This is a genomic window from Pseudomonas sp. Root71 (genome assembly GCF_001429045.1).
In the GTDB taxonomy this organism is placed as follows: domain Bacteria; phylum Pseudomonadota; class Gammaproteobacteria; order Pseudomonadales; family Pseudomonadaceae; genus Aquipseudomonas; species Aquipseudomonas monachiensis.
This window is the reverse complement of the sequence record NZ_LMHY01000025.1, coordinates 1-115343: the sequence shown is the minus strand read 5'-3', so window position 1 is coordinate 115343 and position 115343 is coordinate 1. Positions and strand designations below refer to the sequence as shown.

At 58.9% G+C, this 115343-nt stretch carries 103 protein-coding genes and 5 pseudogenes; 51 read left to right on the top strand and 57 right to left on the bottom strand.

Translation table 11 applies throughout. The features are described from left to right. Positions 1 to 845: 845 nt before the first annotated feature. On the top strand, positions 846 to 1904 hold the full coding sequence (gene nadA, locus ASD95_RS16780) for a quinolinate synthase NadA (RefSeq protein WP_056726017.1): 1059 nt from the start codon (positions 846 to 848) through the stop codon (positions 1902 to 1904). 135 nt (positions 1905 to 2039) lie between these two features. Here the strand turns inward: nadA and ASD95_RS16775 are convergent, their stop codons facing one another. The 12 genes from ASD95_RS16775 to arcD (ASD95_RS16715) all read right to left on the bottom strand — a co-directional run bounded on the left by ASD95_RS16775 (position 2040) and on the right by arcD (ASD95_RS16715) (position 16686). Then, a complete protein-coding gene (locus ASD95_RS16775) occupies positions 2040 to 2528 on the bottom strand; it encodes an RDD family protein (protein WP_056726015.1) in 489 nt (162 codons plus the stop codon). A gap of 96 nt (positions 2529 to 2624) precedes the next feature. Next, complete coding sequence (locus ASD95_RS16770; RefSeq protein ID WP_007977299.1) at positions 2625 to 2837, bottom strand: cold-shock protein; 213 nt, start codon at positions 2835 to 2837, stop codon at positions 2625 to 2627. A gap of 403 nt (positions 2838 to 3240) precedes the next feature. After that, on the bottom strand, positions 3241 to 4365 hold the full coding sequence (gene gcvT, locus ASD95_RS16765; protein WP_056726013.1) for a glycine cleavage system aminomethyltransferase GcvT: 1125 nt from the start codon (positions 4363 to 4365) through the stop codon (positions 3241 to 3243). Between the two features lie 36 nt (positions 4366 to 4401). Then, positions 4402 to 5778, bottom strand: a complete 1377-nt coding sequence (locus ASD95_RS16760; RefSeq protein WP_056726010.1) for an L-serine ammonia-lyase — start codon at positions 5776 to 5778, stop codon at positions 4402 to 4404. Positions 5779 to 5964: 186 nt separating this feature from the next. Continuing rightward, complete coding sequence (gene gcvP / locus ASD95_RS16750) at positions 5965 to 8832, bottom strand: aminomethyl-transferring glycine dehydrogenase (RefSeq protein ID WP_056726007.1); 2868 nt, start codon at positions 8830 to 8832, stop codon at positions 5965 to 5967. Between the two features lie 11 nt (positions 8833 to 8843). Then, on the bottom strand, positions 8844 to 9227 hold the full coding sequence (gcvH, locus tag ASD95_RS16745) for a glycine cleavage system protein GcvH (protein ID WP_008047373.1): 384 nt from the start codon (positions 9225 to 9227) through the stop codon (positions 8844 to 8846). A gap of 456 nt (positions 9228 to 9683) precedes the next feature. Further along, positions 9684 to 11192: a sigma-54-dependent transcriptional regulator gene (locus ASD95_RS16740; RefSeq protein WP_056726005.1), complete on the bottom strand. Its 1509-nt coding sequence runs from the start codon at positions 11190 to 11192 to the stop codon at positions 9684 to 9686. A gap of 174 nt (positions 11193 to 11366) precedes the next feature. Then, the gene (locus ASD95_RS16735; RefSeq protein WP_056726002.1) at positions 11367 to 11729 is read right to left on the bottom strand and encodes a DUF5064 family protein; all 363 of its coding nucleotides are present in this window, start codon (positions 11727 to 11729) and stop codon (positions 11367 to 11369) included. Positions 11730 to 11792: 63 nt separating this feature from the next. Beyond that, positions 11793 to 12722, bottom strand: a complete 930-nt coding sequence (gene arcC / locus ASD95_RS16730; RefSeq protein ID WP_046042230.1) for a carbamate kinase — start codon at positions 12720 to 12722, stop codon at positions 11793 to 11795. A gap of 136 nt (positions 12723 to 12858) precedes the next feature. Then, entirely contained in the window at positions 12859 to 13869 is a 1011-nt protein-coding gene (locus ASD95_RS16725; protein WP_056726000.1) for an ornithine carbamoyltransferase, read from the bottom strand. An 81-nt stretch (positions 13870 to 13950) separates the two neighbouring features. Further along, complete coding sequence (gene arcA, locus ASD95_RS16720) at positions 13951 to 15207, bottom strand: arginine deiminase (RefSeq protein ID WP_056725998.1); 1257 nt, start codon at positions 15205 to 15207, stop codon at positions 13951 to 13953. A gap of 51 nt (positions 15208 to 15258) precedes the next feature. Further along, positions 15259 to 16686: an arginine-ornithine antiporter gene (arcD, locus tag ASD95_RS16715; RefSeq protein ID WP_056725997.1), complete on the bottom strand. Its 1428-nt coding sequence runs from the start codon at positions 16684 to 16686 to the stop codon at positions 15259 to 15261. Positions 16687 to 17126: 440 nt separating this feature from the next. Here arcD (ASD95_RS16715) and arcD (ASD95_RS16710) point away from each other — a divergent pair, with 440 nt between their 5' ends. Then, on the top strand, positions 17127 to 18554 hold the full coding sequence (arcD, locus tag ASD95_RS16710; protein WP_056725995.1) for an arginine-ornithine antiporter: 1428 nt from the start codon (positions 17127 to 17129) through the stop codon (positions 18552 to 18554). After that, complete coding sequence (locus tag ASD95_RS16705; RefSeq protein ID WP_056725993.1) at positions 18551 to 19414, top strand: DNA-3-methyladenine glycosylase family protein; 864 nt, start codon at positions 18551 to 18553, stop codon at positions 19412 to 19414. The genes arcD (ASD95_RS16710) and ASD95_RS16705 overlap by 4 nt, the downstream gene beginning before the upstream one ends. A gap of 143 nt (positions 19415 to 19557) precedes the next feature. Here ASD95_RS16705 and ASD95_RS16700 read toward each other — a convergent pair whose 3' ends face one another. The 3 genes and pseudogenes from ASD95_RS16700 to ASD95_RS30355 all read right to left on the bottom strand — a co-directional run. Then, positions 19558 to 20907 carry a CoA transferase gene (locus tag ASD95_RS16700; RefSeq protein WP_056725990.1) on the bottom strand — a complete coding sequence of 450 codons (1350 nt, stop codon included), beginning with the start codon at positions 20905 to 20907 and terminating at the stop codon, positions 19558 to 19560. An 81-nt stretch (positions 20908 to 20988) separates the two neighbouring features. Further along, positions 20989 to 21744 carry a methyl-accepting chemotaxis protein gene (locus ASD95_RS30360; RefSeq protein WP_411741798.1) on the bottom strand — a complete coding sequence of 252 codons (756 nt, stop codon included), beginning with the start codon at positions 21742 to 21744 and terminating at the stop codon, positions 20989 to 20991. 102 nt (positions 21745 to 21846) lie between these two features. Further along, positions 21847 to 22863, bottom strand: a pseudogene (locus ASD95_RS30355) (PDC sensor domain-containing protein); the annotation flags it as partial. Positions 22864 to 23509: 646 nt separating this feature from the next. Here ASD95_RS30355 and ASD95_RS16690 point away from each other — a divergent pair. Next, complete coding sequence (locus tag ASD95_RS16690; protein WP_156385801.1) at positions 23510 to 24376, top strand: hypothetical protein; 867 nt, start codon at positions 23510 to 23512, stop codon at positions 24374 to 24376. A gap of 61 nt (positions 24377 to 24437) precedes the next feature. Here the strand turns inward: ASD95_RS16690 and ASD95_RS29200 are convergent, their stop codons facing one another. The 8 genes from ASD95_RS29200 to gap form a co-directional block, all read right to left on the bottom strand. Next, positions 24438 to 25172, bottom strand: coding sequence for a hypothetical protein (locus ASD95_RS29200; protein WP_156385799.1), 735 nt, complete (start codon positions 25170 to 25172; stop codon positions 24438 to 24440). A 147-nt stretch (positions 25173 to 25319) separates the two neighbouring features. After that, a complete protein-coding gene (locus tag ASD95_RS16680) occupies positions 25320 to 25709 on the bottom strand; it encodes a YbaN family protein (RefSeq protein ID WP_056725980.1) in 390 nt (129 codons plus the stop codon). Positions 25710 to 25897: 188 nt separating this feature from the next. Next, positions 25898 to 26506, bottom strand: a complete 609-nt coding sequence (locus ASD95_RS16675; protein ID WP_056725978.1) for a biliverdin-producing heme oxygenase — start codon at positions 26504 to 26506, stop codon at positions 25898 to 25900. 114 nt (positions 26507 to 26620) lie between these two features. Then, positions 26621 to 29185 (bottom strand): TonB-dependent receptor, encoded by a 2565-nt coding sequence (locus tag ASD95_RS16670; protein ID WP_056725976.1) that lies wholly within the window; start codon positions 29183 to 29185, stop codon positions 26621 to 26623. A 122-nt stretch (positions 29186 to 29307) separates the two neighbouring features. Further along, positions 29308 to 30273, bottom strand: coding sequence for a FecR family protein (locus tag ASD95_RS16665; RefSeq protein WP_056725975.1), 966 nt, complete (start codon positions 30271 to 30273; stop codon positions 29308 to 29310). A gap of 121 nt (positions 30274 to 30394) precedes the next feature. Further along, positions 30395 to 30913 (bottom strand): RNA polymerase sigma factor, encoded by a 519-nt coding sequence (locus tag ASD95_RS16660; protein ID WP_056725973.1) that lies wholly within the window; start codon positions 30911 to 30913, stop codon positions 30395 to 30397. A 77-nt stretch (positions 30914 to 30990) separates the two neighbouring features. After that, positions 30991 to 31455: a methylglyoxal synthase gene (locus ASD95_RS16655; RefSeq protein WP_056725971.1), complete on the bottom strand. Its 465-nt coding sequence runs from the start codon at positions 31453 to 31455 to the stop codon at positions 30991 to 30993. A gap of 144 nt (positions 31456 to 31599) precedes the next feature. Further along, positions 31600 to 32601, bottom strand: a complete 1002-nt coding sequence (gap, locus tag ASD95_RS16650) for a type I glyceraldehyde-3-phosphate dehydrogenase (protein WP_056725969.1) — start codon at positions 32599 to 32601, stop codon at positions 31600 to 31602. Positions 32602 to 32821: 220 nt separating this feature from the next. Between gap and edd the strand changes: the two genes are divergently transcribed. From edd to ASD95_RS16595, 11 genes are all read left to right on the top strand, one after another. Continuing rightward, complete coding sequence (edd, locus tag ASD95_RS16645; protein ID WP_056725966.1) at positions 32822 to 34648, top strand: phosphogluconate dehydratase; 1827 nt, start codon at positions 32822 to 32824, stop codon at positions 34646 to 34648. Then, positions 34645 to 35604, top strand: coding sequence for a glucokinase (locus ASD95_RS16640; RefSeq protein ID WP_056725964.1), 960 nt, complete (start codon positions 34645 to 34647; stop codon positions 35602 to 35604). The genes edd and ASD95_RS16640 overlap by 4 nt, the downstream gene beginning before the upstream one ends. Positions 35605 to 35782: 178 nt before the next feature. After that, positions 35783 to 36514, top strand: a complete 732-nt coding sequence (locus ASD95_RS16635; RefSeq protein WP_056725962.1) for a response regulator — start codon at positions 35783 to 35785, stop codon at positions 36512 to 36514. 31 nt (positions 36515 to 36545) lie between these two features. Then, the gene (locus ASD95_RS16630; RefSeq protein ID WP_201783892.1) at positions 36546 to 37973 is read left to right on the top strand and encodes an ATP-binding protein; all 1428 of its coding nucleotides are present in this window, start codon (positions 36546 to 36548) and stop codon (positions 37971 to 37973) included. Between the two features lie 188 nt (positions 37974 to 38161). Further along, on the top strand, positions 38162 to 39421 hold the full coding sequence (locus ASD95_RS16625; protein ID WP_056725959.1) for a D-mannose isomerase: 1260 nt from the start codon (positions 38162 to 38164) through the stop codon (positions 39419 to 39421). Positions 39422 to 39538: 117 nt separating this feature from the next. After that, on the top strand, positions 39539 to 40837 hold the full coding sequence (locus tag ASD95_RS16620) for an ABC transporter substrate-binding protein (RefSeq protein WP_056725956.1): 1299 nt from the start codon (positions 39539 to 39541) through the stop codon (positions 40835 to 40837). Positions 40838 to 40983: 146 nt separating this feature from the next. Further along, complete coding sequence (locus ASD95_RS16615; protein ID WP_008032969.1) at positions 40984 to 41892, top strand: carbohydrate ABC transporter permease; 909 nt, start codon at positions 40984 to 40986, stop codon at positions 41890 to 41892. Next, on the top strand, positions 41885 to 42730 hold the full coding sequence (locus tag ASD95_RS16610) for a carbohydrate ABC transporter permease (RefSeq protein ID WP_007995997.1): 846 nt from the start codon (positions 41885 to 41887) through the stop codon (positions 42728 to 42730). The genes ASD95_RS16615 and ASD95_RS16610 overlap by 8 nt, the downstream gene beginning before the upstream one ends. Before the next feature lie 4 nt (positions 42731 to 42734). After that, positions 42735 to 43895 carry an ABC transporter ATP-binding protein gene (locus ASD95_RS16605; RefSeq protein ID WP_056725954.1) on the top strand — a complete coding sequence of 387 codons (1161 nt, stop codon included), beginning with the start codon at positions 42735 to 42737 and terminating at the stop codon, positions 43893 to 43895. A gap of 194 nt (positions 43896 to 44089) precedes the next feature. Next, positions 44090 to 45436 (top strand): carbohydrate porin, encoded by a 1347-nt coding sequence (locus ASD95_RS16600; protein WP_056725952.1) that lies wholly within the window; start codon positions 44090 to 44092, stop codon positions 45434 to 45436. 113 nt (positions 45437 to 45549) lie between these two features. Next, a complete protein-coding gene (locus ASD95_RS16595) occupies positions 45550 to 46470 on the top strand; it encodes a D-hexose-6-phosphate mutarotase (RefSeq protein WP_223541251.1) in 921 nt (306 codons plus the stop codon). Positions 46471 to 46508: 38 nt separating this feature from the next. Here the strand turns inward: ASD95_RS16595 and ASD95_RS16590 are convergent, their stop codons facing one another. Continuing rightward, entirely contained in the window at positions 46509 to 47369 is an 861-nt protein-coding gene (locus ASD95_RS16590) for a MurR/RpiR family transcriptional regulator (RefSeq protein WP_170948639.1), read from the bottom strand. A 228-nt stretch (positions 47370 to 47597) separates the two neighbouring features. Between ASD95_RS16590 and zwf the strand changes: the two genes are divergently transcribed. From zwf to ASD95_RS16570, 4 genes are all read left to right on the top strand, one after another. Further along, positions 47598 to 49067, top strand: a complete 1470-nt coding sequence (gene zwf, locus ASD95_RS16585) for a glucose-6-phosphate dehydrogenase (protein ID WP_056725950.1) — start codon at positions 47598 to 47600, stop codon at positions 49065 to 49067. Continuing rightward, positions 49054 to 49767, top strand: coding sequence for a 6-phosphogluconolactonase (pgl, locus tag ASD95_RS16580; protein ID WP_056725949.1), 714 nt, complete (start codon positions 49054 to 49056; stop codon positions 49765 to 49767). The genes zwf and pgl overlap by 14 nt, the downstream gene beginning before the upstream one ends. Before the next feature lie 17 nt (positions 49768 to 49784). Continuing rightward, a complete protein-coding gene (locus ASD95_RS16575; RefSeq protein WP_056725947.1) occupies positions 49785 to 50450 on the top strand; it encodes a bifunctional 4-hydroxy-2-oxoglutarate aldolase/2-dehydro-3-deoxy-phosphogluconate aldolase in 666 nt (221 codons plus the stop codon). Between the two features lie 200 nt (positions 50451 to 50650). Continuing rightward, a complete protein-coding gene (locus tag ASD95_RS16570) occupies positions 50651 to 51376 on the top strand; it encodes an intradiol ring-cleavage dioxygenase (RefSeq protein ID WP_056725946.1) in 726 nt (241 codons plus the stop codon). 2 nt (positions 51377 to 51378) lie between these two features. Here the strand turns inward: ASD95_RS16570 and ASD95_RS16565 are convergent, their stop codons facing one another. Both ASD95_RS16565 and ASD95_RS16560 read right to left on the bottom strand, forming a co-directional pair. Continuing rightward, complete coding sequence (locus ASD95_RS16565; protein ID WP_056725944.1) at positions 51379 to 52560, bottom strand: aminotransferase class V-fold PLP-dependent enzyme; 1182 nt, start codon at positions 52558 to 52560, stop codon at positions 51379 to 51381. Between the two features lie 18 nt (positions 52561 to 52578). Next, positions 52579 to 52815: a DUF3820 family protein gene (locus ASD95_RS16560; RefSeq protein ID WP_003227425.1), complete on the bottom strand. Its 237-nt coding sequence runs from the start codon at positions 52813 to 52815 to the stop codon at positions 52579 to 52581. Positions 52816 to 53017: 202 nt separating this feature from the next. On the opposite strand from ASD95_RS16560, the gene ASD95_RS16555 reads away from it, so the two are divergent. Next, positions 53018 to 53485, top strand: a complete 468-nt coding sequence (locus ASD95_RS16555) for a ferritin-like domain-containing protein (RefSeq protein ID WP_056726325.1) — start codon at positions 53018 to 53020, stop codon at positions 53483 to 53485. A gap of 129 nt (positions 53486 to 53614) precedes the next feature. Here the strand turns inward: ASD95_RS16555 and ASD95_RS16550 are convergent, their stop codons facing one another. Together ASD95_RS16550 and ASD95_RS16545 are read right to left on the bottom strand one after the other, a co-directional pair. Beyond that, a complete protein-coding gene (locus tag ASD95_RS16550; protein WP_056725943.1) occupies positions 53615 to 54085 on the bottom strand; it encodes a MaoC family dehydratase in 471 nt (156 codons plus the stop codon). Between the two features lie 41 nt (positions 54086 to 54126). Beyond that, the gene (locus ASD95_RS16545; protein ID WP_056725941.1) at positions 54127 to 55071 is read right to left on the bottom strand and encodes an alpha/beta hydrolase; all 945 of its coding nucleotides are present in this window, start codon (positions 55069 to 55071) and stop codon (positions 54127 to 54129) included. Positions 55072 to 55316: 245 nt separating this feature from the next. Between ASD95_RS16545 and fadD2 the strand changes: the two genes are divergently transcribed. Together fadD2 and fadD1 are read left to right on the top strand one after the other, a co-directional pair. After that, on the top strand, positions 55317 to 57005 hold the full coding sequence (fadD2, locus tag ASD95_RS16540; RefSeq protein WP_056725939.1) for a long-chain-fatty-acid--CoA ligase FadD2: 1689 nt from the start codon (positions 55317 to 55319) through the stop codon (positions 57003 to 57005). Between the two features lie 356 nt (positions 57006 to 57361). Continuing rightward, complete coding sequence (gene fadD1, locus ASD95_RS16535; RefSeq protein WP_056725937.1) at positions 57362 to 59062, top strand: long-chain-fatty-acid--CoA ligase FadD1; 1701 nt, start codon at positions 57362 to 57364, stop codon at positions 59060 to 59062. Between the two features lie 186 nt (positions 59063 to 59248). On the opposite strand, the gene ASD95_RS16530 is transcribed toward fadD1, so the two are convergent. Continuing rightward, the gene (locus tag ASD95_RS16530; RefSeq protein WP_008054262.1) at positions 59249 to 59626 is read right to left on the bottom strand and encodes a hypothetical protein; all 378 of its coding nucleotides are present in this window, start codon (positions 59624 to 59626) and stop codon (positions 59249 to 59251) included. Between the two features lie 354 nt (positions 59627 to 59980). Here ASD95_RS16530 and ASD95_RS16525 point away from each other — a divergent pair, with 354 nt between their 5' ends. Together ASD95_RS16525 and def are read left to right on the top strand one after the other, a co-directional pair. After that, the gene (locus ASD95_RS16525) at positions 59981 to 60937 is read left to right on the top strand and encodes a YihY/virulence factor BrkB family protein (protein WP_056725935.1); all 957 of its coding nucleotides are present in this window, start codon (positions 59981 to 59983) and stop codon (positions 60935 to 60937) included. Between the two features lie 2 nt (positions 60938 to 60939). Further along, positions 60940 to 61479, top strand: coding sequence for a peptide deformylase (def, locus tag ASD95_RS16520; protein WP_056725933.1), 540 nt, complete (start codon positions 60940 to 60942; stop codon positions 61477 to 61479). Between the two features lie 118 nt (positions 61480 to 61597). On the opposite strand, the gene ASD95_RS16515 is transcribed toward def, so the two are convergent. Further along, positions 61598 to 62011 carry a GNAT family N-acetyltransferase gene (locus ASD95_RS16515; protein WP_056725932.1) on the bottom strand — a complete coding sequence of 138 codons (414 nt, stop codon included), beginning with the start codon at positions 62009 to 62011 and terminating at the stop codon, positions 61598 to 61600. A 329-nt stretch (positions 62012 to 62340) separates the two neighbouring features. Here ASD95_RS16515 and ASD95_RS16510 point away from each other — a divergent pair, with 329 nt between their 5' ends. From ASD95_RS16510 to ASD95_RS30345, 6 genes and pseudogenes are all read left to right on the top strand, one after another. Further along, the gene (locus ASD95_RS16510; RefSeq protein WP_056725930.1) at positions 62341 to 63282 is read left to right on the top strand and encodes a fatty acid desaturase; all 942 of its coding nucleotides are present in this window, start codon (positions 62341 to 62343) and stop codon (positions 63280 to 63282) included. A 143-nt stretch (positions 63283 to 63425) separates the two neighbouring features. After that, positions 63426 to 64217: a phosphate/phosphite/phosphonate ABC transporter substrate-binding protein gene (locus tag ASD95_RS16505; protein ID WP_056725928.1), complete on the top strand. Its 792-nt coding sequence runs from the start codon at positions 63426 to 63428 to the stop codon at positions 64215 to 64217. A gap of 139 nt (positions 64218 to 64356) precedes the next feature. Then, the gene (locus tag ASD95_RS16500) at positions 64357 to 64905 is read left to right on the top strand and encodes a sigma-70 family RNA polymerase sigma factor (protein WP_056725926.1); all 549 of its coding nucleotides are present in this window, start codon (positions 64357 to 64359) and stop codon (positions 64903 to 64905) included. Beyond that, positions 64902 to 65915, top strand: coding sequence for an ABC transporter substrate-binding protein (locus ASD95_RS16495; protein WP_056725924.1), 1014 nt, complete (start codon positions 64902 to 64904; stop codon positions 65913 to 65915). Before ASD95_RS16500 ends, ASD95_RS16495 begins: the two co-directional genes overlap by 4 nt. Positions 65916 to 66430: 515 nt before the next feature. Further along, a pseudogene (locus ASD95_RS30350) lies at positions 66431 to 67291 on the top strand (PAS domain-containing protein); the annotation flags it as partial. Positions 67292 to 67300: 9 nt separating this feature from the next. After that, positions 67301 to 67840 carry a methyl-accepting chemotaxis protein gene (locus ASD95_RS30345; RefSeq protein WP_442965744.1) on the top strand — a complete coding sequence of 180 codons (540 nt, stop codon included), beginning with the start codon at positions 67301 to 67303 and terminating at the stop codon, positions 67838 to 67840. Between the two features lie 71 nt (positions 67841 to 67911). On the opposite strand, the gene ASD95_RS16485 is transcribed toward ASD95_RS30345, so the two are convergent. Together ASD95_RS16485 and ASD95_RS16480 are read right to left on the bottom strand one after the other, a co-directional pair. Next, the gene (locus ASD95_RS16485; RefSeq protein WP_056725922.1) at positions 67912 to 68547 is read right to left on the bottom strand and encodes a glutathione S-transferase family protein; all 636 of its coding nucleotides are present in this window, start codon (positions 68545 to 68547) and stop codon (positions 67912 to 67914) included. 124 nt (positions 68548 to 68671) lie between these two features. Further along, positions 68672 to 69703 (bottom strand): LacI family DNA-binding transcriptional regulator, encoded by a 1032-nt coding sequence (locus ASD95_RS16480; protein ID WP_056725920.1) that lies wholly within the window; start codon positions 69701 to 69703, stop codon positions 68672 to 68674. 215 nt (positions 69704 to 69918) lie between these two features. On the opposite strand from ASD95_RS16480, the gene ASD95_RS16475 reads away from it, so the two are divergent. Continuing rightward, positions 69919 to 70452 (top strand): gluconokinase, encoded by a 534-nt coding sequence (locus ASD95_RS16475; protein WP_056725918.1) that lies wholly within the window; start codon positions 69919 to 69921, stop codon positions 70450 to 70452. A gap of 81 nt (positions 70453 to 70533) precedes the next feature. Beyond that, positions 70534 to 71886 (top strand): GntP family permease, encoded by a 1353-nt coding sequence (locus ASD95_RS16470; protein ID WP_007974485.1) that lies wholly within the window; start codon positions 70534 to 70536, stop codon positions 71884 to 71886. Between the two features lie 151 nt (positions 71887 to 72037). Here the strand turns inward: ASD95_RS16470 and alaC are convergent, their stop codons facing one another. Beyond that, positions 72038 to 73246 carry an alanine transaminase gene (alaC, locus tag ASD95_RS16465; protein ID WP_056725916.1) on the bottom strand — a complete coding sequence of 403 codons (1209 nt, stop codon included), beginning with the start codon at positions 73244 to 73246 and terminating at the stop codon, positions 72038 to 72040. Between the two features lie 136 nt (positions 73247 to 73382). On the opposite strand from alaC, the gene ASD95_RS16460 reads away from it, so the two are divergent. The 3 genes from ASD95_RS16460 (at position 73383) to ASD95_RS16450 (ending at position 75184) form a co-directional block, all read left to right on the top strand. Beyond that, the gene (locus tag ASD95_RS16460) at positions 73383 to 74045 is read left to right on the top strand and encodes a LysE family translocator (RefSeq protein WP_056725914.1); all 663 of its coding nucleotides are present in this window, start codon (positions 73383 to 73385) and stop codon (positions 74043 to 74045) included. Positions 74046 to 74112: 67 nt separating this feature from the next. Next, positions 74113 to 74598, top strand: a complete 486-nt coding sequence (locus tag ASD95_RS16455) for a GyrI-like domain-containing protein (protein ID WP_056725912.1) — start codon at positions 74113 to 74115, stop codon at positions 74596 to 74598. Positions 74599 to 74695: 97 nt separating this feature from the next. Beyond that, complete coding sequence (locus tag ASD95_RS16450; RefSeq protein ID WP_056725911.1) at positions 74696 to 75184, top strand: GNAT family N-acetyltransferase; 489 nt, start codon at positions 74696 to 74698, stop codon at positions 75182 to 75184. Between the two features lie 136 nt (positions 75185 to 75320). Here ASD95_RS16450 and ASD95_RS16445 read toward each other — a convergent pair whose 3' ends face one another. Beyond that, entirely contained in the window at positions 75321 to 75806 is a 486-nt protein-coding gene (locus ASD95_RS16445; RefSeq protein WP_056725909.1) for a GNAT family N-acetyltransferase, read from the bottom strand. Positions 75807 to 75947: 141 nt separating this feature from the next. Between ASD95_RS16445 and ASD95_RS16440 the strand changes: the two genes are divergently transcribed. The 3 genes from ASD95_RS16440 (at position 75948) to ASD95_RS16430 (ending at position 78033) form a co-directional block, all read left to right on the top strand. Further along, entirely contained in the window at positions 75948 to 76373 is a 426-nt protein-coding gene (locus ASD95_RS16440; protein WP_056725906.1) for a YybH family protein, read from the top strand. Positions 76374 to 76451: 78 nt separating this feature from the next. After that, complete coding sequence (locus ASD95_RS16435) at positions 76452 to 76796, top strand: YciI family protein (RefSeq protein ID WP_056725904.1); 345 nt, start codon at positions 76452 to 76454, stop codon at positions 76794 to 76796. Position 76797: 1 nt separating this feature from the next. Beyond that, positions 76798 to 78033: an RNA polymerase sigma factor gene (locus ASD95_RS16430; RefSeq protein WP_056725902.1), complete on the top strand. Its 1236-nt coding sequence runs from the start codon at positions 76798 to 76800 to the stop codon at positions 78031 to 78033. 135 nt (positions 78034 to 78168) lie between these two features. Here the strand turns inward: ASD95_RS16430 and ASD95_RS16425 are convergent, their stop codons facing one another. Further along, the gene (locus ASD95_RS16425; RefSeq protein WP_056725899.1) at positions 78169 to 79023 is read right to left on the bottom strand and encodes a LysR family transcriptional regulator; all 855 of its coding nucleotides are present in this window, start codon (positions 79021 to 79023) and stop codon (positions 78169 to 78171) included. Positions 79024 to 79113: 90 nt separating this feature from the next. Here ASD95_RS16425 and ASD95_RS16420 point away from each other — a divergent pair, with 90 nt between their 5' ends. Further along, entirely contained in the window at positions 79114 to 79548 is a 435-nt protein-coding gene (locus ASD95_RS16420) for a multidrug/biocide efflux PACE transporter (protein WP_056726323.1), read from the top strand. 106 nt (positions 79549 to 79654) lie between these two features. Here the strand turns inward: ASD95_RS16420 and ASD95_RS16415 are convergent, their stop codons facing one another. The 5 genes from ASD95_RS16415 to ASD95_RS16395 all read right to left on the bottom strand — a co-directional run bounded on the left by ASD95_RS16415 (position 79655) and on the right by ASD95_RS16395 (position 84159). After that, the gene (locus tag ASD95_RS16415) at positions 79655 to 80377 is read right to left on the bottom strand and encodes a TylF/MycF/NovP-related O-methyltransferase (protein WP_056725897.1); all 723 of its coding nucleotides are present in this window, start codon (positions 80375 to 80377) and stop codon (positions 79655 to 79657) included. Next, positions 80374 to 81240: a hypothetical protein gene (locus ASD95_RS16410; protein WP_056725895.1), complete on the bottom strand. Its 867-nt coding sequence runs from the start codon at positions 81238 to 81240 to the stop codon at positions 80374 to 80376. Before ASD95_RS16410 ends, ASD95_RS16415 begins: the two co-directional genes overlap by 4 nt. Positions 81241 to 81348: 108 nt before the next feature. Next, entirely contained in the window at positions 81349 to 82371 is a 1023-nt protein-coding gene (locus ASD95_RS16405) for a transporter (protein ID WP_056725893.1), read from the bottom strand. A gap of 146 nt (positions 82372 to 82517) precedes the next feature. Then, positions 82518 to 82823 carry a PepSY domain-containing protein gene (locus tag ASD95_RS16400; RefSeq protein WP_056725891.1) on the bottom strand — a complete coding sequence of 102 codons (306 nt, stop codon included), beginning with the start codon at positions 82821 to 82823 and terminating at the stop codon, positions 82518 to 82520. 208 nt (positions 82824 to 83031) lie between these two features. Further along, positions 83032 to 84159, bottom strand: coding sequence for a glycerophosphodiester phosphodiesterase (locus ASD95_RS16395; RefSeq protein WP_056725888.1), 1128 nt, complete (start codon positions 84157 to 84159; stop codon positions 83032 to 83034). Positions 84160 to 84370: 211 nt separating this feature from the next. On the opposite strand from ASD95_RS16395, the gene ASD95_RS16390 reads away from it, so the two are divergent. Next, the gene (locus ASD95_RS16390; RefSeq protein WP_056726322.1) at positions 84371 to 84697 is read left to right on the top strand and encodes a DUF2025 family protein; all 327 of its coding nucleotides are present in this window, start codon (positions 84371 to 84373) and stop codon (positions 84695 to 84697) included. A 145-nt stretch (positions 84698 to 84842) separates the two neighbouring features. Here ASD95_RS16390 and ASD95_RS16385 read toward each other — a convergent pair whose 3' ends face one another. After that, positions 84843 to 85166, bottom strand: coding sequence for an antibiotic biosynthesis monooxygenase family protein (locus tag ASD95_RS16385; RefSeq protein WP_056725885.1), 324 nt, complete (start codon positions 85164 to 85166; stop codon positions 84843 to 84845). Continuing rightward, complete coding sequence (locus ASD95_RS16380; protein WP_056725883.1) at positions 85163 to 85870, bottom strand: CTP synthase C-terminal region-related (seleno)protein; 708 nt, start codon at positions 85868 to 85870, stop codon at positions 85163 to 85165. The genes ASD95_RS16385 and ASD95_RS16380 overlap by 4 nt, the downstream gene beginning before the upstream one ends. Before the next feature lie 15 nt (positions 85871 to 85885). Between ASD95_RS16380 and ASD95_RS16375 the strand changes: the two genes are divergently transcribed. Further along, positions 85886 to 86827: a LysR family transcriptional regulator gene (locus ASD95_RS16375; protein WP_056726321.1), complete on the top strand. Its 942-nt coding sequence runs from the start codon at positions 85886 to 85888 to the stop codon at positions 86825 to 86827. A gap of 6 nt (positions 86828 to 86833) precedes the next feature. Here ASD95_RS16375 and ASD95_RS16370 read toward each other — a convergent pair whose 3' ends face one another. Together ASD95_RS16370 and ASD95_RS16365 are read right to left on the bottom strand one after the other, a co-directional pair. Then, complete coding sequence (locus ASD95_RS16370; RefSeq protein WP_056725881.1) at positions 86834 to 87364, bottom strand: DUF1003 domain-containing protein; 531 nt, start codon at positions 87362 to 87364, stop codon at positions 86834 to 86836. 126 nt (positions 87365 to 87490) lie between these two features. Further along, a complete protein-coding gene (locus ASD95_RS16365) occupies positions 87491 to 88102 on the bottom strand; it encodes a TetR/AcrR family transcriptional regulator (protein ID WP_056725879.1) in 612 nt (203 codons plus the stop codon). Between the two features lie 216 nt (positions 88103 to 88318). Here ASD95_RS16365 and ASD95_RS16360 point away from each other — a divergent pair, with 216 nt between their 5' ends. Next, complete coding sequence (locus ASD95_RS16360; protein WP_056725877.1) at positions 88319 to 89374, top strand: MBL fold metallo-hydrolase; 1056 nt, start codon at positions 88319 to 88321, stop codon at positions 89372 to 89374. 52 nt (positions 89375 to 89426) lie between these two features. On the opposite strand, the gene ASD95_RS16355 is transcribed toward ASD95_RS16360, so the two are convergent. From ASD95_RS16355 to ASD95_RS16345, 3 genes are all read right to left on the bottom strand, one after another. Then, on the bottom strand, positions 89427 to 89687 hold the full coding sequence (locus ASD95_RS16355; protein WP_082562984.1) for an XRE family transcriptional regulator: 261 nt from the start codon (positions 89685 to 89687) through the stop codon (positions 89427 to 89429). Between the two features lie 10 nt (positions 89688 to 89697). Further along, a complete protein-coding gene (locus tag ASD95_RS16350) occupies positions 89698 to 90015 on the bottom strand; it encodes a helix-turn-helix transcriptional regulator (RefSeq protein WP_056725875.1) in 318 nt (105 codons plus the stop codon). Positions 90016 to 90134: 119 nt separating this feature from the next. Then, the gene (locus ASD95_RS16345; RefSeq protein WP_056725873.1) at positions 90135 to 91100 is read right to left on the bottom strand and encodes a hypothetical protein; all 966 of its coding nucleotides are present in this window, start codon (positions 91098 to 91100) and stop codon (positions 90135 to 90137) included. A 118-nt stretch (positions 91101 to 91218) separates the two neighbouring features. Here ASD95_RS16345 and ASD95_RS16340 point away from each other — a divergent pair, with 118 nt between their 5' ends. Beyond that, the gene (locus tag ASD95_RS16340) at positions 91219 to 93009 is read left to right on the top strand and encodes a SulP family inorganic anion transporter (RefSeq protein WP_056725872.1); all 1791 of its coding nucleotides are present in this window, start codon (positions 91219 to 91221) and stop codon (positions 93007 to 93009) included. Between the two features lie 210 nt (positions 93010 to 93219). On the opposite strand, the pseudogene ASD95_RS29935 reads toward ASD95_RS16340, so the two are convergent. The 5 genes and pseudogenes from ASD95_RS29935 to ASD95_RS29450 form a co-directional block, all read right to left on the bottom strand. Next, positions 93220 to 93393 (bottom strand): annotated as a pseudogene (locus ASD95_RS29935) (HNH endonuclease); the annotation flags it as partial. 228 nt (positions 93394 to 93621) lie between these two features. Further along, positions 93622 to 94839: an MFS transporter gene (locus tag ASD95_RS16335; RefSeq protein ID WP_056725870.1), complete on the bottom strand. Its 1218-nt coding sequence runs from the start codon at positions 94837 to 94839 to the stop codon at positions 93622 to 93624. 118 nt (positions 94840 to 94957) lie between these two features. Further along, a complete protein-coding gene (murI, locus tag ASD95_RS16330; RefSeq protein ID WP_056726319.1) occupies positions 94958 to 95860 on the bottom strand; it encodes a glutamate racemase in 903 nt (300 codons plus the stop codon). A gap of 11 nt (positions 95861 to 95871) precedes the next feature. Beyond that, entirely contained in the window at positions 95872 to 96156 is a 285-nt protein-coding gene (locus tag ASD95_RS30340; protein ID WP_442965743.1) for a TauD/TfdA family dioxygenase, read from the bottom strand. A 171-nt stretch (positions 96157 to 96327) separates the two neighbouring features. Then, positions 96328 to 96846, bottom strand: coding sequence for a hypothetical protein (locus tag ASD95_RS29450; protein WP_177336477.1), 519 nt, complete (start codon positions 96844 to 96846; stop codon positions 96328 to 96330). Positions 96847 to 97955: 1109 nt separating this feature from the next. Here ASD95_RS29450 and ASD95_RS16320 point away from each other — a divergent pair. The 3 genes from ASD95_RS16320 to ASD95_RS16310 all read left to right on the top strand — a co-directional run bounded on the left by ASD95_RS16320 (position 97956) and on the right by ASD95_RS16310 (position 104584). After that, on the top strand, positions 97956 to 101459 hold the full coding sequence (locus ASD95_RS16320; RefSeq protein ID WP_056725868.1) for an alkaline phosphatase family protein: 3504 nt from the start codon (positions 97956 to 97958) through the stop codon (positions 101457 to 101459). Positions 101460 to 101870: 411 nt separating this feature from the next. Beyond that, positions 101871 to 103292 carry an McrB family protein gene (locus ASD95_RS16315; RefSeq protein WP_082562983.1) on the top strand — a complete coding sequence of 474 codons (1422 nt, stop codon included), beginning with the start codon at positions 101871 to 101873 and terminating at the stop codon, positions 103290 to 103292. Then, positions 103289 to 104584 (top strand): McrC family protein, encoded by a 1296-nt coding sequence (locus tag ASD95_RS16310; protein ID WP_056725866.1) that lies wholly within the window; start codon positions 103289 to 103291, stop codon positions 104582 to 104584. The genes ASD95_RS16315 and ASD95_RS16310 overlap by 4 nt, the downstream gene beginning before the upstream one ends. A gap of 69 nt (positions 104585 to 104653) precedes the next feature. Here the strand turns inward: ASD95_RS16310 and ASD95_RS16305 are convergent, their stop codons facing one another. The 4 genes from ASD95_RS16305 to ASD95_RS16290 form a co-directional block, all read right to left on the bottom strand. Beyond that, positions 104654 to 105151, bottom strand: coding sequence for a BRO-N domain-containing protein (locus ASD95_RS16305; RefSeq protein ID WP_056725864.1), 498 nt, complete (start codon positions 105149 to 105151; stop codon positions 104654 to 104656). A gap of 406 nt (positions 105152 to 105557) precedes the next feature. After that, positions 105558 to 106805 carry a ribonucleotide-diphosphate reductase subunit beta gene (locus tag ASD95_RS16300; RefSeq protein ID WP_007978181.1) on the bottom strand — a complete coding sequence of 416 codons (1248 nt, stop codon included), beginning with the start codon at positions 106803 to 106805 and terminating at the stop codon, positions 105558 to 105560. 526 nt (positions 106806 to 107331) lie between these two features. Beyond that, a complete protein-coding gene (locus ASD95_RS16295) occupies positions 107332 to 107607 on the bottom strand; it encodes a hypothetical protein (RefSeq protein WP_056725862.1) in 276 nt (91 codons plus the stop codon). A gap of 185 nt (positions 107608 to 107792) precedes the next feature. Then, positions 107793 to 108056, bottom strand: coding sequence for a DUF2790 domain-containing protein (locus tag ASD95_RS16290; RefSeq protein ID WP_056725860.1), 264 nt, complete (start codon positions 108054 to 108056; stop codon positions 107793 to 107795). A gap of 634 nt (positions 108057 to 108690) precedes the next feature. On the opposite strand from ASD95_RS16290, the pseudogene acs reads away from it, so the two are divergent. The 5 genes and pseudogenes from acs to ASD95_RS16270 all read left to right on the top strand — a co-directional run. Further along, positions 108691 to 110288 (top strand): annotated as a pseudogene (acs, locus tag ASD95_RS16285) (acetate--CoA ligase); the annotation flags it as partial. Between the two features lie 83 nt (positions 110289 to 110371). Next, a pseudogene (locus ASD95_RS29925) lies at positions 110372 to 110746 on the top strand (AMP-binding enzyme); the annotation flags it as partial. 633 nt (positions 110747 to 111379) lie between these two features. Beyond that, positions 111380 to 111598 carry a hypothetical protein gene (locus ASD95_RS29920; RefSeq protein ID WP_056725856.1) on the top strand — a complete coding sequence of 73 codons (219 nt, stop codon included), beginning with the start codon at positions 111380 to 111382 and terminating at the stop codon, positions 111596 to 111598. Positions 111599 to 111713: 115 nt separating this feature from the next. Beyond that, a complete protein-coding gene (locus ASD95_RS16275) occupies positions 111714 to 112331 on the top strand; it encodes a recombinase family protein (RefSeq protein ID WP_056725854.1) in 618 nt (205 codons plus the stop codon). A gap of 34 nt (positions 112332 to 112365) precedes the next feature. Then, entirely contained in the window at positions 112366 to 113244 is an 879-nt protein-coding gene (locus ASD95_RS16270; RefSeq protein WP_056725853.1) for a DUF5677 domain-containing protein, read from the top strand. Between the two features lie 590 nt (positions 113245 to 113834). Here the strand turns inward: ASD95_RS16270 and ASD95_RS16265 are convergent. Beyond that, a complete protein-coding gene (locus tag ASD95_RS16265; protein WP_056725851.1) occupies positions 113835 to 115208 on the bottom strand; it encodes an IS1182 family transposase in 1374 nt (457 codons plus the stop codon). Positions 115209 to 115343: the final 135 nt, after the last annotated feature.

Below are 115343 nucleotides of genomic sequence, written 5' to 3'. Positions count from 1 at the left end.
ATAGTTCGCGCTAGTTAAATTTAATGTTTTCTGCTCAATCAGAGGCTAACCAGTTCTAATCAGTATGTCATCAGTGCTTTTGTGGGAAATAGATGTTTGTTTTGTAGGCGGTTTCCCAATGCATAGCATATAAATACGAGTGGAGAAGCTCTGCGAGCTGTGGCGGTACTGTCCAAGAAATTAACATGCTGGTATTGGGTGAAGTGGATCGTCAGTGTTCGACTGGTCCGACCCGTGCTGGATGAAACGGAAAAATCGAGGGCGCGTCGACTGTTCGATAAAAGCGCAAGGTACCGAGTCTTGCGCCAAGCTCACGAAGCGGTATTTGGCTCTTTCCGCGAGACTCAAATCCAGCAGTACCTGTTCCACGGGTATCAGTACTTCTGCGCAAGCCGTTCCGGGAAGAACTCGATGGCTCGCTGATGGATAATGGCAAGGACAGCAGGATTGTCGACTGGACGGCTGTCGGTACGCCAGCCGTTGGCAGGTATGCCCAATAATGCGGTGTTACGAAACACCACATCTGCCGGAATGGTGAAGTTCAGGGTGCTTGTTCCATGGTTGTCCTAGAGAATTTCGCGCACCGTTAGTTCGATCACAAGGCCCACGCAAGTGAGGGTTTCCGGGTTTTTTTTTGCCCGCGATTCAAGCCCGCTTCGCAGCGCGCTGCTGCGCATGACGCAGGTCAGAATCACCTTTTGCATCCGTCGGATATTCTGTAGCCTTGCGCAGCTTCAACGCTGTCCGTGCCTGATGAATACTCACTTTCCCGGCGGTACCCCGATGGGTCCGGAGCCGGGTGTATACTCGACTTTCGCGCGAATGCGCCTGCAGGTCTTGCGAACATGACGCAAATTTCCGAACGCCTTTTGGTTCAAGCCCACCTCGACGCCAAACAGCCCAAGCCGCTGACCGCCGATGAAGAGGCTTATTACCGTGCTGCCATCGCTGCCGAGCTCAAGGCTCAGGACGCGGTACTGGTGGCCCACTTCTATTGTGACCCTGTCATTCAGGCGCTGGCCGAAGAGACGGGCGGCTGTGTCTCCGACTCGCTGGAGATGGCCCGCTTCGGCAACGCTCATCCGGCCAAGACCGTGGTCGTCGCCGGCGTGAAGTTCATGGGTGAAACTGCCAAGATCCTCAACCCGGAAAAGCGCGTGCTGATGCCGACGCTCGAAGCGACCTGTTCGCTCGACCTGGGTTGCCCGGTGGACGAGTTTTCCGCGTTCTGCGATCAACACCCGGAGCGCACGGTGGTGGTGTACGCCAACACTTCCGCTGCGGTAAAGGCCCGAGCGGATTGGGTGGTGACTTCAAGCTGTGCGCTGGAAATCGTCGAAAGCCTGATGGACAACGGCGAGACCATCATCTGGGGCCCGGACAAGCACCTGGGGACCTACATCCAGCGCCAGACCGGTGCCGACATGCTGCTATGGGACGGTGCCTGCATCGTTCACGAAGAGTTCAAATCCAAGCAGCTTGAAGACATGAAGGCGCTGTACCCGGATGCTGCGATTCTGGTGCACCCGGAGTCGCCGACCTCGGTGATCGAATTGGCGGACGCCGTGGGTTCCACCAGTCAGTTGATCGCGGCGGCACAGAGCCTGCCGAACAAGACGCTGATCGTCGCAACCGACCGTGGCATCTTCTACAAGATGCAGCAGCTGTGCCCGGACAAGGTCTTTATCGAGGCCCCAACGGCGGGTAACGGCGCCGCATGCCGCAGTTGTGCGCATTGCCCGTGGATGGCCATGAACACCCTTGAGCGCACGCTCAGGGCGTTGAAGGAAGGGTCGAACGAGATCTTTGTCGACCCGGCGCTGATTCCGCAAGCTATTCGCCCGCTCAAGCGCATGCTTGATTTCACCCAGGCGGCACGGATGAAGCTGGCCGGTAACGCCTGATATTTGTCAGGTAAGTCGTAAAAATTGTGGGAGCGAGCCTGCTCGCGATGAGGTCGTGTCAGTCAACATCACTGTTGAATGTCATGCCGCTATCGCGAGCAAGCTCGCTCCCACAGTGGTTTCTGCGTCGGGAAATTATTTGGTCTTCTTCGGAATCCGCACCAGTTCGGTATTGGAGTAGATGTCATGCCAGCTGCGTTTCTGCTTGTCGAACAGCGACCAGAAGAATCCCAGGCCAACACACAGCAGTGAAGCAATCGACACCAAAAAGCGCAGCAGCGCCTGCAAAAGGCTGATGGACGAGCCGTCGGCATTCTGCACGCGAATGCACCAGACCTGCATGCCCAGGGTCTGACCGGACCAGGTCCAGAATTTGGCGAAGAAGCCGAACAGTACGAATAAAAGAACTGTGGAGAGCAGGGGATCGCCGTCCAGTGCGCCCGCTTCGGTCAAGGTGCGCATCCTTTCTTCGCCGATGATCGCCATCTGGATCATCTTGTAGATGCCGCTGGTGACGATCAGCAGGGCTGTGCACAGCAGGAAATCATAGAACATGGCTGCCAGGCGACGACCCAGGCCAGCGGCGGGGAACTCGCCCTGGGGGGTAAGCAGGTGTTTCGACATGGGCAGGCTCTCGGCAAAAAAAGAAGCCATTTTACGGATTTATGCGCACAAAAAAGCCCCTGATGTCAGCATCAGGGGCTTTTTCGTTACAGAAGATTAGGCTTCTGCTTGTACTTCGTCAGCCTGCATGCCTTTCTGGCCCTGCACAGCGATGAAAGTCACTTTCTGGCCTTCTTTCAGGCTTTTGAAGCCGTTGCCCTGGATGGCGCGGAAATGCACGAACAGATCCGGACCGCTTTCAGGAGTGATAAAACCAAAACCTTTCTCGTCGTTAAACCACTTGACGGTACCGCTCTGACGTTGGGACATTTCTTATTTCCTTTGACGCAAAAAATTAATGACAGTCTCCTTCTCATGAAAGAGTACTGGGGCTGGTTGCAGGAGAGTAAGAAGACGTCGAACGGGATGTAGCTAACTTGTAGGCTACTGCCCAGGTCACGATTCCAAGCGACCCATGCAAACACAGTGAACAAACTCTACGCCAACTACGGGAGAAAAAACAAGCCCCGTGAAGGCCCCGGATTTCCTCAGGTTGCTGGCAAAGTCAGTCCACTAGTGGGGCCTTATTCTCTAACCTCGTTCAATTGTTTTCGATCGTTATAAGCAAAGTTCATAATCGAAGCTTAGAGCCAAACATTGCACTGTTTTATGGCGGTTGCGTTACACATTAGTGCACAGTTAACGCAACCGCGTTACTTATAGGAACAGTCAATCAACCACGATAGTAGCGTTGTGGAACAAATGGCATTTTGCTTACAAGCAAAGGCACCTTTTTCCCACGAACGATTGCCCAGACCGGTGTGTCCAGTGCGATGTAGGCGCTGTCGACATAACCCATGGCCAGCGGCCCACCCAGGGTCGGCCCGAAACCACCGCTGCAGACGCTGCCGATGATGTCGCCGGCTTCGTTGACGATCTCGGCGCCTTCACGCACGGGTGTACGTTCCTGTGGTAGCAGACCTACACGTTTGCGGTTCACGCCTGCCTGTTGCTGGGCAAATACGGTTTCGGCGCCAGGGAAGCCGCCGGCCCGTGCGCCATCAGCGCGACGTGGCTTGGAGATTGCCCACAGCAGGCTTGCCTCGATCGGGGTGGTGTCGGTGTTCATGTCATGGCCGTACAGGCACAGGCCGGCTTCCAGGCGCAGGGAGTCACGAGCGCCAAGGCCGATGGCGGCCACTTCCGGTTCGGCCAGCAGGGCACGAGCCAGGGCTTCGGCGTTGGCGGCGGGTACGGAAATTTCATAGCCGTCTTCACCGGTGTAACCCGAACGGCTGACAAAGCAGTCCACGCCCAGCAGTTTCACGCGGGCGAACTGCATGAAGGTCATCTTTGCCACTTCCGGCGCCAGACGCGCCAGTACAGTGACTGCCGCCGGGCCTTGCAGGGCGAGCAGGGCACGCTCTTCGAACAGCGGCTCGATGCTGCACTGGTCGCCGATGTGCTTGCGAAGGTGGGCCAGGTCCTGATCCTTGCAGGCGGCGTTGACCACCAGGAACAGTTCGTCGTTACCCAGGTTGGCGACCATCAGGTCGTCGAGGATGCCGCCGGTCTCGTTAGTGAACATGGCGTAACGCTGCATGCCCACTGGCAGGTCGATGATGTCCACCGGCACCAGGCTTTCCAGGGCTTTGGCGGCATTGGCGCCGGTCAGGCGGATCTGGCCCATGTGCGAGACATCGAACAGCCCGGCCTGGTCGCGGGTGTGCTGGTGTTCTTTCATCACGCCCAGCGGGTACTGCACGGGCATGTCGTAGCCGGCGAAGGGCACCATGCGGGCGCCGAGTTCAATGTGCAGTGCGTGCAACGGAGTTTTCAACAGTTGTTCGGTGGACATATTCAGCTCCTGAAGAAGGGTGCAGATGAGCGCGCATCAGCACTCGATAATGTTGACCGCCAAACCGCCACGGGCGGTTTCCTTGTATTTGCTTTTCATGTCGGCGCCGGTCTGGCGCATGGTGCGGATGACCTTGTCGAGGGAGACGAAGTGTTGTCCGTCGCCGCGCAGAGCCATGCGCACGGCATTGATAGCCTTGACCGAACCCATGGCGTTGCGCTCGATGCAAGGCACTTGCACCAGCCCGCCAATCGGGTCGCAGGTCAGTCCGAGGTTGTGTTCCATGCCGATTTCCGCGGCGTTTTCCACTTGTTGCACAGTGCCGCCAAGCACTTCGCACAAGGCGCCGGCGGCCATCGAGCAGGCGACGCCGACTTCACCCTGACAGCCGACTTCGGCGCCGGAGATGGAGGCGTTTTCCTTATACAGAATGCCGATGGCCGCGGCGGTCAGCAGGAATCGCACCACGCCGTCGTCATTGGCGCCGGGGATAAAGCGCATGTAGTAGTGCAATACCGCTGGAATGATCCCCGCCGCACCGTTGGTGGGCGCCGTTACGACGCGCCCGCCGTTGGCGTTCTCCTCGTTGACCGCCAGGGCGTAGAGGTTGACCCAGTCCAGCACCGACAACGGGTCGCGCAACGACGATTCCGGGTTCTTGCACAACTGCCGATGCAGCGCGGCGGCCCGGCGCTTGACCTTCAAACCGCCGGGCAGGATGCCTTCATTGCGGCATCCGGCGGCGACGCAGTCCTGCATCACTTGCCAGATTTTCAGCAGGCCGGCGCGGGTTTCCGCTTCCGGGCGCCAGGCGCTTTCGTTGGTCAGCATCACCTGGCTGATCGACAGCCCGTATTTGACGCAATGACCGAGAAGATCCTTGGCACTCTTGAACGGAAAGGTCAGGGGGGTGGCGTCTTCGACGATGCGGTCGGCGCCGGCGGCGTCCTCATCGACCACAAAACCGCCGCCGACCGAGTAGTACTCGCGGCTGCGGATCTGCAGGCCCGCTGCGTCGAAGGCGCGAAAAATCATGCCGTTGGGGTGATAGGGCAACGGTTTGCGAATCATCGCCAGGTGTTCTTTCTCGTTGAACGCAATGCTGTGTTCACCGAGCAGGTTCAAGCGGCCGTTGCTGCGAATCTCTTGCAGGCGCGCAGCGACGGTTTCTGTATCCACGGTGTCCGGGTGTTCGCCTTCCAGGCCCAGCAGCACAGCCTTGTCACTGCCGTGGCCTTTGCCGGTGGCACCGAGCGAGCCGTACAGCTCGACTTTGACGCAGGTGGTGGCCGTCAGCAGCCCTTCACGGCGCAGGCCTTCGGCGAAACGCACAGCGGCGCGCATCGGGCCGACGGTGTGGGAGCTTGAGGGGCCGATGCCAATCTTGAACAGGTCGAACACGCTTAACGACATGGTGGTTCTCCGGTTTCTTGTTATAGGCGTATCACGGGAGATGCTTTGCGTAGGAGCTGCCGCAGGCTGCGATCTTTTGATCCTGTTTTTTCAAGATCAAGATCAAAAGATCGCAGCCTGCGGCAGCTCCTACAGGAGGTTTGCGGTGTTCTTGAGTGGGGCGGATCAATCCGCCCCCTCATTCGTTTAAGCGTAGCTTTCGATCGACGGGCAGGCGCAGACCAGATTGCGGTCGCCAAACACGTTGTCGACGCGACCGACCGGCGGCCAGTACTTGCCTTCGATCAGCGACGCAACCGGGTACACCGCTTGCTCACGGCTGTACGGGTGCGACCACTCGCCCACCAGCTCCTTGGCGGTGTGCGGCGCGTTTTTCAGCGGGTTGTCGTCCTTGTCCAGGGTGCCGTTTTCCACTGCGCGGATTTCTTCGCGGATGCGGATCATGGCGTCGCAGAAGCGGTCCAGTTCTTCCTTGGATTCACTTTCGGTCGGTTCGATCATCAACGTGCCGGCCACCGGGAACGACATGGTCGGTGCGTGGAAGCCGAAGTCGATCAGGCGCTTGGCGACGTCATCGACGCTGATGCCGCTGCTGTCTTTCAGTGGACGCAGGTCGAGGATGCACTCGTGCGCCACCAGGCCATTGCTGCCGGTGTACAGAACCGGGTAGTGCTCTTCGAGGCGACGGGAGATGTAGTTGGCATTGAGGATCGCCAGCTGCGAAGCACGCTTGAGGCCCGCGCCACCCATCATACGAATGTACATCCAGGTGATCGGCAGGATGCTCGCGCTGCCGAACGGTGCCGCGCAAACGGCGCCTTCCTTGCGCTCCATCTGGGCGTGGCCTGGCAGGAAGGGTGCCAGGTGCGATTTCACGCCGATCGGGCCGACGCCCGGGCCGCCACCGCCGTGTGGAATGCAGAAGGTCTTGTGCAGGTTCAGGTGCGATACGTCGCCGCCGAACTTGCCCGGCGCGCAGAGGCCGACCATGGCGTTCATGTTGGCGCCGTCAATGTACACCTGGCCGCCGTTGTCATGAACGATGCCGCAGATTTCGCGGATGCCTTCTTCGAACACGCCGTGGGTGGACGGGTAGGTGATCATCAGTGCGGCGAGGTGTTCGCGGTGCTCGATCGCCTTGGCGCGCAGGTCTTCGATGTCGACGTTGCCACGGGCATCGCAGGCGGTGACGACGACACGCATGCCGGCCATCTGTGCGGTGGCCGGGTTGGTGCCGTGGGCCGACGACGGGATCAGGCAGATGTCGCGACGGTCTTCGCCACGGCTCTGGTGGTAGGCACGGATCGCCAGCAGACCTGCGTATTCACCCTGGGAGCCGGCGTTCGGTTGCAAGGATACCGAGTCGTAGCCGGTGGCAGCGCAAAGCATCGCTTCCAGCTCGTCGGTCAATTGCTGGTAGCCGGCGCTTTGCTCGGCCGGGGCGAACGGGTGCAGGGCGCCGAACTCGGCCCAGGTCACCGGGATCATTTCGCTGGCGGCGTTGAGTTTCATGGTGCACGAACCCAGCGGGATCATGGTGCGGTCCAGCGCCAGGTCCTTGTCCGCCAGTTTGCGCAGGTAGCGCATCAGCTCGGTTTCCGAGTGATAGCGGTTGAACACCGGGTGGCTGAGAATCGGCGACTGACGCACCAGCGCGGCCGGAATGGTGCTGGTGACCGAGGCGGCGAGGGCGGCGAAGTCCGGCAGGGCCTTGCCGTCGGACAGCAGGCTCCACAGGGTTTCAACGTCGGCCTGGGTGGTGGTTTCATCCAGGGACAGGCCCAGGCGTTCGCCATCGACCACGCGCAGGTTGATGCGCTGGGCGTGTGCCTTGTCGTGCAGGGCGGTGGTTTGCGCGCCGGTCTTCACGGTCAGGGTGTCGAAGAAACTCGCTTGTTCGACGTTCAGGCCCAATGCGCTCAAGCCTTTGGCCAGGATCGCGGTCAGGTGATGTACGCGGTTGGCGATCTGCGTCAGGCCTTTCGGACCGTGGTACACGGCGTACATGCTGGCGATGTTGGCCAACAGCACTTGCGCGGTGCAGATGTTCGACGTGGCTTTCTCGCGACGGATGTGTTGCTCGCGGGTCTGCATGGCCAGGCGCAGGGCCGGGTTGCCGAAACGGTCTACGGAAACACCGACCAGTCGGCCCGGCATGTCACGCTTGAATGCGTCCTTGGTGGAGAAGTAAGCCGCGTGCGGGCCACCGAAGCCCAGTGGCACGCCGAAGCGCTGTGCGCTGCCGATAGCCACATCGGCGCCGAATTCGCCCGGTGCGGTCAGCACGGTCAGGGCCAGCAGGTCGGCAGCCACGGCAACGAGGGCGTTGGCGGCGTGGAAGCGTTCGGTCAGCTCGCGGTAATCGAACACGTCACCGTTGCTCGCCGGGTATTGCAGCAGCGCGCCGAAGAATGGCGTTACGTCAGTCAGTTCGCGCTCGTCGCCAACCACCACGTCGATGCCCAAAGGCTCGGCACGGGTGCGCAGTACGTCGAGGGTTTGCGGGTGGCAATGCACGGAGGCGAAGAATGCGTGGCTGCCCTTGTTCTTGCTCAGGCGCTTGCAGAAGGTCATGGCTTCGGCCGCGGCGGTGGCTTCGTCCAGCAGCGAGGCGTTGGCGATCGGCAGGCCGGTCAGGTCGCTGATCAGGGTCTGGAAGTTCAGCAGCGCTTCGAGACGGCCCTGGGAGATTTCTGGCTGATACGGGGTGTAGGCGGTGTACCAGGCCGGGTTTTCCAGCAAGTTGCGCAGGATCGGCGACGGCGTGTGGGTGCCGTAGTAACCCTGGCCGATGAAGGTCTTGAACAACTGGTTTTTAGTCGCGATGGACTTGATCAAGGCCAGGGCATCGGCTTCGCTCAAGCCGTCTTCCAGGCCGAGGACGCTGGTGCCCTTGATGCTGTCGGGAATCACGCTGGCGCTCAGGGCTTCCAGGGAGTCGAAACCGAGGCTGTTGAGCATGGCTTGCTCGTCACCGGCGCGCGGGCCGATGTGACGTGCGATGAATTCGTTGGCGGTACTTATGTTTACAACGGCAGGATTAATCTGGGTCATGTCAGTGCTCCTCAGGCTTCGGCTTGGGCTTTGATAAGACGGTCGTAGGCGTCCTGATCCAGCAGTTGGGCGACTGCCGAGGCGTCGCTTGGCTGGAAGCGGAAGAACCAGCCTTCACCCAGCGGATCTTCGTTGACCAGTTCAGGGCTGCTGTCCAGCGCCGGGTTCACTTCCAGCACTTCGCCGTCCAGCGGCATGTACACGCCGCTGGCAGCCTTTACCGATTCCACGGTGGCGGCTTCGGCGCCTTTGTCGTAGGACTGCAGCTCAGGCAGTTGAACGAAAACCACGTCGCCCAGGGCGTTCTGTGCGAAAGCGGTGATGCCGACCGTGACGCTGCCGTCAGCTTCGGTGCGCAGCCATTCGTGATCTTCAGTAAAACGCAACTCGCTCATGGAAACTCCTAAGGGGCCAGACTCGTCTGGTGGACGCGATTGAATGCTTGGGCAATGCCCGGTTTATGTGGGAGTACATAGCAAGAACGCGGCCAACGTTATTTTTATTGTTATTGATCAATGATTTAGGTGGTTTCGACAAAGGCTGAAAATCAATCGTTGTAGCGAAATCGATACGGCATATGTCAATGATAAAAGCCGAGGTGGATCAAAGCCTTGCACAGCCGTGATCGGAGAGGGGTGTAGCGATATCGTTCCGCTGTAGCGCTTTCAGTACAGGTGGAGGTCGTTTTTAAACAGGTGAAGAAGTTTTCGAAGTGACAATCCGTTCCGTAGGAGCTGCCGCAGGCTGCGATCTTGTCGCAGGCACCATAAGATCAAAGTCAAAAGATCGCAGCCTGCGGCAGCTCCTACACAGGTTGGTGTACACAGCCCACCATCTGTCGACGCAAGGCTTCAAGTCTTGTTGGGAATCCCGTACTTGCGCAACCGGTGGGCAATCGCCGTGTGGGAGGTTTGCAGGCGGGTCGCAAGTTGTCGGGTCGAGGGATAGCTGGCGTAGAGCTTTTCCAGCAGGGTTTTCTCGAACTCGTCCATGGCCTGTTCCAGGCTGTCGACGTCATGGTCGCCCTGGCGGGCCACCGAGGTGCCGGCGATGTCGAGGTCGCCGATGTCCACCAGGCTGCTTTCGCAAATCGCCGCGGCGCGGAAGATCACGTTCTGCAATTGCCGCACGTTGCCCGGCCAGCGGTTGCCCAGCAGCGCCGGGTAAGTGCCCGGCGCCAGGCGACAGGTCGGGCGCTGGATCTGCGCACAGGCCTGCTGCATGAAGTAGCGGGCCAGCAGCAGGATGTCCTGGCCGCGCTCGCGCAGGGGCGGCACTTCGACGTTGAGGACGTTGAGGCGGTAGAACAGGTCTTCGCGGAACAGCCCTTCGCTGACCATCTTCTCCAGGTCGCGGTGGGTGGCGCTGAGGATCCGTACGTTGACCTTGACCTCACGGTCGCCGCCGACCCGGCGAAAACTGCCGTCGTTGAGGAAACGCAGCAATTTGGCCTGCAAGTACGGCGACATCTCGCCGATCTCGTCGAGAAACACCGTGCCCTGGTTGGCCAGTTCCATCAGCCCCGGCTTACCACCCCGTTGTGCGCCGGTGAAGGCGCCGGGGGCGTAGCCAAACAGTTCACTTTCGGCGAGGTTCTCTGGCAATGCCGCGCAGTTCAACGCCAGAAAGGGGGAGCTGTGCCGGGCGCTGATGGCGTGGCAGGCGCGGGCCACCAGCTCCTTGCCGGTGCCGGTTTCGCCCTGGATCAGCAGCGGTGCATCGAGGGCCGCCACCCGCTGGGCGCGCGCCTTGAGGGTGCGGATCACCGGGGACTCGCCGAGCAAGGCATCGAAACCTTCGGCGTGGTCATGGTGCAGCGCGGAAAGGCGTTCGCCGATGCGGTTCGGTTGGTACAGGGTCAGCAGGGCGCCGGCGTCGGTGATCGGCGTGGCGTCGAGCAACAGGGTCTGGCCGTTGACGGTAATTTCCCGCAGCGGCAGGCGAAAGCCGTGTTCGAGCAGGGCGTCGAGCAACGCCGGGTCGGCAAACAGGTCGCCCACGCTTTCACCGTCCGGTTCGCGACCGTACAGGGCGATCAGGGCCGGGTTGGCCAGCAGCACCTTGCCGTCGCTGTCCAGTGCCAGCACCGGGTCGGTCATGGCTGCCAGCAAGGCGTCGAGCTGCAAGTGCCGGCGCTGGCCGGGCAGGATGTCGACCACCGTCACCGCTTGCACGCCACGCACGCTGAACAGGGCATCGCGCAGTTCCTCGAGGACTTGCGGGCTCAGGGTCGGGGCGTCGATATAGACATTGGGCGGGACCATTTCCACCGCATCCAGGTTCAGATTGCGCCCGCCGAGCAGGGCCAGGACTTCCTGGGTGATACCGACGCGGTCGATGAAGCTGACGTGGATACGCATGGGGCGGTCTTGGGGTCTGCAGTGCGAAGGGTGGCAAGTATGCCTTGGAGGAGGGGGCAGGTGAAATGTCGATGGGGTATGGCTTGAAAAGATCGCAGCCTTCGGCAGCTCCTACGCCGAACGCATTCCCCTGTAGGAGCTGCCGAAGGCTGCGATCTTTTGATCTTCCAAACGTTATTCCAGGTGCTCGGGTTTGACCGGGTCGCCCGATTTCATGTTCAACTGCACCCGCACGTCTTCGAACATTGCGTCGTAATGTTTGTGGATCGAACCGATGTTGCTATGGGTTTTCGGGATGCCATGCTTCTCGGCAATCTTGGTGACGTTGCTGGCGAAGTTGTAGGCCATGTCCTTGGGCAGGAAGAACGTCTCGCTCATGTCCTTGCCCTGGATGTTGCCGTGCATCTTGAACTGCATCCCCTTGCCTTCCTTGGGATCCTGGGCGATTTCATAGTCGATGCAGATGTTGTAGCTGACGTCATCCTTGTTCAGCGCGTGTCGCTCGATGTGCAGGTGACCCGGCTCGAACGTTGCCATTGTTGACTCTCCTTCAAAAGATCTTGAATCAGGGCAAGCCTCAGGCCTGCCCCGCAGTTTCGTTTACTGATAGCTGATGCCCGGTGTCGCCGTACTGATGCGCGTGCCGGCCTTGCCCTGGACGATCGCTTCGATGTCCGCGAGCGAACCGATCACTGCGACTTTCCCAGTATGGCGTGCGAATTCGCAGGCTGCCTGCACCTTCGGTCCCATGGAGCCGGCGGCGAAGCCGAGTTTTTCCATTTCGTCGGGGTGGGCCTGGGCGATGGCTTTCTGCGTGGGTTTGCCAAAGTCGATGAAGGCGGCGTTGACGTCGGTGGCGATCACCAGCAGATCGGCTTCAAGCTGTTCGGCCAGCAGCGCCGAGCACAGGTCCTTGTCGATGACCGCTTCGACGCCCTCGAGTTTGCCGGGCGAGGTATACATGGTCGGAATGCCGCCACCGCCGGCGCAGATCACGATGCTGCTTTTTTCCAGCAGCCATTTGATCGGGCGGATTTCGAAGATGCGCTTCGGTTTCGGGCTGGCGACCACGCGACGGTATTTGTCGCCGTCCGGGGCAATGGCCCAGCCTTTCTCGGCGGCCAGTGCTTCGGCCTCATCCTTGGTATAGACAGGGCCGATGGGTTTGGTGGGGTTCTTGAAGGCCGGGTCATTGGCATCGACTTCGACCTGGGTCAGCAAGGTCGCGAAGGGCACTTCGAAGTCCAGCAGGTTGCCCAGTTCCTGTTCGATGATGTAGCCGATCATGCCTTCGGTTTCGGCACCGAGCACGTCCAGCGGGTAGGGCGAAACCGAGGTGTAGGCCGCCGCCTGCAGAGACAGCAGGCCGACCTGAGGGCCATTGCCGTGGGCGATGACCAATTGGTTGCCGGGATGGATCTTGGCGATCTGTTCGGTGGCGATCCGGATGTTGGCGCGCTGGTTGTCAGCGGTCATGGGTTCGCCCCGGCGGAGCAGGGCATTACCGCCCAGAGCAACGACGATACGCATGGTGCAGTCCTTCTAGAGTAGGAGCTGCCGAAGGCTGCGATCTTTTGATCTTGCTACTGATCTTCAAAGATCAAAAGATCGCAGCCTTCGGCAGCTCCTACGGGTCAGTGAGCGATCAAGAGGACATGATCAGCCGTTATAGATCCGCCAGCGTCGACACCAGAATCGCCTTGATGGTGTGCATGCGGTTTTCCGCTTGCTCGAAGGCGATGCAGGCCGGCGACTCGAACACGTCATCGGTCACTTCGATGCCGTTGTTCAGGAACGGGTACTGCTCGGCAATCTGCTTGCCGATCTTGGTGTCGCTGTTGTGGAACGCCGGCAGGCAGTGCATGAACTTGGTGCGCGGATTGCCGGTGGCTTTCATCAGTTCGGCGTTGACCTGATACGGCAGCAGTTGCTGGATGCGCTCGGCCCAGGCTTCGACCGGCTCGCCCATCGACACCCAGACGTCGGTGTGGATGAAGTCCACGCCCTTGACCGCGGCTTTTGGGTCTTCGGTGAGGGTGATGCGCGCGCCGCTTTCTTCGGCGTACTGTTTGCAGCGAGCCACCAGGTCGTCCGCCGGCCACAGGGCTTTTGGCGCGCAGATGCGCACGTCCATGCCGAGCTTGGCGCCGATCAGCAGCAGGGAGTTGCCCATGTTGTTGCGCGCGTCGCCCAGGTAGACGTAGCTGATCTCGTGGATCGGCTTGTCGGCGTGCTCGCGCATGGTCAGCACGTCGGCGATCATTTGTGTCGGGTGATACTCGTCGGTCAGGCCATTGAACACCGGTACGCCGGCGAACTTGGCCAGCTCCTCGACGATTTCCTGTTTGAAGCCACGGTACTCGATAGCGTCGTACATGCGCCCGAGTACGCGGGCGGTGTCCTTCATGCTTTCCTTGTGGCCGATCTGCGAGGAGTTCGGGTCGATGTAGGTGACGTTGGCGCCCTGGTCATAGGCTGCAACTTCGAACGCGCAGCGGGTGCGGGTCGAGGTTTTTTCGAAGATCAGCGCGATGTTGTTGCCCTTGAGATGCTGCTGTTCGGTACCGGTGTACTTGGCACGCTTGAGGTCGCGGGACAGGTCGAGCAGGTAGCGCAATTCGCGAGGAGTGTGGTGTTCCAGGCTCAGCAGATTGCGGTTATGGATATTGAACGCCATTTTGGATCTCCTAAGGTGTCGGTTATCCCCTTGGCCTGCGCATGCCCTTGGGTAGAGGGCAGCGCGGGCCAAGGTAATAGGTTAGTAGTCAATCGGGTCGCGGATGATCGGGCAGGTCATGCAATGGCCGCCGCCCCGTCCCCGGCCGAGTTCGCCGGCGCTGATGGTGATCACTTCCACACCGGCCTTGCGCATCAGGGTGTTGGTGTAGGTATTGCGGTCGTAGCCGATGACCACGCCCGGCTCCACGGCCACTACGTTGTTGCCGTCGTCCCATTGCTCGCGTTCGGCGGCGAAACTGTTGCCGCCGGTTTCCACCACGCGCAACGCCTTGAGGTTCAGGGCCTGGGCCACGGTGTCGAGGAAGTTGGTTTCTTCTCGGCGGATGTCGATGCCACCGGCCTTGCTTTCATCGGGACGCAGGGTGAAGGCGACAATCTGGTTCACCACTTCCGGGAAGATCGTGACGAGGTCGCGATCGCAGAAGCTGAACACGGTGTCCAGGTGCATCGCCGCGCGGGATTTCGGCAGGCCGGCAACGATCACTTTCTCGACCGCCTTGTTTTTGAACAGGTTCACCGCCAGTTGGGCAATGGCCTGGCGCGACGAACGCTCGCCCATGCCGATCAACACCACACCGTTGCCGATCGGCATCACGTCGCCACCCTCAAGGGTGGAGTTGCCGTGGTCTTTGTCCGGGTCGCCGTACCAGATCTGGAAGTCGGCGTTGGTGAACTCGGGGTGGAACTTGTAGATGGCGGTGGTCAGCAGGGTTTCCTGACGGCGCGCCGGCCAGTACATCGGGTTGAGGGTGACGCCGCCGTAGATCCAGCAGGTGGTATCGCGGGTGAACTGGGTGTTTGGCAGCGGCGGCAGGATGAAGCTGGAGTGGCCGAGGAAGTCGCGGAACATCTCGATGGCCTTGCCGCCGAAACTGGTGGGCAAATCGTCACCCGATACGCCGCCGATCAGGAACTCGGCGATGTGACGTGGCTCCAGGCTGCGCAGCCACGACGCGGTTTCGTTGATCAGGCCCAGGCCCACCGAGTTGGCGGTGATCTTGCGTTCCAGAATCCAGTCCAGGGCTTCGGGAATGGCGACGATGTCGGTCAGCAGGTTGTGCATTTCCAGTACATCGACGTTGCGTTCGCGCATCTTGGTAACGAAGTCGAAGTGGTCGCGCTTGGCCTGGGCCACCCACAGCACATCGTCGAACAGCAGTTCATCGCAGTTGTTCGGGGTCAGCCGCTGATGGGCCAGGCCTGGGGAGCAAACCATGACTTTGCGCAGTTTGCCGGCTTCGGAATGGACGCCGTACTTAACTTTTTCCGTGGTCATTACAGTGATCCTCCAGATGACAAAACAGGGTTGTGCTTCTAGAAACAGGAGTTAAAGGGTCAGGAAGCCGTCATAGAGGCCGTAGGCCGCCACCACGGCGCCGACGACCACCGCAGCGAAAATCAGCTTCTCGACGTTGGTGAAAACCGGTTTGTTGATTTCCAGCTTGGCCTTTGCAAAAAGGATCACGCCGGGGGCGTAGAGCAGGGCGGACAGCAACAGGTATTTGGTGCCGCCGGCGTACAGCAGCCAGATCGCGTAGATCAGGGCCACGGCACCGATGATGAGATCCTTCTGCCGCTCGCCCGCCGCGCCTTCGTAGCTTTCGCCACGCACCGCCAACAGCAACGCATAGGCCGCCGACCACAGGTACGGCACCAGGATCATCGAGGTGGCGAGGTAGATCAGCGACAGGTAAGTGCTGGCCGAGAACAGCGTGATGATCAGGAAAACCTGGACCATGGCGTTGGTCAGCCACAGGGCATTGACCGGTACGTGGTTGGCGTTTTCCTTGCGCAAAAACGCCGGCATGGTGTGGTCCTTGGCGGCGGCGAACATGATCTCCGCGCACAACAGCACCCACGACAGCAGCGCCCCCAGCAACGAGATGATCAAACCGACACTGATCAGCACCGCGCCCCAGTGACCGACCACGTGTTCCAGCACGGCGGCCATTGACGGGTTCTGCAGTTTGGCCAGTTCCGGCTGGGTCATGATCCCCAGCGACAGCACATTCACCAGGACCAAAAACAGCAGCACAGTGACGAAACCGATCACGGTGGCTTTACCCACGTCACTGCGTTTTTCCGCCCGGGCCGAAAAGATGCTCGCGCCTTCGATGCCGATGAACACCCACACGGTGACCAGCATCATCTTGCGCACCTGGTCCATCACGCTGCCCAGGTCCGGGTTCTTCAGGCCCCAGATGTCAGCGGTGAAGATGTCCAGTTTGAAGGCGAACAAGGCGATCAGCATGAACAGTAGCAGCGGCACGATCTTGGCGACGGTGGTCACCAGGTTGATGAACGCTGCTTCCTTTATTCCTCGCAGTACGAGGAAATGCACGGCCCAGAGCAGCACCGAGGCACCGATCACGGCAGCAGGGGTATTCCCCTCCCCAAATAGCGGAAAGAAATAGCCGAGCGTGCTGAACAACAAGACGAAGTAACCGACGTTGCCCAGCCAGGCACTGATCCAGTACCCCCAGGCGGACGAGAAGCCCATGTAGTCGCCGAAACCGGCCTTGGCGTAGGCGTAGACCCCGCCATCAAGATCGGGTTTGCGATTGGCCAGGGTCTGGAACACGAACGCCAGGGTGAGCATGCCAACGGCAGTGATCGCCCAACCGATCAGAATGGCGCCGACATCCGCGCTGGCGGCCATGTTTTGTGGCAGGGAAAAGATCCCGCCACCAATCATCGAACCCACGACTAACGCGACCAGCGCGCCGAGTTTGAGTTTTCCGGGAGCTTCAGACATTGCATGACTCCAATGCAGGAGAAGAGAAACAACAGACTAATTCCGTTGAATATCAAATCAGCTGACTTAGATCACAAAATGAGAGCTTTTCCAGTTTTTAGCGAAGTGCCATCATTTGCAGGGCGGCTGTCTGTAATGCTTGTTCTAGAGCCTTTTGTGGATTATTTAAGTACTTTTAGAATTTGTTTCGAATTATGACGCTAGTTGGTTTTTCAAAAATCGCAACTTTTCCTCGCGGGTTTTTTGTACAAAATTGATGTATTGGAAAAACCTATACAACAAATGATTATATCGGCGCCTCTAATAGCCGTTTTGTGCAAGTAAAAGACCTATGTTGGCGTTATCCAATAAACGTTATTACTCTTCAACAGTTTAATTGACGCCCGTTATGTGACGATCTCGCGGCAGTTGTCGCCCCTCAGAAAAATGGAGATGCAACGATGGCGCAATCACCGAACAAGCTTCGCCTGAGCGCCTTGATCGCGTTGGTGGTGGGTTCGATGATCGGTGGCGGGATTTTTTCCCTGCCGCAAAACATGGCGGCCAGGGCCGATGCCGGGGCGATCCTGATCGGTTGGGCAATCACCGCCGTCGGCATGCTGACCCTTGCGTTCGTGTTCCAGACCCTGGCCAATCGCAAGCCGGAACTGGACTCCGGGGTGTACGCCTATGCCAAGGCCGGGTTTGGCGACTACATGGGCTTTTCTTCGGCCTGGGGCTACTGGATCAGCGCCTGGCTGGGCAACGTCGGCTACTTCGTGCTGCTGTTCAGCACCCTCGGTTATTTCGTTCCGGTCTTTGGTGAAGGCAACACGCCGATCGCCATCGTCTGCGCTTCGGTGCTGCTCTGGACCGTGCATTTTGTGGTGATGCGCGGGATCAAGGAGGCGGCGTTCATCAACCAGGTGACCACGGTGGCGAAGATCGTGCCGCTGATCATGTTCATTGTGATCGCCGCCGTGGCGTTCAAGGCGGACATCTTTACCCTCGATATCTGGGGACGCAACAATCCGGAATTCGGCAGTGTGATGGATCAGGTTCGACACATGATGCTGGTCACCGTGTTCGTGTTCATCGGTATCGAGGGCGCCAGTGTCTATTCGGCCCGGGCAGAGAAACGCTCCGACGTGGGCCGCGCGACGGTGATCGGGTTCATTGGGGTATTGGCGCTGCTGGTGCTGGTGAACGTGCTGTCGCTGGGGATCATGACCCAGCCGCAACTGGCGAAACTGCAGAACCCCTCGCTGGCGGCGGTGCTTGAACATATCGTCGGCCCTTGGGGGGCGTTGCTGATCAGCGTCGGCCTGGCGATTTCGCTGTTGGGGGCCTTGTTGTCCTGGGCGCTGCTGTGCGCCGAAATCCTGTTCGCCACGGCGAAAGACAAGACCATGCCGGCATTCCTGACCAAGGAAAACGCCAACCGTGTGCCAGTCAATGCGATGTGGCTGACCAACTCGATGATCCAGTTGTTCCTGCTGATCACGCTGTTTTCCGCCAGCACCTACACCAGCCTGATTTATCTGGCGTCCTCGATGATTCTGGTGCCGTACCTGTGGTCGGCGGCCTATGCGGTGTTGTTGTGCGCACGGGGTGAAACCTACCAACAGGCACCCGCCGAACGGATCAAGGACCTGCTGATCGGTGGCATCGCCCTGGGCTACGCGGTGTGGCTGCTGTATGCCGGCGGCCTGAAGTATTTGCTGCTGTCGGCGTTGCTGTATGCGCCGGGTGTGATCCTGTTTGCCAAGGCTCGTAACGAGCAGGGCAAGCCGCTGTTCACGGTGGTCGAGAAAGGCATTTTCACCTGTGTCATCGGGGGGGCGGGGCTGGCGGCTTATGGGTTGTACAGCGGGGTGCTCAGCCTGTGAGGGTGTTGCTGGCGTACCAGCCGCCCTATGACTGGCCGGCGTTGCTGGGGTTCTTGTCGGCGCGGGCGATCGTGGGTCTGGAAAGGGTGGTCGAGGGTGTCTACTCGCGCAGCATCGACTTGCATGGCGTACACGGTACGTTTTCGATCCAGCCTGCCGCATCCGATGCGCTTGAGCTGACCCTGGACTTTCCGGATGCTGGTGCCGTACCCGAGATCGTTGCGCGAGTGCGGCGAATGTTCGACCTGGATGCCGACCTGTCCACGATTCACCGGCACCTGGCGGTTGATCCGTTGATGGCGCGGTTGATTGCCGAACGCCCGGGCCTGCGCGTACCGGGAGCGTGGGATGGGCTGGAACTGGCGATCCGCGCGGTACTGGGGCAGCAGATTACGGTGGTGGCGGCGATCCGGTTGGCGGGCAAACTGGTAGCGCGGTACGGCACACCGTTAAATTCAGCATTGCCGGGAGTGACCCATGTTTTTCCCCAGGCCAGGGTTTTGGCAGACGCAGATCTGGCGACGCTGGGCATGCCGAAAAGCCGAGGCCGGACCTTGTCGGGGGTGGCTCAGGCATTGCTCGATGATCCGCGATTGTTTGAGCCCGGCCGGGAAGGGGGCATAGCGCGGTTGCTGGCCTTGCACGGGATTGGTGACTGGACGGCGCAATACATTGCCTTGCGTCAGTTGCGAGAGATGGACGGGTTTCCCAATGGTGATGTGGGGCTGATCAATGCGATGGCGGCACTGGAGGGTGGGCCGGTGACAGCGAAGCAGTTGCTGTTGCGGGCTGAAGGATGGCGGCCTTATCGAGGGTATGCGGCGCAGGTGCTGTGGACTTCCTTGAGTCGGGTGGACTGAGCTGATCTGGTTTTTGTGTTGCTGTTTCTGGCGCCATCGTCGGAACGCCGCCCGGAGCAAGCTCGCTCCCACATTTGATCGCGATCGTCAGGAAAAATGCGGTCCCTGTGGGAGCGAGCTTGCTCGCGATGGCGATCTGACGGTCACCACCACTGCGCGCGATGTGAACCCAAATCAGTTGCTGGCAAAGTCCATTGCAACGGTGTCTCCGTCATCTTAAGCGGCACATGCAACCGATGCGCCGGTCCCCAGGGTGTTTGCTCAACCTGTATCCCCTGATCGTTTTGATCCTCTGCCCGCAACGGCTCATCGGACCCGGCCCCAGCCTCGATCAACAACCTCGCCGTACGCGCCAACGACAATCGCGCCGAACCCCCCGTACCGTCGTTCAACCGCTGCGCCAACAACCTGATCGCACTGGCCGCCATCAAGTACCCGGTGGCGTGATCGAGGGCTTGCACCGGCAGTGGCGTCGGCTTGTCCGCCTGCTTCCAGCGCATGCCCGCTTCGGCAATGCCACTGCTCATCTGCACCAGGCTGTCGAAGCCCCGTCGGTTTTGCCAAGGGCCGCTCCAGCCATAGGCGTTGAGGCAAACATCGATCAGGTCGGGGTTCAGTTGCCGGCGTTCATCCATGCCCAGACCAAGTCGCTCCAGCGCATCGGCGCGATAGCCGTGGAGCAGAATGTCGGCGTCCTTGAGCAGACATTCGAATACAGCGCGATCGGGGCTGTCGTTCAGATCAAGACGCGCGCAACGTTTTCCCAAGGTGACCTCCGGTACCACCCCGGGCTCGTTCCAGGTCGGCGGATCGATGCGCAAGACATCGGCGCCCAGGCCTGCCAGAAAGCGGCTGGCGATGGGACCTGCCAGTACTCGGGTCAAGTCCAGCACCTTGATGCCGGCCAGCGGGCGAGCCACTGAACCAGTCCAGGGTTTGCGGCTCTGGCCTGGGTGGTTGGCGAACAGAACCAAGGGTTCGGAATTCACTGCCTGGCCTTGAGGATGGACCTGCCATTGTTCCCAGGTGCGCATTTCGGCAGCGCAACCACCGGCATTGACCACCGCCTGCTCCAGCTCGCTTTTTGTCCATCGGGCCACTTGGCTGGCCATCGCTGCGCGGTCGATACAGTGGCCGAGCACGCTTTCGGCAGCGGCGCGGTGATGGGGTGCGTTGGTGTGCAGGCGAATCCAGCCATCGCGGGTGGCGTAGTCACCGGCCACTGGGTCCCACAACGGCGGAACGCTCCAGCCAAGCGGACGAATCGAGGTTGCGAACCAGAATGATGCGAGGCGTCGGTCGACCTCAAGGTCGGGCAGGTGCCCGGTTTGCTGGTGCAGCAGTTCGCTGACGGCCTGGCCTGCGGCAGCGATGCCGGCGCAGGCCAGATCCGTGACGGCAAACGCCGAGGGCAGGGCGCCGCTGGACGTGAATGGAATCGGGGTGTGAGGCAAACCGAGTGCGGCTTGAATGGACGTGAGCAGATCAGTCATCGAAGGGCCCTCCGGAGCGAGAGCCCGATCTTAGATCAAATCAGGTGACAAGCCCGCTCCCACATTTATCGGTGGTGCTTCCTAAACGCGGAACTGATCCATCAACTTCATCTGGTGGGTGGTCAGGGCGTTGAGTTGGCTGCTGATCTGCGCCGACTCGGTGGCCTGGCCGGTCAGGGTTTCGGTGACGGTGCGGATCGCCGAGACATTGCGGTTGACCTCTTCGGCGACGGCGCTTTGCTGTTCGGCGGCGCTGGCGATTTGCAGGTTCATGTCGCTGATCACGGTGACCGCGTCGCTGATCTTGCCCAAGGCCTGGACCGCCTGCTGGATCTGTCCGGCGTTGCTGTGGGCTTGGGTCTGGCTTGAGTGCATGGTGGCGACCACGCCGCGGGTTCCGGACTGGATGCGTTCGATCACCAGGCGAATTTCTTCCACCGAGTCCTGGGTACGCTTGGCCAGATTGCGCACTTCATCGGCGACCACCGCGAATCCCCGGCCGCTTTCACCGGCACGGGCGGCTTCGATGGCGGCGTTGAGCGCCAGCAGGTTGGTTTGTTCGGCGATACTGCGAATCACCTCCAGCACCGAACCGATCTGCTCGCTGTTGACCGCGAGGGCTTCGACTTCGGTCACGGCCTTGCTGACCTCTTCGGCCAGTTGATTGATGTCGCGGGTGCTGCGTTCGATGATCGACATGCCGTCGCGGGCCGACTGGTCGGCACCCTTCGCCGCGTTGGCCGCGTTCGAGGCGCTGTTGGCGACGTCGTGGGCGGTGGCGCTCATTTCGTTGGATGCGGTGGCGACCTGGTCGATTTCGCGGAATTGCACCTGCATGCCTTCACTGGTCTGGCGGGCGATTTCCGAAGACTGGTCGGCGGTGCCTCGGGCATCGGTGATGCTTTGCTTGATCTGCGCGATGGTCGGTTGCAGCTTGTCGAGGAAGCGGTTGAACCAGCTCACCAGTTCGCCCAGTTCGTCCTTCTTGCTGTAGTGCAGGCGCTGGGTCAGGTCGCCGTCGCCGCTGGCAATCGCCTTGAGCATGTCGGCCACGCTGTTGATCGGGCGGGTCACGCCGGACGCGGTGAGCCACATCAGCAACAGCCCGAGCAGACCGGCAATCACTGCCACCGACAGCACCTTGAGCGTGCCGCTTTGCTGGGCATCGTCGAGTACCGCTTGCAGCTTCACCGAGTCGGCCAGCAGCACTTGCCGGGGCAGGTCGATCACCACGGCCCAGGCCTTGGCGTCGGCAATCGGGCTGACCGGGTACACCGCGCGGATCAACTCGCCTTGCTGGAGAATCTTCGGCGCGCCATTGCCGAGCAATTGCAGGATGTCCTTGCCATCGCCGCCCAGGGTGTCGCCGATGTTCTTGCCGACTTTGCCGGCATCGACACTGTAGGCGGCCAGCACGCCAGTGCCGGAAACGATCAGCATGTGCCCGGCACTGTTGAACAGGTCGCGCTGGGAGTCGACCGCCGCCGCTTGCAGGGCGTCGAGGGCGATGTCGATACCGACCACGCCGATGGACTTGCCATCCACCAGCAGCGGTACGGAAATGGTGGTCATCAACATTTCCTTGTTGCCGACCGTATCGGCATAGGGGTCGAGCAGGCAGATGCGCTTGCTGTCCCGCGGACAGGTGTACCAGACGTTGTACGGCGTACCGCTGAGGTTCAGGGTAGTCTTGGTCATGTCCTCTTCGACCATGATCGTGTTGAGGGCATCACCCCCGGCGCGGCTCCAGTACGTGGCGAAACGTCCGATCTCGTTGGATTGGCGGGCGGCGTCATTGACGAACTCGCTGTCCTTGCCATCCAGGCCGTTGGGTTCGAACGCCAGCCAGATCCCCAGCACCTTGCTGTTGCGCTCGAACGCGGTTTTCAGGCTCTGGTTCAACTCTTCACGCAGGGCGCCGGGTTCGAGGGCGCGCTTGGCGGCCAGGTTGCGCATGTCCTGGATCTGGTCCGCGAGAGCGGTCACCACCGTCAGGGTTTCACCGAAGGTCTTCTGCACCCGCACGGCTTGCTCGGCGGCCTTGGCCTGGAGCAGGTCCTGCACACTGGCGGTGAGCATCCTGCTGCTGGAATCGCTGACCAGGTCATCGTTCTGATTGGTCTGATAGATGTTCATGCCCACTATCAAGGCGACTACGCCCAGCAGGCACAGACCGGACAGCAGGACGATTTTCAGGCGGATGGACAGTGAGTCGAACATAGGGCGAGCTCGCGAATGGATGAAGTGTTGGCTGTGGGCCGTCGCGGCTCACTCGCTAAATCCATTTAGCGCCGATCAATGCACATCGGCGTGGCGATGAGGTTACATGAGGGGCATCCCGACGAACGGTAATGGTTGAACGTTTGCGCAGGAAAATGTGCCGAAAATGGGGGTGAAAAGAGGAAAAAAGCGCGGGAGCGTTCAGGGTGGTTACGCCAAGGATTCCGGCTTCGAGCCGCCCTGAGTGAAACTCACGAAATACATATGTACCGCTTCTCATTAAGGGCAGACCGCTTAAATACGCGGGCCACCTCGGTGGAACGATTGCGGAAGTTTTCGGATCCGGCATCTGACAGAAAATAATGAGAAGGACTTCATGTGTATGACTTGTTTTAAAGGGATAGGGTTTCGCTCGGTAGCATTGTTTTGGGGGATGTTATTGGCGGCAGGGACGGCACCTGCGATGTCTTTTCTGAACTCGGCCGCAGTTTCGGGTATCGCGTCCCAAATAACCCCGGCGGCCACGGTACTGCCGGACAAACTGAACACCCTCAAGGAAAGTCTGGCTGACGAAGCGGATGTGAAACATTACAGCTTCGTGGCTGTGCGGGGCCAAGATGTGTTGATCCATGCGGGTGACACGAAAGGCGGGCCATTGATGTTGGAATACAATCGCAACGGACGCTGGGCTGCTATTCCTTGGGGGGCACCTTTCACTGTGTCTGGCCTGAAGCCGAATGAGGAAGTTCAGGTTCGCATCTCGAAAAAGCCGTCTGCTCCCTTCGTAGCGGGTGATATCTACAAGCTCGAGTTTGGCTCAGCGCCTTACTACACCGACAGTCGTGTCCAGGGCGATACCGGTGATCTGCGGCACTACTGGGCGACTACGCAGGCCTACCGAGTCTTGAATTGGTCGGTCCGGTTGAGTGATTCGACAGGACAGCCGGTCGAAGGTGCTACCGCCACTTTGAAGTTGGACAAAGGGACGGATAAGACCCCATACGACCTTGTAACGGATGTTACCGGTAATGCCATGGGTGTCGTTCAGTTGGGCGGGTGTTATGGGCAGCTGAAGTCTGAGCCTTTCTGGACCAGCAGTGGCAAGTATCGATATAAGTGGGAAGTTGAATATAACCTGGGACATTGGTTGATCCAGATTCAAGGCAAAGAGGCGTCGGGGGTGGGAGGACACAACGTACCGAATGTTTCATTCGCACATATATGTTATCAGAATATGTTGCGTAACTAAGCCTGTCAGGTCCCCGGCAAAGCGCACATATATGTTCGCTTTGCCGGGTTTTATCGAACGATCAGGCCTCGATGTGCAGGCCCTGTTTTTTCTCGATCGGATTCTTCTCGGCCTTTTTATGCAATTGATCCAGCCAGGAGTCTGGACTTTCCAAGTCCAGCGCACCTTTATTCAGCAGTAATCCATAGTCAATCATCTTGTGGAAGTTGCTCAGGTCCAGTTTTACCTTGCCCTCAAACTGTGGCTTATCCAGCTGAGTCAACTCGATTACGGCCTTGGCGTGCTTGAGGGTCAGGGGTTGCAAGCCTTTGGCCTCGTTCAACAGGGTATTCAATATTTCCTCATCCCTGGCAGTCAGGGTGTCGGGGGGCGAAGTGACTTTCAACTGCCCGTCTTCGGCCACGGTGAAGCCCATTACGTTATGGGCCAGACCAGACCATTTGCTTTGCAGGTCTTTTTTGAAGTCGGAGTAAATCCCTTCCATTCTTTTGAGCACCAGATCTGCCTGGAATGCATGATGTCTAATCATTGAATTTCTAAAGCTTTCTATCAGAGGGGGGAGGTCATAGAACCCGCTAAGTGATTCGAGCGAATTCAAAAAATCATCCACCTCATTCAGTTTTTCGCTGCTGAGATTTCTAGCTACACCTTGAGGCGCTCGGAGTTTCTCGATGGTCAACCTTAACCTGTCATCCATTACCGAAATGTCGAATTTCTCAGGCTGGGCTTTTTCCGTGTTCGCTTTCAATGTTTGCGGATACGGAACTTGAAAAGATGCAGCGGCACTTACATTCATGTCAGCTTCTCGTCGTGGGGTTTCATAGTGCTTAACGGCCAACCCCGGAAATGGATGACCTGATAAACACGTAGGAGAAATCCGAACAGGAAGTAGGTACTTTCAAGTGCGCTGTTGTTGGCAACTACAGGGCGACTTGAAGAGGCTTCAGGTGACTTGCGGCAGTGATTCCGGCCGTGACCAGATCCACAGGTTGCCCAGCCCCATCCCGGCAATCGCCAGGTAAATCGGCCAGCCGTGATCGAGCATCACCAGCATCAGACCGGCACACAACAGCATGCTGACCGTGGCGCTGACTTTTGCCCGACGCGCGATGATCTTGCCGTTGCGCCAGTTATGGAGGATAGGGCCGAACAGCCGGTGGTTTTCCAGCCAGGCGCTCAGGCGCGGCGAACTGCGGGTCGCGGCCCAGGCGGCCAGCAGGATGAACTCGGTGGTTGGCAGGCCGGGTATGACGATGGCGATCAGGCCGATGCCCAGGCTGACATAGGCCAGCAGGCCGAAGAGGAGGCGGGAGAGTTTTGAAGAGGCAGGCATGGGTTCAAGGCAACACGTGAGGCGAATCGAAATCCTGAAGACTTGCTTCGTCCAATGTGGGAGCGGCGGTGCGGCGATCCGACTTGCTCGCGAAGGCGGTCTGACATTCAAAAAACATGTCGACTGATACTCCGCTTTCGTCGGAACGCCGCCCGGAGCAAGCCCGCTCCCACAGGGACAGCGGTGTGTCAGGCGACTTCCGGCGCGCTGGCGTAAGCCTGCTCCAGCAACACGGTAAACCGGTTGAACGCGTCGATGGCGCCTTTTTCCACTTCGGCTTCTTCCTGGGTGCTGAATGCCAGGCCGTCCAGGGTCTGGACGAAGCGCTTCCAACCTTCAGCGCGGCCACCGGCCGGTTCGCCGAGGTGGCGGGCGCCGAAGGTTTCGCTCAGGCCAAGGCCCACGGCACGCTTGATCAGGAACGCCGCACCGAGCTTCGAGCCTTCCGAAACAAAGATCCAGCCCAGGGCTTCGGCCTTGGTCGGGTTCTTCAGTGCACCGGCCACAGGTGTCGGCACGTCGGTGTCCAGGTCCGCGAGGTCGGCCCTGGCGGCATCGGCACGGCAGCGGGCCGGCAGATCCGGGACGATGGCGGTCAGTTCGGCATCGTTGTACAGCGACACCAGTTCCGACTGGAACAGGTACTGCGCTACCACGAAGCGGGCGAAATTGGCCGGGGTTTCAAACGGGGAGTGGGCCTTGACCAGGGCATCGAGCTTGCTGTGCGGCTCGTTGGTGATCTGGTTCAAACGCTGTGAGCGCAGGTTGGGGCGTTGTTCGGTGGCCTGGGTAGTCATGGCAATTCCTTGGAGAAAGAAGAGGCGCTTGGTAACGAGACGAACAGCAAGGCGCCTGACAGTAAAAAAACCTCACCGGGCGGCTAGATGAAACCGCCCAGCGGGATGTGCGGATCAGATATCCCAGATCAGGTTGACCGCAAAGTTGCGACCCGGCTGGGTCAGGCGATCGAGGTTGGCCGGTTGGGTCACCGAGGCCTCGCCGACGCTGTCGTAGCCGCGCACGTCATCCCACAGCCAGTATTTCTTGTCGGTGAGGTTGTAGACGCCGCCGCTGACGGTCACGTCGTCGGTCACTTTGTAGAACGCGCTCAGGTCCAGAATGCCGAAACCGGGGGTCTTGAACTGGGTGCTGGTGCCGTCCGGGGTCTTGAAGCTGGTGCTGTCGACGCGGTCCTTCTTCTTCACCAGGGTCCAGCTGAGCAAACCGCCGTAGGTGTCCTGGTCGTAGCCGAGGCCGAATACACCGGTCAGCGGGTTGACGCTGTTGAGCGGCTCGCCGTTGTCGTCATTGCGACCGTAGGCATAAGCCACCGAGCCCTGGGTGTAGAGGCCTTGCGGCGCGCCGAAGGCGTCGAGGTTCAGGCGGCCCTTGACCTCGGCCCCCTTGATGGTGGCGTGCTTGATGTTGTTGCTCTGGAACGTGGTCTCGGTGTAGCCCGGAGTGATGGCGTTCTCGTTAATGAAGTCGCGGTACTTGTTGTAGAACACCGCCACATCAAACGAGCCCTGCTCGAAGTTGCCGCGCAAACCCGTTTCGTAGCTTTTGCTCTTTTCCGGTTCGAGGTCCGGATTAGGCGCGACCCGATAGCCGCCGGCGATGTTTTCGAAACGACCATACAACGCCTTGGCGGTCGGGGTGCGGAAGCCTTCGGCGTATTGGCCGTACCAGGTGTAGTGATCGTTGAAGCTGTAGGTGGTGCCGAATTTCGGCGACAGGCGATGCCAGGTCTTGGTCTCGTCGCTCACCGTGCCGTTGCCGCTCTGGTCGGCGGTGGCCAGGAACTCGTCGGTGATATGCGGCTTGAGCTGGGTGTAGTCGTAGCGTGCACCGGGCAGGAAGGTCCAGTTGCCCCAGCTGATCTGATCCTGGGCGAACAGGGCGTAGCTATTGATGGTCGGGTCCGGGAAGTCACTGGCGGGTGTCAGCGTGTCGCTGGTGCTAGGGGCGCCAATGACACGGCAGGCACCGGCCACGGTCAGGCAGGTGCCGGTACCGGTACGCAGGCCGGTGACTTTGTCCTGCTTGATGGTGGTGCCATAGGTGACGAAGTGATCGGTATCGGCGATGGCAAACGACTTGTCAGCCTGGGCATCGAATACCCATTGGCGATCCTTGTAAGTCGTATCACGGTTACGCAGCACAGTCCGCGACGGCGCGTAGATTTCTTCGGTGGTCTGGTCGGTCTTGGCGATCTGGTAGTTCAGCGTCCACTTGATGTTGTCAGCCAGAGTGCTGTCCAGACCGAAGCTGTGTTCCAGGCCAAAGCTTTCGCGGGTGATCGTGTCGTTACCGGTACGGGACTTGTAGTAGCCGAACCCGCGTCCGGCATTAAACGGGCCGCCCACTGCGCTCAATTGATTGGTGTCGCGGTCGTCCTTGTAATGCTCGTAGGTCAGGCCAAAACGCGCGTCGTCGGCGTAATTCCAGCCCAGTTTGGCCAGCACGCTGGTGGTGCGCGCGTCCTGGGGGTTGGCCTCCGTGCGGTTCAGGCCAGTGCCGCCGGTATCGCCATAGGACTCTGTTTCATGGCCGTTGCGTTGACTCAGATGCAAAAGGCCATCGAACTCGCCGGTGCGGCCGGCGACGGTGCCGGAAGTCAGCCAGCTGTCGTCGGCGGAGCTGTAGCCGGTTTTCAGGCGCGCGCCGACATCCTTGCCTGGCTTGATGATGTCGTCCGGGTCCAGCGTGTAGTAGCTGACCGCACCGCCAATGGCGCTGCTGCCATACAGCACCGACGCCGGGCCCCGGAGGATCTCCACACGCTTGACGATTTCCGGATCGACATAGTTGCGGTTGGTCTGGGCATAGGGGCCGTTGAAGAAACCGTCGGGTACCTGCACGCCATCGACCTGGGTCAGCACGCGGTCGCCATCGATGCCGCGAATGTTGTAACCCGTGATGCCGGCGCGTTGGCCTGAACCACCCACCGAAACACCGGGCTCGTAACGCACCAGTTCCTTGATGGTGTTGACGTTGTTTCGGTCCAGATCTTCGCGAGTGTAGACAGAGACCGTGCTCGGTACGCTGTTCACATCCTGCTCGTTACGGGTGGCGCTGATGGTCACCTGTTGCAGGTTGAGCGTACTGCTGCCACTGCGCTTTTCCAGGACGATGCTGTTGTTGCCCAGTTTGCGATAGCCCAGGTTGGTCCCCACCAACAGGCGATCCAGGGCGTTCTCCGGCGACAGCGAGCCGCGTACTCCCGGCGAGGCCACACCTTGCGCCAGCTCCGACGACACGCCGACTTGCCAGCCCGTCACGGCGGTAAAGGCATTGAGTGCCGACACCAGTGATTGCTGGGGAATGGCGAATGCGTAGTCGCCCATTTTGCGGGTCGACTGCTCGGTGGAGGTGGCGGCCATGAGCGGTGCGGTACCGGCCATCAGGATGGCGGCGGTCAGCAGCGACAGCACGCGGGAAGGTGTAGGGGCTTGGCGGGTAAGGCGAGGGGACATCGATAGCGCTCCGTGTCGCACGAATCTTTATAGGTGCTGATTGGCAGGGTTAGATGCGAATCAATTGCATTGGCTATAACGAGACGTACGGGGTTTGGCTATCGAGTAAAAATAATTCTCATTCAGTTCAGGATGACCAGCGCCGGGAATTCCTGGAGCCAGGCCGAGGTGATATGGGCCAGGGAGCGAACCACGTCCAGCGGCTGATCGAGGCGGTAGTTGCCGGTCACGGTGACATCGGCCAACTGCTCGTTGTTGTTGATGATCCAGCCCGGGTAGTAGCGGCGAAGTTCTGCCAGCACCTGGTTCAACGGGCAGTTTTCGAACACCAGACGTCCCTGGACCCACGCCAGGTCGGTGGCGGCATCCAGCTTGGCCGGGCGGTCGAAGCCGTTGGGGCCGATGCGAATGCTTTCCCCGGCGGACAAGCGCACCCGGGCGTCGTTGCGGGTGGCGCGCAAGTCGACATCGCCGCGCTGTACCCGCACCTGTGCCACGCCGTCGAGGTAACGCACGGCAAACGCGGTATCGCGAACGCTGGCCGTGACCGGTCCGGCATCGATTTCCAGGGGTTGGCCGCGATTGGCCTGCACTTCGAAAAACGCTTCGCCCTGATACAGGCGGGCAACACGTTGCTGGTCGTTGATGGTGCTTGAAAACGCCGAATTGGTATTGAGCAGGACCCTGGAGCCGTCCTCCAATTGCAGGCGCTGGCGCTCGCCGACCACGGTCAGGTGATCGGCCTGCAGGCGCATCGGCAAACTGCTGAAACTGAACAGCCCGAGCAGCAGCACGGCGGCGGTGGCCAGTGGTTTCCAGTGCGGACGCAGACGGGCAATGGCAGTGACTTTCGCGGGGCGCGCAGCCAGGCTTTGCGCGCACTGCGCCACTTGTGGGCCGTCCCAGATCGCCTGGGCCTTGGCGAACACCTGGGCATTCAACGGATCGGCGTCAAGCCATGCATGGAATTGGCGGGTCTGCTCCTCGTCGGGACTGTCGAGCACGATCAGCCAGTCCAGGGCCTGGTCCATCGCGCTTGCGGGGTCCTGCGCCGATGAAGGCTCTGGGGAACGGTGGTTGTCCGTCACGGTGTTTCCTCGGCAGTGTCAGTGCACGGCTGTTTTTTTAGTGAAGCGTAGAAAGTGGACCAAGGGTAGCAAAGCCCGATGATCAGCGCAGTCGGTCCAGATAAGCGCAGGGCCTTGGCGCTCAGTTGGCGTTCAAGCGATCGGCAACCCCGATGCAGATCGACATGATCAGTTTGAGTTCTTTCTGCACAGTACTGAGGGACACGTTCAGCTCCTCGGCGATTTCCTGGTAGCTGTGCCCGTGCAGGCGGCTGAGGATGAAAATTCGCTGTTGGCGGGCGCTGAGTTGACCGAGGCTCACGTTCAGGCGCTCCAGCAATTGTTCGGCATGGGCGGCGTCTTCGGCGCTGCTGGTGGGGGCGGCGATGCTGTGCACCAACTCCTGCGGCACGTCATCGACCATGGTGCGCGAATGGATGCGCCGCGCGCGCAAATGGTCCAGCGCCAGGTTGCGTGCCGTCTGGAAGACAAAGGGCTCAAGATGATCGATGGCCCGTTCGCTCAATGCACGGGTCACCCGCAGGTAGGTTTCCTGCAAGAGGTCTTCAGCAGTGCTGTGATTGTTGACCATCCGTTCCAGCGTGCGCAGCAGGGAGGTGCGCTGGGTGAGGAAAACGTGGTTGAAGCGCGACTGACTCACGGGAGAACCTGATCCATTTCGAGTAGATGATAATGCTTATCATCTACTCGAGTGGTCAAGTTCTGATTTGTGAAGCTTTATGCGCGGCCCTGCAAGTAGGTGGCGTAATCGGGAATCCGATGGGGGTGCGCCTGATCCATCAGCGGGCTGCTGAGCAGGTAGTCTGCGCTGCATTCGTTGCACGCCACCGGGATGTTCCACACCGCCGCGACCCGCAGCAACGCCTTGATGTCCGGGTCGTGGGGCTGGGGTTCGAACGGGTCCCAGAAAAACACCAGCATGTCGACCCGCTGCTCGGCGATTTGCGCGCCGAGCTGTTGGTCGCCGCCCAACGGCCCGCTGATCATGCTTTGCACCGGCAGGTCGAGGCGTTGTTGCAACAACAACCCCGTGGTGCCGGTGGCGACCAGATCATGCCGGGCCAGCCTGTCTTTTTGCCGTTCGGCCCAGTCCAGCAAGAACACCTTGCAGTGGTCATGGGCGACCAGGGCGATACGCTTGCGCGCCGCCATGGTCTTTTGCGTAAAGCTGATGCCGATCATGGGGGGCTCCAGGACATGAACACGATGCTTTGCATTGCGCACATCTGTAGGAGCTGCCGGAGGCTGCGATCTTTTGATTTTGCTTTTTAAGAACAAGATCAAAAGATCGCAGCCTCCGGCAGCTCCTACAGTCGTAAGCTTCGCTTACTCGGCGTTGCACAGCGCCAGGCAGTTATCGAGCATGCGGTTGGAGAAACCCCATTCGTTGTCGTACCAGGCCAGAACCTTGAGCAGCTTGCCGCTGGACTTGGTGTGGTTGGCATCGAAGATCGACGACAGCGGGTTGTGGTTGAAGTCGCTGGAAACCAGCGGCAGGGTGTTATAGCCAAGGATCTTAGAGTGCTGGCTGGCTTGCTTGAGCAGCGCGTTGACTTCCTCTGCGCTGGCTTCTTTTTTCAGTTGCACGGTCAGGTCCACCAGCGACACGTTGATCACCGGGACGCGCACCGCCATGCCGGTCAGTTTGCCTGCCAGTTCCGGCAGCACCAGGCCGACCGCTTCGGCGGCACCGGTCTTGCTCGGGATCATGTTCTGGGTGGCCGAACGGGCACGGTACGGGTCAGTGTGGTAGACGTCGGTCAGGTTCTGGTCGTTGGTGTAGGCGTGAATGGTGGTCATCAGACCGCTTTCGATGCCCAACTCGCGATGCAACACCTGGGCCACCGGAGCCAGGCAGTTGGTGGTGCACGACGCGTTGGAAATGATCTGGTGCGATTGGCGCAGAATGTCGTGGTTCACCCCGTAAACGACGGTGGCGTCGGCGCCTTTGGCCGGGGCCGAGATGATCACTTTGCGCGCGCCCGCCGTAATATGCGCGGCGGCCTTGGCCCGGTCGGTGAACAGACCGGTGCATTCGAACACTACATCAATCTTTTCCGCGGCCCAGGGCAGGTCGGCCGGGTTGCGGATGGCACTGACCGAAATGCGGTCGCCGTTGACCGTCAGGCTCTCCTGGTCATGCTGGACATCGGCATCGAACGTGCCGTGAACGGTGTCGTACTTGAGCAGATGAGCATTGATCGCGCTGTCGCCCAGGTCGTTGATGGCGACGATCTGCAGATCCTGACGGTAGCCCTGGGTATAGAGTGCTCGCAGGACATTACGGCCGATGCGGCCAAAACCATTGATTGCGATTCGAAGAGTCATAGTGCGGCGCTACCGTCGTTTTGTTGTTGGAATTACAAGATTATTCGCAAAAAAATAGAAAACAAGCCTTTTTAATGGCAATATTTTGTTCAATCTACAACGAGTGACCTGAATCAACTGGTCCAACCGATCAAGAAAACCGTCTGTCATCCCATCGACACCGGGCTTTGATCAGCATAGACAATCAGGTCGCCACATCCGTTAGCCTGGAGTTCTACACATGCATCCCCGCGTCCTTGAGGTCACCGAACGGCTTATCGCCCGCAGCCGCGCCACGCGTGAGGCTTACCTTGCATTGATTCGCGGTGCGGCCAGCGACGGTCCGATGCGCGGCAAGCTGCAATGCGCCAACTTCGCCCACGGCGTGGCCGGATGCGGCAGCGACGACAAGCACAGCCTGCGGATGATGAACTCCGCCAACATTGCGATTGTTTCGTCATATAACGACATGCTCTCGGCGCACCAGCCGTACGAAGTCTTTCCGGAGATGATCAAAAAGGCTCTGCGCGAGATCGGCTCCGTCGGCCAGTTCGCCGGTGGCACCCCGGCCATGTGCGATGGCGTGACCCAGGGCGAGCCGGGCATGGAACTGAGCCTGCCGAGCCGCGAAGTGATCGCGTTGTCCACGGCCGTGGCGCTGTCCCACAACATGTTCGACGGCGCACTGCTGCTTGGCATCTGCGACAAGATCGTGCCGGGCCTGATGATGGGCGCGCTGCGCTTTGGCCATCTGCCGATGATTTTCGTGCCGGGTGGGCCGATGGTCTCGGGCATTTCCAACAAGCAGAAAGCCGACGTGCGCCAGAAGTACGCCGAAGGCAAGGCAACTCGCGAAGAGTTGCTGGAATCGGAAATGAAGTCCTACCACAGCCCTGGCACTTGCACCTTCTACGGCACCGCCAATACCAACCAGTTGCTGATGGAAGTCATGGGCCTGCACCTGCCGGGCGCGTCCTTCGTCAACCCGAACACGCCGTTGCGCGATGCCTTGACCCGCGAAGCGGCGCATCAGGTCACGCGTTTGACCAAGCAGAACGGTGACTACATCCCGATCGGCGAAATCGTCGATGAGCGTTCGCTGGTCAACTCGATTGTCGCGCTGCACGCCACCGGCGGTTCGACCAACCACACCCTGCACATGCCGGCCATCGCCATGGCAGCGGGCATTCAATTGACCTGGCAGGACATGGCCGACCTCTCCGAAGTCGTGCCGACCCTCAGCCACGTCTACCCGAACGGTAAAGCCGACATCAACCACTTCCAGGCCGCGGGGGGCATGTCGTTCCTGATTCGTGAACTGCTGGAAGCCGGTCTGCTCCACGAAAACGTCAACACCGTGATGGGCCACGGCCTGAGCCGCTACACCCAGGAGCCGTTCCTCGACAATGGCCAACTGGTCTGGCGCGAAGGCGTGACCGACAGCCTCGATGAAAGCATCCTGCGTCCGGTCGCCCGTGCATTCTCGGCCGAAGGTGGCTTGCGGGTGATGGAAGGCAATCTCGGTCGTGGCGTGATGAAAGTCTCCGCCGTGGCCGTGGAAAACCAGATCGTCGAAGCGCCGGCCATGGTGTTCCAGGATCAGCAGGACCTGGCCGATGCGTTCAAGGCCGGTTTGCTGGAGAAGGATTTTGTCGCGGTGATGCGCTTCCAGGGCCCGCGCTCCAACGGCATGCCGGAGCTGCACAAGATGACGCCGTTCCTCGGCGTGCTGCAGGATCGCGGCTTCAAAGTCGCGCTGGTGACCGACGGGCGCATGTCCGGTGCGTCGGGGAAAATCCCGGCGGCCATTCATGTCAGCCCCGAAGCTTATGTCGGTGGCGCTTTGGCGCGGGTGCAAGAGGGCGATATCATCCGCGTCGATGGCGTCAAAGGCACCCTGGAGCTTATGGTGGACGCCGAAGAATTCGCAGCGCGCACGCCGGCCAAAGGCCTGTTGGGCAACAACATCGGCACCGGTCGCGAGCTGTTCGGTTTCATGCGCATGGCCTTCAGCTCGGCGGAGCAGGGCGCCAGCGCCTTCACTTCTGCCCTGGAGACGCTTAATTGAAACTGGCTTTGGTCGGTGACATCGGTGGGACCAACGCACGTTTCGCGTTGTGGAAAAACCAGCAACTGGAATCGGTCCAGGTGCTGGCAACGGCAGATTTCCCCAGCCCTATCGATGCGATCAGCTTCTATTTGAATGGCCTGGGGCTGGCGCCGGGTGCGATCGGTTCGGTGTGCCTGTCGGTGGCAGGCCCGGTGAGCGGTGATGAATTCAAATTCACCAACAATCACTGGCGCCTGAGCCGCAAGGGCTTTTGCCAGACCTTGCAGGTGGATCAGCTGTTGCTGGTCAACGACTTCTCGGCCATGGCCCTGGGCATGACCCGTTTGCAGCCCGGCGAATTCCGCGTGGTCTGCGCGGGCACGCCCGAGCCGTTGCGCCCGGCGGTGGTGATTGGCCCGGGCACCGGCCTGGGCGTCGGCACCTTGCTCGATCTGGGCGAGGGCCGTTTTGCCGCATTGCCGGGGGAGGGTGGTCACGTCGATCTGCCATTGAGCAGTGCACGTGAAACCCAGCTCTGGCAGCACATCTTCAACGAAATCGGCCATGTCAGTGCGGAAACAGCCCTGAGCGGTGGCGGCTTGCCCCGTGTCTATCGGGCGATCTGTGCGGTGGACGGGCACACGCCTGTGCTCGATACGCCGGAAGCGATTACTGCTGCCGGGCTGGCGGGCGACCCGATTGCCGTGGAAGTGCTTGAGCAGTTCTGCTGCTGGCTCGGTCGCGTGGCCGGCAACAACGTGCTGACCACCGGTGGACGCGGTGGCGTGTACATCGTGGGCGGGGTGATTCCGCGGTTTGCCGATTTCTTCCTCGAAAGCGGTTTCGCCCGCTGCTTCGCCGACAAGGGTTGCATGAGCGATTACTTCAAGGGGATTCCGGTGTGGCTGGTGACGGCGCCGTATTCGGGATTGATGGGTGCGGGTGTGGCTTTGGAGCAATCTCTCCCAGCCTGAAATACGATCAAAATGTGGGAGCGGGCTTGCTCGCGAAAGCAGTGTGTCAGTCAACCAATATGTTGAATGTTACGACGCCTTCGCGAGCAAGCCCGCTCCCACAGTTGTTTCTGTGGTGTTTGTAAAATCAGTGCTTAAGGCATAATCCGCCCAATTCAAACAACAAGGACGCCTTCCTGTGAGCTCAGTCAACAAGTCGATTTTGTTGGTCGATGACGATCAAGAGATACGCGAGTTGCTGGATACCTACCTGACCCGCGCCGGATTTCAGGTCCGTACCACGCCCGACGGTGCCGGCTTTCGCCAGGCGCTGAACGAGGCGCCGAGTGATCTGGTGATCCTTGATGTGATGTTGCCCGACGAAGACGGCTTCAGCCTGTGCCGCTGGATTCGCCAGCATCCGCGTCAGGCGCAGGTGCCGATCATCATGCTCACCGCCAGTTCCGATGAGGCCGATCGCGTCATCGGCCTGGAACTGGGTGCCGACGATTACCTCGGCAAGCCCTTCAGCCCGCGGGAATTGCAGGCGCGGATCAAGGCGTTGCTGCGCCGCGCGCAGTTCGGTCAGGAGCGCAGTGGCGGTGAAGTGCTGGCCTTCGATGACTGGCGGCTGGACATGGTCAGCCATCGGCTGTTCCACATCGACGGCGAAGAGGTGATTCTCTCGGGCGCCGACTTTGCGCTGCTGAAGTTGTTTCTCGATCACCCGCAGGAAATCCTCGACCGCGACACCATCGGCAACGCCACCCGTGGCCGTGATCTGATGCCCCTGGATCGCATCGTCGACATGGCGGTCAGCCGGTTGCGCCAGCGCCTGCGTGACACCGAGAAACCGCCACGGCTGATCCGCACCGTGCGTGGCAGCGGTTACCAACTGGCAGCCAACGTGGTTGCCAGCAATGGTCACTGAGACTTTACGCAAGCTCGCCGCCAAGGTGCCGATGCCGCGTTCGCTGCTCGGGCGGATGTTGCTGTTGACCCTGCTGGCGGTGTTGTTCGCCCAAGCACTGTCGAGTGTGATCTGGGTGTCGCAACTGCGTGCCACGCAACTCGAGGGCCTGGTCACCAGCGCCCGCAGCCTGGCCCATTCAATGACCGCCAGCGTCAGTTATTTCCGTTCGTTGCCGGTGGCGTTTCGCCCCTTGGTGCTCGACCAGTTGCGCAGCATGGGCGGCACCCGGTTCGTGGTGACGCTCAACGACAAGCCGCTGGGCATGGAAGTGTTACCCATTACTCCGCGCAAAGAGGCGGTGCTCAAGGCGGTGGACGAAGTGCTGCGCCAGTCTCTCGGCCAGGACACCGACATCTCGGTGACTTTTGTCAGCCCGCAAGACCTGCGCATCTTCAATGGCGGCCTCAAGCTTGATGAGTTGCCACGCTCCTGGGCGCACTACGCGCTGACCCTGGAGCCGGTGAATCCGCCGGTGCTGGTCACGCAGATCCAGATGGCGCCGGGCGAATGGCTGTACATCGCCTCGCTGTTGCCCGAGCCCTACACCAGCCTTGAAGAGCAGGGCCTGCCGGCGCAGCAGGTGTGGTTCATTGTCCTGACCAGCAGCTTTTTGCTGTTGTTCATCGGCCTGCTGGTGCACTGGCAGAGTCGTCCGCTCAAGCGCCTGGCGCGGGCGGCGCGGGACCTGTCGCTGGGGGCCGATGTGGAACCGGTGGCCGAGGGCGGTGGCAGCGAAGTGGTCGAGGTCGGGCGCGCCTTCAACACCATGCGCGAGCGCATCAGCCGTTACCTGACCGAGCGCAGCCAGTTGTTCAGCGCCATTTCCCACGACCTGCGCACGCCGATCACCCGCTTGCGCCTGCGGGTTGAATTGCTCGAGGACGAAACACTGCAAGCCAAGTTCGGGCGCGACCTGGACGAGCTCGAATTGCTGGTCAAGGGCGCGCTGCAATGCGTGAAAGACACCGACATCCACGAGAACATCGAGCCGGTGGACCTCAACCATGTGCTCGATTGCCTGGTGGAACCCTATCTCGCGCCGAACGGCAACGGCCGCGTTACCCAGCAGGGGCGGGCGCTGGCGTCCTATCCGGGCAAACCGCTGGCGCTCAAGCGTTGCATCGGCAACCTGATCGACAATGCGTTGAAGTACGGGCAGAACGCGCACCTGCACATCGATGACGATGAAAGCGCGTTCATCCTGCATGTCGATGATGAGGGGCCGGGCGTGCCGGAGCAGCGCCTGGAGCAGGTGTTCGAACCGCACTTCCGCCTGGCCGGGCAGCAGCAGGGTTATGGCCTGGGGCTGGGGATTGCCCGCAACATTGCCCATAGCCATGGCGGTGAGGTCAGCTTGCAGAATTTGCGTGAGGGCGGGTTGCGGGTGACCCTGCAGTTACCCCGCTCGATGGATTGAAAGTCAAAAGATCGCAGCCTTCGGCAGCTCCTACATGGATCCCTGTAGGAGCTGCCGAAGGCTGCGATCTTTTGATCTTGCTATGCAATTGTCACAGCCTGGTGACATAACCCACCCCCTTCGTTACAAGCCCGCCTTCGTCCGTTGTTTATGCTGCCCCTCAGTCATAACAACAAAAAAGGTACGCCATGGACACCTTCCAACCGGCCTTCAGCAGTTGGCTGAATGCACCTGCCCATCAGCAATGGCTCGCCACCGAAGGCTTGCGCCTGCTGGCCTTTGCCAAGGCTTCGAAACTGCCTGAAGGCTTCGGCAACCTCGATGAAAAAGGCCGTCTCCCAGCTGATGCGCAAGCCCACACCATGAACACCGCGCGCATGACCCATAGCTTTGCCATGGCCCATATTCAGGGCTTGCCGGGTTTTGCCGAGCTGGTGGATCACGGTGTTGCCGCCCTGCGCGGACCATTGCGGGATGCGCTGCATGGCGGCTGGTTCGCGACTGCCGAACACCGCGACGGCAATACCGGCAAGAATGCCTATCTGCACGCTTTCGTCGCGCTGGCCGCCAGTTCTGCGGTGGTCGCGCAGCGTCCCGGTGCGCAAGCCTTGCTCGATGACTCGATCGATATCATCGACACTTATTTCTGGTGCGAAGAAGAAGGCGCGATGCGCGAGTCTTTCAGGCGCGACTGGAGCGAAGAGGAGGCGTACCGGGGCGCCAACAGCAACATGCACGCCACCGAGGCCTTCCTCGCCCTGGCCGATGTCACCGATGACAACCGCTGGCTGAGCCGCGCCCAACGGATTGTCGAACGAGTGATCCATGGCCACGCCGCCGCCAACGATTACCTGGTGATCGAGCATTTCGACCGCGCCTGGCAGCCACTGCGGGACTACAACCACGACAATCCGGCCGACGGCTTCCGCCCTTACGGCACCACGCCTGGCCATGGTTTCGAGTGGGCGCGGCTGTTGCTGCACCTCGAAGCTTCGCGGGTGAGAGCGGGGATGCTCACGCCGGGCTGGCTGGTCACCGATGCGCAAAAACTGTTCGAGCACAATTGCCTCCACGGCTGGGATGTCGATGGCGCGCCGGGCATCGTCTACACCCTGGACTGGGACAACAAAGCGGTGGTCCGCCATCGCCTGCACTGGACCCATTGCGAAGCCAGCGCCGCCGCCAGTGCCTTGCTCAAGCGCACCGGCGATGAACAATACGAACACTGGTACCGACTGTTCTGGGAATTCTCTGACAGTCATTTCATCGACCGCGAAGGCGGCAGCTGGCATCACGAACTCGATCCGCTGAACCGCCCGAGTGCCGATATCTGGCCCGGCAAGCCTGACCTTTACCACGCCTGGCAAGCCGTGCTGATTCCGCGCCTGGCGTTGGCGCCAAGCATGGCTACGGCGCTGGCGCAGTTGTCCCAGAGCGGTTCTATGTAACCATGCGGTGACATTCGCGCATCCCTTCGTTACCTGCGAAGGGATATCCCCTGTTTAGAATCCTATGCAGCGCAAGCAACAGACTTGCATGCATAACAACAAGAAAGGTGCTCCTAGATGAATGCGATTTCTCGCCTCGCTACTGTCATTTCTCTCGCTTCCCTGTCTGCACTTCCCCTCAGTGTCCTGGCCGCCGAATCCAAAGGTTCCGTTGAAGTCGTTCACTGGTGGACTTCCGGTGGTGAAAAAGCAGCGGTCGATGTCCTGAAGGCTCAAGTCGAAAAAGACGGCTTCACCTGGAAGGACGGCGCAGTCGCCGGCGGTGGCGGTTCCACGGCCATGACCGTACTCAAGAGTCGCGCCGTAGCCGGCAACCCGCCGGGCGTTGCACAGATCAAGGGCCCGGACATCCAGGAGTGGGGCAGCACCGGCCTGCTCAGCACCGACGCGTTGAAAGAAGTATCCAAGTCCGAAAACTGGGATGGCCTGCTGTCGAAGAAAGTCTCCGACACCGTGAAGTACGAAGGTGACTACGTCGCCGTGCCGGTGAACATCCACCGCGTCAACTGGCTGTGGATCAACCCGCAGGTGTTCAAGAAAGCCGGGATCGAAAAAGCCCCGACCACCCTCGAAGAATTCTATGCCGCCGGCGACAAGCTCAAGGCCGCCGGCTTCATTGCGCTCGCCCACGGCGGTCAGCCTTGGCAGGACAGCACCGTGTTCGAAGACATCGTGCTCTCGGTCATGGGTGCTGACGGCTACAAGAAAGCCCTGGTGGACCTGGACCAGAAAACCCTGTCCGGCCCGGAGATGACCAAGTCGTTCGCCGAGCTGAAAAAGATCACCGGCTACATGGACCCGAACCGCGCCGGTCGTGACTGGAACATCGCCGCCGCCGACGTCATCAACGGCAAGGCCGGCATGCAGATGATGGGCGACTGGGCGAAAAGCGAGTGGACGGCGGCGAAGAAAGTCGCGGGCAAGGACTACCTGTGCGTAGCTTTCCCGGGCACTGAAAAAGCCTTCACCTACAACATCGACTCCCTGGCGGTGTTCAAGCTCAAGGCCGATCGCAAGGGCGACATCGCTGCCCAGCAAGACCTGGCCAAGGTCGCCTTGGGTACCGATTTCCAGAAAGTCTTCAGCATGAACAAGGGTTCGATCCCGGTGCGTAACGACATGCTGAACGAAATGGACAAGCTCGGCTTCGACGAGTGCGCCCAGAAGTCGGCCAAGGACTTCATCGCGGACGACAAGACCGGCGGCCTGCAACCGAGCATGGCGCACAACATGGCCACTTCCCTGGCGGTGCAAGGCGCGATCTTCGACGTGGTCACCAACTTCATGAACGACAAGGATGCTGACCCGGCCAAGGCCAGCGCCCAACTGGCCTCGGCTGTCAAAGCTGCCCAGTAATTCCCTGGCATCCCCCCTGTAGGAGCTGCCGCAGGCTGCGATCTTTTGATTTTGTTTTTTAAAATCAAGATCAAAAGATCGCAGCCTGCGGCAGCTCCTACAAGGGATCGCACTCCGATCCTTACATCTAAACCTGGATTATCCCGATGAGCTCTGTGGCGGTTTTCAGCAAAGCCTCACCGTTCGATGCGCTGCAACGCTGGCTACCCAAGTTGGTACTCGCGCCGAGCATGCTGATCGTGTTGGTTGGTTTCTACGGTTACATCATCTGGACGTTCATTCTGTCCTTCACCAACTCCAGCTTCATGCCGAGCTACAAGTGGGTCGGCCTGCAGCAATACATGCGCTTGATGGACAACGACCGCTGGTGGGTCGCGAGCAAGAACCTCGCGCTGTTCGGCGGCATGTTCATCGGCATCAGCCTGGTGCTGGGCGTGTTCCTCGCGGTGCTGCTGGACCAGCGCATTCGCAAGGAAGGCTTCATCCGCACCGTCTACCTGTACCCGATGGCGCTGTCGATGATCGTCACCGGTACCGCGTGGAAATGGCTGCTCAACCCAGGCCTGGGCCTGGACAAGATGCTGCGTGACTGGGGCTGGGAGGGCTTTCGTCTCGACTGGCTGGTGGATCAGGATCGCGTCGTTTACTGCCTGGTGATCGCCGCCGTGTGGCAAGCCTCCGGGTTTGTCATGGCGATGTTCCTTGCCGGTCTGCGCGGTGTCGATCAATCGATCATCCGTGCCGCGCAAGTCGACGGTGCGAGCCTGCCGACCATCTACCTGAAGATCGTCCTGCCGAGCCTGCGCCCGGTGTTCTTCAGTGCCTTCATGATCCTGGCGCACATCGCGATCAAGAGCTTCGACCTGGTCGCGGCGATGACCGCGGGCGGTCCGGGTTACTCCTCCGACCTGCCGGCAATGTTCATGTATTCCTTCACCTTCAGCCGTGGCCAGATGGGCATCGGTTCGGCCAGCGCCATGCTGATGCTCGGTGCCGTGCTGACCATCCTCGTGCCGTACCTGTACTCCGAGCTGCGAGGCAAACGCCATGACTAATCAACTCGGCAAACCAGCATTGAGCTTCAGCCGCATCGCGATCTACGCCACCCTGCTGTTGGCAGCGGCGGTGTACCTGATTCCGTTGGTGGTGATGCTGCTGACCAGTTTCAAATCCCCGGAAGACATCCGTACCGGCAATCTGTTGAGCTGGCCGACCGTGATCGACGGCATCGGCTGGATCAAGGCCTGGGACGTGGTCGGTGGCTACTTCTGGAACTCGGTGAAGATCACCGTGCCAGCGGTGCTGATTTCCACGTTTATTGGTGCGATGAATGGCTACGTGCTGTCGATGTGGCGCTTCCGTGGTTCACAGCTGTTCTTCGGCCTGCTGCTGTTCGGCTGCTTCCTGCCGTTCCAGACCGTGCTGCTGCCGGCCTCGTTCACCCTCGGCAAGTTCGGCCTGGCCAACACCACCACCGGCCTGGTGCTGGTGCACGTGGTCTACGGCCTGGCGTTCACCACGCTGTTCTTCCGCAACTACTACGTGAGCATTCCGGATGCGCTGGTCAAGGCCGCAAGGCTCGATGGCGCGGGCTTCTTCACGATCTTCCTGAAGATCCTGCTGCCGATGTCGATCCCGATCGTGATGGTCTGCCTGATCTGGCAGTTCACCCAGATCTGGAACGACTTCCTGTTCGGCGTGGTGTTCGCCAGTGGCGACGCCCAGCCAATTACCGTGGCCCTGAACAACCTGGTCAACACCAGCACCGGGGCCAAGGAATACAACGTTGATATGGCCGCCGCGATGATCGCCGGGCTGCCGACACTGCTGGTCTACATATTCGCTGGCAAGTATTTCCTGCGTGGGCTGACGTCCGGCGCGGTCAAGGGGTAGAAACATGGCAACTCTCGAATTACGCAACGTCAACAAGACCTACGGCCCCGGCTTGCCGGACACCCTGAAAAACATCGAACTGAAGATCGATGACGGTGAGTTCCTGATCCTGGTCGGCCCGTCGGGCTGCGGCAAGTCGACCTTGATGAACTGCATCGCCGGCCTGGAAACCATCAGCGGCGGCGCGATCCTGGTGGACGATGCCGATATCAGCGGCATGAGCCCCAAGGATCGCGACATTGCCATGGTGTTCCAGTCCTACGCGCTGTACCCGACCATGAGCGTGCGCGACAACATCGCCTTCGGCCTGAAGATCCGCAAAATGCCGATCGCCGAAATCGACGAAGAAGTCGCTCGGGTTTCCAAGCTGTTGCAGATCGAACACCTGCTCAGCCGCAAGCCCGGCCAGCTCTCCGGCGGCCAGCAACAGCGCGTGGCGATGGGCCGTGCCCTGGCGCGGCGGCCGAAGATCTATCTGTTCGACGAGCCGCTGTCCAACCTCGACGCCAAGCTGCGGGTCGAGATGCGCACCGAAATGAAACTGATGCACCAGCGCCTGAAAACTACCACGGTCTACGTGACCCACGACCAGATCGAAGCCATGACCCTGGGCGACAAAGTGGCGGTGATGAAAGACGGGATCATCCAGCAGTTCGGTACGCCGAAGGACATCTACAACAACCCGGCCAACCTGTTCGTGGCGAGCTTCATCGGTTCGCCGCCGATGAACTTCATCCCGCTGCGCCTGCAGCGCAAGGACGGTCGCCTGCTGGCGCTGCTCGACAGCGGCCAGGCCCGTTGCGAACTGCCGCTGGGCATGCAGGACGCCGGTCTTGAGGACCGCGAAGTGATCCTCGGCATGCGCCCTGAGCAGATCATCCTGGCCAACGGCGAAGCGAATGGCTTGCCGACCATTCGCGCCGAAGTCCAGGTCACCGAACCGACCGGGCCGGACACCCTGGTCTTCGTCAACCTCAACGACACCAAGGTTTGCTGCCGCCTGGCACCGGACGTGGCGCCAGCGGTGGGCGAGACCCTGACCCTGCAATTCGATCCGGCGAAAGTGCTGCTGTTCGATGCGAAAACGGGTGAGCGACTGGGGGTCGCCGGCGTAGCGAAAACCGAATCACACGCTGCCAACGTCGCACAGTTCAAAGGCCGCTGAAGATCAAGAAATGTGGGAGCGGGCTTGCTCGCGAAAGCGGTGGATCAGTCGACATCTGCGTTGAAGGGCACACCGCATTCGCGAGCAAGCCCGCTCCCACAGGGGAATCCGTGGTGCGCGGCCTGTCGCGCATCGCAACTGATGTAACCGCGTTAAAGAAGAAAAGTTAATAACAATAAAACGAGGAAGTAGGGATGAAGATGAAGAACAAGGCCCGGTTGATCTGCCAGGTTTCAGCAGCGGCAGCACTGGTTCTGGCCGGCAATGCGATGGCCGATGAAGCGTTCAGCTCAGACTCCAAATGGATGACGGGCGACTGGGGTGGCGAGCGTACCAAGCTGATCGAGCAGGGTATCGACATCAAGATGGACTACGTTGGTGAAGTCGGTGGCAACCTGCATGGCGGGTTCAACGATGACAAGACCGCGCGCTATGCCGACCAGTTTGGCCTGGGCGCGGCGCTGGACCTGGAAAAACTGTTCGGCTGGGATAACACCCAGGCCAAAATCCAGCTCACCAACCGTAACGGCGAAAACATCTCCAACGACCGTATTGGCGATCCACGTGCCGGCACCTTGAGTTCCTCCCAGGAAGTCTATGGTCGCGGCCACATGGTCCGTCTGACCCAGCTGTGGATTCAGCACCAGTTCTTCGACAACAAGCTGGACGTCAAGGCCGGTTACTTCGGTGAAGGTGAAGACTTCAACACCTTCCCGTGCGAATTCCAGAACCTGGCGTTCTGTGGATCCCAGGTCGGTAACTGGGCCACCAACATCTGGTACAACTGGCCGGTCAGCCAGGCGGCGATCCGCGTGAAGTACAACATCAACGACGAGCTCTACGCTCAGATTGGTGCGTACAACCAGAACCCGACGCAACTGGAACACGGTAACGGTTTCAAACTCAGCGGCAGTGGCACTGAGGGCACCGTGTTGCCGGTCGAACTGGTCTGGTCGCCGAAGATCAACAACCTGCCGGGCGAGTACCGTGTCGGTTACTACAAAAGCACAGCCCCGGCAGACGACGTTCTCGAAGACGACAACGGCCAGAACGCAGCGACCAGCGGCAACCCTTATCGCGTCCACGATAGCAAGCACGGCTACTGGTTCGTCGCGCAGCAGCAACTCACCAGCCACAATGGCGATGCTTCCCGTGGTCTGAACATCGCGGCCAACGCCACGTTCCACGACAAGGACACCAACTTCATCGACAACTACCAGTCGCTGATGTTCGTGTACAAGGGCCCGTTCGACGCGCGACCGAAGGATGACGTGGGCATCGGTTTCGCTCGTATCCATGTCAACGATGACGTGAAGAAAAACGCCGAGCTGACCAACGTGGCCAACGGTGTTTCGGAATACGACAATCCGCTGTTCTCGCCGATTCGTGAAACCGAATACAACTACGAGATCAACTACGGCTTCCACGTGACCAACTGGCTGACCGTACGTCCCAACCTGCAATACGTCACGCACCCGGGTGGTGTGGATGAAGTCGACAACGCGCTGGTGGCCGGCCTGAAAATTCAGTCGGTGTTCTAACGCGTCTGCGATAAGCTTCTCTCCATGTGCGCATATTTGCGGACAGCCATGGCTGTCCGCTTTTTTTTGCGGGCCGCGCACCCCGGTGACAGTTGATTTCAGGACCGTGGCACATGCTTGAGCATCCGCTACAACGCTTCTTCAAATCCTTGCGCGAACGTCCGGTGTTCGCGTGGGAGCGCTATCAGACGCGCGACGTGCTGGTGATCGACCATCCGCTGTGTCAGGCGGTGTTCAGCCGTCAGGGCGCGCAGTTGCTGCACTTCCAGCCCAAGGGCCAGAAACCCTGGCTGTGGTGCGCGGCAAAGTGGCCGCAGGTCGGCGCCATTCGTGGCGGCGTGCCGGTGTGTTGGCCCTGGTATGGCCGGCATCCGAGCGAGAACGCCTGGCCGTCCCATGGCTGGGCGCGGTTGCTCGACTGGAAGCTGCTCGACAGCAACAGTGACGACGATGGCGTGCGATTGCACTGGCAACTGAAGCTGTGCGACTGGCAGGTGGACCTGCACGCGCGCCTGGGTGAACGCATGGAATTGCGCCTGAGCACCGAGCATCAGGACGACATGCCGTGCCAGTTGAGCCAGGCTTTGCATGCTTACTGGCGTATTGGCGATGTCAGTGAGATAGCGCTGTCTGGGCTCGAGGGCGCGCAGGGTTACGACCAGTTGAGCCGGCAGGTTTGTCAGCAGGAAGGCGAATTGCGCGTGGACGGCGGATGCCAGCGGGTGTTCCAGCACGACGGCGAATTGCAGTTGAACGACCATGCCTGGGACCGGGCGTTGTGCATCGATACCGGGGATACGGCCGACACCGTGGTGTGGCATCCCGGTTCACGTCCGCTGCTCGGCGTGACCTGGAACGAGATATCCGAATTTGTCTGTGTGGAAGCGGCGAGTGGAGGCACCGACAGCCTGTGCCTGAAACCGGGGGAGCGGGCGCATTTGAGTTTGCAGGCGCGGGTGGGGGGGTGTAAAGAAGATCAAAAGATCGCAGCCTTCGGCAGCTCCTACACAAGCGCGTATACCTGTAGGAGCTGACGAGTGAAACGAGGCTGCGATCTTTTGCGCGAAGCGTCCTAATTAAACTCGTCACCCACCGGATACCGGCTCGCGTTCAAGCTCTCCTTGATCTTGCGCAAATGCGGCTGGAAATCCACCCCGCGACGCAAGGTCATGCCCGTGGCGAGTACGTCGAGCACGGTCAGCTGGATGATCCGCGACGTCATCGGCATGTAGATGTCGGTGTCTTCCGGCAGCGGGATATTCAGGCTCAGGGTACTGGCCTTGGCCAGTGGCGAGTTCTCGGCGGTCAGGCCAAGCACCGAGGCACCGTTTTCCCGGGCGATGCGCGCCACTTCCACCAGTTCGCGGGTGCGGCCGGTGTAGGAAATGATCACGAACAACTCGCCGGTATGGGCCACCGAGGCAATCATGCGCTGCATCAGCACATCCGCGTGGGCCGTGACGGCGAGGTTGAAACGGAAGAACTTGTGCTGCGCATCCAGTGCCACCGGGGCCGAGGCGCCGAGGCCGAAGAAGTGGATTTGCCGCGCCTGGATCAGCAGGTCGACGGCACGGCTGATCAGGTTCGGGTCCAGTGCCTGGCAGGCGCTGTCCAGGGAGGCGATGGCGCTGCCGAAGATCTTCTGGGTGTAGGCCTCCGGATTGTCATCGGCCTCCACCGCACGGCTGACATAGGCGGCGCCACTGGCCAGGCTCTGGGCCAGTTGCAGTTTGAGCTCGGGGTAGCCGCTGACGCCGAACGAACGGCAGAAACGGTTGACCGTCGGTTCGCTGACCGAAGCGGCCTGGGCGAGGGCGGCGATGCTGAAGCGGGTGGCCTGCTGCGGGTTGAGCAGGATCACCTCGGCGACTTTGCGTTCGGCCTTGTTCAGCTCTTCAAGGCGATTCTGGATTTGCTCCAGTAAATTTCGCACGCGGTCCATATAAGTTTCCTTGATTCACCGGCACCGATAAGCGCGCGGCTAATGCAAAAAGGGCCTTTGGTGAGGCCCGTAACGGTGGCCTATCCTACTGATGGCTCCGACCGACCACCACTCGGAATCTGTATTTTGCGAAAATGTTGTGGTTATTACTACATTTTCCCTTGAGTGATGCCTTGAAAAAAGGTATTTGTAGCTTAACTTGATAAAAGAACAAACATCATGCTCTCGATTACGGTTGAACCGTGCACCTTTGCCTTGTTCGGCGCTCTTGGCGATCTCGCCCTGCGCAAGCTGTTTCCTGCCCTCTATCAACTCGATGGTGCAGGCCTCTTGCACGAGGATACGCGGATCATCGCGCTGGCCCGTGAGCCGGGCAGCGAGCAGGAACACCTGGCGTTCATCACCTCCGAGCTGCGCCGCTATGTGGGCGCCAAAGAGCTGGACGAAGCCGTGGTCGAGCGTTTTCTGGCGCGCCTGAGCTACCTGCACGTCGACTTCCTCAATCCCGATGATTATGTGGCCCTGGCCGAATCCGCCGGCAGTTCGCAGCGGGTCATCGCCTACTTTGCGACCCCGGCCGCCGTGTACGGCGCAATTTGCGAGAACCTGGCCAAGGTCGGCCTGGCGGAAAACACCCGCGTGGTGTTGGAAAAACCCATCGGTTCGGACCTGGAATCCTCGCGCAAGGTCAACGACGCCGTGGCACAGTTCTTCCCGGAGAACCGCACCTATCGCATCGACCACTATCTGGGTAAAGAGACCGTCCAGAACCTGATCGCCTTGCGTTTCGCCAACAGTCTGTTCGAAACCCAGTGGAACCAGAACTACATCTCCCACGTGGAAATCACTGTGGCCGAGAAGGTCGGTATCGAAGGCCGCTGGGGTTACTTCGACAAGGCCGGCCAGCTGCGGGACATGATCCAGAACCACCTGCTGCAACTGCTCTGCCTGATCGCCATGGACCCGCCGGCCGACCTGTCCGCCGACAGCATCCGCGACGAGAAGGTCAAAGTGCTCAAGGCCCTGGCGCCGATCAGCCCGGAAGGCCTGACCACCCAGGTGGTGCGCGGCCAATACATCGCTGGCTACAGCGAAGGCAAAGCGGTGCCGGGGTACCTGGAAGAACCCAATTCCAACACCCAGAGCGACACCGAAACCTTTGTCGCCCTGCGTGCCGACATCCGCAACTGGCGCTGGGCCGGCGTGCCGTTTTACCTGCGTACCGGCAAGCGCATGCCGCAGAAGCTGTCGCAGATCGTCATCCATTTCAAGGAACCGTCGCACTACATCTTCGCTCCCGAGCAGCGCCTGCAAATCAGCAACAAGCTGATTATCCGCCTGCAGCCGGACGAAGGCATTTCCTTGCGTGTCATGACCAAAGACCAAGGCCTGGACAAGGGCATGCAGCTGCGCAGCGGTCCGTTGCAGCTGAATTTTTCCGACACCTGGAGCAGCGCACGGATTCCCGATGCCTACGAGCGGTTGTTGCTGGAAGTGATGCGTGGCAATCAGAACCTGTTTGTCCGTAAAGATGAAATCGAAGCCGCGTGGAAGTGGTGTGACCAGTTGATCGCCGGGTGGAAAAAATCCGGTGATGCGCCCAAGCCGTACGCGGCCGGGTCCTGGGGGCCGATGAGCTCCATTGCTCTGATCACGCGGGACGGGAGGTCGTGGTATGGCGATATCTGATTTGAAACTGCCCCAGGGCGTCAGCGCCCATGGGTTCAAGAGCCCGGTGCTGCTGGCTGAAAGCCTGGCACTGAACGTGGCGAAACAACTGAGCGATGCGATCGACGCCCAGGGCACTGCGACCCTGGTGGTGTCCGGTGGCCGCAGCCCGGTGGCGTTTTTCCTGCACCTGGCCAAGCAGACGCTGGACTGGTCGAACGTGGTGATCAGCCTGGCCGACGAGCGCTGGGTACCGGTGGAGCACGCCGACAGCAACGCCGGTCTGATCAAGCGTTACCTGTTGCAAGGCCCGGCGGCCAAGGCGCAGTTCCTGAGCCTGTACAGCGCCAGTGCCAACCTGGAACAGGCGGCCGAGCAGGCCGACCGCTTGCTGTCGGAGTTGCCGGTGATCGACGTGCTGATCCTCGGCATGGGCGATGACGGCCACACCGCGTCGCTGTTTCCCAACAGCCCGAACCTTGCCGAGGCATTGCAGGCCGATGGCGTTCGTCGCTGCTGGCCGATGCTGGCGCCGACCGTGCCGCATCAGCGCCTGACCATGAGCCGCGCGCTGCTGGCCTCGGCCAAGCACAAGGTTCTATCGATTTCCGGTCAGTCCAAGCTGACCACCCTGAGTACCGCACTGGCCGGTGATGATGTCGCCGCAATGCCGATTCGCGCGTTTCTGCAACCCACGTTAGAGATTTACTGGTGCCCATGAGCCAAGGAACAGCCGCTATGACAAACCCATCCCCGACCGTTTCCATGGCGGATAAAGTTGCCCTGATCGACAGCATCTGTGCGAAAGCGCGGATCCTGCCGGTGATCACCATCGCCCGCGAGCAAGACGTTCTGCCGCTGGCCGACGCCCTTGCGGCCGGTGGCCTGACAGCCCTGGAAGTGACCCTGCGTTCGCAATTGGGCCTCAAGGCCATCCAGATTCTGCGCGAGCAGCGTCCGGAGCTGGTGACCGGTGCCGGCACCGTGCTGGATCGCCATATGCTGGTGGCGGCGGAAGCGGCCGGCTCGCAATTCATCGTCACCCCAGGCATCACCCGTGACCTGCTGGAAGCCAGCGTCGCCAGCCCGATTCCACTGTTGCCAGGCATCAGCAATGCCTCGGGCATCATGGAAGGCTACGGCCTGGGTTATCGCCGCTTCAAGCTGTTCCCGGCGGAAGTCAGCGGCGGCGTCGCGGCCATCAAGGCTTTGGGCGGTCCGTTCGGCGAAGTGAAATTCTGCCCGACCGGCGGCGTCGGACCTGCCAACATCAAGAGCTACATGGCGTTGAAAAACGTCATGTGCGTGGGCGGTAGCTGGATGCTTGATCCGGAGTGGATCAAGAACGGCGACTGGGCCCGCATTCAGGAGTGCACCGCCGAGGCTTTGGCGCTGCTGGACTGATCGCTTCACCCTACACCTCGTTGTGTGTTCTACGGCTTTACGGTGCGCTTGGTCGGTGCACCGTTTTTTTTTGCCTGAAGAAAGTTGCCTGGATCGACTCATATCCCCACAGGGACAAGGACATCCAGCGATACATAGTTACCGCATAACGAAAATTGACCGGTGCTAGCCTGCGTTCATCTTATGGAAGAGAGAACGTCATGGACGCCAACACCTCAGTTGCACCCCCGGCACCGGTCTGCCTGCTGTCTCCCGAGCAGATTGCCGGCCCGTATTTCCGCAACCCCAAACTGATCCGCAGGAATATCAGCGAAGGCGCCGAAGGCGTTCCGTTGGTATTGCGGTTGACCATTGTCGATGCCATGACCGGTGAGCCGGTCCCCGATGCGTTGGTGGACATCTGGCACTGCAATGCCCGCGGTGCCTATTCGGGCTGGAGCAAGATCAACCCGGACGTCGAGGTCGATACCGGAGACATCGGCGCCGTGCCGCGCACCGATGACGATACCTACCTGCGCGGCGGGCAGTTCACCGACAAGTCGGGCATCGTGCGCTTCACCACGATCTATCCGGGTTTTTACGCCGGCCGCGCCTTGCACATTCACGTCGCCGTGCGCATCACGGCCGGCAACAACTATCTGCAAGAACGGCATGTCGCCTGGGTCGGGCAGCTTTACCTGCCTGAGGTGGCCTCGCGCTCGGTACTCGGCAGTCGCCCGTACAGCGGCCGAACGGTGCCGGTCCTGGCCAACGACCAGGACTTTATCTATACAACCATGGGCGGTGAAAAATCGACCTTGAGCGTGCACACCCTGGGGCGGGATTCGGCTGAAGACGGCTACTTCGGGCAGATGACCATCGGCATCGACACGTTCGCCGTGTCGACACAGATCAGGCCCGAGGACTTTGACAAATACACCGTCTGACGTCAGCCCAGTTCGGTCAGTGCCCTGGCCAGCACATCCATGTCAGATGCGGTGGTGGTAAGCCCCGGTGTAATGCGGATGCACGGACCGCATGCGGCGCCACTGCGGGCCACGGTGAACAGGTTGTATTCATTGAGCAGGCGCTCGACCATGAGTTGCTGGTCGGCATGCCGGGTAAAACGCATCGAAGTGATGCCGCAATACAGGCGCGGATCATCCGGTGTCAGGACTTCGACACCCGGCAACTGCCGCGCTGTCGCGACCCAGCGGTTGCGCAGATAGTTAAGCCGCGCGCCCTTGGCCGCGGCACCCCCCATCGCCCAATGTTCTTCAAGCACCAGCGGTAGAGTCATCAGCGCCGGGATATTGGGGGTGCTGTACGAGGTACGGGCGCGAATGTCAGTGGGCGGAAAATGCATCTCGCCCATGTCCGGATCGATGTCGGCCAGGCGTTCGAGGGCGATGTAGATAAAACCCAGGGTCAGCGGTGCGCCGATCCACTTGTGCAGATTGAAGCCGGCGAAGGCGATACCGAGCTCGGTCAGGTCGAATTCAAGCTGGCCGAGGGCATGGGCGCCGTCGAGGATGACGTCGATGCCATGCTCCTTCGCAGCCGCTGCAATCGCCTGCACCGGCATCACCAGGCCCGTGCGATGGGTGACGTGGGTCAGGGCCATCAGCTTGAGCCGCGGATACCGCGCGAAGGCTTGCCGATAGGTATCGAGCAGGCTGTCGAAGGTGGCCGGGTGTGCGTGTTCGATCTCGATCACTTCAACGCCGCGACTACGCGCCAGCCAGCGCATGGCGCCTTTGACCGTGTCGTATTCCAGATCGCAAATCAGTACCTGATCGCCGGGCTGCAGCCGGTTGTAGTTGCGGATCAGCGACTGCAAACCTTCCGAGGCGTTACGGGTCAGGGCGATGCTGTCGGCGGGGACGCCAATCAACCTGGCCAGTTGCGCACGGATCTTCAGGCTGTCGCCTTGTTCGAAACGCTGGCGCACGTACACCGAATTGCTGCGGTTGATCAGCTCGATGTTGCGCTGGTATTCCTCTACCACCGTGCGCGACATGCGTGCGAAGTAACCGTTCTCCAGGTTGAGCGGGCCGGGTTCGACATCGTAGCGGTCGGCAAAGGTTTGCCAGAAGGCTTCATCACGGGCGCGGCGGGTGTTGTCGGGCATGGGGGACTCGGTAGGTGTTCAGTGGCGCGGGGCAGGTTTGCCGTGTTTGGCGCGCAGCGGTTCGAGCAAGTCCGACAAACCGTTGTGGTCGATCTCCTGCATCAGGGCCAGCAGGCCACCCAGCTCGCCATGGGGAAAGCCTTCCCGGGCGAACCAGTTCAGGTAAGGGCCGGGCAGGTCGGCAATGATTCGACCCTTGTACTTGCCAAAGGGCATTTCGCGGGTGATCAGCAGTTCGAGCTTTTCAGGATTCATCAATCGGTCGTCTTGATTCAGTCAGTCTGGAAAATACAGGCATTCTGCATGCAGGCCAAATGACAGATCATGCAAATAAAACGGATACAGATTTTCTGATAATGGCTAACTGTTTGAAAAATAATGAATAAGTAAACAGTTCCAGACTGGCATGCAGGGTGCACGACTCATTGCATCTTTCATCAACCGCGAGGAACTGAAAATGACCGACATGAATAAAGAAGCGATTTCTGTACTCAACGACCTGATTGAAACCAGCAAGGACGGTCAGGCCGGGTTCAAGACTTGCGCTGAAGACATCAAGCACCCTGAACTCAAGAGCCTGTTCATCAAGCGTTCGGCCGATTGTGCGACAGCCGCCGCGGAATTGCAGTCTGCCGTACGCTCGATGGGTGGCGATCCGGAAACCTCCACCAGTGTCAGCGGTGACCTGCATCGTCGTTGGGTCGACGTGAAGTCGATGTTCACCGGCAAGGGCGAGGAGGCTGTACTCAATGAAGCCGAGCGCGGTGAAGACCATGCGCTGAAGGCTTACCGGGACGCCATGGAGAAAATCAACAAGCACAACCTGGTGGGCATTCGCGATCTGGTTGAGCGTCAGTACCACGGCGCGCAACGAAATCACGATCAGGTCAAGGCTCTGCGTAACCAGGCGCGTGCGCGTTCGTAATGCCTGGTTGAAACAACTGTAGGAGCGAGCTTGCTTGCGATAGCGCCAGTTCAGTCAACATCAATGTTGAATGTCAGGCCCTCATCGCGAGCAAGCTCGCTCCCACAGTGTTTGTTTTTGCCCCGTCAATCAGCCGATGCTGATGGCCGGCAGTTCCGTCAACGTCACGCTCTGTTGCTTGCGTGGCGCGAGGATCTCCGCCTCGCCATCGACCACCAGTTCATCTCGCTGGTTGAACACGCGAGTGGCAATGCGCACGCGAAACTTCGGCAGTTTTTCGAGGATCTCCAGGCGCACGGTCAGGGTGTCGCCGATCTTCACCGGCTTCTGAAAGCTCATTTGCTGGCCGATATAGATGGTCCCCGGCCCAGGCAATTCGCAGGCGACCGCAGCGCTGATCAACGCACCGCTGAACATGCCGTGGGCGATGCGCTCCTTGAACATGGTGCTGGCGGCGTAATCGGCATCCAGGTGTACCGGGTTGTGGTCGCCGGACATCGCAGCGAACAACTGGATATCGCGCTCTTCGACCGTCTTGCTGAAACTGGCGGTCTGGCCGACTTCGAGGGCTTCGTAAGGGGTGTTGGTAACCTGGGTCATCTGTCTCAATTCCTGTGACGAATTAAAAAATCCACAAAAAACTATTCGGACCGGTGCGGCCGAGGAGCGCTCAAGGCCTGTGCGATCCAGTTCAGCACATCGGCGATGATTTCATCGCGATTGCTCTCATTGAACAGTTCGTGCCGCGCCTGCGGGTAAACGGTCAGTTGCAGGTGCTGGCTGCCGGCCGCCCGCAACGCGTCGGCCAGATCCTTGAGACGTTTGCCTTCGCTCACCGGATCACATTCGCCGCCAATCACCAGCAACGGCAGGCCCGGGTCGATCTGCGCGAGATTGGACGCTTTGCTGATTTGCTGCAAGCCGCCGAGCAAATCGATCCACAGTTGATTGGTGCAGCGAAAGCCGCAGAGCGGGTCGTTGACGTACAGATCGACCTGCGCCGGATCACGGCTGAGCCAGTCGAACGGCGTGCGTGCCGGTTTGAATTTGTTGTTGAACGAGCCGAACGACAGCCATTCGATCAAGGCGCTGCGTCCTTTGCGGCCCTGGCGCAGGCGTTCGAGACGGGCGATCTGCCTTGCCGCACGATAAAGCGCCACAGGCTGGAAGTTCGAGCCGCTGAGGATTGCCCCGTGCAGGCTGGCACTGTGGTGCAGCAGATAGGCCTGGGCGATGTAACTGCCCATGCTGTGACCGAGCAGCACGATCGGGACGCCAGGGTGCTGCTGGCCGATGTGCTGGTTGAGGCTGGCCAGGTCGCTCACGACCTTGCACCAGCCATCGTCATCGGCGAAATGTCCGAGTGTCCCGTTTTCGGCAGTTTTGCCATGTCCCCGCAGGTCAGGGGCACACACGCCATAGCCCTGCTCACAGAGTTTTTCCGCCAGGGGACCATAGCGAGCGCTGTGTTCGGCCATGCCGTGGGCCAGCAGAATCATTGCCTTGAGGCTGCCGTCGGGGAGCCACTGGTTGACGAAGAGGCGGCTGTGGTCGCTCGTGGTCAGCCAGAAAGTGTCATGGATCATGGCGGTTCCTTTGCATGAGGCTGCTTGGTCTGAAACAGCTCGTTGCAGTTTATAGCGCATCCTTGGCCGGGCGTCTGATCAGCCTACGCCACGGCGAGTAGATTCATACGGTCAATGACGGCCGTGGGCATATTTGCCTGCTACGTCATAACTGCTAGTGTCCGTGAAGCTCCGCTTTTTGCATTTTTTTTGAAAAGTGACAGAGAAGTGGCCCCGGATAGATTCAGGTAAAGAGGACAACAACAATGCAACCTGATTTCTGGAATGACAAACGCCCGGCCGGCGTCCCCCTGGATATCGATCTGGGAGCCTACAAGTCGGTAATCGAGGTGTTCGAGCGTTCCTGCAAGAAGTTTGCTGACCGCCCTGCGTTCAGCAACATGGGCGTGACCCTGACCTACGCCGAGCTGGAACGCCAGAGCGCAGCCTTCGCCGGCTACCTGCAAGCCCACACAGACCTGGTACCGGGTGACCGCATTGCGGTGCAGATGCCCAACGTCCTGCATTACCCGATTGCCGTGTTCGGAGCCTTGCGCTCCGGATTGATCGTGGTCAACACCAACCCGCTGTACACCGCGCGGGAAATGCGTCATCAGTTCAAGGATTCAGGTGCCCGGGCGCTGGTGTACCTGAACATGTTCGGCCAGAAAGTCCAGGAAGTGCTGCCCGACACCGATATCCAGTTCCTGATCGAAGCGAAGATGGGCGACCTGATGCCCACCGCCAAGGGGTGGCTGGTCAACACGGTGGTGAGCAAGGTCAAGAAGATGGTCCCGGACTACTCCTTGCCCCAGGCCGTTTCCTTCAAGAGTGCGCTGCGCATGGGCCGTGGCCTGGGTATCAAGCCACTGAAGGTCGGCCTCGACGACATCGCCGTGCTGCAATACACCGGCGGCACCACGGGCCTGGCCAAGGGCGCGATGCTGACCCACGGCAACCTGGTGGCGAACATGCAACAGGCACGGGCCTGCCTCAGTCAGTCGGCCAGCGACGGGCAACCGCTGCTGCGCGAAGGCCAGGAGGTGATGATCGCGCCGCTGCCGCTGTACCACATCTATGCCTTCACAGCGAACTGCATGTGCATGATGGTGACCGGCAACCACAACGTGCTGATCACCAATCCGCGGGACATCGCCGGCTTCATCAAGGAACTGAAGAACTGGCGGTTCTCGGCGTTGCTGGGGCTGAACACTCTGTTCGTCGCGCTGATGGATCATCCGGACTTCAAGACCCTGGACTTCTCCAGCCTCAAGCTCACCAACTCCGGTGGCACTGCGCTGGTCAAGGCCACCGCCGAGCGTTGGGAGCAACTGACCGGTTGCCGCATCACCGAAGGTTACGGCCTGACCGAAACTTCCCCGGTGGCCTGCACCAACCCCTATGGCGACCAGTCGCGGATTGGCACGGTCGGCCTGCCAGTGCCGGGCACCACGCTGAAAGTCATCAATGATGACGGTGTCGAGCAACCTTTGGGCGAACGCGGCGAGTTGTGCATCAAGGGCCCGCAGATCATGAAGGGCTACTGGCAGAAACCCGATGCCACGGCCGAAGTGCTGGATGCCGAGGGCTGGTTCAAGTCCGGTGACATTGCGGTGATCGACCCGGACGGTTTCGTGCGCATCGTTGACCGCAAGAAGGACATGATCATTGTCTCGGGCTTCAACGTGTACCCGAACGAGATCGAAGACGTGGTGATGGCTCACCCGAATGTCGCCAACTGTGCGGTCATCGGTGTGCCCGACGAGCGGTCGGGGGAGGCGGTGAAGTTGTTCGTGGTGGCCCGTGAAGCAGGGGTCAGCCTTGAAGAGCTGAAGGCTTACTGCAAGGAAAACTTCACGGCGTACAAAGTCCCGAAGCACATCGTGCTGCGTGAGTCGCTGCCGATGACGCCGGTGGGCAAGATTTTGCGGCGGGAGTTGCGTGATATCGCGTAGCAGGTCGTAGAGACCGGCGCGGCTCCAAAAGATCGCAGCCTTCGGCAGCTCCTACAGGGAACGCATTTCTTTGTAGGAGCTGTCGAAGTCTGCGATCTTTTGCTTTGAGCCCCGGTTTTAGCGGGCTACAGGGCTTTATAGGTTTTTTGCTCTAAAATGACTGCTTGCAAGTCTTGAGTCACAATTGTGACCGTAGAGGCCGCTTTTGGCTCTAGTCGACCCTTGGCAAAGCTGCTACTCTCGGCGCGCTTTGTGACTTCTCGGCCTTCTATCAGCCAGATTCACCAATGACCAAACACCAATAATAATCGCATCAAATGCGGTGCTGAATTCGCGTTGCTGAGGAGTGGGCTTCCATGATCGAAGACTTTTGGAAGGATAAGTACCCAGCTGGGATTGCTTCCGACATCAATCCAGACGAGTATCCGAATATTCAGGCAGTGTTGAAGCAATCCTGCCAACGCTTCGCCAACAAGCCGGCATTCAGCAACCTGGGCAAGACACTCACCTACGGTGAACTGTACGAATTGTCCGGTGCGTTTGCCGCTTATCTGCAACAGCATACCGATTTGCAGCCTGGCGATCGAATCGCCGTGCAACTGCCCAACGTGTTGCAGTACCCGGTAGCCGTCTTCGGTGCAATCCGCGCCGGGCTGATCGTGGTCAACACCAACCCGCTCTACACCGCGCGGGAAATGGAACACCAATTCAACGACTCCGGTGCCAAGGCCCTGGTCTGCCTGGCCAACATGGCGCACCTGGCGGAAACCGTGGTGCCGAAAACCGGCGTCAAGCACGTGATCGTCACCGAAGTCGCCGACCTGTTGCCACCGCTCAAGCGTCTGCTGATCAACAGCGTCATCAAGTACGTGAAGAAGATGGTGCCGGCCTATCACTTGCCCAAGGCCGTCAAGTTCAACGACGTGCTCAGCAAAGGCATGGGCCAGCCAGTGGCGGAAGCCAGTCCGGCCAGTGGCGATGTCGCGGTACTGCAATACACCGGCGGCACTACCGGCGTGGCCAAGGGCGCGATGCTGACCCACCGCAACCTGGTGGCGAACATGCTGCAGTGCAAGGCGCTGATGGGCTCCAACCTCAATGAAGGTTGCGAGATCCTGATCACGCCACTGCCGCTGTACCACATCTATGCCTTCACCTTTCATTGCATGGCGATGATGCTGATCGGCAACCACAACATCCTGATCAGCAACCCGCGCGACCTGCCGGCGATGGTCAAGGAACTGTCAAAGTGGAAGTTCAGCGGCTTCGTCGGCCTGAACACGCTCTTCGTGGCCCTGTGCAACAACGAAGGCTTCCGCAAGCTGGATTTCTCCGCGCTGAAAGTCACCTTGTCGGGCGGTATGGCCCTGCAACTGGCCGCGGCCGAACGCTGGAAAGCGGTGACCGGTTGCGCTATCTGCGAAGGCTACGGCATGACCGAAACCAGCCCGGTGGCGACGGTGAACCCGATCCAGCACATCCAGATCGGCACCATTGGCATTCCAGTGCCGTCGACCCTGTGCAAAGTCATCAACGATGCCGGTGTCGAGCAGCCGCTGGGCGAAATCGGCGAGCTGTGCGTGAAGGGGCCGCAAGTCATGAAGGGTTACTGGCAGCGCCAGGAAGCCACGGATGAAATCCTCGACAGCGAAGGCTGGTTGAAGACCGGTGACATCGCCCTGATCCAGACCGATGGCTACATGCGCATTGTCGATCGCAAGAAAGACATGATCCTGGTGTCCGGCTTCAACGTGTACCCGAACGAACTCGAAGACGTGCTGGCGACACTGCCGGGCGTGCTGCAATGCGCGGCCATCGGTGTACCGGACGAGAAGTCGGGCGAGGCGATCAAGATTTTCATCGTCGCCAAGCCGGGCGTTACCCTGACCAAGGAACAGGTGATGGAGCATATGCGCGCCAACGTCACCGGCTACAAGGTCCCGCGCTCCGTGGAGTTCCGCGATGCACTGCCGACCACCAACGTCGGCAAGATCCTGCGTCGTGAATTGCGCGATGAAGAGCTGAAGAAGATCAACGCGAAGAAAGCCACCGCGTAATCAACAAAAAGCCCCGCAGATGCGGGGCTTTTTTTGGATGCCTGATAAGTCATTGGTGCCTGTCAGGCCGTCTTCGTCGGAACGCCGCCCAGAGCAAGCCCGCTCCCACATTCGACCGCATTCTTGCTGGAGGAACTCGGTTAAATGTGGGAGCGGGCTTGCTCGCGAAGCTTTTAGCTTTTTGGGTTACTGGCGAAACGGTGCAAAGTTGACGTTGGTGCCCGCCGGGCGCATGTCCTGCAGGAAGGAGTCCTTGTCGGCGCTCAGTTCCAGGCTCAATGCCGCCTTGCGCTTGCCTTCATTGCGCACCACCAGGCCTTCGAGCTTCTCGCGCAGGAACACCGTCGGCACTTTCAGGTGCAGCAGTTCGTCGGTGGCCGGCGTGTGCATCAGCAGGTGAATCCACTCGTACTGACCGATTGCAAGGCGCGTCACCGGGAGGTCGAACCACCAGATGTTGCGGTTACGGTTCAGTTCGGCGAAGTGGCAGTTGTTGACGCCAAGCACAGCACCGCCGAGTTCCTGGTTTCTGCGGGCAATGGCCTGCTTTTTATCGAGTTTCATAACGTTCCTACGGGATTGGATCTTCAGCGCCAAGGCCTGAATGTGTTGCGCATTCTCAGGGGTTGGCCCGCAAACATAAAGCGCAACCTGCATTGAACGATGAAATGTCGTGGTGAAATAAATGAAACTCCCCGCAAAAGCCCTCGGTCAACCTTGTGTAACGACTTTCCTGCATTGAAATGTCTTAAATGAAAAGAAGACGCGGCCATCTTCAGATGGCCGTTTTTGTGTCAGCCTGAACTTGCACGCTGAATTTGTTTCAAAGTCGCCAACTGGGCTACCTTGATGAAAGAAAACAGCCCCTGAGTCGCCACGACTTCAACCCCAATCCGTATGCGGCGAATGGAGACGCGAATGATTTTTCCGGACATGAGAGGCTTGCCCCTGCACCGTGTGATGATGCGCACGGTCACCGAGTTCATGGCCGACGAGATGTCGACCTATGCCTCGGCGCTGGCCTATCAAATGCTCTTTTCGCTGTTTCCGTTCATTCTGTTCCTGATCGCCCTGATCGGCTTCCTGCATCTGCCCGACTTTTTCTCCTGGCTGCGCCTGCAATCGGAACTCGTATTGCCGCCCCAGGCGCTGGAGCAGGTCAACCCGGTGATTGACCAGCTTCAGCAGTCCAAGGGGGGGCTGCTGTCGGTGGGTATCGTGATTGCGCTGTACACCGCCTCCGCCGGCGTGCGGCTGATGATGAGCGCGATGAACGCCGCCTACGACGTGGTTGAAGGGCGCCCGCTGTGGAAACGCTTTCCGTTGTCGATCATCTACACCGTCGGCATTGCCGGCATGCTGCTGATCGCCGCGGCACTGATGGTGCTCGGGCCACAGGTGATGAGCTGGATCGCTGCGCAGGTCGGCCTTGAGTACTTCATCGTCACCCTCTGGACCATCGCGCGCTGGCCGGTGATCGTGATCCTGCTGATGGTCGCGGTGGCGTTGATCTACTACGTCATGCCGGACGTCAAACAGGAATTCCGCTTCATCACCCCAGGCTCAGTGCTGGCGGTGGTGGTATGGATCATCGCGTCCCTGGGCTTCGGTTTGTACGTCAAGGAGTTCGCCAACTACAACGCCATGTATGGCAGTATCGGTGCGATCATCGTGCTGTTGCTGTACTTCTACATTTCCGCCGCAGTGCTGCTGCTGGGCGCGGAAATGAATGCCGTGATCGAGCACATGTCGCGAGAGGGCAAGGACCCTGGCGAAAAAGTGGCTGGCGAGCATGGTCCCGTCCATGAGGAAAAGCACCATGTATCGGGGTTGGGCCGCGATCACTCACACAAACCGACCATTGATGAAACCTGATCATGATTCGTGAAATTCTGAAAATGGGCGATGAGCGCCTGCTGCGCATTGCCCCGCCAGTACCGGTCGAAATGTTCGACAGCCCCGAGCTGTGGCAACTGATCGATGACATGTTCCAGACCATGGAAAGTGTGGGGGGCGTTGGCCTGGCGGCTCCGCAGATCGGCGTCGACCTGCAACTGGTGATCTTCGGCTTCGAGCACAGCGAGCGTTATCCGGATGCCGAAGCGGTGCCGCAGACGATCCTGATCAACCCGTTGATTACACCGCTGAGCCCGGGCCTGGAAGAGGGCTTCGAAGGCTGCCTGTCCGTGCCAGGCCTGCGTGGCGCGGTGCAGCGTTATCAGCAGATTCGCTACGAAGGCGTCGACCCCAAGGGTGAACCCATCGTGCGCTTTGCCTCGGGGTTTCATGCACGGGTGGTGCAGCATGAGTGTGATCACCTGATCGGCCGACTGTACCCGTCGCGCATTACCGACTTCAGCAAGTTTGGCTTCACCGAGGTGATGTTCCCGGACCTGGATCCCAGCGCGGACGATTAAATCGCCGCAAAACCCTGTGGGAGCGGGCTTGCTCGCGAAGAGGTCCGGTCAGTCAACATTGTTGGCGACTGATACACCGCCTTCGCGAGCAAGCCCGCTCCCACATTTTTGATCCCGGTTACTTCGGCGCCAACCCCATCGCAATCATCGGCTTGCTGCGTGCATAGCGGCTCAACCGTTCAACCATCGCGTATGGCATCGGCGGATCGAACGTAAACCCGCGTCGCTCATAAAACCCCCGCAAGTCCGGATGGCAGAACAGCCATACCGGCAGTTCGCACTCCTTCACCGCGGCCGCAATCAACCCGGCGGCAAGCCCTTGCTCGCGACAGGCCGGATCGACCAGCAATCCGGTCAGCCAATGCCCGCCGGACACCGGACGCAAACACAGCACGGCAACAATCCGGTCACGTCGGGCCACCCACAACTGCGCGTCGCGCACCGCTTTCATCGATGACTGGTGAGCGTGATAGAACTTGTTCATCAATGGCCATAACGGCTCGTCGAGCAGGGCGTATTGGGTGTCGGGCATGGTCTTTGGCTGTCGGTGTGCAAAGCGGGCGATTATAAAAGAACGCGCGCGCCGGGATAGGTGTATACCTGATCTCACATCCCCATGAGTGGAGTACGCATCATGTCCAAAGGTATGGATTCAAAGAAAGCGGCGAAAAAGAAACCAGCGAAAACCGCCATTGAAAAGCGCGCGGACAAGAAAGCCAAGAAGGTCGGCGTGTTCGGTCACTGATCCCGCATTGATTGATCGCTCCCATGCAACATGGGAGCGATCCTCCTGAAAATAATCTGCAAGATTTCCCAAGGTCATTGCACAGAAGGGGACTGGTCCCCGATCTGAGCAACGCCATGCCCCATTACTTTGATAGCGCCCACCAAGCAGAAATCGAAACCCTGCGCCGTCGCTTCACCGCCCGCACCGAATGGCCGACCTGGTTGCTGTTGATCAGTGTGTATGGCGTCTGGTTTGGCATCGTATTGAACAGCCATCGATTGGGTTTGTGGTGGAGCACGCTGTTGCTGATTCCATTGCTGGTGCTGTGGTTATCCGTGCAACACGAACTGCTGCACGGCCATCCCACGCGCTGGCCAACCCTTAACAAAATCCTGGGCTACGCGCCATTTGCCGTCTGGTATCCGTACACCTTGTACCGCGATAGCCATTTGCTGCATCACCGCGACGAGGACCTGACGATTCCCGGTCGAGATCCGGAAAGCCGTTACCTGAGCGCCGGGCAGTGGCAGGGTAGTTCACCGCTGGTGCGCAGCCTGTGCTGGCTGAACAAAACCGTGCTCGGCCGCTTTGCCCTGGGTGCACCGCTGGCCTTGCTGGCGCTGGCCCGGGAAGAGCTGCAACGCCTGAGAGCGGGCGAGCGACAGGCCTGGCTGATGTGGTTGAGTCACGGCTTGATGACCGGGTTGATGTTGCTGTTTATCGCAAGCTTCAGTGTATTGCCGGTTTGGCATTACCTGTTTTTGATCAGTGTGCCGGCGCTGTCGATCGCCATGATTCGTTCCTACTATGAACATCGGCCTCATGCCGCGCCGGAGCAACGCACGGTGCTCAATGAAGCGGCGTGGCCGTGGCGCTGGCTGTTCCTGAACCTCAATTTTCATCTGGTGCATCACGAGTTGCCGGGGTTGCCCTGGTACGACTTGCCCCACGCTTACCGGGCCCGCCGCGAGCAATGGCTGGCGCGCAGTGGTGGATTCCTGGTGCAGGGTTATGGGCAGTTGTGGCGTGAGCATGGAGTGAAGGCCATCGACAGCCCGAGGCATCCGTTTTACTGATTTTTTGAATCGCCACTGACCTACTGTGGGAGCGAGCTTGCTCGCGATAGCGGAGTGACAGATTGCATGGATGTTGACTGACACGACGCCATCGCGAGCAAGCCCGCTCCCACAGGGGATTTTCGTTGCATGGGACAATATCGATGACCCAACACATCGCCGAACTGCTGATGTACACCGCCCCCGAATCCATCCACCAGGCCAACGAACGCTGGCTGGCGCGAATCCTCGAGCACCTGGGCGACACCCGCGAGGATGCCGAAGGCCTGTCCCTGATGCAGATGTGGTTGTCACCGCACTTGCTGCTGACACAAACCTGCGGCTATCCGCTGATGACGGCATTGCGCGGCAAGGTCCGGGTACTGGGCCGCCCTCGTTATGAGTTGCCGGACAGCAGTGGCGGCAATCATTGCAGCCTGCTGTTGGGCCGCGTCGATGATCGGCGACAGATCCTGGCGGATTTTCGCCACAGTCGAGGGGTGATCAATGGCCTGGACTCCAACAGCGGCATGAACCTGCTGCGCCACCTGTTGGCGCCACTGCAACGTGACGGGCGTTTTTTTGCCCGGGTCGGAATCAGCGGTAGCCATCGCGAAAGCCTGCGCTGGCTACGCGAAGACCTTGCCGATCTGGCAGCCATCGACAGCGTTACCTTTGCCTATCTGGCACGCCATGCCGCAGAGGAAGTGGCTGGATTGCGGGTGATCGCCCGCAGTGCGTTCAGTCCCGCCTTACCGTTCATTACTGCCGCGACGGTCAGCGATGAACTGGCTGAAGAGCTGCTGAAGCTGATGAACCTGGCGTTGCGCGAACTGCCAGAGGTTGCCGAAACCCTCGGTTTGCCAGAGGTGCTGCCGGCCAACGAAAGCGACTATCAGGTTGTGCTCGACTATCAGCGTGAGGCTGAGACGTTGGGGTATGGGGATTTGCGATAGAGGCTTGTCAGGAGTTATTTTTAATTCCATAAGTGAATATAAAAATAAGTTTTAAATATTATTAATGAATAAGGCTCCTTGCTAGGATTCGCCTCACCGGACCACCGGACATTCAGCGACCCCTAACCCAGGAGCCCCTATGTCCGGCGCCGATATTCTTCATCGCAAGTGCGTGGACGGATTGTTCCGCGCCCACTACCACTGGCTCTGCACGCGACTGCGTCAGTCCCTGAACGATGCCGCCGCTGTCGAAGACATTGTCGGCGAAACCTTCGTGCAACTGCTCCAGGCCCCAAGCCTGACGGCAATCCGTGAACCCCGTGCCTTGCTCACCACCATCGCCCGGCGCCTGCTCTATCAGCGCTGGCGTCGAGGTGATCTGGAGCGCCAGTACCTTCAACAACTGCAACAGGCCGAGCCGGTCCACGCCGAATCGCCGGAGGCACTGGCTCAGTTGTCCCAGACCCTGACCCGTGTGGAGTGCAGTCTTCAGCGGCTGCCAGGCAAAGTCCGCTCGACCTTCCTGCTGTCGCGGATCGACGGCCTGACCTATCCGCAAATTGCCGCTGCGCTGGGCATCTCCCTGCGTTCAGTCAGCGACTACATGAGCCGCTCCCAGGCCCTGTGCGACCGGCACAGCGCCAACCAATCCCTGAACCGTCCCCTCCAGAACAAGAGGTCCGCATGAGATCGATCAAAACCCTGCTCGGCAGTTCGCTGCTGGCCCTGAGCCTGTTGTCCCACCCCGCATCGGCCACGGAAAAAACGGCACCTATCCACTTTGGCGACATCACTTGGGAAAGCGGCAGCCTCATCACCGAAATCCTGCGCCTGATCGTTGAAAAAGGTTACGGCTACCCGACCGACACGCTGCCGGGCAGCACCGTCAGCCTTGAAGCGGCGCTGGCGAAAAACGATATCCAGGTCATCGGTGAAGAGTGGGCAGGGCGCAGTCCCGCCTGGGTCAAGGCGGCGGCGGAGGGCAAGGTGTTTGGCCTCGGCGATACGGTCAAGGGCGCCACCGAAGGGTGGTGGGTGCCGGAGTACGTGATCAAGGGCGATCCCGAGCGCGGCATCAAGCCGTTGGCCCCGGAGTTGAAGTCCGTTGCTGACCTGGCGAAATACAAAGACGTATTCCGCGACCCTGAAGACCCGAGCCGCGGACGCTTCCTCAACAGCCCGACCGGCTGGACTTCGGAAATCGTCAACAGCCAGAAACTCAAGGCCTATGACCTGACCGCCAGCTACGTCAACTTCCGCACCGGTTCCGGTGCAGCTCTGGACGCAGAAGTAGCGTCGTCGATCCGCCGAGGCAAACCAGTGCTCTTCTACTACTGGTCGCCGACACCGCTGCTGGGGCGCTTCAAACTGGTGAAACTCGACGAGCCACCGTTCGACGCCGAAGCCTGGAAAACCCTGGCCGACGCCAACAACCCGAACCCCAAAGGCACGCGCTCGATGCCGGCCAGCCTGGCCATTGGCGTGTCGGCACCGTTCAAGGCGCAGTATCCGGATCTGGTGACGTTTTTCGAAAAGGTCGACCTGCCGATTGATCTGTTGAACCAGACCCTGGGCCAGATGAGTGAAAAACGGCAGAAACCCCGTGAAGTCGCCGAAGCGTTTTTGCGTGAGCAGCCGCAGGTGTGGAAGGGCTGGGTGCCGGGGGAGGTGGCCACCAGGGTGAGTACCAGCTTGTAGTGCTTTCTGACGTTTCTGCAGTGTTTGAGCTGCCGTCTTCGCGAGCAAGCCCGCTCCCACATTGGGTCTGTTGTGTCCACAAATCCCGTGGTCAACAAAGAACCCCTGTGGGAGCGGGCTTGCTCGCGAATGTTCTCAAGTCTTACGCCAATTTGCTGTCCTGTGCCGTTCTCATGCTCGACGGGCGGCAACCCCCAACAAGCAGCTGAATCGTTTTTGTCCTCAATGCTGGCCGACTAGTGGCCTTGCAAGCCCAAGGTTGCTGTCTATGATCAGCTGTAACTAACCATATCGGCCGTGATGGGGCGGTTGATGGCTTGGCGAAAGAGTGCGCAAACGAACGCACCAACACTTGGTGACAGGGAGTTGTCCGTTAAATGGAATTTGTTGTGAACCTGTTAGGGCTGGCCCGCATGCGGGCTATCAAGAGAAGGATGTCTTGATGAGCGTGTCGCTGTAAGGACCCTCCGATTGATCATCAATTATCACCTGACTAGTCCTTCTTTTTTGGAGGGATGCGTGTGCCTGTTCCGTGGAACGTAGTGGTGGATGTGAAAGACCTGCAACTTTCATCAATCAAAAACCGCGCTGAAGGTGATACAACCATGTTCAACCTACATCACAAGGCTGACCTGCTGGAAATCGAACGCTTCAGCTGTGCGCTGACTGAGGCCAATGCCAAGTTGGCGGCGATCAGTCGTTCGATGGCGATGATTGAGTTCACCCCGGATGGCACCGTCATCGATGCCAACGAAAACTTTTGCAATGCCATGGGCTACAGCGCCGACGAAGTGCGCGGCAAGCATCACCGGGTCTTTTGCGAGGAGCAGTATTACCGCAGCGACGAGTACACCAGGTTGTGGCGTGACCTGGCGCGGGGCGAGCCGCTGAGCGGGACCTTTTTGCGCTTGCACAAGAGTGGCCGGGAGATCTGGCTCGAAGCCAGCTACATGCCGGTGCTGGGCCCTGACCGGCAGGTGAAAAGTGTGATCAAGGTAGCCACCGACATCACCGCACGGATCAACAAGGAACACGAAAACGAAAGCAGGCTCGCCGCGATCGGTCGTTCAATGGCCGTGATCGAGTTCACGCCCGAAGGCAAGGTCATCAGCGCCAACGAGAACTTCCTGAAAACCATGCAGTACTCGCTCAATGAAGTGGTGGGGCAGCATCACAGCCTGTTCTGCCACCGTGCCGAATCCGAGTCCCAGGGTTACCGGAATTTCTGGGCTTCGCTTAACCGTGGCGAATATCACTCCCACCGTTTCGAACGCAGGAACAAGCAGGGTCAGACGGTATTCCTGGAGGCGTCCTACAACCCGTTGTTCGACGCCAAGGGGCGGTTGTACAAAGTGGTCAAGTTCGCCAGCGATATCACCCACCAGATGACCACCCTGCAAACCGCCGCAGAATCGGCCCACAGCACTTCAGTGCAAAACGACGTCTGCGCGCGCAAGGGTTCCGAGGTGGTGCAGCAGACGGTGCAGATCATCCAGGATATTTCCCGGGATTTGAACGAGGCGGCACTGAGCATCGACGCCGTGAGCAAACAGTCCGACATCATCGGCACCATCGTGCAGACCATTCGCGGCATTGCCGATCAGACCAACCTGCTGGCGCTCAACGCGGCAATCGAAGCGGCCCGCGCCGGTGAGCACGGGCGCGGGTTTGCGGTGGTGGCCGATGAAGTGCGCAGCCTCGCGGCGCGCACCAGTCAGGCGACGCTGGAGATTGTCGAGGTGGTGCGCAGGAACCACGATTTGTCGCTCAGCGCGGTGTCGAGCATGCAATCGAGCCTGAGTCGAACCGGGCTCGGCGTTGAATTGGCGAATGAGGCAGGGGAGGTGATTCTGGAAATCCAACAGGGTTCGCGGCATGTGGTGGATGCGATCAGTCAGTTCAATTCGACATTGCAATTGAACTAGTCGCGGCAAATGAAAAAGGGTCCCGGTAGAGGGACCCTTTTTTATTGTGTGTGGCGGCAACCTGTGGCCATTCAGGGTAAGCCGTTGCAGCAATGCTTCAGGAAACCGGGGTGTTGCGCCAGGCGTTTGAAATACTCATCGACGGCGGGGTAGTCGGATCGGTCGATCGGCGTCATCAGCCAGCGGTTGACCGACAAACCGATGACAACGTCGGCCAGGGTAAAGCGTGGCCCGGCGACATACGCCTTGGTGGTCGCGAGTTGATGCTCGAGGATGCCCATTTTCTGGTTCCAGCCGCGGATGCCGACTTCCAGGCGATGGGCGTCCTGGAACTCCGGGTCCTTGCGCACCAGCGCCATGAACGCATAGCTCCAGGACGGATTGAGCTCGGTGGCTTGCCAGTCCATCCACTGCTCAACCCGGGCGCGTGCCGCCGGTTCGACGGGCAGCAGATCGTGCTGGTGTTGGTGTTTGCCGGCCAGATAGCGGCAGATGGTATTGGATTCCCACAACACGCCGGCCTCATCGATGATCACCGGCACCTGTGCGTTGGGATTGAAGCGCAGGAACTCGGGGCTGTGGGTGGATGCAAAACCACTGCCCCAGTCCTCGCGTTCGTAGGTTATGCCCAGCTCCTCACAGGTCCACAGCACTTTTCGGACGTTGATGGACGAGGCTTTGCCGAGAATCTTCAATGTATGTTCCATTTGAGCTGCTCCATCGCGAAAGGCGTATATGCAATTGTAGGAGCTGCCGAAGGCTGCGATCTTTTGATCTTGATTTTTAGAGATCGCAGCCTTCGGCAGCTCCTACACTTGGCGAGACGGGAAACTATGTACTCTCGCGCACCTTCAACTCAAACCCCATGTCCTGCACCGGCCTGGCCACGGTGTTGCCGGCCATCAGCGTCAGCATCTGCTCCGCCGCGCGGCGGCCGATGGCTTCGCGTGGGGTGTTGATGCTGCTCAGGCGCGGAACCATGTGTTCGGACATGGGCAAGTCGTTGAAGCCGAGGATCGCCACTTGTTCCGGGATCTTGATCCCGCAGCGCATGGCTTCAAGCAGGGCGCCCTGGGCCAGGTCATCGTTGCCGAAGAAGATCGCATCGACATCCGGATGACTGGCCAGCAGTTGCAGGAACAACTCGCCACCGAGGCCGACGGAGGAGGAGCGGGGCGTCAGCACTTCCAGGTCCGGGTCATACAAACCGGCCTTTTGCAGGGCCTTGCGGAAACCTTCGCCGCGCAGCAAGGTACGCTGGTCCAGTTGCGCGCCGATGTAGGCCAGGCGTTTGCGGCCGCGGGACAGCAAGTGTTCGGCGGCCGTTTCGCCGGCGGCCAGTTGCGAAAAGCCAACGCAATTGAGCCCGGCGGCGCTGTCCAGTTCCATCATGTACACACACGGAATGTTGCTGGCTTCGATCATCCGCCGCGAACTTTCAGTGCGGTCGAAACCCGTCAGCAACAAGCCGCGGGGTTGATAGGCCATGTAGTTGCGCAGCAGGTTTTCTTCTTCATCGCGCGAATAATGGAAGTTGCCGATCAGCACTTCGAAGCCCTTGGGGCGCAAAACCCGATGAATGGCTTCCAGGGTGTCGATGAACAGCAAATTGGATAATGAAGGCACCAACACCACCACCGATTGGCTCTGGGCTGAGGCCAGGGCGCGGGCGGCAGGGTTGACCACATAGTTGAGTTCCAGCGCCGCTTTCTGCACCTTTTCCACCAGTTCGGTGGCCACGGTGCTGACGCCACGCAACGCGCGGGAGGCGGTGATCGGGCTGACGCCGGCCAGTCGGGCAACTTCGTTCAGGGTAGGGCGGCCAGTGGTGCGGGTATTTTTATCGTTCTTGGTTGTGTTCATCGACGGCTTGCCAAACAAAATTCAAGGCACTAAGGTAGCGCTGTCTCGATGCAGCTGCAAATGCGTGAGCAAGGGTTCGCCTGATCCTTGCTTTTTGGTGTCGGGACCTAACCTGCTGCAACCCATAAAATGACAAGAAAGGCGTCGGCAACTTCTGCTTTTGGTCTAGTGTCATAACTGGCAAAGGTAGCGCTGTCTGCGCGCTGAGGTGTTACATGAATCATCCCATCACCGCCCTGGTCATCATGGGCGTTGCCGGTTGCGGCAAGACGTGCGTCAGCGAGGCCCTGTGCCATTTGAGCGGCGCCACTGCCATTGAAGGCGACTCTTTTCACCCTGCCGCCAATATCGAAAAGATGAGCGCGGGTATTCCCCTGAACGATGAAGACCGTGCCGGCTGGCTCGACAGCCTGTGCGATGAACTGCGCCGTGTCGACGCCAAGGGCCAGCGCCCGGTGCTGACCTGTTCGGCGCTCAAGCATATCTATCGCGAACGTCTGCGCAGTGCCTTGCCGGGCCTGGGCTTCGTGTTCCTTGAGTTGACTCCCGAAGTCGCCGCCGACCGTGTCTCCCATCGGCCAGGCCACTTCATGCCGTCGACCCTGATCGACAGCCAGTTCGCCACCCTCGAATCGCCCGTCGGCGAGCCATTGACCCTGGCGCTGGATGCTTCGACCCATAACGTCGAGCAACTGGCGGCGCAGGCTCATGCTTGGTGGCAGGCGAACGGCCTGAAGCAGGCGGTATGACTGTGTTTGCAAAGACAGCGCTGTCCTCACGACTTCTGATCAACCCGCTTTAATAACAACAACAACCAGGAGACACCCCTAATGTTTGGCATGTCCCACGAGACGTTCCTGCTGCTCGATGCAGTGGTCACGGTGATCGGGCTTATCGTCCTGATCACCAAGTTCAAGTTGCACCCATTCCTCGCACTGATCATCGCCGCAGCCTTCCTCGGGCTGACCTCCGGCATGCCGATCGGCACGATCATCAAGGCGTTCCAGGACGGCTTCGGTGGCGTGCTTGGTTTTGTCGGCATCATCCTCGCGCTGGGCACGATGCTCGGCAAAATGATGGCCGAATCAGGCGGTGCGGATCAGATTGCGCAGACGTTGATCCGCGCCTTCGGCAAGGACAAGGTGCAGTGGGCGATGATGTTCGCCGCGTTCCTGGTCGGCATTCCGCTGTTCTTCGAAATCGGCTTCGTGTTGCTGATTCCGCTGGTGTTCATCGTGGCCCGCCGCACCGGCGTGTCGATCATCAAGATCGGTATCCCGCTGCTGGCTGGTCTGTCCGCGGTGCACGGCCTGGTGCCACCGCACCCGGGCCCGTTGCTGGCCATCGGCGTGTTCGGTGCCGACATCGGCAAGACCATTCTGTACGGCCTGATCGTTGCGCTGCCAACCGCCATCATTGCCGGCCCGATCTTCGGTACGTTCATTGCCAAGCACATTCCCGGTCATCCGAACCAGGAGCTGGTGGATCAACTGGCGCGCGAAACCGATTCGGCTGAACTGCCGAGCTTCGGCATCACGCTGGTGACCGTGCTGCTGCCGGTGTTCCTGATGCTGCTCAAGACGTTTGCCGACGTGGTGCTGCCCGATGGCAACATCTTCCGCGCTTTCATGGACCTGATCGGTCACCCGATTTCGGCATTGCTGCTGGCATTGCTGCTGTCGCTGTATACCTTCGGCTACAAGCAGGGCATCGGTTCCAGCCAAATGATGAAATGGCTGGATGCGAGCCTCGCGCCGACCGCCGCGATCATCCTGATCATCGGTGCCGGTGGCGGCTTCAAGCAGATGCTGGTGACCAGCGGCGTGGGTGACGTGATCGGCCACATGGCGGTGAACGCACAGATCTCGCCGATCCTGCTGGCCTGGCTGGTGGCGGCGGTGATCCGTATCGCCACCGGTTCGGCGACCGTGGCGACCATCACTGGCGCCGGCATCGTGGTGCCGGTGGTGGGGATGATCCCGGGTGTGAACCGTGAACTGCTGGTGCTGGCCACCGGTGCAGGCTCCCTGATCCTGTCCCACGTCAACGACGCCGGTTTCTGGCTGGTCAAGCAGTACTTCAACATGACCGTGGCCGAAACCTTCAAGACCTGGACCGCGATGGAAACCATCCTCTCCGTGGTTGGCCTGGGCTTTATCCTGTTGTTGTCGCTGTTCGTCTAAGCGAATCGACAGACACAAAAAAACCGCAGCGATGCGGTTTTTTTGTGGGTGACCTGTAGGAGCTGCCGAGTGTAACGAGGCTGCGATCTTTTGACTCTACACGGCAAGATCAAAAGATCGCAGCCTGCGGCAGCTCCTACAGGTCATCGTGTTACTTAGTGACTAGGCCATCCGCTCTGAACATCCCGCGAATCCCGCGTACGGCCTGGCGAATCCGGTCCTGGTTTTCGATCAGGGCGAAGCGCACGTGATCATCGCCATACTCGCCAAACCCGACGCCCGGCGAGACACACACCTTGGCTTCGGCCAGCAGTTTCTTGGCGAATTCCAGTGAGCCCAGGTGCGCATAAGCCTCGGGAATCTTGGCCCAGACGTACATCGAGGCTTTCGGGTTTTCCACCATCCAGCCCAGTTCATGCAGGCCCTTGACCAGCACGTTGCGCCGCTGCCGATACTGCTCGGCGATGTCGCGCACGCATTGCTGATCGCCTTCAAGCGCAGCGATGGCCGCCACTTGCAGCGGGGTGAAGGTGCCGTAGTCGTGGTAGCTCTTGATCCGCGCCAGGGCGTTGACCAGTTCCGGGTTGCCGACCATGAAGCCAATGCGCCAGCCGGCCATGTTGTAGCTCTTGGACAGGGTGAAAAACTCCACCGCAATGTCCTTGGCACCGGGTACCTGCATGATCGACGGGGCTTTCCAGCCGTCGTAGACGATGTCGGCGTAGGCCAGGTCGTGCACCACCAGTACGTCGTACTGCTTGGCGAGGGCGATCACCCGCTCGAAGAAGTCCAGCTCCACGCACTGGGCGGTAGGGTTGGACGGGAAGCCGAGGATCATCATCTTCGGCTTGGGGATCGAACCGCGAATGGCCCGCTCCAGTTCAGCGAAGAAATCCACGCCTGGCACCAGCGGCACCGACCGCACCTGGGCGCCGGCAATCACCGCACCGTAGATGTGAATCGGGTAGCTCGGGTTCGGCACCAGCACGGTGTCGCCCTGGTCGAGGGTGGCCAGCATCAGGTGCGCCAGGCCTTCCTTGGAACCGATGGTGACAATGGCTTCGCTTTCCGGGTCGATGTCGACCTCGTAACGGTCCTTGTACCAGTTGGAAATCGCCCGGCGCAGGCGCGGAATGCCCTTGGAGGTGGAGTAACCATGGGTGTCTTCGCGCTGGGCGACCTGCACAAGTTTTTCGACGATGTGCGGCGGCGTGGCGCCGTCGGGGTTGCCCATGCTCAAGTCGATGATGTCTTCGCCACGACGACGGGCGGCCATCTTCAGCTCGGCGGTGATGTTGAAAACGTAAGGGGGGAGTCGATCTATGCGCGCAAAGCGGCGCGGCGAACCTTGTTCGGCCATTGTTGCCTCGGATAACGTAAGCGCCCGGAACCGTCCGAGCGACGTAGGTCAGTGGTGACCTGTGGCGGAATGTACGGGCAGCTGTGGCAGACTGTCCAGCCTCTATGTAAACAAATTTGTCCGAAGGATAGGGTTGATGGAATTTACCAGCGGCTTCTTGCTGAGCCTTTCGCTGTGCCTGGATATCGGCGTGGCCAACATCGCAATGATCACCCTGGCCATGCAGCGCGGCTATTTCCAGGGCTTTGCCCTGGGGTTGGGGACCTGTGTCGGCGACCTGATCTACGCAGTACTGGCACTGGCCGGCATGACCGTGTTGCTGCAATACGAAACCGTGCGCTGGGTGTTGTGGATCGGTGGCTCGGCGCTGCTGGTGTACTTCGCGGCGAAGATGATCTATTCGGCGATTCACCACGAAGCGCTGCTGGCCGAGACGGCAGAGGTCGGGAACAACTCCCACCGCAAGGAATTTTTCCGCGGGATTTTTCTTGCCATGTCTTCGCCCAGCGCCATTCTCTGGTTCGCCGCGGTGGGCGGCACGCTGATCGCCCGCTCCGGTGGCGGTGGCCCGCTCAGCTCGGCACTGTTTCTCGGCGGTTTCCTCTGTGCCGGGCTGCTCTGGTCGGCCGGCTTGTGCTTTGCCGCGAGCCATGGCGGCAAGTTGCTGGGGGACAAGTTGCTGCGTTATTCCTACATGGCATCGGCAGCGATCTTCTGTTATTTCGCGGTCTACGTGATCCTATCGGGTTACAACGAGTTTGTTGGCGCCGCTGCCGTCGAGCAATTGCACGCACTGTAATTGGGCGAATCGGGTTTGGCTTCTATACTCCCAGCCGAACCCATTTTTATGCGTCAGGAGTCGAGCCATGGATGAGCAAACACGCGTCGAAGTGACGGAACCACGCTTTGAACACGGACACTTCCTGCTGATCGCAGGGCTTGGCGGACGGTTTACCCAAGAGACCACTAAAGACATTCCCGATCTCTGGGAAAAGCTCGAGCCCCACATTGGGAACATTCCGGGCCAAAAAGGCGAAGTGACCTACGGCGTCTGCTGCAATTTCGACGGCAAGGGCGGCTTCGATTACATCGCCGGAGTCGAGATCAGCAAGCTCGACGACTTGCCGGAAACCTACCGCTGGGTAGAAGTTCAGCCACAACAGTACGTGGTATTTGAACACAAGGGATCGCTGGACACCCTGCCGCAAACCTTCCAGTACATCCATGGCACTTGGCTGCCGCAGTCCGGCCACGAGCTATTGGCGGCCCCGGAGTTCGAGCGCTACAGCGAAGACTTCAACCCCAAGCTCAACACCGGCAAGCTGGAAATCTGGCTGCCGATCAAGGCATGACACCTGCACGAGAGGCGGATCGGCCGATTCGTCTCTCGATGTCCCACAGCGGCTGATTTATCATCCCCAGCCTTTCCCATGCTGATTCCGAGCTGCCATGAACACCGTCATCCGCAACGTCACTCCCGCCGATCTGGACCGCTGCTTTGCCATCGAAACCCTTGCCTATGAAGGTGACGAGGCCGCGACCCGCGAGAAGATCGCCACCCGCATCGCGACCTGGCCCGAGGGTTTTATCGTTGCGGAAGTGGACGGGGTAGTCGCCGGATTCATCAATTCCGGTGCGGCGTTCCAGGTGGAAATGTCGGACGAAGCGTTCAAGGAGCTGATCGGTCACGACCCGGCCGGACCGCACGTGGTGATCATGTCGGTGGTAGTGCGCCCGGATTATCAGGGGCGAGGCTTGGCCAAGCGACTGATGGGCGAGTTCATCGAGCGCATGCGTGGGATGGGCAAGGTCACCATCAACCTGATGTGCAAGGAGCGGCACATTCCGTTGTATGCCGGTTTCGGCTTTGCCTATATCAAGCCTTCGGCGTCCGACCATGGCGGCATGGCGTGGCATGAGATGGTGCTCGAACTCTGATCCGACGTAGATTCCCTGTGGGAGCGAGCTTGCTCGCGATGGGGGCGTAACATTCAACAGAGATGTCGACTGATCATCCGCTATCGCGAGCAAGCTCGCTCCCACAGTGGTTTTGTGGTGTTGGTGGGGGCCGTGTTCAAAACACCAACCCCATCCGCCGCTCATAGCCGATCCGGCCCTTGTACGCCTCGCCGCTGTCGACAAAGCCAAACCTGGCATACAGAGCGATGGCGGCTTCGTTATCGGCATCCACCGACAACTCCAGCCCCCTGATTTCCGGCCAGGCCAGGCGCGCAGCCTCGGGCAGCGCCTGCAGACAGGCCTTGCCATAGCCCTTGCCCTGGGCGCGTTGATCGACTTGCAGCGCATGCAGGGTGGCGCTGTGTTCATCGGCCCAGGCCGGCAACACCGGCGGGCGCTTGAGCAGCAGGAACGCGACGGGCACATCCTCGGCCAGCAGGGCGAACCCCTTGACGCCGGGTCCGGGCCTGGACAGCAGCGTGTGCAAGGCGCCGTGGATGTCACCCGAGAACTTGATTTGCTCCGGATGCACTTCGATGGCCTCGACCTGTTGGCGCTGCAGCGTGTTCAGGCTTTCATAAGGCACGAGTCGGGCTGTCACTGGCGTGTCCTGTTTCCAACTGAAAATGAGTCTCGGATTCTAGCGAGTCTGGCGTTATGGATTATTTTTATTTCTTCTGTCGATTCGCCGGATCGCCAGACGACTAAGGGTGTCTTCCAATAAAAACCACGGAGAACCACCATGAACTCGCAAACCCAGATCCAGAACCTGATCGAAACCTATCGTCAGGCCGTAATGGCCAAGGACGTGGATAAAGTCATGACCCTGTATGCCGACGACATCGTCTCCTTCGACGCGGTCAAGGCCCTGCAATTCAAGGGCAAGGAGGCATACCGCGCGCATTGGGAGGACTGCATGAAAATGTGCCCCGGCCCGCACATTTTCGAGTTCCAGGACATCCGTATCGAGGCGTCCCAGGAGATCGCCTTCGCCCATTGGCTGGCCCATTGCGGCGGCACCAACGACAAGGGCGAGACCCAGTCCTGCTGGATGCGCGGCAGTGCGTGCTATCGCCAGGAAGACGGGTTGTGGCAGATCGTCCATGAGCACTGGTCGGCGCCGTTCGACATGATGAGCGGCACCGTCCTGTTCGACCTGAAACCCTGATCGATGTTATTTGTCGGGGCGCCGCGCCAATTGGCCGATCCACGACCATAGTTGATCCGTTCGAGTCAGGAGACGTTCATGAAGTATTTATGCCTGGTCTACAGCGATGAGCGCCTGCTGCATTCGCTGCCGGAAAGCCCGAAGGACGAGGAGTGCATGGCCTATGCCGAGTCGATCCAGGGCAGCGGCCGGATGGTCGCCGCCGAGGCGCTGCAATCGGTGCAGACCGCCACCACCGTGCGCATGCGCAACGGCAAGATGTCGATCACCGATGGGCCATTCGCTGAAACCAAGGAGCAGTTGGCCGGTTTTTATCTGATCGATGCCAAGGACCTCAACGAAGCCATCCAGGTCGCCGGGAACATTCCGGCGGCCCGGGTCGGCAGTGTCGAAGTGCGCCCCGTTCGGCAGTTGAATCCTTAAGATGCCGGGGCTGCCGGTTCAGGCGCAGGTCGAGCGGGTCTATCGCGAAGACTCGCGGCGCATTCTTGCGACCCTGATTCGCTTGCTGGGGGATTTCGACCTCGCCGAAGAGGCCTTGCACGAGGCGTTTTTCATCGCGGTCGAACGTTGGCAGCGTGACGGCGTGCCGGACAATCCGCGGGCCTGGCTGGTGTCCACCGGGCGCTTCAAGGCCATTGATGCCTTGCGCCGGCGCGCGCGTTTTGCTGCGTCGCAGCCTTTGCTGATCGCGCAACTGGAGGCGCTGGAACAGGCCGACTGGAGTGATGAAGACGTGGAAGACGATCGCCTGCGGCTGATCTTCACTTGCTGCCACCCGGCCCTGGCGGCCGACGCACAAGTGCCACTGACGCTGCGGGAGGTCTGCGACCTGACCACGGAGGAAATCGCCCGGGCCTTTCTCTCGGCCCCGGCCACCATCGCCCAGCGCATCGTGCGCGCCAAGGCGAAGATCCGCGACGCGAAAATCCCTTATCAAGTGCCGACACTCGCTGAGCTGCCCGAGCGCCTGGACAGCGTATTGCGGGTGATTTACCTGGTGTTCAACGAAGGATACTCGGCGTCCATCGGGGCCGAACTGATCCGCGAGGATTTGACCCGCGAAGCGATCCGTCTCGGCCGGTTGCTGGTGGAGCTGCTGCCGGAGCCTGAGGTGATGGGCTTGCTGGCGTTGATGCTGCTGCACGAGTCGCGCCGCCCGGCCAGGACTTCGGTCAGCGGCGAGCTGATTGTGCTGGACGAACAGGACCGTTCGCTGTGGGACGCCGGGTTGATCAGTGAAGGCTGCACGCTGGTCGAACAGGCGCTGACCATGGGGCGATTCGGACCCTATTGCCTGCAAGCGGCGATCGCGGCGGTACACGCCGAAGCCCCGACGGCGGGGGAAACCGATTGGCCGCAGATTGTCGGTCTGTATGACGTCTTGCTGCGAGCGGTGCCGTCGCCGGTGATCGAGTTGAATCGTGCCGCGGCGATATCGCAACGCGATGGTCCACTGGCGGGGTTGACCTTGGTCGACGCCATCCTGGAGCGGGGAGAACTGCTCGACTACCACCTGGCGCATTCGGCGCGGGCGCAGTTCTGTCGGCAACTGGGCCGCAAGCAAGAGGCGCGGGCGGCGTGGGAACGTGCGCTGGCGTTGACCCGGCAAGAGCCTGAGCGGCGGTTTATCGAAGAGCGGCTCAAGGCACTGGATTGATGTGTCCTTGCTGGCCTCTTCGCGAGCAAGCCCGCTCCCACAGGGGCAAGTGGTGCACACAAATTTTATGACCGACACAATAACCTGTGGGAGCGGCGGTGCGGCGATCCGACTTGCTCGCGAATGGCCGCGCCGCTATTCCAGCATCTTGCCCAACAACCAGCTACCCGCCGGCCCCGGCGGATTCAGCCGCGACCACAACGCATCCACCGACACCATTTTCGGCCAGCCGCGCACCACCAGTTCCCGCAGCGTGTCGGGCCCGAACCGCTCGACCAGCCAGCGGGGTAACGGCGCCCAGCCGAATCCGCCCTGGGCCATTTCCAGCAGCATCAGATAACTCGGCGCCGACCAGACGCGGCCCTTCGCCCGACTTTCATAGGGATTGATGATGGTGGCCAGACGCAGTTCGCGGTGCAGCTGCAGTACGTCCCGGTCGACGTAGTCCAGCGTCGCCAACGGATGAGTCGGGGACACGAACAAGGCGATTTCCGTGCGCTCGTCCACTGTTGAACTGACCAGGTCCGGCGGGTAGCTGTCCTGCATTTCGGCGAAGGCAATTTGCGCCCGACCGCTTTGCACCAGGGACATCAGGTCATCGCATTCGGCAATCAGGCATTCGAGTTCCAGGTCCGGGTAACGCTGCTCGAAGGCACTGAGCGCGGCTTCGAAGCGGTCCGACTGATAGGTATCGGACAGCGCCACCGTCAGCTTCGCTTCCACCCCCTGGGACAGTTGGCTGGCGGCTATTTCCAGGCGACTGGTGGCGGCCAGGATCTCTTCGGCCCGTTGCAGCATGACGTGCCCGGCCGGGGTCAGCCCGGGCTTGCGGCTGCTGCGGTCGAACAGGGTCAGGTTCAGGTCGATTTCCAGGCTGGCCACCGCCGCGCTGATGGTCGATTGACTGCGGCCCAATTTACGCGCCGCGGCGGAAAACGAGCCTTGGGTCGCGGCTTCGACAAACGCCAGCAACACTTCGTGAGATGCCATGAACTATCGCCCTGATCGATGGTTATTGGTTATGAAGTATCGGCTTGATGACGGATCATGGCAATCATCGTCACCCAAGGGAGTTCGGCCATGAGCGCCAACAAATCCATTACTGAACGTATTTTCCAGGCCATCGGCTTCGAACTGCTGGCCATCCTGATCTGTACCCCGTTGCTGGCCTGGATCATGGACAAACCGATGTTGGACATGGGCGCTGTGACCATCGCCATGGCTGCCCTGGCCCTGGCCTGGAACGTGGTGTTCAACGGTATGTTCGACCGGATGCTCAAGCGCTTTTCCATCGTCCACAACGCCTGGGTCCGTGTGGTGCATGCGCTGTTGTTCGAAGGCGGTCTGGTCGCCCTCGGCGTGCCGCTGATCGCCTGGTGGCTGAATGTCAGCCTGTGGCAGGCGTTCGTGCTGGATATCGGTGTGTTGCTGTTCTTCCTGCCGTACACCTACGTCTACCACTGGGCGTATGACGTGGTTCGGGAGCGGATGCTGGTGACTCGCGAGGTTTGCTGAGTCGTGTTTTTGCGGCGAGGGGGCGGGTCAGAGGTCTGAGACCTGCCCTTGTGGGAGCGAGCAAGCTCGCTCCCACAGGTTGTGCATCAGATTCCAGGTCTTTGGATCAGACGTGGAAGTAACCCACGCACGAATCGAACGGCAGGCGCTTGAGTTCGATCTTGTTCAGGTCGAGCACTTCACGCAGGGCCTTGGTTTCGCCCGGGAAGTTGCGGTAGGCGACTTCGTCGAGCACCACGATCGCGCCTTTGGGCATGTACGGCAGGAAGGTTTCCAGCGCGACTTTGGTCGACTCGTACAGGTCGGTGTCGAGGATCAGCATGGCCACGACCAGGTCCGGACGAGTCTTGACCCACTCCGGTACGGTCTTGACGATGTCGCCCTTGACCAGCTCGCAACGCGGAATGCGGTTGACCGGGCGCAACAGGTCGTTGGCGTCGATCATGTCCTGGATCAGCGACTGGTCGGTGTCGGCGAACATGGTCTCGTTGACGTCGGCCGGGTCCTCTTTCTTGTCGATGCTCTGGAAGCCTTCGAAGGTGTCGAAACCCACGATCGAGCGGTTGATCGCATACGGCTCGAGAATCATCGACAGGTGCATGTAGAGCATCAGCGAGTTGCCCTTGTACACGCCGCACTCAATGATCGCGCCCGGTACTTCGGCGACTTTCTTGAACAGTTCCATACGCGACAATGCGGCGGTCACGCCAATGCGGTTGGCGAAGACGAACGGCGCGTCGGCCACGTATTCGGCATCGACCCGTTTCAGGACGTTGGTACGGGTTTCGTTGTACTGGGCTTCGGCGGGCGTGATGCGACGCTTGGTCATTGCGGGATTCCTCGGAAATTCGAAAAGTCGTGGACGTGGAAGTAGTCTTTGAAACCGGCGCCGACATCCGGGCAGGCGCTGTCGACGTTGATCGCGCCGCGCTGCTGCTTGAGGTCGTCGAGGTGCATCAGGCGAAAGTCCACGCTGAAGCGGGTTTGTTGCGTGTAATTGGGCACGGTGCCGTGTAGGTGCGAACCCGAGAACACCAGCATCTCGGCGGTGTTGCCGGCAATGCGCAGCTCAGAGGCGTTGTTGATCGCTTCGGTGGGTACCGGGTGCTGGCGCGCCTCTTCCTTGACGTTGTCCTTGGCGCGCTGGCGTTGCACGTCGATCCAGTCGGACAGGCTCCACTGCGCCGAGGTGTTTTTCACCGGGACGTCGAAGTAGGCCGGGTTGATCATCATGGTCTGCTCGGGCTGGATCGTGTAGACCGGCATCCAGGTATTGATCTGGCAGTCGACACCGCCGTACCAGGTATCGCGATGGGGCTTGTAGGCGTAGCTGACGCCAGCGTGCAGGTAGTCGTAGTTGGGCACGACACGGATGCGCGGTACGTCGAAAATGAATTCCTGCGCAGCGCCACCGATTTCGTCGGTGAAGCTGCGGATCAGCTCCTTGGCGCGCAGGCTGTTGGTGAACTGACCCTTGAGGCGAGTCACCAGCACCACGAACTCTTCCACCGGCATCAGCGTGTGCAGCGCCTGGTGGTTGGTCTCGCCATCGAAGGCGGCGGTGATGCTTTCCTGGGCAAAGGCACAGAGTTCCTTTGCCGCTTTCAGTTCGGTGTTGAGGAAGATGTCGCCAGCGTAGATCGCACTTCTGAAATCAGTGTGTTTGTGCAACTGATTGATGAATAAGTTCACGGTTCTCACCCAGGAATACTTTGGCTCTCTTAAGAGTCGGCAACGCGCGGACAAACTGAAGTGCCAACTTTGAACGAAAGCACAATGCCTTTGCCCGCCGCGGTGCGTTCAATAATCCTGCTGCTTGCGAAACGCCCAGCGCCCGGCGATCACGGTAAAGGTTGCGACCAGTGCCACCAGGATCCAGAAACCCTGCGGGTCGCCGGCCAGGGGAATGCCGCCGACGTTCATGCCGAAGAAACCGGCGATGATATTGATCGGCAGCGCCAGCACTGTCACCACCGTCAGGGTGAACAGCGTGCGGTTGGTCTGTTCGTTGATGTTGGCGGCGATCTCTTCCTGCAACAGCTTGATCCGCTCACCCAGTGCCGTGAGGTCGTTGATGATCAGCGCGAACTCCTCGGTGGATTTGCGCAACTCCTTCACGTCTTCCTTTTGCAGCCATTGCGGCGGCCGGTTGAGCAGGCGCAGCAACGAACCCGGTTCCAGCGCCAGCAACCGTTGCAATCGCACCAGCACCCGTCGATTGGCGCCCAGCTCGGCGCGGTTGGTCGATAGCCGTGAGGACAGCAATTCATCTTCGATCTGATCCACGCTCTGACTGGTCTTGCGCACGATCTGGGTCAGCACTTCACCCTGGTCGCGCAGCAAATGCACCAGTAACTCCAGCGGGGAGCGAAAGCACTCCCGGGCCTTTACCGACGAGCGCAATTTGTCCACCGAGTGCAGCGGTTGCAGGCGGGCGCTGATGATCAATTGGCTGCGGGCGCACACCCATAGGGTCGAGACATCCGAGGAGACCATGTTGCTGAGGTTGAACACCACGTCGTTGACCACCGCCAGCAATGCGGAGTCGACATGCTCGATACGTGTCGAGCGAGAGCCTTCGTGCAGCGCTTCGAAAAACTCCTCGGGCAACTCCAGATGGCTTTTCATCCAGCGCTCGCACGCGGCGTGGGCGAGGTTCAGGTGCAGCCAGAGAAATTGCTCGTCGCTTTGCGGCTGTTGCAGGTATTGCAAGGCCTCGGCGGAATTGATTTCCCGACCGGCCTCACCGGGGCGAAAGCTGAAACCGTAAAGCAGGCCGAACAGATCCGTGTCGCGATGGCTTTGATCGATGCTGTGGTTCATGAGGACTCGCAAGGGGAGGCGCCTGTCACGTTTTTACAGGTTCACGTGAGCGGCATCATCGCAAGCGCTGATGACTTTTTTGTGACGCTCAGAAAACGCAAAAGCCGCGCGATGTTCCCATCGCGCGGCTTTTATTTGTTTCGGGATTACTTGTCCTGTTTGTTTTCCAGGACCTTGCCGTTGGAGGCATCGATGTCCACATCCCACTCGACGTTCTTGGCGTCACGCAGTTCGACTTCGTACTCGTAACCGTTGAAGTGGTTGTCCAGTTCGGTCTTGGTAATCGTTGCACCCGGGTGCAGATCCAGGGCGATCTTGTTCAGGTCTTCCAGTGGCTTGATCTTGCCGTCCTTGACCAGTTGCGGGATCTGATCGACCCGCACATCGGCCTGGGCCAGGCCGGCGGTGAGGGTCAGGGTTGCAGCGGCAAACAAAGCAGTCAGGGTCTTCATGGGCTTCTTTCCTTGGGTGATCCGTTCAAGTGAGATCAGGTTAGCCTGTGTAACTTAATCCACCCTTAAAACCCCCGGCATGTCTTGCATCAATCCCTGGCGGGAGCGTGGCTTGCCCGCGAAAGCGGAGTGTCAGTCAACGTGGATGTTGAAGCTGATGGCCCTATCGCGAGCAAGCTCGCTCCCACAGGTTTTGCGCAATTGTGGATCAATACCCGTTGTTCTGTAGCACCTGCGCCACACTCGCCGCCGCCGGGCGTTTATAGAACTTCAACAACTCACTGGCGCGATTGGTGAAGATGCCGTCGACACCGGCGTCCATGACTTTGCGGTAGTCCACCGCATCGTCGATGGTGTAGACGTGTACCAGCAGGCCCTGGTCGTGGGTGTACTGGTTCATCCAGGGTTGCACCAGATCCGAGTAGCTCTGGTCGCCACCCTGGGTCAGTGCAGCGGACGGGCCGGTGCCGATGGCGCCCTGGGCCTTGGCGTAGTCGACCCATTGCTGGAATTCGGCCTTGTCCTTCGGTTGCTGTCTGGCGTAGTACGCGGCTTTATCCTGTTCGCCGGACTCGGCAAATGTCACCTTTGACTTGGGCTCGATACTGCCTTCACCGACCCACAACAGCAGGATCTTCGGCACCTTCGGCATCTCCTTTTGCAGCAGTTCGAGGCTGCTCTTCTCGAAGGTCTGCAGGATCACCTTGCCTTTGCCCTGGCCGACCGCCAGCTCGCTTTTTTCCAGTTTCGAAGCGGTCGGGCTCAGCCAGCCACGGTCCTGAAGTTTTTCCTTGAGGTCGTGTTCGATGCCGGGAAACTGCTTGGGCTCCTTGGTCTCGATGTACAGGCCGGGCTTGTGCAGGCTGTTGCCCTCGGCGATGTCGATGATTTCATCGAGGGTCAGGATCTTCAGGCCCGCGAAGGCCGGGCGTGCGCGATCCGGGTACGCGGCATTGAACCAGCTGCCCGCGTCCAGGGTTTTCAGTTCGGCCATGGTGAACGCATTGGCGGGGCTGTCCTTGCGCTCGGGGAATTTGCTGGCGACGTCGGTGGTGCGTTGCAGATTGTTGTCGTGCAGGGCGAACAGCACGCCATCCTTGCTGCGCTGCAGATCCAGTTCCAGGTAGTCGGCGCCCAGGTCGCGGGCAGTTCTGTAGGCGGCGGCGGTGGATTCCGGCGCATCGAACGACGCGCCACGGTGGGCGATCACCGCTGGATGCGGAATGCCCAAGCGGGTCGCCAGTGCCGAGGGGCCAGGTTCGCTGGCGGCCTGTGCGTGGCCGAGACCGAGCAACAGGCTCAGTAACAGGGCGCTTTTGGTAAAGGTTGCGGGCATGGTCGAGATCCTTTCGCAATAAGTGAGCGGTCCCTTTTAACAATTCATCTTTGCAGGCGCTATCGCCAGGCCGACATAAACCTGTCTAAAGCTGATTTTCGTCAGCGCTTTTGTGCGCCCGTTTGCAGTACGCTGGGGCCCTGCAATTTCCCCGACAGAGGGAAACGCAGGCCCTGCGTGCAATCCAATGATCACCATTGCGGGGTTTACCATGCGCATCACTTCCCAGCTCATCTGCCAGGCTGCCGACCAACTCAAAGGCTTTGTCGGCCTCAACCGCAAGACCGGGCACTACATCGTGCGCTTCAGCGAAGACTCGTTTGGCATGGACGTGGCGGACGACGGCATCATCCCGACCAGCGAATTCGTCTGGGCCGCGGGGCCTGAGCAAACCATGACGCTCAAACGCGAATTGATCCAGTTGTTGCTGGACCAGAACATCGATGACCGGATCAACATCACCGAGCCGTTGCGGGTGTACATGAACCGGCGGGAAGTGCCGGAGATTTCGGCGGTTCGCAGTTTGGTTCGGGGGTGAGTTTTTGCGGTGACTGTACTGGTCCCATCGCGAGCAAGCTCGCTCCCACAGTAGATCTTTGTCGCGCACAAATGTTGTGACCGACCGGGATCAAAATGTGGGAGCGAGCTTGCTCGCGATGGCGGCCTGAAGAACTCTAAATCAGTTACTGATTGAATCCGTAAGCCCGCTCAACCCGGCACACCCGCGTATGACACCGCGCATACCAGGTCGAGCGCCCACGCTCGCGAATGGCCGTATGCTCAGGATGATGCTTCCACGCCAGAATCGCCGCTTCACTGACCCAGTACGACACCGTAATCCCAAGCCCATCCTCGCCCCGCGCCGACTCCACTCCAAGAAACCCCGGCTGTTCACGGACCAGTTCCAGCATCCGTGCAGCCGCATCGGCGTAACCCTGGTCACCCTCGGTACGCAGTGAGGTGAAGATCACCGCGTAATAAGGCGCAGCTGGCGTATCGGCGATCATGACGAGCGCCCCGCACAGGCTTCGACAAAGGCGCCAACTAACGGCGGCAAGACGCCCTTGAGCGCTGCCCGCTCGGGCTGGAACAAGGTCGCGACAAAGAATGGATGATCACCGAGTTCGACCGCCCGCAGTCCGTGTTCAGAATCGTGGCCGACGGCGTGAAGTTCGCGCTTGAGCAACTCCTCTTCGAACTGCGGATTCATCCCATAACGACAGCGATAGCCTTCACGAATCTCGGCGTTTTCGTACGCTTGGGCAATCAACGAGCCTTCCTGTAAATGAATGGTATCGACGGCCTCCACCAGTGAGCACGCCAGCGGTGTCAGCAGCGCTCGCGCGGCATCGGGATTTGTCTCGCCGTGTTCGGCATCCGACCAGCCCAGTACATTGCGTGCATATTCCAGCACCGCGTGTTGAAAACCACCGCAGGTGCCGAGGAAAGGTCGCCGTTGTTCGCGGGCAAAGCGGATCGCTTTTAATGCGCCGTCCGTGCTGCGGTAAGGGCTGGCCGGTACACACCAGAAACCGTCGAATCTGTGCAGCGGTGTCTCGGCGTGGATCTCATCGGTGGCCAGCCAATGCCATTGCACGTTCAGGCCGCTGTGTTCAGCGGCCTTTTCCAGAGCTACAGGAATGGCCTGGTGGGCGGTGACTTGCGGGTCGTAGTCGCCGATCAGGGCGATGCGAATCGGGCGGGTTTCCATGTGGGGCCTCTGCACTTGTTGATTGCCGGTGCCCACTATAGATTGGCGTTCACGCACTCAATATTGGCGTTTATCCAAGTGATCAATGCAGCGACGCACTATCGACTGGACTACCCGGACCTGGCGCTGATCCTCGCCCTGGTGCGCGGCGGCTCTCTGGCCCGGGCCGCGCAACTGCTCAAGGTGGATGTCTCGACGGTGTTTCGAGCGGTGCGCCGGCTGGAGGCTGCGCTGGGCCAGCAACTGTTCGAAAAAAGCCGCGCCGGTTACCTGCCCACCACCCTGGCGCAGTCCCTGGCGGAACAGGCCGAGCGCGCTGAGCAGGCACTGGAGGCGGCGCGCATCGGTGTGGAGCAGGGCGGTGAAGTGATCAGCGGCATCGTGCGCCTGACCTGTACCGATTCGGTCCTGCAAGGTTTGCTGTTGCCGGCGCTGGCGCAGTTCATGCCGAACTATCCGGCGCTGACACTCGAGCTCAGCACGTCCAATGATTTTGCCAACCTCAGCCGTCGGGATGCCGATATCGCCCTGCGCCTGACCCGCACGCCACCGGAGCATCTGGTGGGACGGCGGCTGGCGGATATTTCCTACCGAGTGTGTGCCAGTGAGCGATACCTGCAAACGGTCAATAGCACTGACCTGGCCTCATTGACCTGGATCGCCCCGGATGACTTCCTGCCTGATCACCCGACCGTTACCTGGCGTCGCCAGGCCTTGCCGGGCGTAACGCCGGGCTATCGCTGCAACAGCATGCTGTCGGTGACCGAGTTGGTCAGGGCGGGGCTGGGTGTAGCGGCGTTACCGGACTTCTTGATCGGCGACGGTTTACAGCCGCTGAGCGAACCGCTGCACGGATACGACACTGCGCTATGGCTGCTGACCCGTCCCGACTGCCGCGCCTTGCGCTCGGTGGTTACCTTGTTCGATGAGTTGGGGCGGGCGCTGAAACTGCCGTGAAACCGTTCAAGCCTTCGGCTTATCCTTGCGCACGAACTGCTGGTGCATTTCCGTTGTCAGGTTTTCGATGCGCTCGGTGAGGGTCTTGGTCATCTCTGTGAGACGAGTGTTCTGCTCGAGCAGCTCCAGCAGTTGCGCGGTGTTTTTCGCAGCTTCCGCCTGCCGCTCACTGTTGGCGGTCGCCAGCGCTTCGCGGTGCTGCGCATCGGCATCGGACTGGGCTTTGTCTCGCGCGGCCTGACGCGTCTGGGCCAACAGAATCAATGGCGCGGCATAGGCCGATTGCAGGCTGAAAGCCAGGTTGAGCAGGATGAACGGGTACGCATCGAAGTGGGTGAAACCGGAGAGGTTGAGGCACACCCAGATCACCACGATCAGCGTTTGTGCGCCGAGAAAGGTCGGTGTACCGAAGAATCGTGCAAAGGCTTCGGCGCGCAAGGCAAACTTGTCATTGCCAAAGGTCGGTGCGAGGTGGGCATGAGGGCGATGGAAACGCAGGTGATCGACGTGGGCGGCGGTTTCGTGGCTGGTGGTCATGATGCTCTCTGTCTGGCGCTGGGACTGAAGCTCACTATAGCCTCAGCGCCGGTTTCATTCTGAAACACATCGTGCCGTTCAAATCCGAGTCATCAATCCTTCTAACACCACCTTCGACCTTGTCATTTATTGCAACTGATAGCAGGCCAGAAACATGTCCAGCGCGGAATCCGCCACCGTGTGTTGCTCCTTGGCTGACAAGCTGGGTTGCCCCATGGAAATCTGCGGCCAGAATGCAAAAGACTTGAGCAGGCCATGGATCTGTTGAGCGGCGAATTCGGGAGCTACGGCTTTCAAGCGACCATCGGCCTGAGCGGCACGGATCCATACCGTCAACCCTTCTTCGCGTTCGCCCATTCGCGCCACCATATCCTGCGCCCGCTCCGGGGAATGAATCGTCGCCGCTATCGCCACCCGCGCCAGGTCGAGAAAATTGTCATCGCCCAACATTTGCAGCTTGGCCATCAGCAATCCGCGCAATTGCTCGCGCAACGGCAGGTCGGGGCTGTAGGTCGCTTCCTGTTCTGCCGTCACCCGGATCCATAACTGATTGAGGATCTCGGCGAACAACTCTTCCTTGCTGGGAAAGTGGTTGTACACCGTGCGCTTCGACACACCGGCAGTGGCAGCAATCTTGTCCATGCTGGTGATCTCGAAACCGTTTTCACGGAATTCGTTGATCGCGGCTTGAATGATCGCTTGGCGTTTTCGGTCGGTGAGGCGCTGTGGAGCTGTCATAAGTACGCTTCGGCAGGGGAGAAGGTGGGAATTACACTCAGTAGTTTACTTGTCATCGACTTTGATGCAACCTAGAAACTACACTGTGCAGTGTAATGTTTTGTTAACCCTGCCCAGCAAAAATAGAACGTCCGGCTGATGCGTGCGTGCCTTGGCCATTTATCGTCCCAAAACGGAAAGTCGCGCGATGCGCGGTTTTTCTGGAGTCATTCAGTCATGGCCAATTCAAACTCCCCGGCGGACAACGCCTCCACACCTGAAGCGTCCCGACAGGCCCAAGGGCAGTATCAAAACTTCACGCCGGTTCAACGTTTAAGCTTTGGCAAAACCATGGGCATCCTGTGGACCGCGCTGTTCCACAAACCGCAGAACACCCGCCCAAGCGCACCCGTGCCGGTGCAAGCCCTGACTCAAGCCGCGCTGATCGCAGCGCCCAACCACAGCGTCTATCGTCTGGGCCACTCCACGGTGCTGCTCAAGCTGCGCGACAAATTCTGGATCACCGATCCGGTCTTCGCCGAGCGCGCCTCCCCCGTGCAATGGGCCGGCCCCAAGCGTTTTCATCAGCCACCGATCAGCCTGGAACAATTGCCACCGATCGAAGCGGTGATCCTGTCCCACGACCACTATGACCACCTGGATTATCGGGCGGTGCTCAAGCTCGCGGACAAGACCAAACACTTCCTTACCCCATTGGGCGTAGGCGACACCCTGATCAAGTGGGGCATCGACGCCAGCAAAGTCCGCCAACTGGATTGGTGGCAAGGCACGGAAGTCGATGGCATCCAGTTCATCGCCACCCCGTCGCAGCACTTTTCCGGCCGTGGCCTGTTCGACAGCAACAGCACCCTGTGGGCCTCGTGGGTGATGATCGACGGCGACACACGCCTTTTCTTCAGCGGCGACAGCGGCTACTTCGACGGCTTCAAACGCATCGGCGAACAGTACGGCCCATTCGACCTGACCCTGATGGAAACCGGTGCCTACAACGTCGACTGGCCGCACGTGCACATGCAACCCGAACAAACCCTGCAAGCCCACCTCGACCTCAAGGGCCGCTGGCTACTGCCGATCCACAACGGCACCTTCGACCTGTCGATGCACGCCTGGTACGAACCCTTCGACCGCATCCTGGCCCTGGCCTGGGAGCGCAACGTATCGATCACCACACCGCAGATGGGCGAGGCGTTCAACTTGATGCATCCGCAGCGTGGTGGGGCGTGGTGGATGGCGGTGGAAGGGGAGAGTGAGCGAGTGGTGCAGAACGCGTGAAGTTGTGACCCCGGCCGGTCTGCGGACCGGCTTGGGAGTTCAACTAAATCAGTTAGCCACGCGAGTTCTTTAACTGCTCAAGGAACCCCGAGATCTTTGCCACGCTCAGGTCGCGAAACTTCCCTCGAAATATTTCGTTTAGTTCTTCGACAGATAATCCGAGCTTCTGCGCAGCATCCGTCTTACTCAGCCGGACGCTTTCCAGCAGAAGGCCAATTTTCATAACGCAATCAGATTTGGCCCGCACATCACCAGCATCGGGAATGCCCAGTGCCTGAAAAACGCAGTTATCGCCATCGTCGATTTCGTTCATCTGTTAACCCTCACTCCACCATCGCAAAATCCGCCCGCCCAACCGGATTCGGCGTCGACCCTCTCACATTCATCCCTCGACCCGGCGCAAACCCCGGGAAGAACACCAACCCTTCGGCTTCAAGCCGATAGGCCAGCGCCAGGCGCGTGACATCCCGCACCTCCTGTCGCGCCTCGAAGCGTTGAATGGCATCCACCGAGACCCGGGATTCCCGCGATAGCTCCTCCACGCTCCAGCCCAGCATCGCTCGGGCCTGGGCGCAGTGGGCCGGGGTGAATTGGAAGAGGGCGATACGTTCCAGGGTGATTTTCATCGCTTGAGAGGCCATGGTGTTCTCCGGGCTCGAGAGTGTTGGTCAAAATATACTGTGTTTTTGTACAGTTGTTTTGAGCCCGGATCAAACGCATTTTTTAATTTTTCTTTTCAGACAGACGAACGGCACTGCGCTTATTTACCCGCCAACCCTGGCGCTTCGCGCACAATAAAGTGATCCAGGTTTTCAATGTTGGCGCTGAACACCCCGAACGTTTGCTCGGGTTTTTTCTTGCTCGGCACCTGCTTCAGCTCGGGCGTTACGCCATAAAAGAAGCAGTACAACGCCCGCCCGCTCTCGATGGCGTGCTTGATCTCCTCCAGGAACGCCTTGCGCTTGCGGTAGCTGTCGATCAGTTTCTTGCTCAGGTAGACATTGACCGAGTAGGGCTTTTTCTCGAACCAGACCTTCTTCTCGAAGTCGATGCGAAAGCTCTGGGTGTAGTCCTTGATCTCCTTGACCTTGCCCCAGTAAATCAGCCCCTTGTTGTCTTGCAGGTATTCGATCTTCTTGAAAAACGACCCGTAAGGCGCGGTGTGTTCGCCAATCTTCAGCGGCACGCGCTTGAGCAAATCCTTGTCGTCGAAGTTCGACACGAAACACTCCACCGGATGGGCGAAGACGCTGGTCTTGTCCGGGGTCGACTCCTTGCTCGGTTGCTCGACATGACTAGCCGCCTTGGGCGCCAATAGTTCATCCCGAACCACATCGGCAATCACCACCGGGCTGGACGGCCTACGCACATATTCGCGCCGAGTCAGTAACAATTCCGACGGGAAATTTTCCTCGCGACTGTCATCCGTTTCCGTCTCATCCACACCCGACGTCGGCGTCTTCAGGCTGACATAAGGGCAGCCCTCGACATGCCGCGTACTCGGCAGGTTCTTGAAGTGCGGCGTGCGCACGTAATTCACGTTCTTGGCGTTGAACGTGCCCAGCTCATTGGCCGTATCGAACGCCAGGCGACAGGCATCGTTGGGGCACTGGAAGTGTTCCCTGGCGGAGTCGAAATCCATCGTCTCGTCGAAATTCAGATCCCGCACGTCGTAGATCGACAACTTGTCGTTGAGGCTGAGGCAGTAGGCGAGGTCGAATTTCATGTCGGGTTCCAAGTCCTTTAGATGAACAGCTTCCAGTGATGGCGCATTCGAAGCAATAGCTACACTGAGATCACTTCGATATCCCGGAGTTTGCACAGTCCATCAACGAGGGCGGTTCATGAGCCATTCAGATGCTTCGCCCCCTCTCCCGGAACCGGGCCGCATAGCTCGCCGCGATGAACAGACCGGTTGGCGCCGCTGGCTACCGGGGCTGGGCATACTGCGGGAATACCAACCGGAATGGTTGCGTTACGACATCGTCGCCGGCCTGGTGCTGACCACGATGCTGGTGCCCGTCGGTATCGCCTATGCGGTGGCTTCGGGCGTGCCGGGCATCTATGGCCTCTACGCGACCATCGTTCCGCTGCTGTTCTATGCCTTGTTCGGCCCCAGCCGCATTCTGGTGATGGGGCCGGATTCCTCCCTGGTGGCCGTCATCCTTGCCGTGATCATTCCACTCTCCGGCGGCGACCCGCAGCGTGCCGTCGCCCTGGCGGGGATGATGGCGATCATCTCGGGAGCGGTGTGTATCCTGGCCGGTATCGCGCGGCTGGGATTCATCACCGAGCTGCTGTCCAAACCAATCCGCTACGGCTACATGAACGGCATCGCACTGACCGTCTTGATCAGCCAGTTGCCCAAGCTGTTCGGTTTTTCGATTGAATCCGACGGCCCATTGAGAAACATCGCGGCCATCGCCTCAGGGGTGATGGAGGGAAAGATCAACTGGACCACCTTCACGGTGGGCGGGCTCACCCTGGCGGCGATCCTGCTGCTCAAACGATGGCCGCGATTGCCGGGCATTCTGATCGCCGTGGTAGGCGCGACAGTCGCCGTGGGTGTGCTCGACCTTGCGACACGCGCCGGTGTGTCGGTCCTCGGCTCGCTCCCCCAAGGCTTGCCCGGTTTCGCCATCCCCTGGATCACCCGCGCCGACATCGTCCCGGTGCTGATCGGCGGTTGCGCCGTCGCACTCGTCTCGTTCGCCGACACCAGCGTGCTCTCCCGCGTCTATGCGGCGCGGACCCGCACCTACGTCAACCCGAACCAGGAAATGGTAGGCCTGGGCATCGCCAACCTCGCAGCCGGTTTTTTCCAGGGCTTCCCGATCAGTAGCAGCTCGTCACGAACCCCCGTGGCGGAGGCGGCCGGCGCCAAAACCCAACTGACCGGCGTTGTCGGCGCACTGGCGGTTGCCTTGCTGCTGGTGGTGGCACCGGACCTGCTGCAACATCTACCGTCCAGCGCCCTGGCGGCTGTCGTGATCGCCTCGGCCATTGGCCTGATCGAGATCACCGACCTGCGCCGGATCTACCGTATCCAGCGTTGGGAATGCTGGCTATCGATTGTCTGTACCGTCGGCGTGGCCGTGTTCGGCGCGATCGAGGGCATCGGCCTGGCCATCGTGATTGCCGTCATTGAATTCCTCTGGGACGGCTGGCGCCCGTACTCCGCGGTATTGGGCCGCGCCGACGGGGTCAAGGGCTACCACGACATCAAACGCTACCCCGAAGCGCGCCTGATCCCCGGCCTGGTCCTGTTTCGCTGGGATGCGCCCTTGTTTTTCGCCAACGCCGAACTGTTCAGTGATCGAGTGCTGGACGCCGTGGCTGCATCGCCCACACCCGTGCGCTGGCTGGTGGTCGCCGCAGAACCGGTTACCAGCGTCGACGTGACCTCCGCCGACATGCTGGCCGAACTGGGCGACACGTTGCATGCGGCGGGTATCGAGTTGTGCATTGCGGAGATGAAGGATCCGGTGAAGGACAAGCTGAAGCGGTTCGGGTTGTTTGCACGGTTGGGGGAGACGGCGTTTTTTCCTACGATCGGGACGGCTGTGGATAGTTATGTGGCGAATTATCGGGTGGAATATGTGGAGGGGGATGAAGGAGGGAAGGTGGGGCATTGAGCCTGGTTGGCAGCCCTTGCACGGATTTGGCAGACAAACACCTTATTGTGGCGAGGGAGCTTGCTCCCGCTGGGCTGCGAAGCGGCCCCAAACTCAGCAAACGCGGTTAATCAGGCAGAGCACGTAACTCGCTGGGCGACTGCTCCGCAGCCGAACGGGACGGTGCGGCGATCCGACAAGCTCCCTCGCCACAGAATCCAGCATGCCCGACTATTCGGGAATCAACCGTTCAACTCTTTTGTAAAGCGAAGCAGTGAACTCATCCCGATCACTTGAATTGTGACAACGTTGATGACAGTTCTGGCATAGCGCTATAGCGTTGCTTGGACGGTCTGAACCTTCCTATGCCAAATGTTTAACGAGATGAACCTCAAGAAACGGCTTGCTCGACTTTTCAAACGGATCAGACACACTCCGCTGACCGTTAAAAGCTTCTTCTTCACTTGATCTGCTTGCTTGAACCAGACCTTCTGTTCGGAATTGATACGAAAGCTCGGCGCGTGCCCCTCGATCTTGCCCCAGAAAATTAGCTCCTTATTGTCCTATAGATACTCGAACCTGTTGTAATGCGCCGTGCATCGATCTTCAGCGGCATGCGAGTGTTAAACAAAACTATCCAGAGGCCATTACTATTTCCTTTTTTCTCTTGCTGGTAATAAACAACACAATGGCAGAGATTATTGCCAATACCCCCCAGCCATAAGCAAAGGTTCCGAGGCTGTCTTTCGACAGACCAATAATTGGTGGCACCAATACGACGGAAATCTGATTAGCGGTCATAGCCATTCCAAGCGCGAAGCCCTTGCGATCAGCAGGAGCGGTCTCGGCTACATAAGCCACCCAAGGGCCATACCACCCGTATGCGAAAAATCCAGTCAGAGCCATAAATACACTGACGATCGCCAGATTTTTGGTCTCCAAAAGTGGCAGTAGTGTTAAAAATACAGTAACTGCACCCAAACAAATCAACACAGGGTAGTATCTACCAGTCTTGCAGCGGTCGCTCCAAGCTGCAAGTATAATTCTTCCAGTTATGCCTGCCCCAAGCACTACAAATAACATCGTTGTCGCAACGAAGCTATCAAGTCCAAGCGAAGTATGAAGGTACAAGACTAGAAAGACTGAGATGGCGTACTGCGAAGCGGTAAGGCTGGCACCCGACAGCATAATGTTTCTCATGGATGGGTCCTTTGCCATCAAAAAACGTGATGCAATCGCGGACCTTAAGTCGACTTGTTTTTTGGGGGGGCAGTGTTGTCGCTCAGGAGACTTATATAGCAGCATAAATAAAGTAGCGCCAAACAAGGCGACCATACCTCCGGTTAGGAAGGCTGCTTGAACCGAGTAGCGGGTAGCAATAAATGGAAGCAGTAGTGCTGCCATTGCGCCGCCAAGTGGTAATCCAGCTTGTCGGATTCCCATTGCGAATCCTAACTGATTACCTGCAAACCAATTGGATACTGATTTGCTTCCTCCAGGCTGAGCGGTGCTGTACCCAAGGCCCAATATTGTAAGAAGTATAAGTAACTCTATATAAGAAGTAACCAGCGCTGCTCCGCACAATGCGACTCCGACGATCACTGTTCCCATTCCTACAACAAACCGTTCGCTGTACTTGTCCAGCAACTCGCCAGCGACCAAAAGTCCAATAAGAGGGATGAATTGTGCTGCTGATACTAGTATTCCTATCTGCCAGTTGCTCAGGGCCATTTCAGTTTTTACATGTATTGCAATGGCTCCAAATCCTTGTACAAAGAAGCAGGCGCACGCTTGAGCTAAAGTGGCTACAGTTAAAATTACCCACCGATACTCCTTGGTAAAAAAATTCATATACTTGATCTCCATTCTTGAAAAGACTGGGTAGGGCTATACTGCGTAAAAAGTAAAGTGTACTGGGCCTAGTTACGTAGAGAACAGTGCGGTGCAATGTAACTAAATGCTAAGATGGCTAATTTTGTTGTAGAATTGTATCTCTATTGATGGGTGGCCTTATACCGAATCCATTATTCGAAAATACCTTGTGGTATTTGGTCAGTCCGTGCTTGCTTGTGAATGTGGTGATTTTAAATGGGGAATTAATGGGTTCTGATTTTTTTGTCGTTAAAGATGCTACCTGCGAAGCAAGCTTTTTGGCGGGATCAATCCAGTTTCCAGCAGTTGGAAAGATCTTGCGTAAGTCATCGATCAAGTGAGGGAAGTGAGTGCAGCCTAGAATAACTGTGTCGACTGATAATCGCTGCTCTTTTGTAAGGTGATTATCGATCAGTTCAGCAAAGTCATCGAAACTTGTGTTCTCTCCTGCTAATTTAGTCTCAGATAGTGTTACTAGCGCTTGGGTCGCGATTGGCCATATTCTTGCGTGCATTTTAGCTTTGGTTATCTTCTGAATGATGTGTCTGCTTTCAAGCGTGCTGGGAGTAGCAAGCAAAACAATATTTTTGTTCTCGGAGGTTTCAAGCGCTTCATCTATCGGTGGCGTGACCAAAAAGCAATTGTGCCTAAACTGGTCGAGGCCGTTCTCTATTATCGCTATTGAAGCTGTATTGCACGCTACGACTATCGCTGAGGGGCTTACCTGCGTACGAAGCTCATCGAACAACTGTTGGACCCGTTGAGCTACCGCAGATCCAGTCTTGTTACCGTAAGGGAACCAATCGTTATCCGCTACATATAGAATGTTTGCGTCGGGAAGTAACTTTTCCAGTTGCCGTGCTACTGTTAAACCACCCACACCTGAATCGAACACGACAATCGGGCGATTAGAGTTGATAAGCTGCGCACCATCAAACGCCGTCTCGTCGCCTAGCCAGAATTTCGGGGTGGTTGCTAATGTTGAGTTGTGGGCGTCCATCGACATTCCCCTTACGCATTGATGGCGCGAGTTTCTACCGAACTTCGCATTTCGCGCGATTTTCTCAGGCTCGAAGCGAAAACTACTCTTGCGAGCCATCGAGCACCGTCGCCGTAGTTTGCCTTGAATGAGTCTCGTGCGTGGACGCAACGGTAATTATCTATGAAAAAGCAATCCGTAGCTTCGAGCATGACCGCATTGCGGTTCTCTGCAAAGTGACGTAGAAGTTTTTCTAAAGCTTGACGCTCTATGCCATCATACTCATCAATATTTAATGCGGCAGCATTAATCTTGATATATGGCGCGTTGCTGTGACCGAATAAGATGGGCTGGGAGATTTCTTCTACTATGTCAGTAGTGCTATGGATCGGATTGTGAGAGATTTTAAACCTCGGTTCAAATAGTATTTGCTTCTCCTCTGCACTAAGTTTTATGCCGTCAATGCACGAAATAGTGGTCGCAGCACGTTAATTATTACGCATGCAGACGAGTCCCAAGTATTCGGCACGTGCGGGGTGAAAAGCATCTTCCACGTGAAATCCAAAGTCGAGGGCAGATCCGCTACTCGAGTTTGAAATGTTGCTAAGTTCTTTAAGTGGAATAATATTGTTATAAATGCTGCCACAGCGTTGCGAAGTAAACCCGACTCCCTCGCCAAGCAGTGATCCATATAATCCATGCAAAATTTTGGCGTCATTTAAGCGGTAGTCATTATCTAGCTCAATATATTTTGAGGGACTTGGACCTGCGCCATCAAGAAGCACAGGATTGCCGGAAATCAAGAGTGCCGCAAGTTCCTCGTTGCGCTTGAAACTATAGAATTCCTGGCGGATTCTTCGCGGAAGTTCCTGAGCGTACAAGGCTGCCTTTTCGATGAAGTTGTACTGGCTCGTCATCGCAGGGACTTGGATGATCTCATTGAGTAGGCCACGAATCTGTTGTTTTTCTTGGTTGGTAAGAATTATTTTTTTGACTAAAGTTACCATGATGTCGACCCATGAAATTGATGGTTGATGTCATTGTGTAAATTTTTCTTAATTTGAAAATTTCCCGAAGTTTGCATAAGACGGTATGCTCCACTGCTCCAGTTCATGCCCCTAGGCACATTGTTTTGGTATTTCTCTTGATTGTATTGTTGATTTTTAACAAAAGAAGTCGGTCCCTCAAGTTTGTGGGTAGGCATGAAAAATAAGTGGCTGAGTTTTGCTTGGATTTAAAATAGATTAGTGAATGTGTCGGGCGGTCGAATTGAATTAAGTCGCTTAGTATTTTGCGCATCACTCGAATTGCATTTTTTGTTTTTGTTGTGAGTTAATGTTGATGCGAAATGGTTGGCGGCGGCGCTTTCCCAAAGGAGTGCGAAAGAAGGTATTAATTTTGGTGAGGGGAGTCAACTTTCTTGTTTGTAGGAAGTTTCTGATTTTACTATGAGCACAAAAGAGTTCAGCGTTTCAGGCTGTGCGAAAGCGTTCTGATGGTGATGAAAAAAAGCGCTCCGATTTGTTCGGTGCATTTGTTTTTGTGCGGGCAGCAGACCATGGCGATTCGAGTAAAGTGCGACGGCGTTACTCGTCCGATCCGGACATTTTTGAGCTGCAGTATGGGGATTCAAAGTTATTTTTACGTCGATTGAATTAGCGCCTTACCTTTTGAAATCTTAGGTTTCAGCTACATTGGCTATCTCTGTGGAGGTGCCATATAACTGAGCAGGAACAAGTAAATATGCGCGAAGCCAACTCCCAAGACTCCCAACTCGCGGAACGCGCATGTCAGGGCGATAAGGTTGTGATCGTTAATCACGCACGCCTTATGTTGATCTGCTCCCTCATGTCGATACCGCTCGCTTGCGCGAGCCTGGTCGGTTGAAGACGAAAGTTTGGCCTGTGATAGATCACTTGTTGATTCACGTTCCTCGCCTCAACCCTCGCCCGTTATTGGACAAGCCCTCATCGCCTGACTAGCGTTGTCTGGCAGATCGAATCGCCGCATGCCTCATGGGCAAGTGCCGGGCCAAGCGGACTGTCCAGCCGTCCAAGCCTTGATTGCCGTGAAACCCGAGAGTTCGAAATCGAGACTTCACAGCAAGGAGCGCACCATGCCGAACAACTGGCCCGCCGGGATTGAGCACGTTGTCGTATTGATGATGGAAAACCGTTCGTTCGACCATTTGCTGGGGGATTACACAAGCATCAATCCCGCGTGTGACGGTATCAACCGCAAGGCGCCCAGCACCAACCCGCTGAAGCTGGCCAATGGCAATTCGACGGTGATCACCCAGGCCTCGGAGTTTCCGGAGAACTACAGCCTGTGGGCGCCGCCGCCCCCTCTGCCTCCGGCGCTGCCGCCGGGCAACAGCGAGGGTTTCGACCTTGGCCACGAGTTCGTCAATGTAGAGAAACAACTGGGCGTCTCCTTTAAGACCAGCCCGGCCAACCCCACGCTCAAGGGTTTTGCCCAGGACGCCTACGACAAGGCCCGCACCGACCTGAAAGTGTACAAAACCTGGTCGCAATCCATGGCCCAGCGGGCAATGAACTACATCCCGTTCGGCGCTACGCCCGCGAAGGATACGCTGCCGGCCATCCACGGGCTGGCGCGCAATTTCACCGTGTGCGACCGCTGGTTTTCCTCGGTCCCGGGCCCAACCTGGCCGAACCGTTTTTTTTCCATGCTCGGCAGTTGCAATGGTCATCTGCTGATGCCCTCCACCGGCACGGTACTGGCCGGCATCAAAAGCCTGATCGCACAGTTTGGCGGCGAGAGCATTTTTTCGCTGCTGCGCAACAGCGGCCACGACGCACGCATTTACTCCGACGGCGCCGTGCCGCTGGCGGCGCTGGTCAAGGGGGGGTTGCAGCACCTGAGCATCGACGACTTCAAGTCGGACGTCGCCGGCAACAAACTCCCCGAACTGTCCTGGATCGAGCCGAGCTATGGCCTGCTCAACGGTAAGCTCGGGCCAAACGTGTCCCATCATCCACCTGAGGACCTGCGCTTTGGCGATCAGTTTGTCGGTGAGGTGTTCAACGCCTTGTCGGCCAATACCGCTGTCTGGAATAAAACCCTGTTCGTGCTGCTGTACGACGAACATGGTGGTTTTCATGACCACGTGGTGCCACCGACTTGCGTGGCGACCGGTTCAACGGTCGATGTCCCCTGGAAGAACCCCTTCACCCGCCTCGGCGTGCGTGTACCGGCGATCCTGGTTTCGCCGTGGCTCAAGCCGGGTTTGATCCCCTGGACGAGTGACGTCCAGGCGCAGCACTACGATCACACCAGTTTGCTGGCGTTTCTTTGCGATCACTTCAAATTGCCGCGCAGTGCCCTCGGCCCACGGGTGGTCGCCGCGCAGCACTTCGGCAATGCACCCATCTGGCGTGCCGCACCGGGCGTAACGGCTGCGCCAAAATTGGCGGCCACCGTAGTGCCGAGTCGCGCCGGGTTGCCATTGATCGAGTCCGAACTGGCGACTCAAAGCCGACAGGTGGTGGACAGCGCCACCGGTTACCTAGACGGCCTTGATCCAGAGCAGATCTGGAAGAGCAGCGCGCAATGGGTCAGCGGTTTTCTCGGCAATCGCAGCCGAGCCTTGGCTGATCCGGGTCAGGCGGCACTCACGCCTGCCGCACCCAGTGCGGACAGTCTGGAGGCGAAACTGCGGCGCCTGCAGGATTTGATGGTCACCGCCCAAGGGCAAACGGTTCCTCCGGTTGCGACGCCGGCCAGCAAAGCCTTGGTCGAGCCGGGATCGGAGGTCGCGCCAACACGGCTGCGCGTCCTGTGCCTGCCCGGTGTCGGGTTCAGCCGGGCAGCAGGCGGGCAGGGCGGTATCGATGCGAACTGGCAGGAGCAATGGCGCACATTGATCCGTACTCAACTGGCACAGAGCGGGCGCCTCATCGATGACCAGGACATCGACTTTCTTTCCTTCGATGAGCAACTCAAGGAAGGACCGGACTTCGCCCAGATCACCCGAGGCCTGGCGATGCTGAGGGCCGACGCCAGGGGCAAGGCCGATGAGAATTTCGGCAGTTGGGGCCTGCCGGTCAACCAGATGTTGCGCACCACGGTTGGCGCCCTCGTGCAATGGATCGAAGACGCCGATTTGCGTACGGAGTTGACTCAACTTCTGTTGGCGAAGATCGAGGCATTCAATCCACAGATCATCTTCGCCCAAGGCCTGGGCAGCCTGATCGGCTACGACGCCCTGCGCCGTTCGGTGGCGAAAAAGGGGGCGGCGCTCAAGCGCATCGATGGCCGAGTGTTCGTCAGCTTCGGCTCACCGATCGCATTGCCGCTGGTGATGCGCGAAGTATGGGGTGGGCGAGTCCCGCGCCTGAGCGAAAACGGCCGTGGCATCCGCCGCTGGTTCCACCTCCATAACCCCAACGACGGCTTGCTGACCCGGCCAATCACCTCACCGGATTCCGCGCGGGTCGACCTGCAAACCGAATTCACCTTGCCATTGCGCGATGACCTGCTCGACCTCAATCACGCCGCCCAGGCCTACTTGTCGTCACCCACTAGCCAGACTGGCCTCTGGCCGCAACTGGCCCGCGATGTGGTGGCCGCACGGGCACTTGAAGTGCCGGCGTTCCTGTCCCGCAGCGGCCAGCGCAAACGCCGCGCGCTGGTGGTCGGCATCAACGATTACCTCGACCCGAGCGCACGCCTCGACGGCTGCATCAACGACACCTACCTGATCAGCCGCATGCTCCAGGAAAGCGGTTACGACGCCGGCGACATCCGTTTGCTGCACGACGCCCGAGCGACCCGGGCCAACTTCGTCGAGCGCCTCGAATGGCTGGTGGAAGGCGCCCGCGCCGGCGACGAGCGCGTGTTGTTCTACTCCGGCCACGGCACCCAACTGTCGGTCTACAGCAGCAGCGGCGAAGCCGACTGCATGGACGAAACCCTGGTGCTCCACGACTTCGACTGGGACGACGAAAGCACCCACTTCACCGACAAACTGTTCCGCCAGTTCTACAGCCACCTGCCATTCGACCCGGACGGCCACGGCGCCAAACTCACCGTCATGTTCGACTGCTGCTACGCCGGCGGCATGACCCGCGGCAACGGCCGCGTGCGCGGCATCACCCCACCCAGCGACATCCGCCACCGTATGCTGCGCTGGGACCCCTACGCCGGCGACTGGGACCGCCGTGTCTACGCCGTCGACACCGACCGTCGCGACTTCAGCGAACAAGACAACAAAACCCGCGGCCTCACCCGCACCCGCACCACCCAAGGCGCCGCCACGGGCCTGCGCCCCGAGAAAAAAGCCCAACTGCTGCGCCAAGGCAAACTCTATGGTCACCATGGGCCCTATATGCCGCTGATGCTCTACGCGGCGCGGGAGAACGAAAAGGCCAATGAGTATGAGGTGGGGTCCAACAGCTATGGCGCCTTTACCTACGCCCTGGTCGAACAACTGCGTAAATTGCATCAGGAGGATGCGACGTTGGGGTTTGATCAGTTGATTGAGCGGGTAGGGAGTGTGTTGAGTGCGAGGTCGTTGGGGCAGACGCCGGAGATTGTTGGGCCAAGTGGGGTGAGGGCGGCGGTCTGTCCTTGGCGGATTAGTGGGTTGGGGAGGTGAGGTTTTAGCGGTGTTGCGGGAAAGGAAAAGGGCTGCTGGAAAATTCTACGGCCCAGATAACACCAACGTTCCCAAGCCAGCCGCAGACCCCCTGTGGGAGCGAGCTTGCTCGCGATGGCGTAGGTGAATATGTCGCATAAACAAAGTCCGCCACCGAGTCCCTAAGTGGACTTCGCTCCGCAGAACGACTGTTTGATGATCGGCGGTCAAGGGCTTCTAATCTCCGTAGCCTCGCCTCTCTGTACTGCTTTACCCGTGATAGCAATATGGTTACCGTTGTAGGATTAATCTCCTGCGGCTGTAGCCTGTTTCCATGGTCGGGTTTTGGTTCCTATAACTCCTACCGACTTTGATCGAGCCGCCACCACGCGATGCCCATTTTTTGCTCATGTAGCCAAGGAAAGCGACTCGATGACCTCGCCTGCACTCAACCAGATTTTGTTTGGCCCCCCCGGTACTGGGAAGACTTTCGCCACCATCGAGGCAGCGCTAGAAATCCTTGCCCCTGAGTTTCTTCAGACCAACAAAGAAAATCGGGCTGCGCTGAAAAAGCGCTTCGATGAGTTAGCCGCAGACGGATATGTCGAGTTCGTCACGTTTCATCAAAGCTTCAGCTACGAAGATTTCGTTGAAGGCCTACGCGCGGAAAGCGGAGACGACGGGCAATTGCGCTATGAAGTTGTTGATGGTGTATTCAAAAAAATATGTACCACTGCCCAAGTGACTCAACAAGCGCCCGCAGCGGAAGTGAGACATGGTGCTCTCTTTATTAAGGGCGAAACCTTTGGTTCGGGATACGTAGTCACAAGTTCATCCACAGAGTTGCTCAACTTGGTTAAGCCCAACGGTAAAGAGTTGCCGATTGGCATGAACATGCTCAACACGCTTGCTGAATATGTGCGCGCAGGACGTTTAACTGTCGCAGATATTCGCAACAAGCAGGTTTTTGACAAGGTGCCAGAGACTATGTTGGAGCCGTATCTCATCAATGGCTACAACAATGTTTTGCCGCATTTGGTGGCGCGTATATTGGATGGGCGATCCAAAGGCGCTGAGGTTGAGCCAAAAACTCAACCTTGCAATGCTCATGTACTCATCATCGATGAAGTAAATCGCGGCAATATTTCTCGGATCTTCGGTGAACTGATCACGCTAATCGAACCGTCCAAGCGTGCCGGGGCTGACGAGGCTTTGAAAGTGACGCTGCCGTATTCGAAAAAGCATTTCAGTGTACCGAACAATGTCTATCTCATTGGCACGATGAACACTGCTGATCGTTCGTTGGCCGGTCTTGATATCGCTTTACGTCGTCGCTTCACTTTCCGCGAAATGCCGCCTAAGCCTGAGCTGTTGGAACACATTACCGTGGGCGAGCTCAATATTGCCAAGCTTCTGAGAGTGATGAATCAGCGAATCGAAATGCTGCTAGATCGAGATCATTGCCTAGGACACGCGTACTTTATGCCGCTAGACAGCGACCGTACGCTGGAACGATTGAGGCAAATCTTTCGCGAGCAAGTTCTCCCGCTGCTGCAAGAGTATTTTTTCGAAGATTGGCAGCGGATTCAGTGGGTGTTCAATGATCATCGCAAGGCCCCTGAAAATTGCTTTATCGAACAGCCGCCATTCAAGCCCGATTCGCTGTTTGGCGATCAAGTGGTGCTCAACAACCAAAATAATCGATGGCTGATCAACGAAGAGGCCTTTTCCCGGATCGAGTCTTATTGGGGTGTCATAGATCACCAAACAGTGCTTCCACAGCTGCAAGATGCTATTGAAACTGAAAAAGGTGACATCCAGATTCATCAGCTTGAAAAAGGCGTGACGGCGTGAAACCCGTCATCACGGTTCGCGAATACGCGAGGCTGACGACAGATTACGTCGCTGTGCCGACGCTGGATATCGCTCAAGTATCAGTTTCCGCCTTCGATTGGTTGTGCAAATTAAATGCTTCTTTCAGCAGCGCTGGGGCTGCGCTGGTTCAGCTTGAGAGTCGTTGTTTGCTCAAGCTCGACAACTACGTCGGCGTATTGGAAACCCCCTGTGGTACGCGCCTTGAAATTCTTCCCAAGCATTTCGAGCGAGAGGATTGCATCAAGCAGAGCAGAGCGTTGCTGAGGCGCATGATCCAAGCTTCCTTAGATTTACCCACCCGTGAAGTCGGTGCGGCGGATCTTCAGAGTTTCGATGCGCCGTTGAGCGAATGGGTCATGGGCCGATTCTTACTGGCTCTGGATCACTTGATCAATCGAGGCCTACGCTTTGACTACCAGCGAGTGGAGGAGGAACAGCGATTCCTTCGTGGTCAGTTAGATGTGGTCAAGCAAATGCGCCAACCCCCTGGTCGACAACACCATTTCCAGATACGACATGATATTTATTTGCCCGACCGACCAGAGAATCGCTTAATCAAATTCGTGTTAGATCAGGTCTGTAAAACAACAAAAGATGCTGGTAACTGGCGACTGGCTCATGAGTTAAGAACCGTATTGTTAGAGGTGCCTACAAGCCGCAACGTGCATCAGGACTTCAAACTGTGGAGTAACGAGCGACTGATGGCGCACTACGTACCGGTGAAACCATGGTGCGAGCTGATCATCAAACAACAGATGCCTTTGGCGGTCGCTGGGGATTGGCACGGCATGAGCTTGTTATTCCCTATGGAAAAGCTATTTGAGCGTTATGTAGCTGCGAGCCTAAATAGGGATCTGCTGCACGATGCGCGACTGTTCACCCAAACCCGCAGCGAACACCTGTGTAAGCATAGGGATGAAAACTTCTTTCAGCTGCGGCCGGACCTGATGATCCACCATCAGCAGAAAAGCTGGGTGCTCGACACAAAGTGGAAGCGGCTGAGTTCATCGGGAGAGTATAAAAACTACGGATTGAAGCAATCAGATTTTTATCAGTTGTTCGCCTATGGTCATAAATATCTATCGGGTGATGGGGAGTTGGTGTTGATCTACCCAAGGCAAGCTGCGTTTGATGCCCCATTACAGGTGTTCGAGTTCGCACCACAACTTAAGCTCTGGGTGCTGCCATTTGATTTGGAACAGGGCATCTTGATGGGTGGGCCTGAGGGATTACCGCTGCAATCTCAGTGGTTACAGACGGCCAGTGGTTAGTCGATTGGATGTTCTGCGGGCCAAATCAATATAGGGTGCAGAAGGTTGCACCCTTTTTGCGACAGCCTGTTAAAACAGAAAAAACTGCGAAACCTTCCGCCACCAAGACGTTTGCTGCTGGCCCAGCAGTAAACAAGGCATATCCCGCAATCGAATCCACGGCTCATCCTGCCAATGCAGCAGGCTCAACGACATCTCCGGCCAATCCAACAAACTCAACATCGGTCGATCCGAATTACCCGACTGCTCCGCATCACGTAAGGTCGGCACCACTTGATGAGTGATCCACTCTCGCAGCAACCGATTTCCTGGTGCGTAGTGATAGACCAGCAGCGCGTACACACCGGACTCACTAAGCATCAACTGCTTTTCCGGTTGCCGGTAATACTCAATCCACAACGTGCGGTGCTGGTCTTTGTCTAGTTTGTTGACCATGCGTTCACTCAGATGGAAACCCATCAAGCGGCCGATATCGCGGGCGCAGAACCATGGTTGGTTTTCGAGGAGGAGGGCGTGGAGAGGGAGGTTGTGGCGGGTGAAGACTGTTACAGAAAAGAGATCAGACATGACCGATCTCCATGGTTCGGAGAGTGATGAGACGGTTGTGTTCAGGCATATCCATTACCTCTACGTTTGGACTTTGGCGGGCCTGACCCCAACGTAGAGTGGACATAAGAAGCTCCAACGAGCAAAAGCCTCACACAGCCGTACGATAAATCACCAAGGGTGACTGCTCGTCTGTGTAATTGGCTAGCTTTCTACGTTGGGCGTTTCTTAGGCACCTGCAGTAGAGCTTAGAGCTGCATGGCGTGGCCCTCAATACAGAAGGTGCTGGAATACATGTAGGTGGTTTAGCTACTACTGATATTGCGAGTAAGAGTTTTCCTACTTCATAAAAAAGCCCCGATCAGATCGGGGCTTTTTGGTATTCGATTCGTCGACTCAAGTCGTCAAATCACGGCAAGCTCTGGAATCAATCCCAGCTCAAAGCCCCACCAGTCTGATACTCAATAACCCGAGTCTCAAAGAAATTCTTCTCTTTCTTCAAGTCCATAATCTCGCTCATCCAAGGGAACGGGTTAGTCGTCCCTGGATACTCTTCTTTAAGACCGATCTGCGACAGGCGACGGTTAGCGATGAACTTCAGGTAGTCCTCCATCATCGCCGCGTTCATGCCCAACACCCCACGAGGCATGGTGTCACGTGCGTATTCGATCTCCAGCTGAGTACCTTGCAGAATCATCTGCGAAGCTTCTTCCTTCATCTCGGCATCCCACAAATGCGGGTTTTCGATTTTGATCTGGTTGATCACGTCGATGCCGAAGTTCAGGTGCATGGATTCGTCGCGCAGGATGTACTGGAACTGCTCGGCGACGCCGGTCATTTTGTTGCGGCGGCCCATGGAGAGGATCTGGGTGAAGCCGCAGTAGAAGAAGATGCCTTCCAGGACGCAGTAGTAGGCGATCAGGTTGCGCAGCAGTTCTTTGTCGGTTTCGACGGTGCCGGTTTCGAACTTCGGATCGGAGATCGAGCGGGTGTATTTCAGGCCCCAGGTGGCTTTTTTCGCGACCGACGGGATCTCGTGGTACATGTTGAAGATTTCGCCTTCATCCATGGCCAGCGATTCGATGCAGTACTGGTAGGCGTGGGTGTGGATCGCCTCTTCGAAGGCCTGGCGCAGGATGTACTGGCGGCATTCCGGGTTGGTGATCAGGCGGTACACGGCCAGGACCAGGTTGTTGGCAACCAGGGAGTCGGCGGTGGAGAAGAAGCCGAGGTTGCGCATCACGATGCGGCGCTCGTCGTCGGTCAGGCCTTCCGGGTTTTTCCAGAGGGCGATGTCGGCGGTCATGTTGACTTCTTGCGGCATCCAGTGGTTTGCGCAGCCGTCCAGGTACTTCTGCCAGGCCCAGTCGTACTTGAAGGGTACGAGTTGGTTGAGGTCGGCGCGGCAGTTGATCATGCGCTTTTCGTCAACGGCGACACGGGCGGAGGCGCCTTCGAGTTCGGCGAGGCCTTCGGCGACGTCGAGGGAGTCCAGGGCGGCTTTGGCGCGGGCAACGGCGGCGGAGTCAGCGGCGGTCACGGCACGGGCTTCCAGGGCGGCGGCACCGCCGGCGCTGTCGAGACGGTCCATGTTGGCTTCGGTGGCGTGGCCAGCGTTGGCGCTCTTGACTGCTACTTCCGTGTCTTCTTTGTCGAATTCGTCCCAGCTCAGCATGACGTGTCGTCTCCTGCGTGAGGGCCAGTGTGCCCGTGTGAAATTGGATGGTCGGTTTTTCACACGGCCTTACTGGCCGCGTTGGATCTAAAGGAATCGTTTTTTGCGGCAGCTATACGCAGGCATCAAACAGAATTTTGTACGGGGTTCCGAGAGCCACTGATGGGCGCAGCAAGCGTTGATCGCATGTGCGGGGCTTCAGACTGGCTTTTCGTCCCTGTAAGGGAATATTGCAGGCCCGTTTAAGGCCGCATTATAGGGAAGTTTTGCGTGCTGTGGTGCGGCGAAATGGCTCACGGATCGGTCGACGGGGGCCGTTTTTCGGTTGGAGTGAGGGTTTACAGGGCTTTGAAGGGCGTTGGCGGGGGAAGATTTTTTTTCCTGATTTTTTGCCCCGGATTATTTTTGTTCAAGAAATAACCAAAAAAGGCTTTTTTCACTACATCTTGTGTTTCGGTGGGGTTTTCTCAGGCTCCAGACACAACTAAGCCCGACCGAAGTCGGGCTGTGAAGTCACGCTGGCGGATCAGCTCAGGCGAGCGGCACCGACGTGATCAGCACCATCGGCGGCGAGGCGGGCAGCACCGGTGTGATCAGAACCGTCGGAGGCGAGTTTGCCTGCGCCAACGTGATCGGCACCATCGGCGGCGAGGCGGGCAGCGCCGGTGTGGTCAGAACCGTCGGAAGCGACAGCGGCTTCAGTGGTGTAAGCCGCCGAGCCGGTGCGGTCGTAACCATCGGCGGCGAAGGTGTTGGCAGCCAGTACGGAGAGGGTCAGGGCGAGGATCAGTTGGGTTTTCATGGTCGTTACTCCAGTTTCGCAGGTGTTGTTTGTCTTGGGTTGCATTCAATACTACGCCGACTATTTCGATTAAAAAGCGCAAATAAATGCTTAAAACAATCTAACTAATCGATCATTAAGATTCGACGCTTCATCTGCCTGATCGCGGCGGGTGGCTCGAACCTTATTGGGGGTGAAGCAGGAGGTCAGCCGTTAGAGCAGCCGTTGCCCATGGCGCTGTAACGCAGGATGTGTCGTTGGCCGTGAGAGTCTTCGTATTCCATTTTCATCGGTACAACTTCACACACGTTCGGCGCTTCGCTCATGGAGATCACTTTGGCGATGTCCAGATGGGTGGAGTAGGTGTATTCCTCTATTGCCGGTTGTTGCTGCGCGACATCAGCCGGGACCTCGTTTGCCATGGCGGTTGCGCACAGACTGCTGAGGGCCAGAACTAATAAAGCTTTCATTTCGGATTTACCTTTTGGAGGTCGAAAGGGGGCACGCAATCTTGTTGGGATTGCGCGTGGAGCTTCGGTATCAGGGTTTTGATTAACTGCCTTCGTGGGGGCTGCAACTGGGTTAATCAGGTTGCCTTGTTGGCGTGGCTGATTTTAGGTGTACGCGCCTCGTCCATATAGCCGTGGATTTGATAAACACTTTTGACGTATTTCGTAACAATCCCCGAAAACTGGGTAATTACGCCCTGTGTAGGAGCTGGCGCAGGCTGCGATCTTTTGATCCCGTTTTTTAAGAGCAAGGTCAAAAGATCGCAGCCTGCGGCAGCTCCTACCTCGTTTGGGGGACGACGAAACGTCTGCGGTTTGGCAGGCTGGGGACCTATTTACGACAATTTGTAGGGGCTTGTTACTACCATCGTCGAATGGTTCTATAGCCCCGGCCCGGCTAAAACAGGGTCATACAAAAACAACTATTCCACCGAGGTAAGAAAGATGAGTGCGGCTTCCCTGTATCCCGTTCGTCCCGAGGTTCTGGCTAACACGCTGACCGACGAGGCGACCTACCATCGTCGAATGGTTCTATAGCCCCGGCCCGGCTAAAACAGGGTCACACAAAAACAACTATTCCACCGAGGTAAGAAAGATGAGTGCGGCTTCCCTGTATCCCGTTCGTCCCGAGGTTCTGGCTAACACGCTGACCGACGAGGCGACCTACAAGGCCATGTACCAGCAGTCGGTCGTCAACCCGGACGGCTTCTGGCGCGAGCAAGCCAAGCGCCTCGACTGGATCAAGCCTTTCACCACGGTGAAGCAGACTTCCTTCGACGATCACCATGTCGACATCAAATGGTTCGCCGACGGCACCCTGAACGTTTCCTACAACTGCCTCGACCGTCATCTGGCCGAGCGCGGTGATCAGGTCGCGATCATCTGGGAAGGCGATGACCCTGCCGAAAGCCGCAACATCACTTACCGCGAACTGCACGAGCAAGTGTGCAAGTTCGCCAACGCCCTGCGTGGCCAGGACGTACACCGCGGCGACGTGGTGACTATCTATATGCCGATGATCCCCGAAGCCGTGGTCGCCATGCTGGCCTGTACCCGGATCGGCGCGATTCACTCGGTGGTGTTCGGCGGTTTCTCGCCGGAAGCCCTGGCCGGTCGTATCATCGACTGCAAATCCAAAGTGGTGATCACGGCCGACGAAGGCATTCGTGCCGGCAAGAAGATCCCGCTCAAGGCCAACGTCGACGACGCSCTGACCAACCCGGAAACCAGCAGCATCCAGAAAGTCATCGTGTGCAAGCGCACCGGCGGCGACATCAAGTGGAACCAGCATCGCGACATCTGGTTCGAGGACCTGATGAAAGTGGCSGGCACCGTGTGCGCGCCGAAAGAGATGGGCGCCGAAGAAGCGCTGTTCATCCTTTACACCTCGGGTTCCACCGGCAAGCCGAAGGGCGTGCAGCACACCACTGGCGGCTATCTGCTGTACGCAGCCATGACCCACGAGCGCGTGTTCGACTACCGCCCGGGTGAAATCTACTGGTGCACCGCCGACGTCGGCTGGGTCACCGGCCACAGTTACATCGTCTACGGCCCGCTGGCCAACGGCGCGACCACGCTGCTGTTCGAAGGCGTGCCGAACTACCCGGACATCACCCGGGTGGCGAAGATCGTCGACAAGCACAAGGTCAACATCCTCTACACCGCACCGACCGCGATCCGCGCCATGATGGCTTCGGGCACCGCCGCTGTTGAAGGCGCCGATGGCAGCAGCCTGCGCCTGTTGGGTTCGGTGGGCGAGCCGATCAACCCGGAAGCCTGGGACTGGTACTACAAGAATGTCGGCAAGTCCCGTTGCCCGATCGTCGATACCTGGTGGCAGACCGAGACCGGCGGCAACATGATGAGCCCGCTACCGGGGGCGCACGCGCTCAAGCCMGGCTCTGCGGCGCGTCCGTTCTTCGGCGTGGTGCCGGCCCTGGTGGACAACCTGGGCAACATCGTCGAAGGCGAGGCCGAGGGCAACCTGGTGATTCTCGATTCSTGGCCAGGTCAGGCACGTACGCTGTTTGGCGACCATGACCGCTTCGTCGACACTTACTTCAAGACCTTCCGTGGCATGTACTTCACCGGTGACGGTGCGCGTCGTGACGCTGACGGTTACTACTGGATCACCGGTCGCGTGGACGACGTGCTCAACGTGTCCGGCCACCGCATGGGCACCGCCGAGATCGANCGGTGCGCGTCGTGACGCTGACGGTTACTACTGGATCACCGGTCGCGTGGACGACGTGCTCAACGTGTCCGGCCACCGCATGGGCACCGCCGAGATCGAGAGCGCGATGGTTGCGCATCCGAAGGTTGCCGAGGCGGCTGTGGTCGGGGTGCCGCATGAAATCAAGGGGCAGGGCATTTATGTTTATGTCACGTTGAAGAATGGTGAGGAGCCGACCGAGCAACTGCGTCTGGAGCTGAAGAACTGGGTGCGCAAAGAGATCGGTCCGATTGCTTCGCCGGATGTCATCCAGTGGGCGCCAGGGCTACCGAAAACCCGTTCGGGCAAGATCATGCGGCGGATTCTGCGCAAGATTGCCGCCGCTGAGTACGATGGATTGGGCGATATCTCCACCCTGGCCGATCCGGGTGTGGTAATGCGGCTGATCGACACGCATCGCAGCATGAATGCGGCCTAATCATTCAGGCTTCATCCATGCTCCGACCGGTGGGGAAGGAATATCCGGCTTATGGCTTGTGTGCTGGATTTTTGAAGCCCGTTGGAGAGTTGATCTATCAACTGAAGGTTGATCGCATGAAGGGAAGTATCTTGATACGCGCTGTCTCAGTCGGCTCTTGAGGGCTAGACAGTCATTCAGGTTCAAATATTTTCGCAGTTGGCCAGGTATGCGATCACATCGAGCGCTGAGTTTTTCAGCTGCGCTTTTCTGGTATTCCCGTTGCTTTTTTAAACAGTAGGGAGTTTCCCGCTGAAGATTCCGTATTGATTCATGCCCCCCCTATTTCAAAAAATAAGATATGGATTTTGAACGCTACGCGAGTATCTGAAATGGGGGGCGGCAACTGCACATCGCGACAGGCAGCGAACGACCAATTTCAGCGAATGCTCACTGGCTGCTATGGGTCGTTCACTGCCGGTCATGTTTGCTAAGGGTGCGGGTCAAATCCCGCGCAGATGGTTGGTCAGGTCGAATGCAAATGGGTGGTCAAGTCAGTGTAATTGCCCAGGCGTCAGCGGATCTGGAGAAGTGGCTCGAGCCAGCGGCGAGTTCAGTTAGTCTTCCCGCACCAGTTACTCAAGGACGATACTCATGTCAGATAACTCTGAAGCCAACATAGCCACAGCAGACGCACTCAAACTGCTCCTGCACAACCAGCACGCCATATGTGCGGCCATTGAGGAGGTGACCAAGTGGCTCTCTGAGAAAGGAGTGGGGAGCGTTGCCGCTAACGCAATTGCGGCCATGGAAACGCTGGACCGGAACGCTCAAGACACCACAGTCGCAATCATGCGACTGCGACAGTTATAGGTATGCCTGAGCTGATACGCGCAAATTTGCGTTTATTTGCCCTTTTCGCTTGATAAGTAACACTCAAAGTGCAACAGTATTAGTGAGACACCTAAACTGATACAGGACGCACATCATGTTCATCCGCGCATATCTCCGAGCATCGACTGAAGAACAGGACGCTGGCCGCGCCCGGACATCGCTCGAGCAGTTCGCCACCGACCATAACAAGGTCATCGCTAGTGTGTACCTGGAGAACGCCAGCGGCGCCACGGCGGACCGGCCCGAGTTGCTGCGCCTGCTCAAAGATGCGCGCAAGGGTGACGTGTTGCTAGTGGAGTCGATAGACCGACTCTCTCGCTTGCCGGTGGAGGACTGGCAGAAGCTCAAGGTTGCTATCGACTCAAAGGGCTTGCGCATCGTCGCGCTCGATCTACCGACCAGTCACCAAGGAATGCAGGATACCAAGGGCGACGAGTTCACCGGCCGGATGCTGGGGGCGATCAACTCAATGCTGGTGGAAATGATGGCCGCGATCGCACGCAAGGATTACGAGCAGCGCCGCGAGCGCCAGGCCCAGGGCATAGAGAAGGCCAAAGCCGCTGGCAAGTATCAAGGTCGCCCGGTTGACGTTGACCTGCACAAGCGCGTGACGGAGTTGCTCGGCGCGGGTCTGGGCATCCGTGCCACAGCAAGACACGCGAACTGCTCCACCACCACCGTACTTCGCATTCGCGACATCGCCAGCTCGTAGCCATAAAACCATTTCGAAAAAGGAAAGTTTCACCATGGACGCAGAGCTGAACGCTGCCGAAAAAATTGAACTCAATAAGCAGTACAACGATTCACTGAAGAAGTTTGACCTGGCGACGTGTGAAGCCCTTGCTGTCAGTCAGTCGATTGGCGTGCAAATGGCAGAGCCGCATTTAGGCCACTCAACCTATGTCTTTGCCCGGCTTTGTAACCATGCGATCGCGACAATCTCTGCCGCTCCTCGCTCAAGATGGGTGCGAGCAGATTTCGAGCAGTGGGATTTTGGGGTGGCGGCTGGTCATATCCGAGCAATTGTTGAAGGGTATCTACTATTTCTTTACATCGTAGAGGAACCTGAGAGCCAGGAGGAATGGTCGGCACGAATCAACGTCATGTATCTCAACGACTGCATCAGAAGAATAAAAATGCTTAGCAATATCGGAGCCGATGAAGGAGTGGAAGGCTTGCAACAGCAAGCAGAGGAGTTGAGAGAAAAATTAAACATCAATCCGTGGTTTCAAACCTTGGTCCCACAGGTGAAGAAACGGTGCTTGTCAGGTGACAACCTGATGATTCCGACCAGAGACGAAATGCTCGTACGTGCCGGCTGGGAAAAAAAGACGTTTTACGCGTATTGGGATCTCTTGTCTCAATACGCACACGTACTACCAATTTCTTTTTTCCGAATGGAACCGAATGGACGAGGTACAGGATTAGAAAACGACACAGATAAAGGATATCTGTCGACGATGCTAGATCTATGTGCTGACACCATGGTCAAAGCCACGGATCTGATGGCAACGGCCTTCCCCGATACCGCAGCGGCACGACAAGGCCTTAAATCAAAATTTGATCCTGGCCCAAGGAGTAACCGCCCTGTCCCGCCGAAACCGAAACGAAAAAAACATAGATAAACGGCTAAGGCCTTAGCATTTGCACCCACGCTGCACCCATAAGCACAAAGCAAGAACCAAAAAATTCGCCGAAGGCCTTGAAATATATGGTGTCCCAGGGCAGGTTCGAACTGCCAACCTTCCCCTTAGGAGGACGGGTGCTGTCATTACGCTTTGGATTGAGCAGTGTGAATCGGGCGAGGTTGGAGGCAACGTGCGTGGAGCGCTGGAAACGATCAGAAAAATGAGGAGTTCATCTCGATGACGCTTGCGGTGCTCATGACACCGGAATGATTTCTTTCTGATAAGCAAGCGCCACATAGCTGCCCCTTGTGAAGGGCAGTTATCGACCGATTCTGTTGAAAAAGTCGGATTTTCAGCTCGCCTGAACTCAGGCACGACCACCAGCGGAGAACCTACTCACCACATTGCGTGGTTTCTCGGCCCTTNCCGATTCTGTTGAAAAAGTCGGATTTTCAGCTCGCCTGAACTCAGGCACGACCACCAGCGGAGAACCTACTCACCACATTGCGTGGTTTCTCGGCCCTTCGTTGAGCTTTGCAGCTCGGTTAGTGGGTTAGTTTGAGGTTTTTTGCTTCGTGCAGGCGCACCTATCCCGTGGCAGGTGGCCCTTGAGAGGTAAATTTGGCCAGCCGGCGCAGGTTCTGCACCGCAGCGGCCAGCGTGAATTCATCACTCGCGCCACTCAGGCCACGTAGTCGCAAGCGATCCAGTTTCAGGATGCGCTTGAGGTGGGCAAACAACATTTCGACCTTCTTACGTTCGTGGCGAGAGCGCACGTACTCCGGCGTCGCCGCGATGCGTCGAGCCACATCACGCGCGGCTTCATGGACGCTGCGGACGATCTTGCGGAACGCAGTGTTCGGGCAGCACTTGGCTTTCATCGGACATGTCGCGCAGTCGGTCTGCCGGGATCGGAAGATGATGGTGTTGGCTTTGGTGACGTGCGAACGCTCGTTCTTGAAGGCTCGCCATTCGCTGCGCAATGGGTTGCCGGCTGGGCAGCGGTATTCCTCAGCCGCTTCATTCCAGTGGAAATCGTTGCTCGAAAAGCTGTCGTTCTTGCGCTCAGTTTTGTCCCACACCGGCACGTGCGGTTCGATGTCTTTGTCCTCCACCATCCAGGCCAGCATCGGCGCGGTGCCGTAAGCGGTGTCGCCAATGAGGCGCTCCGGCTTGATGTCGAACTGCGCTTCGACCCGATCGATCATCGTCTTGGTGCTCTCGACTTCTGCGGTGCGATGAGCCGGTGTGGGTTCCACATCCATGATCACACCGTGCTCGGTATCGATCAGATAATTCGTGGAGTAAGCGTAGAACGCTGGGCCGCCTGGAGCCGCGGTCCAGCGAGCCTGAGGATCCGTCAGCGACAGGCGTTTCGGTAGCGTTTCGGCCAAAGCCTCTTCATCGAGGCCTTCAAGGTACTCACGCACGGCGCGGGTGCTCAGGGCCGGATCGCTCCAGTTGACCGGTTCATCGCCCGGTACGCCGCGCTGCCGACTCGCATCCGCTTTGATGATGCTGGCGTCCACGGCAAAACCTTCGCCCTTGACCAACCCTGCGTCCATGCAGCGACGCAGCACCTCATTGAACAACCAGCGAAACAGCTCACTGTCCCGAAAGCGTCCGTGTCGATTCTTGGAAAAGGTCGAGTGATTGGGGACTTCATCTTCAAGGCTTAACCGGCAGAACCAGCGATACGCCAGGTTCAAATGGGCCTCTTCGCACAACCGCCGTTCGGAGCGGATGCCGTAGCAATAGCCCACGATCAGCATGCGGATCATCAGTTCAGGATCAATCGACGGACGCCCAATCGGGCTGTAGAAATCGGCGAGGTAATGGCGCAGGTCGTTCAGATCAAGACACCGATCAATGCTGCGCAGAAGGTGATTGGCGGGAATGTGATCTTCAAGGTTGAACGAGTAAAACAGCCGCTCCTGCCCACTCGATAACTGTCCCATCATGCTGCGTGCTTCCCTGCTGGCCAATGCAGAGATTTTGCCGCAGGCCAGACAGGGGAGCTACTTTTTCAACAGAATCGGCCAAAAGCAGACCATAAAGTCGGCAACATCGACAACCGCGGCAGCCACTTCTACCTG

Coding starts and splice junctions, on each gene's coding strand:
- nadA (WP_056726017.1), top strand. CDS start 846: ATGACGCAAATTTCCGAACGCCTTTTGGTTCAAGCCCACCTCGACGCC.
- ASD95_RS16775 (WP_056726015.1), bottom strand. CDS start 2,528: ATGTCGAAACACCTGCTTACCCCCCAGGGCGAGTTCCCCGCCGCTGGC.
- ASD95_RS16770 (WP_007977299.1), bottom strand. CDS start 2,837: ATGTCCCAACGTCAGAGCGGTACCGTCAAGTGGTTTAACGACGAGAAA.
- gcvT (WP_056726013.1), bottom strand. CDS start 4,365: ATGTCCACCGAACAACTGTTGAAAACTCCGTTGCACGCACTGCACATT.
- ASD95_RS16760 (WP_056726010.1), bottom strand. CDS start 5,778: ATGTCGTTAAGCGTGTTCGACCTGTTCAAGATTGGCATCGGCCCCTCA.
- gcvP (WP_056726007.1), bottom strand. CDS start 8,832: ATGACCCAGATTAATCCTGCCGTTGTAAACATAAGTACCGCCAACGAA.
- gcvH (WP_008047373.1), bottom strand. CDS start 9,227: ATGAGCGAGTTGCGTTTTACTGAAGATCACGAATGGCTGCGCACCGAA.
- ASD95_RS16740 (WP_056726005.1), bottom strand. CDS start 11,192: ATGCGTATCCACGTCAGCTTCATCGACCGCGTCGGTATCACCCAGGAA.
- ASD95_RS16735 (WP_056726002.1), bottom strand. CDS start 11,729: ATGGCAACGTTCGAGCCGGGTCACCTGCACATCGAGCGACACGCGCTG.
- arcC (WP_046042230.1), bottom strand. CDS start 12,722: ATGCGTATCGTCGTTGCTCTGGGCGGTAATGCCCTGCTCCGCCGGGGC.
- ASD95_RS16725 (WP_056726000.1), bottom strand. CDS start 13,869: ATGGCGTTCAATATCCATAACCGCAATCTGCTGAGCCTGGAACACCAC.
- arcA (WP_056725998.1), bottom strand. CDS start 15,207: ATGACCACGGAAAAAGTTAAGTACGGCGTCCATTCCGAAGCCGGCAAA.
- arcD (WP_056725997.1), bottom strand. CDS start 16,686: ATGTCTGAAGCTCCCGGAAAACTCAAACTCGGCGCGCTGGTCGCGTTA.
- arcD (WP_056725995.1), top strand. CDS start 17,127: ATGGCGCAATCACCGAACAAGCTTCGCCTGAGCGCCTTGATCGCGTTG.
- ASD95_RS16700 (WP_056725990.1), bottom strand. CDS start 20,907: ATGACTGATCTGCTCACGTCCATTCAAGCCGCACTCGGTTTGCCTCAC.
- ASD95_RS30360 (WP_411741798.1), bottom strand. CDS start 21,744: ATGCAGGTGCAATTCCGCGAAATCGACCAGGTCGCCACCGCATCCAAC.
- ASD95_RS16690 (WP_156385801.1), top strand. CDS start 23,510: ATGACTTGTTTTAAAGGGATAGGGTTTCGCTCGGTAGCATTGTTTTGG.
- ASD95_RS29200 (WP_156385799.1), bottom strand. CDS start 25,172: ATGAATGTAAGTGCCGCTGCATCTTTTCAAGTTCCGTATCCGCAAACA.
- ASD95_RS16680 (WP_056725980.1), bottom strand. CDS start 25,709: ATGCCTGCCTCTTCAAAACTCTCCCGCCTCCTCTTCGGCCTGCTGGCC.
- ASD95_RS16675 (WP_056725978.1), bottom strand. CDS start 26,506: ATGACTACCCAGGCCACCGAACAACGCCCCAACCTGCGCTCACAGCGT.
- ASD95_RS16670 (WP_056725976.1), bottom strand. CDS start 29,185: ATGTCCCCTCGCCTTACCCGCCAAGCCCCTACACCTTCCCGCGTGCTG.
- ASD95_RS16655 (WP_056725971.1), bottom strand. CDS start 31,455: ATGATCGGCATCAGCTTTACGCAAAAGACCATGGCGGCGCGCAAGCGT.
- gap (WP_056725969.1), bottom strand. CDS start 32,601: ATGACTCTTCGAATCGCAATCAATGGTTTTGGCCGCATCGGCCGTAAT.
- edd (WP_056725966.1), top strand. CDS start 32,822: ATGCATCCCCGCGTCCTTGAGGTCACCGAACGGCTTATCGCCCGCAGC.
- ASD95_RS16630 (WP_201783892.1), top strand. CDS start 36,546: ATGCCGCGTTCGCTGCTCGGGCGGATGTTGCTGTTGACCCTGCTGGCG.
- ASD95_RS16625 (WP_056725959.1), top strand. CDS start 38,162: ATGGACACCTTCCAACCGGCCTTCAGCAGTTGGCTGAATGCACCTGCC.
- ASD95_RS16620 (WP_056725956.1), top strand. CDS start 39,539: ATGAATGCGATTTCTCGCCTCGCTACTGTCATTTCTCTCGCTTCCCTG.
- ASD95_RS16615 (WP_008032969.1), top strand. CDS start 40,984: ATGAGCTCTGTGGCGGTTTTCAGCAAAGCCTCACCGTTCGATGCGCTG.
- ASD95_RS16610 (WP_007995997.1), top strand. CDS start 41,885: ATGACTAATCAACTCGGCAAACCAGCATTGAGCTTCAGCCGCATCGCG.
- ASD95_RS16605 (WP_056725954.1), top strand. CDS start 42,735: ATGGCAACTCTCGAATTACGCAACGTCAACAAGACCTACGGCCCCGGC.
- ASD95_RS16600 (WP_056725952.1), top strand. CDS start 44,090: ATGAAGATGAAGAACAAGGCCCGGTTGATCTGCCAGGTTTCAGCAGCG.
- ASD95_RS16595 (WP_223541251.1), top strand. CDS start 45,550: ATGCTTGAGCATCCGCTACAACGCTTCTTCAAATCCTTGCGCGAACGT.
- zwf (WP_056725950.1), top strand. CDS start 47,598: ATGCTCTCGATTACGGTTGAACCGTGCACCTTTGCCTTGTTCGGCGCT.
- pgl (WP_056725949.1), top strand. CDS start 49,054: ATGGCGATATCTGATTTGAAACTGCCCCAGGGCGTCAGCGCCCATGGG.
- ASD95_RS16575 (WP_056725947.1), top strand. CDS start 49,785: ATGACAAACCCATCCCCGACCGTTTCCATGGCGGATAAAGTTGCCCTG.
- ASD95_RS16570 (WP_056725946.1), top strand. CDS start 50,651: ATGGACGCCAACACCTCAGTTGCACCCCCGGCACCGGTCTGCCTGCTG.
- ASD95_RS16565 (WP_056725944.1), bottom strand. CDS start 52,560: ATGCCCGACAACACCCGCCGCGCCCGTGATGAAGCCTTCTGGCAAACC.
- ASD95_RS16560 (WP_003227425.1), bottom strand. CDS start 52,815: ATGAATCCTGAAAAGCTCGAACTGCTGATCACCCGCGAAATGCCCTTT.
- ASD95_RS16555 (WP_056726325.1), top strand. CDS start 53,018: ATGACCGACATGAATAAAGAAGCGATTTCTGTACTCAACGACCTGATT.
- ASD95_RS16550 (WP_056725943.1), bottom strand. CDS start 54,085: ATGACCCAGGTTACCAACACCCCTTACGAAGCCCTCGAAGTCGGCCAG.
- ASD95_RS16545 (WP_056725941.1), bottom strand. CDS start 55,071: ATGATCCATGACACTTTCTGGCTGACCACGAGCGACCACAGCCGCCTC.
- fadD2 (WP_056725939.1), top strand. CDS start 55,317: ATGCAACCTGATTTCTGGAATGACAAACGCCCGGCCGGCGTCCCCCTG.
- fadD1 (WP_056725937.1), top strand. CDS start 57,362: ATGATCGAAGACTTTTGGAAGGATAAGTACCCAGCTGGGATTGCTTCC.
- ASD95_RS16530 (WP_008054262.1), bottom strand. CDS start 59,626: ATGAAACTCGATAAAAAGCAGGCCATTGCCCGCAGAAACCAGGAACTC.
- ASD95_RS16525 (WP_056725935.1), top strand. CDS start 59,981: ATGATTTTTCCGGACATGAGAGGCTTGCCCCTGCACCGTGTGATGATG.
- def (WP_056725933.1), top strand. CDS start 60,940: ATGATTCGTGAAATTCTGAAAATGGGCGATGAGCGCCTGCTGCGCATT.
- ASD95_RS16515 (WP_056725932.1), bottom strand. CDS start 62,011: ATGCCCGACACCCAATACGCCCTGCTCGACGAGCCGTTATGGCCATTG.
- ASD95_RS16510 (WP_056725930.1), top strand. CDS start 62,341: ATGCCCCATTACTTTGATAGCGCCCACCAAGCAGAAATCGAAACCCTG.
- ASD95_RS16505 (WP_056725928.1), top strand. CDS start 63,426: ATGACCCAACACATCGCCGAACTGCTGATGTACACCGCCCCCGAATCC.
- ASD95_RS16500 (WP_056725926.1), top strand. CDS start 64,357: ATGTCCGGCGCCGATATTCTTCATCGCAAGTGCGTGGACGGATTGTTC.
- ASD95_RS16495 (WP_056725924.1), top strand. CDS start 64,902: ATGAGATCGATCAAAACCCTGCTCGGCAGTTCGCTGCTGGCCCTGAGC.
- ASD95_RS30345 (WP_442965744.1), top strand. CDS start 67,301: ATGACCACCCTGCAAACCGCCGCAGAATCGGCCCACAGCACTTCAGTG.
- ASD95_RS16485 (WP_056725922.1), bottom strand. CDS start 68,547: ATGGAACATACATTGAAGATTCTCGGCAAAGCCTCGTCCATCAACGTC.
- ASD95_RS16480 (WP_056725920.1), bottom strand. CDS start 69,703: ATGAACACAACCAAGAACGATAAAAATACCCGCACCACTGGCCGCCCT.
- ASD95_RS16475 (WP_056725918.1), top strand. CDS start 69,919: ATGAATCATCCCATCACCGCCCTGGTCATCATGGGCGTTGCCGGTTGC.
- ASD95_RS16470 (WP_007974485.1), top strand. CDS start 70,534: ATGTTTGGCATGTCCCACGAGACGTTCCTGCTGCTCGATGCAGTGGTC.
- alaC (WP_056725916.1), bottom strand. CDS start 73,246: ATGGCCGAACAAGGTTCGCCGCGCCGCTTTGCGCGCATAGATCGACTC.
- ASD95_RS16460 (WP_056725914.1), top strand. CDS start 73,383: ATGGAATTTACCAGCGGCTTCTTGCTGAGCCTTTCGCTGTGCCTGGAT.
- ASD95_RS16455 (WP_056725912.1), top strand. CDS start 74,113: ATGGATGAGCAAACACGCGTCGAAGTGACGGAACCACGCTTTGAACAC.
- ASD95_RS16450 (WP_056725911.1), top strand. CDS start 74,696: ATGAACACCGTCATCCGCAACGTCACTCCCGCCGATCTGGACCGCTGC.
- ASD95_RS16440 (WP_056725906.1), top strand. CDS start 75,948: ATGAACTCGCAAACCCAGATCCAGAACCTGATCGAAACCTATCGTCAG.
- ASD95_RS16435 (WP_056725904.1), top strand. CDS start 76,452: ATGAAGTATTTATGCCTGGTCTACAGCGATGAGCGCCTGCTGCATTCG.
- ASD95_RS16430 (WP_056725902.1), top strand. CDS start 76,798: ATGCCGGGGCTGCCGGTTCAGGCGCAGGTCGAGCGGGTCTATCGCGAA.
- ASD95_RS16425 (WP_056725899.1), bottom strand. CDS start 79,023: ATGGCATCTCACGAAGTGTTGCTGGCGTTTGTCGAAGCCGCGACCCAA.
- ASD95_RS16420 (WP_056726323.1), top strand. CDS start 79,114: ATGAGCGCCAACAAATCCATTACTGAACGTATTTTCCAGGCCATCGGC.
- ASD95_RS16415 (WP_056725897.1), bottom strand. CDS start 80,377: ATGACCAAGCGTCGCATCACGCCCGCCGAAGCCCAGTACAACGAAACC.
- ASD95_RS16405 (WP_056725893.1), bottom strand. CDS start 82,371: ATGAACCACAGCATCGATCAAAGCCATCGCGACACGGATCTGTTCGGC.
- ASD95_RS16400 (WP_056725891.1), bottom strand. CDS start 82,823: ATGAAGACCCTGACTGCTTTGTTTGCCGCTGCAACCCTGACCCTCACC.
- ASD95_RS16395 (WP_056725888.1), bottom strand. CDS start 84,159: ATGCCCGCAACCTTTACCAAAAGCGCCCTGTTACTGAGCCTGTTGCTC.
- ASD95_RS16390 (WP_056726322.1), top strand. CDS start 84,371: ATGCGCATCACTTCCCAGCTCATCTGCCAGGCTGCCGACCAACTCAAA.
- ASD95_RS16385 (WP_056725885.1), bottom strand. CDS start 85,166: ATGATCGCCGATACGCCAGCTGCGCCTTATTACGCGGTGATCTTCACC.
- ASD95_RS16380 (WP_056725883.1), bottom strand. CDS start 85,870: ATGGAAACCCGCCCGATTCGCATCGCCCTGATCGGCGACTACGACCCG.
- ASD95_RS16370 (WP_056725881.1), bottom strand. CDS start 87,364: ATGACCACCAGCCACGAAACCGCCGCCCACGTCGATCACCTGCGTTTC.
- ASD95_RS16365 (WP_056725879.1), bottom strand. CDS start 88,102: ATGACAGCTCCACAGCGCCTCACCGACCGAAAACGCCAAGCGATCATT.
- ASD95_RS16360 (WP_056725877.1), top strand. CDS start 88,319: ATGGCCAATTCAAACTCCCCGGCGGACAACGCCTCCACACCTGAAGCG.
- ASD95_RS16355 (WP_082562984.1), bottom strand. CDS start 89,687: ATGAACGAAATCGACGATGGCGATAACTGCGTTTTTCAGGCACTGGGC.
- ASD95_RS16350 (WP_056725875.1), bottom strand. CDS start 90,015: ATGGCCTCTCAAGCGATGAAAATCACCCTGGAACGTATCGCCCTCTTC.
- ASD95_RS16345 (WP_056725873.1), bottom strand. CDS start 91,100: ATGAAATTCGACCTCGCCTACTGCCTCAGCCTCAACGACAAGTTGTCG.
- ASD95_RS16340 (WP_056725872.1), top strand. CDS start 91,219: ATGAGCCATTCAGATGCTTCGCCCCCTCTCCCGGAACCGGGCCGCATA.
- ASD95_RS16335 (WP_056725870.1), bottom strand. CDS start 94,839: ATGAATTTTTTTACCAAGGAGTATCGGTGGGTAATTTTAACTGTAGCC.
- murI (WP_056726319.1), bottom strand. CDS start 95,860: ATGGACGCCCACAACTCAACATTAGCAACCACCCCGAAATTCTGGCTA.
- ASD95_RS29450 (WP_177336477.1), bottom strand. CDS start 96,846: ATGGTAACTTTAGTCAAAAAAATAATTCTTACCAACCAAGAAAAACAA.
- ASD95_RS16320 (WP_056725868.1), top strand. CDS start 97,956: ATGCCGAACAACTGGCCCGCCGGGATTGAGCACGTTGTCGTATTGATG.
- ASD95_RS16315 (WP_082562983.1), top strand. CDS start 101,871: ATGACCTCGCCTGCACTCAACCAGATTTTGTTTGGCCCCCCCGGTACT.
- ASD95_RS16305 (WP_056725864.1), bottom strand. CDS start 105,151: ATGTCTGATCTCTTTTCTGTAACAGTCTTCACCCGCCACAACCTCCCT.
- ASD95_RS16300 (WP_007978181.1), bottom strand. CDS start 106,805: ATGCTGAGCTGGGACGAATTCGACAAAGAAGACACGGAAGTAGCAGTC.
- ASD95_RS16295 (WP_056725862.1), bottom strand. CDS start 107,607: ATGAAAACCCAACTGATCCTCGCCCTGACCCTCTCCGTACTGGCTGCC.
- ASD95_RS16290 (WP_056725860.1), bottom strand. CDS start 108,056: ATGAAAGCTTTATTAGTTCTGGCCCTCAGCAGTCTGTGCGCAACCGCC.
- ASD95_RS29920 (WP_056725856.1), top strand. CDS start 111,380: ATGTCAGATAACTCTGAAGCCAACATAGCCACAGCAGACGCACTCAAA.
- ASD95_RS16275 (WP_056725854.1), top strand. CDS start 111,714: ATGTTCATCCGCGCATATCTCCGAGCATCGACTGAAGAACAGGACGCT.
- ASD95_RS16270 (WP_056725853.1), top strand. CDS start 112,366: ATGGACGCAGAGCTGAACGCTGCCGAAAAAATTGAACTCAATAAGCAG.
- ASD95_RS16265 (WP_056725851.1), bottom strand. CDS start 115,208: ATGATGGGACAGTTATCGAGTGGGCAGGAGCGGCTGTTTTACTCGTTC.